Source organism: Sphingobium sp. SJ10-10, from assembly GCF_036038995.2.
Classification (GTDB): Bacteria; Pseudomonadota; Alphaproteobacteria; order Sphingomonadales; family Sphingomonadaceae; genus Sphingobium.
This window is the reverse complement of record NZ_CP158132.1, coordinates 791166-906508: the sequence shown is the minus strand read 5'-3', so window position 1 is coordinate 906508 and position 115343 is coordinate 791166. Positions and strand designations below refer to the sequence as shown.

Sequence of the window (115343 nt, the reverse complement as noted above, 5' to 3'; positions counted from 1 at the left end):
TTGGCCTGCTAGACGTGGAAACCCGGCTGACCCCGGTCAAGACGTTGGAGAGAACGAGCGGAACCGCGCTGGGGCAGGCATTTTCGGGCTATGAAATGCATGTCGGCATGACCGACGGCCCCGACTGCGCGCAGCCTTTCGCCATCGTGGAAGCAGGCCGGCCGGATGGCGGGTCGAGCAAGGACGGCACGGTCATGGGCACCTATATACACGGCCTGTTCGCCAGTACCGGGTTGCGCGCAGCCTTTCTGGCGCGGCTTGGCCACGAGTCCGCCCTGGGGGACTATCAAATGTCGGTGAACGACGCGCTGGATCAGATAGCGATGCAGTTGGAAGAGCATGTGGACATGGACGCGCTGGTCCGGATCGCCATCCGTTGAGAGGGTCGCTGCGCGCAAGGGAAGACTGCCTCATTGCGGGACGGTCGCCCATCTATGCTGTTGGTTATATTTACGAAAAATCGGCAAAATATTATGCTAAGACATTAGGCATATTGCTAATAATATAGCCGACAAGACAGGGGCAAGGGGGAGATTATGTTACGTAACCTTCATAAACCAGCCGCCCCGATGAAGGCCGCCTTGTCATCGTGCAGGCGCCATTTTCTTTCTTCTCTGATATTCAGCGCATTGATGAACGTCCTTTATATCGGACCTGTTCTCTATATGCTGCAGGTATATGATCGGGTCGTCGCCGGACAGGGCAGACTGACCCTTTTCTTTCTGACCATCATCATCATCTTCGTCATCGCTACGTTGGCGCTGCTCGAACAGGTGCGCTCCCGCCTGCTGGTGCGGGCGAGCATCCGGTTCGACCGGCAACTTGCCGGTCTGTTGCTCGACACGACCTTGAGCGGGCGTGGCTCGACCGGCGAGGCCATGAACAAGCAGGTTCTGCGCGAATTCGACACGCTGCGACAAGCGCTGACCGGGCCGACGATCCTGTCGATCTTCGATTTTCCCTGGAGCCCCGTTTACGTCATCGTCTGCTTCCTGATCCACCCGGCCATCGCCGCGATGGCGGTCGTGGGCGGCGGCGCGCTCCTCTTCATCGCCCTGTGTAATGAAAGACAGACCAACGCCCCGCTGAAACAGGCCAATGAGGCCGCGAACAAGGCCTATGTCAGCCAGGAGCAGACGCTTGCCGGGGCGGAGGTGATCCGCGCGCTGGGCATGCGAAGCGCGCTGGTGCGCCGCCATCTGATCGAACGTCGGGCCATGCTGAACCTTCAGGCCAATGCGAGCTTCGCGGGCGGCCATTATGTCGCCATCAGCAAGTTCATCCGCCTGGTCCTGCAATCGCTGGCGCTGGGCCTGGGCGCGTGGCTGGCGATCAACAACCAGATTTCGGCAGGCGCGATCTTCGCCTCCTCCTTCCTGATCGGGCGCGCACTGGCGCCGATCGACCAGTTGCTGGGCGCATGGCGCAATGTCGTCCATGCACGGGCGAGCTATACGACGCTCAACGATCTGCTGGCCGGCAGGGATGCGGACATCGCGCTCACCCGGCTGCCCGCACCGATCGGGCATGTCGCCGTCGAACATCTGACCTATTTCACCCCCGGCCTGGACAAGCCGATATTGGCCGACATCAACTTCACCATGGAACCGGGCGAAGTCGTCGCGATCGTCGGGCCGAGCGGCGCGGGCAAATCCACTTTGCTGCGCATGTTGTCCGGCGCGGCGCGTCCCCTGCGCGGATCGATCCGCTATGACGGCGCGAACATTCAGGATTGGGATTCGGAACGGCTGGCCAGCTTTGTCGGCTATCTGCCGCAGGACACATCGCTGTTCGCCGGAACGATCAAGGAGAATATCGCGCGCTTCGGCAATTTCCTGTCGGACGATGAAGAAGCCATCGACAACAACGTGATCGAAGCGGCCCGGCTGAGCGGCGCGCACGACATGATCCAGCATTTGCCGGGCGGATATAATCTGACGCTGGCCTGGGGCGGGCGCGGGCTTTCCGCCGGGCAGGCGCAGCGGGTGGGGCTCGCCCGGGCTCTCTATGGCGCGCCGCCGCTCATTTTCCTGGACGAGCCCAATGCGCATCTCGACGCCGAAGGAGAGGTGCGGCTGGTGGCAACGCTGGCCGACCTCAAGAAGAGGAACGCTTCCGTCGTCATCGTCGCCCATCGCATGGGGATATTGGGCGTGGTCGACAAGATCATGGTGATGCGCGACGGACGGGTCGAAGCCTTTGGCGGGCGCGATGAAGTGCTGGGGCGGCTGAAGGCGATCCGCTCCGAAGATCATCCTGCGCCACAGTCTGCGGAGGGGTAAGGCCGTCATGGGGGATATTCAGATCAGCGACGCCAGCGGGACCGTCCAGCTCTACCACCCTGCCGCCAAAGACGCCGAAATGATCGATGACCGGCCGGATCGCGACATGCGGACGGGCACCATCATCGCCGTGCTGTTCTTCGTCCTGTTTCTGGGCTGGGCAGCCTTTGCGCGGCTGGATGCGGCGGCCTATGCGCCCGGCCGACTCACCGTGTCCGGGCAACGGCAATCGGTGCAGCATCGCGACGGGGGCGTGGTGGGCGCGATCTTCGTGAAGGAAGGACAGCATGTCCGGCAGGGCCAGCCGCTGATGGAGCTGGCATCGGCCGAAGTACGGGCCCAGGCGCGCATGTATGGCGCGCAGTTCATCGCACTCAAGGCGCAACGGGCAAGGCTGATAGCCGAACAGCTAGGCGCCAGCCATATCGATTGGCCCGCCGAATTCGCCACCCTCAAGGGGCAGGAGCAGGAGGATGCGCAGGAAGCGATCCGCCTTCAATTGACGCAGTTCAATGCCCGCTCCTCAGTGCTGACGGCGCAGACCGGCGTGCTGCGCGAGCAGGCCAGTCAGGTGCAGCAGACGGCGCGCGGCTATCATTCGCAACTGGCAGCGTCGACCGAACAGGCAAGGTTGATCGGGGAAGAACTGGAGAGCCTGCGCGACGTAGCGGAAAAGGGCTTCGTCTCCAAATCGCGGATCAGAGCGCTGGAGCGGGCGCGGGCCGATCTTCAAGGGCAGGAAGGGCAATTTTCCGCCAGCATCGCTCGCTCCGGCGCGGAAGCGGGCGAAAACCGGTTGAAAGCGCTGGAGGCGGAAAAGGCTTATAAGGAACGGGCCGCATCGGAATTGCGTGACGTGGAATTCTCGCTCAACGAAGTGCTCCCCAAATATCGCGCGGCGAAGGATCAGTTAGCGCGGCTCCAGATCCGGGCACCCGCGACGGGCACGATCGTCGGCCTCAACGTCTTTACCGTCGGCGGGGTGATTTCCCCCGGACAGAAATTGATGGACATCGTCCCCGACCGGGCGGGCCTGGTCATAGAGGCGCGGATCTCGCCGGAAGACATTGACGACCTGAAGGCGGGCCAGAAGGCGCAGATCAAGTTCAACAGCCTGCATGAGCGCGACCTGCCGATCATGGACGGCCAGATCACCCGGCTGTCGGCTGACAGCTTTCAGGACGAAAAGGCGGGCGTATCCTTCTACACTGCCGAAGTGCTCGTGCCGTCGAAGGAACTGGAGGTCATCAGGACCGTGCGCGGCCAGGATTTCAGTCTGAAGGCGGGGATGCCGGTGCAGGTGCTGGTGCCGCTGCGGCGGCGGACGGCGTTGCAATATGCGTTCGAACCGCTCACCCAATCGCTGTGGCTGTCCTTCAGGGAGCATTGATCCTCAACAGGTCATTGCAGCTCCGGACTGATGCGCCCTTGAGACCTGTTTTCCGGCAAATTTGGGAAGTGGCGCACCCGGAACGATTCGAACGTCCGACCCTCAGATTCGTAGTCTGATGCTCTATCCAGCTGAGCTACGGGTGCGTTGTGGAGGGGCAGATAGAAGGGGCAGAGCAGTCTGGCAACCCCCAAACTGGACTATTTCAAATTAAAAAATGCCGCTCGCTATCCATCGCTGACAAGCGTGATCATCGCCCGTTGCAACGGGATTGAACAGAGAAATCCAAGGGGAAATGGCGCACCCGGAACGATTCGAACGTCCGACCCTCAGATTCGTAGTCTGATGCTCTATCCAGCTGAGCTACGGGTGCGTTGGAGTGGCGCAGATAGAAGCGACCGCGCCTTTGAGCAAGCCCTTTTTACACTTTTCCGACAGCCCGGCCGATCGGCGGCGCTGAACCGCAACCTTTGTCCGGGTCCGCTCGTTCGACGGTCAGGAAAGGATGCTGAGATGATCTTCACCCTCAACGATATCGCGCTGCTGCTGATCGTGCTGCTCGTGGGGCTGGTTCTGGGCCTCATCATGAGCGGGCGGGGCAAATATAAGCGCTATTGGCGCGATGAACAGCTTGCCCACGCCCAGGCGATCAAGGATCGTGATGCGCGGCTGACGGCGGCGCAGGAACAGATAGCGGAACTGGAACGCCAGTCGGGGCCGATCGGCCGAGGCGGCGCTGCGATAAGTGCGGGAGCCGTGCACGGCCGCGACGATTTCAGACGTATTCGCGGCATCACGCCGCAGGATGAAATCGCGCTCCATGAGGCAGGCTATCAGCGCTATGGTCAGATCTCCACCATCAGCAGCGAGCAGGAAGCCGCGCTGGAGACGCGATTAGGCCTTCGGCAAGGCGTGATTTCGCGGGAGGAATGGCGGGAGCAGGCCCGTCTGCTCGACGCCCGCAAGGATGATGAGCATGCGCGGCTTTATGAACAGCGCACCACCCATGTTGAAAAATAAGGGGCGGGATCATGTCCCGCCCCCTGGCTATTACTTCCGGTTCGCCAGCGCCGCCTGGGCAGCGGCAAGGCGAGCGATCGGCACACGATAAGGCGAAGCCGAGACGTAATCCAGGCCAGTCTGCTCGCAGAAGGCAATGGAGGCCGGGTCGCCGCCATGTTCGCCGCAGATACCCAGCTTGATGCCGCTGCGGGTTGCACGGCCACGTTCGGCAGCCAATTGGATGAGTTCACCCACGCCTTCGACATCGATGCTGACAAACGGGTCGCGGGCAAAGATGCCCTTGTCGACATATTGCGTCAGGAAACGGCCGGCGTCGTCGCGGCTGATGCCGATGGTCGTCTGCGTCAGGTCGTTGGTGCCGAAGGAGAAGAACTCGCCCACTTCAGCGATCTCGCCCGCCCTCAATGCAGCGCGCGGCAGTTCGATCATGGTGCCGACCAGATATTCGACGCTGGCGCCCTGCTCCTCGAATACTTCGCTGGCGACGCGATCGACGATCACCTTCATCAGTTCCAGCTCTTTCTTCGTCGCGACGAGCGGGATCATGATTTCGGGGATCGGCGCTTCACCGCTGCGCTGCTTGATGATCAGCGCGGCTTCGAAGATGGCGCGGGCCTGCATTTCGTAGATTTCAGGATAGGTGACGCCCAGACGGCAACCGCGATGGCCCAGCATCGGGTTGAACTCGTGCAGTTCCGCGGCCCGGCGCTTGAGCGTTTCCACGCCGACGCCCGCCGCCTTGGCCACTTCCTCGAACTCCGCTTCGCCATGCGGCAGGAATTCGTGCAGCGGCGGATCGAGCAGGCGGATGGTGACGGGCAGGCCCGCCATCACCATGAAAATCTGCGCGAAGTCATCGCGCTGCTCGGGCAGCAGCTTGTCGAGCGCCACGCGGCGGCCCTTTTCGCTGTCAGCGAGGATCATCTCGCGGACGGCGGTGATGCGGGCGGCGTCGAAGAACATATGCTCGGTGCGGCACAGGCCCACACCTTCCGCGCCGAAATCGCGGGCAGTCTGGCAGTCCAGCGGGGTTTCGGCATTGGCGCGGACCTTGAGGCGGCGAACCTTGTCGGCCCAGGCCATCAGCACACCGAAGTCGCCGGCCAGTTCAGGCTGCACGGTCGGCACTTCGCCCGCCATCACTTCACCGGTCGCGCCATCGATGGTGAGGATGTCACCTTCCTTGAGCGTGCGGTCGCCAATACGGAGCGTCTTGGCATTGTTGTCGATCGACAGGCTGCCTGCACCGGAGACGCAGGGGCGGCCCATGCCGCGCGCCACCACGGCGGCGTGGCTGGTCATGCCGCCACGCGCGGTCAGGATGCCCTTGGCCGCGTGCATGCCGTGAATGTCTTCCGGCGAGGTTTCGACGCGGACGAGGATGACCGAATCGCCCAACTCATTGCGACGCTCGGCGGTGTCGGCGTCGAACACGATCGCGCCCGAAGCTGCACCCGGCGACGCGGGCAAACCCTTGGTCAGCACATCGCGGGGCGCCTTGGGGTCGAGCGTCGGGTGAAGAAGCTGGTCGAGCGCGGCGGGATCGACGCGGGCGACGGCTTCTTCTTCCGTGATCAGGCCTTCATTCGCCATATCCACCGCGATCTTGAGCGCGGCCTTGGCGGTGCGCTTGCCCGAACGGGTCTGGAGCATCCAGAGCTTGCCCTGCTGCACCGTGAACTCGATGTCCTGCATGTCGCGATAATGTTTTTCGAGGATCTCGAACACCCGCGCCAGTTCGGCATAGGTTTCGGGCATCGCCTCTTCCATCGAGAGCGGCTTGGCCCCTGCCCGCTCGCGTGCTGCAAGCGTCAGATATTGCGGCGTGCGGATGCCCGCCACCACGTCTTCGCCCTGGGCGTTGATGAGATATTCGCCATAATAGGCGTTCTCGCCGGTCGCGGGGTCGCGGGTGAAGGCAACGCCGGTGGCCGAGGTGTCGCCCATATTGCCGAACACCATCGCCTGCACGTTGACGGCGGTGCCCCAATCATGCGGGATCGAGTTCAGGCGGCGATAGACCTTGGCACGGTCGGCCTGCCAGGATCCGAACACGGCGCTGATCGCGCCCCAGAGCTGGTCGTTCACATCCTGCGGAAAGGGCTTGTTCCAAAGCTTTGAAACAAGAGCCTTATATTCGGCCACCAGCGCCTTCCAGTCGGCGGCGGACATTTCAGTGTCGAGCGTGTAGCCCTGGTCTTCCTTGGCGATTTCAAGGGCTTCCTCGAAGGCGCCATGGTCGAGTTCCAAAACTACGTCCGAATACATCTGAATGAAACGGCGATAGCTGTCCCAGGCGAAACGCTCATCGCCCGACGCGGCGGCAAGGCCGAGCACGGTTTCGTCGTTGAGGCCGAGGTTGAGCACAGTGTCCATCATGCCGGGCATCGAAATGCGCGCGCCGGAACGGACCGACACCAGCAGCGGGTCGGCCTTGTCACCGAACTTCTTGCCGGTGATGCCCTCGATATGGGCGATGCCGTTCGCAACTTCCGCCTTCAGGCTTTCGGGATAGACGCCACCATCGGTGTAATAGCGGGTGCACATCTCGGTCGTGATGGTGAAGCCCGGAGGCACAGGCAAGCCGATGGCGGCCATGCCGTCCAGATTGGCGCCCTTGCCGCCGAGAAGATTCTTGTTCCCCTGGCCGCCGTCATCGACGCCGCCGCCGAAACGATAAACATAACGGGTCGCGGTCGTGCTCATGCTGGCCTCTTCCATTGTCAACATAATCGCGGCTCTCCTGCACTGATTGCCGTGTATTTGTGCGATGCAACAAAACTTAAACAACAGGCGGGCGATAAACGCACCCGCTTTTACGACGATTGCTCTCCGTTTCCACTGATTTTCCCGCTTATGCGGGTATGTTTTGGTATTAACCCGTAATTTTCGAGAAGTCGGCTACCGCATGGACAGCGTCCCGCACCCGCGCAAGCAGCGCGAGACGAGCAGTGCGTTTGGCCGGGTCTGCGTCGTTCACCGTCACGCTTTCGAAAAAGGCGTCGATCGGCGCGCGCAATGTTGCAAGTGCGGCCATGGCGCCTTCGAAATCCTCCGCCGTGACGGCAGCGGTGGCGCGAGGCTCTGCGGCGTCGAGGGCGGCGATCAGGTCGGCCTCTGCCTGTTCGGGGGCGTAGGTCAATTCGACCTTCTCGGCGGTTTCGACACCTTCCTTTTTGAGGATGTTGGCGGCGCGCTTGTAACCGGCGAGCAGGTTGGCGCCGTCATCGGCGACGATGAAGGACTGGAGCGCCTTCACGCGGGCGAGCAGGCGGACGAGATCGTCCTCTCCGCCGAGCGCGAACACCGCGTCGATCAGGTCGTGGCGGACGCCTGCTTCCTTCTGCTGGACCTTTAGGCGGTCGGCCAGAAACGGTAAGACGCCTGGACCAGAAGCCATCACAGCATCGTGCACATCAGCTGCATATTTGATGAGCGGCGCTAACTCGTTGCTATAAAGCATCCTGCCACCCTCGTTATTAACACGAGAGATTGATCCGTCCACATTCCGCGTAATTGGACGGCCAGCGAGCCAATCCTGATAAATGTCGTCAGCAAACGAACTATAGCCGGAAGGTTCAAGCCCTCTACACGCAATTTGTTTAGCGAGCAGCGCTAGGTACTGAGGCCCGACCTTAGAAAAGGGTAGCCGAATTTCAGATTGCCCAATCAACGCGATGATACTCAACCCAGCCCTGCGCAGAGCAAACGGATCCTTCGATCCGGTGGGTTTCTCATCGATGGCGAAGAAAGCAAAAATGTTATCCAGCTTATCTGCCAAAGAGACGGCAACGGTTACGGGAGCCGTGGGCACTTCGTCGCCTTGACCGATCGGCTTATAATGATCCCGAATTGCATCAGCTACGGCAGCGGGTAAATCTTCGGCGCGGGCATAATAGCCGCCCATGACGCCTTGAAGCTCAGGGAACTCGCCCACCATTTCGGTGACGAGGTCGGCCTTGGCGAGGCGCGCTGCCTGTTCGGCCTGATCGGCGTCCGCACCCTTGACGATGCCTTCTTCCACCAGCCAGCGGGCGAGCTTCGCGACGCGCTCCACCTTGTCGGCCACGGTGCCCAGCTTTTCGTGGAAGGTGATCCGCTCCAGCTTCTTCGCGTGGTCCTCCAGCTTCGTCTTGCGATCCTGCTCCCAGAAGAAGCGAGCATCCGACAGACGCGCAGCCAAGACCTTGCGGTTGCCCGCAATGATTGCCGCGCCGCCATCTTTCGCCTCGATATTGGCGGTGCAGATGAAGGCCGGGGCGAGCTTGCCCGCCGCATCACGCAGAACGAAATATTTCTGGTTGATACGGAGGGTTAGCTGAATAACTTCAGGCGGAACCTCAAGAAAGGCCGGGTCGAAATCGCCCAGCAGCGGCACCGGCCATTCGGTCAGGCCCGCATTTTCCGCGATAAGGCCTTTATCCTCGATCACCGTATAGCCATGGGCGGCGGCGGCTTCATTCGCCTTGGCCTCGATGATCGACTGGCGTTCCTGATGACTGACGATCACATGGCAGGCGCGCAGCTTTTCGACATAGTCGTGTGCGCTGCCGATGGTGATCTCGCCGGGATGATGGAAGCGGTGGCCAAGCGTGGCATAGCCCGATTTCACGCCTTCGATCTCAATGTCGACCAGATCGTCGCCCAGGATCGCGACGATGCCTTGTAGCGGGCGGACCCAACGCAGGCTTTCCGTCGTCTGCGAAGCGACGCCCCAGCGCATGGACTTGGGCCAGGGGAAGGCGCGGATGAGGGTCGGGACGGCTTCGGCCAGCACCCCAGCGGTGGCGCGGCCGGGCTTGTTGACCACGGCGAACCAGACGCCGTCGCGCTCTTCGAGTTGATCTTGCGTCAAACCCGTCTTGCGGAGGAAGCCTTCAAGCGCCTGCGCAGGCGCCGACGTGCGCGGGCCTTTATACTCCTCGCTGACAGCCGCAGTTTCCAGCGGCAGGTTGCGCGCGATCAGCGCGAGGCGGCGCGGCGTGACAAAGCTGTCGATGCTCTCCGGCTTCAGACCAGCCTTCACCAGTTCCTCGGTGAAGAGGCGGGCCAGGTCTTCCGATGCCTTCAATTGCATCCGTGCCGGAATTTCCTCGCAGCGCAGTTCGAGCAGGAAATCGGTCATCACGCGGCCCACCCGTTCACTTCCATCCACTTTTCGCAGGCGCCTTTGGCCAGATCGCGCACGCGGCCGATATAGCTGGCGCGTTCCTGCACCGAAATGACGCCGCGCGCCTGGAGCAGGTTGAAGACATGGCTTGCCTTGATCGCCTGGTCATAGGCGGCGAGCGGAACCCCGGCCTCCAGCGATGCCTTGCATTCCGCCTCGGCGTCCTTGAACCAGCGGAACAACTTTTCAGTGTCGGCGATCTCGAAATTCCATTTCGACATCTGCCGCTCATTCTCAAGAAACACGTCGCCATAGGTGACGCCCGCGTCATTGAATTTGAGGTCGTACACGCTGTCGACGCCCTGAATATACATGGCGAGCCGTTCGAGGCCGTAGGTCAGCTCGCCCGCGACGGGCTTGCAATCGAAGCCGCCCATCTGCTGGAAATAGGTGAATTGGGTGACTTCCATCCCGTCGCACCAGACTTCCCAGCCAAGACCCCAGGCGCCCAGCGTCGGGCTTTCCCAATCGTCCTCGACGAAGCGGATGTCGTGGACCAGCGGATCGATGCCGATCTCCACCAGTGAACCCAGATACAGTTCCTGAAGGTTCGCCGGAGACGGCTTCATGATGACCTGATATTGGTAATAATGCTGGAGCCGATTGGGATTTTCGCCATAGCGGCCATCGGTTGGGCGGCGGCTGGGCTGCACATAGGCGGCGTTCCAGGCGTTCGGGCCAAGGCTGCGCAGCGTCGTCGCCGGATGGAAGGTGCCCGCGCCCACTTCCATGTCATAGGGTTGCAGGATGACGCAACCTTGGCGACCCCAATAGGCATGGAGCGTCAGGATCAGATCCTGAAAGGAGAGCGCTTTGCTTGTCGCCACGGATGATCCCCAGAAATCACGGCTCGAAAAATGACGGTTCAATTGCGGCGCGCCTTGGCGCAGCGAGGGCGCAGGGTCAAGGGAAAGAGGGCGGGAAGAAGGGTAAATCCGCTTGCTCTGTCGCGTTGGGGGACGCATGGATGGGGGCAGATCGATCAGATGGACGTAAAAACCGCATGAAATGGCCCAATTTCCGCTGGCCCAATCTCCAATGGCTGGCGCCCGCCATGATGTTGCTTGGCGGATGCGCGCTGGAGCGGCCCGCTTCCGCTCGCGATACGGCGGCGCGCTCGACCTATGTGACGCCCGCGCTGTGGACGGTGAAGGATGCCGACACCACCATCTATCTGTTCGGCACCGTGCATGTGATGAAGCCGGGGGTCGACTGGTATAAGGGCGGGGTCAAATCGGCCTTCGAGCAGTCGGACGAGCTGGTTCTGGAAATCGTCGAGCCGGAAGATTCCAATGCCTTGGCGTCGACCATGGCGGGGGCGGCTCTGGCGCGGGACGGGGTGAAGCTGTCGGACCGGCTGGGTGCGGAAGAGCGAGGCAAATATCTGACGGCGATGACCGCCAATGGCCTGCCCTGGCAGGCTTTCGAGATGTTCAATCCCTGGATGGCGGGCATGGCGCTGTCGGTGCAGCCGCTGGAGAAGCTGGGGTATAAATCCGATCTTGGCGCAGAGAAGGTGCTGACTGCGGCGGCCAGGGCTTCGGGCAAGAAGGTCGACGCGCTGGAGACGGTCGAGCAACAGCTCGGCTATTTTGCGGGGCTGCCGATGGAGCAGCAGGTGAAGTTCCTGACCGCGACCGTCGAGGGTTTGCCCGAAATGGACAAGGAATTCGCCAGCCTGGTCGCGCATTGGCAGGGCGGCGAGCCGGAGAAGCTGGCCGTCGAAATGAACGAATCGCTGGAGGCGACGCCGGAACTGGCGAAAGTGCTGCTGATCCAACGCAACGCCAATTGGGCGAAGTGGATCAAGCAGCGGCTCGACCGGCCGGGTACGGTGTTCATTGCCGTGGGCGCCGGGCATCTGGCGGGCAAGGGCAGCGTGCAGGATCAGTTGAAGGCGCTGGGCGTCTCTTCGGAGCGGGTGAAGCAGTAAAATGGTGCGCTTGTGGGCGCGTTGGCTGACCCTGGGGCTTGGACTGGCGGCCTTATTTCTGATTGCGGCTTGCGGGGATGAGCCCCCTGCCCCGCCTCCGGGCGGCGGGCCTGCGCTCTGGCGGGTCGAGGGCAAGGGCGTGGATGGCTGGCTGTTCGGCACCATTCATGTGCTGCCCGACCATGTGAAATGGCAGACGGCGCCGATCAGGGACGCAATGGCGCGCGCCGATCGGCTGGTGCTGGAATCGGCTGAAATCCAGGATCAGGCGCGGACGTTGGCGCAGTTCGAGAAAATGGGGCGCAGTCGGGGGCTTCCGCCGCTGGAGGTGCGGGTGCCGGGCGAAGACAAGGCAGCGCTGGAGGAAATCGCCAGCGATGGCGGCACCTCCACACGGGCGCTCTCCAACTATGAGAGCTGGGCGGCGGCGATGTTGCTCTCCGCAGCGGCGCAGCAGGCGCTGCATGTCAGCCAGGATAATGGCGTGGAACCGGCTCTGATCGCGGCGTTCAAGGATGCCGGCAAGCCGATCGGCGGGCTGGAGACGGTGAAACGGCAATTCCGGGCCTTCGACACGCTTCCGGAAACCGCGCAGCAGCGGTTGTTGATCGATACCGTGCATGAGGCGAAGGATATGCGGACGCTTTACGACCGCATCCTCAAGGCCTGGATCAAGGGGGATATGGCCACGCTCGCACGGGAAGATCAGATCGGTCAGGAGCCCGATCCGGTGGTCGAGCAGGCGGTTCTGATCAACCGCAATCGTGACTGGGTGAAGGCGGTGGAGGCGCTCAAGGGGCGCCCCTTCATCGCCGTGGGCGCAGGGCATCTAACCGGCAGGGGCAATCTGGTCGAACTGCTGCAAGCCGAAGGGTATAAGGTGACGCGGGCGCAATAGAGCGCCCCTTGCTTTCCCGCGCTTTTCTGTTATTGGGCGCCGGTCCCGACATGGTCATCCCTGGAGGCGTGGCGGGCGCTTACATCAATTTGCTTTTGGAGACACGCAATGAGCGAGCAGCTTACGCTGTCGGCAGAGGCACGCGATCGGGCAGGCAAGGGAGCCTCCCGCGCTCTCCGCCGTGAGGGCCGCGTACCCGCCGTCATCTATGGTAACAATGAAGAACCCCAGTCGATCCACGTCGAGGAAAAGCTCCTCAACAAGCTGCTCGGCACCGGCCACTTCTTCAATTCGGTCGTCTTCGTCGAAGTCGGCGGCAAGAAGGTTCGCACCCTGCCCAAGGATGTGGCTTTCCACCCCGTGAGCGACCGTCCGCTGCACGCCGATTTCCTGCGCGTTTCGGAACATGCCACCGTCCACGTCAACGTGCCGGTGCGCTTCGAGAATGAAGACGCCTCGCCCGGCATCAAGAAGGGCGGCGTTCTGAACATCGTCGCGCATGAGGTCGAGCTGATCGTCGACGCCGCCGAGATCCCCGACGATGTCGTCGTCGACCTGGCCGGCCTGGACGTGGGCGAAACGATCCACATCAGCGCCGTCAAGCTGCCCAAGGGCGCCAAGGCCGCCCATGACGAAAGCGACTTCACCGTCGCGACCATCGTTGCTCCCTCGGCTCTGAAGAGCGCCGAAGGCGACAACGAAACCCCGGCCGAAGGCGAATAAGCCTTTTGCCCTCAGCCCCGCAGGGCTGGAAATTTCGATCCCGCTCGCCTACCCGGCGGGCGGGATTTTTCTTTGGAGTGGACAAGCGATGCAGATCTGGGTGGGCCTGGGCAATCCCGGAACCCAATATGCGATGAACCGGCATAATGTCGGCTTCATGGCTGTCGACGTCATCGCGGACATGCATCGCTTTTCGCCGCCGAAGAAGCAGTTCCAGGGATGGGTGCAGGAAGGCCGGATCGGGCCGGAAAAAATCATCCTGCTGAAACCCGCGACCTTCATGAACGAAAGCGGACGCTCGGTGGGCGAAGCTATGCGCTTCTACAAGCTGGCGCCGGAGGACGTGACCGCCTTCCATGACGAACTCGACCTTGCGCCGATGAAGGTGAAGGTAAAGCGCGGTGGCGGCAATGCCGGGCATAATGGCCTGCGTTCGACCGATGCGCATATCGGGGCGGAGTTTCGCCGGGTGCGGATCGGCATCGGCCATCCGGGGCATAAGGACCGGGTGCATGGCTATGTGCTGGGAAATTATCACAAGAGCGAGACGGACGCGCTGGCCGACATGCTGGGCGCGATCAGCGCGGAGGCCGAATGGTTGGCAAAAGGCGATGATGCCCGGTTCATGAATGAGGTGGCGCTGCGGCTGGCGGACTGATGCGCGCCCGTCCGCCCTGCGCTCACGGCGAGCCGCAGGCGGTGGATTGCGGTTTGTCGCATGTCCGGGCCATAGAGGAAATCTGACTTCTTTCTTTCCCAAGGGGATATGGGTGATACAGACCGTCGCGACGAAGCCTTTTGACGACCAGAAGCCCGGTACATCCGGCCTGCGCAAGAAGGTCCGCATTTTCCAGCAGCCCCATTATGCGGAAAATTTCGTCCAGTCGGTGTTCGACAGTCTGGAGGGCTATGAAGGCCAGACTTTGGTGGTGGGCGGCGATGGGCGCTATCTGAACCGAGAGGTCATCCAGATCGTACTGAAAATAGCGGCGGCCAATGGTTTTGGCCGGGTGCTAGTGGGTCAGGGCGGCATATTGTCCACGCCGGCGGCTTCGCATCTGATCCGGTCTTCCGGAGCCTTTGGTGGACTGGTGCTGTCGGCCAGCCATAATCCGGGCGGGCCGGATGAGGATTTCGGGATCAAGTACAACGTCTCCAATGGCGGCCCCGCGCCTGAGAAGGTGACGGACGCCATATATGCGCGGACGCTGGCGATCGACAGCTATCGCATCCTTGAGGCAGGCGATGTCGATATCGATACGCTTGGCGCCAGCCGGTTGGGCGATATGACCGTAGAGGTGGTCGATCCGGTGGCGGGCTATGCCGGGTTGATGGAGAGTCTGTTCGACTTTGCCGCCATCAGGGCGATGATCGCGGAAGGCTTCACCCTTTCCTTCGACAGCATGAGCGCGGTCACCGGGCCTTATGCGGTCGAAATTTTCGAGAAACGGCTGGGCGCGCCTGCGGGAACCGTGCGGAACGCCACACCCCTGCCCGATTTCGGTCATCATCATCCCGATCCCAATCTGGTCCACGCCAAGGCGTTGTACGACCGGATGATGGCGGCCCACGCGCCGGATTTCGGGGCGGCTTCGGATGGCGATGGCGACCGGAACCTGATCATCGGGCGGCACTGCTATGTGACGCCTTCGGATTCGCTGGCCGTATTGGCGGCCAATGCGCATCTGGCGCCCGGCTATTCGGGCGGCCTCAAGGGCATTGCCCGGTCGATGCCGACCAGCGGCGCGGCGGATCGGGTGGCGGAGAAGCTGGGCATTCCGCTCTATGAGACGCCGACGGGCTGGAAATTTTTCGGCAATCTGCTGGATGCCGGGATGGCGACCATCTGCGGCGAGGAAAGCGCGGGCACCGGGTCCGATCATGTGCGCGAGAAGGACGGCATCTGGGCGGTGCTGCTGTGGCTCAATATCCTTGCCGTCCGGCGGCAGAGCGCGGCGCAGATCATGACGGAACATTGGGCGACCTATGGCCGCAATTATTATGCGCGGCATGATTATGAGGGCGTTGCCAAGGACAAGGCCGATGCGCTGATGGCGGCGCTTCGCGGGAAGCTGGAGGCATTGCCGGGGACGGCGAACAGTGGCGGCACGGTGAAGAGCGCCGACGATTTTGCCTACACCGATCCGACCGACCAGTCCGTCAGCCACAACCAGGGCGTGCGCGTGCTGTTCGAGGATGGATCGCGGGTGGTGTTCCGGCTTTCCGGCACAGGTACGGAAGGCGCGACTTTGCGTGTCTATATAGAGCGCTATGTCGGGGCGGATGGCGATCTGGCGCTGGAAACCGGCGAAGCGCTGGCGCCGCTGGTCAAGGCGGCGCAGGAAGTCGCGGATATTTCGGGCTTCACCGGGATGGATCGGCCGAGCGTCATTACCTGATCCCGCTCGTCAATGCTTGGCTTTCGGGAATATCACTCTCGTCATCAGGCACTCTGAACTGGCCAAACACCGGCGAAAGCGCTATCGGCGCGGCCAATCATTTTGACGTGAAGGCAGTTCCATGGGTTTTCGTTGCGGTATCGTCGGGCTTCCCAATGTGGGCAAGTCCACCCTGTTCAATGCGCTGACCGAGACGCAGGCGGCGCAGGCGGCGAACTATCCCTTCTGCACCATAGAACCCAATGTCGGGCAGGTCGCCGTGCCGGACGAACGGCTTCAGACCATCGCCAAGATCGGCGGATCGGCCAAGATCATCGAGACGCAGTTGGCCTTCGTGGACATTGCAGGGCTGGTGCGCGGCGCGTCTAAGGGCGAAGGGCTGGGCAACCAGTTCCTGGCGAACATTCGCGAGGTGGACGCGATCGTCCATGTGCTGCGATGCTTCGAGGATGACGACATCACCCATGTCGAGGGCAAGGTCGATCCCATTGCCGACGCAGAGACGGTCGAGACCGAACTGATGCTCGCGGACCTTGAGTCCCTGGAAAAGCGCGTGCCGAACTTCGCCAAGAAGGCGGCGCAGGGCGACAAGGAGGCGAAGGCCGCGGCTTCCGTGCTGAGCAAGGCGCTGGACCTGCTGCGCGACGGCAAGCCTGCGCGGCTGACCCAGCCGGGCGACGATGAGGAAGAGCGCATCTTCCGTCAGGCGCAGCTCTTGACCGCTAAGCCGGTCCTCTATGTCTGCAATGTCGAGGAGGACAGCGCGGCGCAGGGCAATGCCCATTCGGCGCGCGTGTTCGAGAAGGCGGCAGCCGAGGGCGCCAAGGCGGTGATCGTGTCGGCGGCCATCGAGGCAGAGCTGATCACCATGCCGGTCGAGGAGCGCGCGGAATATCTGGAGGCGCTGGGGCTGGAGGAAGCGGGTCTGGCTCGCATCATCCGGGCGGGGTACGAGTTGCTGGGCCTCATCACCTTCTTCACCGTCGGACCGAAGGAAGCCCGCGCCTGGACCGTCTTCAAGGGGTCGAAAGCGCCTCAAGCGGCGGGCGCGATCCATACCGATTTCGAGAAGGGCTTCATCCGCGCCGAAACCATGGCCTATGCCGACTATGTCCAGTTCAACGGCGAGACCGGGGCCAAGGAAGCGGGCAAGTGGCGTTCCGAAGGCAAGGAATATGTGACGCAGGACGGCGATATCATGCTGTTCCGCTTCAACGTCTGATCCAGCCATGCTGCGGCCGGGACAGATGCCCGCCCGGCGCAAGGCGGCCTTTCCACCCAGTGTCGACGAAAGGACGCGGTTGCTGATCCTCGGCAGCCTGCCCGGCGACGCGTCGATCAAGCAGGGCGAATATTATGCGCATCGCGGCAACGCCTTCTGGTCGCTGATGGGCGATGTGCTGGGAGAGGATCTGCGCGGCCTGCCCTATGCCATGCGGTTGAAGCGGCTGAAGGCGCGGCGCGTCGGATTGTGGGACGTGATCGAGAGCGCGGATCGGGAAGGCAGTCTGGACAGCGCGATCCGGGGGGCGGAGTTGCGCGATCTGTCCGCTTTCGTGGACCGGCTTCCGGCGTTGGAGGCGGTGGCCTTCAACGGCAAGACAGCGGCGCTGCATGGGCGGCAGCAGATCGGGGAACGGCCGGGGCTGGCATTGATCGACCTGCCCTCCTCCTCCGGCGCCTTCGCCAGCATGACGCGGGAGGCCAAGCGCGGAGCCTGGATGGCTATCGCGCCTTTTAGCGGGGACGCGTAGGGCCAATCGACATTCAGCCCTGACGGCCTGCAAATGGCGCTTTTCCGTGCTTCCGGTGCTCACGTACTTTTAGTACGCTGCGTTGAAGCGAGGCACGTGACTCGCTTCAAGGGTCACGAAAAACCACCATTTTCGGCACGTCATCATCTGAATGTCGATTGGCCCTAGAGTATCCGTGATGGTCAAGCGAGTGATTTGCGCCAGATGCGATCTGCCTTGAGCAGGGCATTTGCGGTGACGATGAGCTTTCTCATGACGGCAGTGATGGCGAGTTTTGGTGGTTTTCCGCCGGCGATGAGTTGTCGATATTTTGCCTTGAGATCGGGGTTGAAGCGGGCAGCGACGAGGGCAGGCATATAGAGGGCTTTGCGGACGTTTGCGCGGCCGCCTCGAATGAAGCTCTTGCCTTTCCACTGGCCGGACTGTCTGGCGACAGGAGCGAGACCGGCGAGTGATGCGGCCTGTTTGTTATCAAGGCTGCCGAGTTCGGGCATGATGGCGATGAGTTGATTGGCGGTCAGCGTTCCGAGGCCATCGATGCTGGTGAGGATGTTATGGCGGCGGACCAGAGCCGGATCAGCAGCGATGATCTGGGCGATTTCAGCATCGAGTGCTTCGATATGGCGTGCGATCTGGTCGAGGCGCTGCCTGCACTGGCGCTTCAGGAAAGGAATGGTGAGTTTCTGATCTCGGTTCTTGAGTGCAGTACGATCCCGAACCAGTCCGTCGCGGGCATTGATGAGTTCGGCCAGCAGCACCTGATTTGCACATGGCGCTGGCCTGATGGGAGGTTGCACGGTGGCTGCCATGCGGGCCAGCAGGGCGGCATCGATGCGGTCGGTCTTGGCGAGGGTGCCGGTGGCCTGAGCAAAGCGTCTGGCTCGTTCGGGATTGAGCCTGACGCAGGGCATGTGAGCGAGCGCCTGTTCTATTGCACGATGGTAAGTTCCCGTTGCTTCATAGGCGATTTGCGCGACTGTCCATTGTTCGAGCCATGCGATCAGCGCCTTGTGGCCCTTGGTGGTATTGGGGAACTGCCGGGCAGCTGAGGCAGGGTGGGCATGGCAATCGAGTGTTGCTTTGGAGATGTCGATGCCAAGGGTTTGTGGTAGATCATTGCTCATCTTTTCCGTGTCCCATGCTTGTCATCCGGGCCACAAAGCCCCGGTATCCGTTCGGGCCTGAAGGAAAAGAAAGGGGCGATCCAACTCTAACCCGGTCCCTGATCGACCGGCATCGATGCGCGATCCGTCCCCTTCCACCCGTTCCGGGGTGGCCACCCCGGAACGGGCATCTCATCCTGACCCAAACGGACAACAATGTCATAAGACAAGCATCGTCACTTTACCGTCACAGTCCGGCTGTTAAGGCATGCATCATGCTTTTCCGCCGCTCAACCCTTGCCTGTCTTTTCATGCTCGCCGCGCTCAGCGATTGCGCGCCGGTCGAGCAGCGGCCGGTTTCCACCCTCGCGCCCGTCGAGCAGCGTCAGCCCGTCACAATCCTCGTGTCGATCGACGGCTTTCGGCCGGACTATCTGAAGCGAGGCGTGACGCCGCATCTCTCCGCTCTGGCGGCGGACGGGGTCGAGGCGCCGATGCGGCCATCCTTCCCGACCAAGACCTTTCCCAATCACTGGGCGATCGTGACCGGCGACCAGCCCGACCGCAGCGGCATCGTCGCCAACAGGATGGAGGATGCGGCGCGGCCAGGCGACACATTCACCATGGCGAGCGACGATCCCTTCTGGTGGAATGAGGCAGAGCCGATCTGGGTAACGGCGGAAAAGGCAGGGGTACGGACCGCGACTCTGTTCTGGCCCGGCTCCAACGTCGCCTGGGGGGCGACAAAGGCACCGTCCTGGCCCTACAAGCTGAGCGGCGGCACCCGGCCGAGCGACTGGGCGCAGTTCAATCAGGAGATTTCCGGCGTGCAGCGGGTGAACGGCGTGCTGGACCTGCTGCGCCGGCCCGCCGATATCCGGCCTCGCTTTCTAACGCTCTATTTCGATGCCGTCGACACGGCGGGGCATACATATGGGCCCGATGCGGCGGATACGAACCGGGCCGTGCAGGAGGTCGACGGACAGATCGGCATGCTCACCGACGGTTTGAAGGCGCTGGGGCAACCGGCCAATCTCATCATCCTGTCCGACCATGGCATGGCGCTGAAATCCAGCGAACGGGTGGTAGCGATGGAAAAGGTTGCCAACCCGTCCGATTATCGCATCTTCGAGAGCGGCCCTTATGCCAGCCTGGCGGCGCAGCCGGGGCATGAGGCGGCGCTGGAGGCCGCCATCCTCAAGCCGCAGCCGCATATGCAATGCTGGCGCAAAAACGATATTCCCGTCCGTTTTCATTATGGATCGCACCGGCGCATACCGCCCTATTTCTGCCTTGCCGAGACCGGCTGGGTGATCCAGCCGACCGCCCCCGCAAAATCTTTCGTCGGGGGCGATCATGGCTGGGATGACCGGGCGCCGGAAATGCAGGCGCTGTTCATCGCCCATGGCCCCGGCTTTGACAGCCATTTCCGACCCCCAGCAGGCTTCGCCAATGTCGATGTCTATCCTTTGCTGGTCCGTCTGCTGGGAATTCGGCCCCTGCCGGGCGACGGCGATCCGGCGGTTCTAGAGGGGCTGGTTAAGCATTGACGTTTTCGTTAACGTAAACTACTTCTTCACCCGTTGCAGAAGGAAACGGGTATGAGCGAGATCGTCTATTTCGAAGATGTGGCGGTGGGTGACAGGAGCGAGTTCGGCCCGATCACCATCAGCCGGGAGGAGATCATCGCCTTTGCCCAGCAGTTCGATCCGCAGCCCTTTCACCTTTCCGACGACGGAGCAGCCGAGACCCATTTCGGCAGTCTGGCGTCCAGCGGATGGCATACCACCGCGCTATCGATGAAGATGATAGTCGCGGAATGGCAGCGCAATCCGGGCGTTCAATCGGCGAGCCTGGGCGCGCTGGGCGTGGACGAATTGCGCTGGCTGCGACCTGTTCGACCGGGCGACACGCTCCGCGGAGTTTCGGAGGTGATAGAGGTCAGGGCTTCGCGCAGCCGGCCGGAAATGGGAAGCGTCAAGACCCACGTCACCTTGTTCAACCAGCGCGACGAGCCGGTGCTGTCGATGAAGCCCATCGCCATGTTCCGGACCCGACCGGCCTGATTCAACGCGGCTGTGGCTGGTTAGCGCGGGCGTCGGCGGCCATGATGCGGATCGACGGCTTGGGTGCGCCGGTAATCTGGATGGTGTGAAGGCCCGGCGGCAGGTCGAACCACACGATCTTGCGAATGCCGGAGCAGGCCGGACCATGGTCATGAGCGGTGGAGGTCAGTGCGGTCGTGCCGGTGGCGACATCCACCCAGGCGCCTTCGGACAGGGCTATGCCGATGCGCGCCGCATCCTTGACCGCCAAGGTGAAGAGGCCGGCATAGCTTTTGGGGATGACCTTACCAGGCCGAACGACGAACTGGACCTGCGCGCCGGGGCGGAGCATTGCCGTGACCGGCTTGCCAAGGATAAGGCGCGGCGCGGTGGAGCCTGTTGCGCCGGCGGTGGCTTTGCCGCTTTGGGTCCAGCTTGTCCAGGGTTCGGCCAGGGATGGCGGGCTGGCACAGGGATCAGGCGCGGCTTGCACGCTAAACGGGGTGAGGGCCAGGAGGAAGGCAAGCCGCTTCATTCGTAGATCCTTTCTGCTGGTCCCATATCGCGCATTTCCGCTCTGCGCTTCCGTTGGATTGGGGCGGTTACTTCCGCCCGAACAGCTTCTCGATATCGCCATGCCCCAGCTTCACCCAGGTTGGACGACCATGATTGCACTGGCCGCTGCGAGGCGTGATCTCCATTTCGCGGAGCAGCGCGTTCATTTCCGCAACGCTCAAGGTCCGGCCTGCACGCACCGAGCCGTGGCAGGCCATGGTGGCGGCGACCAGATCGAGACGCTCCTTCAGGGACAGCGCACTGTCATAGGCGGCAAGGTCGTCGGCCAGGTCGGATACCAATCCCTGCACATCGCCCTGCCCCAACATCGCGGGGGTTGCGCGCACCAGCATGGCGGCGGGACCGAAGCGTTCCAGTTCGAGCCCGAAATCCTTGAGTTCCGCGATCCGCGCCTCCAGCCGATCGCAGGCGGGTTCATCCAGTTCAACCACTTCGGGGAGGAGGAGCGCCTGCGCGGCAACACCCTGCCCTTCCATGGCGCGGCGCATACGTTCCAGCGTCAGGCGCTCATGGGCGGCGTGCTGATCGACGATGACGAGGCCATCCTCGGCTTCGGCCACGATATAGGTGCGGGCGACCTGACCGCGGGCAACGCCCAGCGGGAAACTGCTTCCTTCCGGTGCGGGCGCGGCGGCGGGTTCGGCGCGGGCTTGCGGCGGGGGCGTGAGGAAGCTGGGACGGCGTTCGGCCACGGCATAGCTGGGGATCGGCGCACCAGCGGCTTCGAAGATCGGCATGGCGCCGATCGGCGTGGGCGAGACGGGTTCGGGTTTCCATGCGGAGAGCCCGGCGGGATCGGCATGCTGGACAGCGCGGAAACCTTCGGCATCAAGGGCGCGGCGCAGGCCGGAGACGATCATGCCCCGGATCAGCGCAGGGTCGCGGAAGCGGACCTCGGTCTTGGCGGGATGAACGTTGACGTCGACCTCCAAGGGCGGGACGTCGAGGAAAAGGGCGACGACCGGGTGCCGATCCCTCGCCAGCATGTCGGCATAGGCGCCGCGCACCGCGCCGACGAGCAGCCGGTCGCGTACCGGACGACCATTCACGAACAGGAACTGATGGTCGCCCACGCCCCGATTATAGGTCGGGAGCGAGGCTACGCCGGAAAGGCGCACCCCTTCCCGCTCCAGCGCGACGATCACATGATTGTCCGCCAGCGCGCGGTCGGTGAGTGCGGCCACGCGGTCTTCGCGCGCCTCGTCGGCCTGTACGCCCAGCACGCGGCGGCCATCATGCTCCATGCTGAAGGCGATGGCGGGGTGCGCCATGGCAAGGCGGCGAATGACGTCGAGGCAAGCGGCATATTCCGCCTTGGCCGAGCGCAGGAATTTGCGGCGGGCGGGGACGCGAGCGAAGAGCTGCTCGACAGTGACCCGCGTGCCCGGCGGCAGGGCGGCGGGACCCTCGCTCACCACCACGCCATTGTCGACGGTGCGATTCCAGCCGTCCCGCCCCTGCGGCCGGCTGTCGATGGAGAGCCGCGCCACGCTGGCGATGGAGGGCAGCGCTTCACCCCGGAAACCCAGGGTGGCGACATTTTCGATCGCGTCATCGGGCAATTTGGAGGTTGCGTGGCGTTCCAGCGCCAGCGCGATCTCTCCTGAATCCATGCCGCAACCGTCGTCGCTCACCTCGATCCGGTCGAGACCGCCATTGGAAATGCGGATGGCGATCCGGCGCGATCCGGCATCCACTGCATTTTCAACGATTTCCTTGAGCGCGCTGGCGGGTCTTTCGACCACTTCGCCCGCGGCGATGCGATTGACCAGATGTTCGGGCAGACGGCGTATTGACATTGATTAGTGACTAGCCCAAGCGAGCGCTTTCCGCGAGACACAAGCCTCAAGAAAATTTGGTTACCCAGGGGGCGGGTGGAACGTGGGGCGAACTTTCCGACTGTCCCGGTTCGCTTCGCCGGGGCGGCGGGCTGAACAGGAACAGGCATGTCGATCTTCTCGCGTCTCTTCAAACTCTCTTCCCAGGACATGGCCATCGACCTCGGCACGGCGAACACCGTGGTCTATGTGCGCGGGCGCGGTATCGTGCTCAACGAACCGTCGGTGGTGGCGGTCGAAACTCTGAACGGCGTGAAGCGGGTGAAAGCGGTCGGTGACGACGCCAAGCTGATGATGGGCAAGACCCCCGATTCGATCGAGGCGATCCGGCCGCTGCGAGACGGCGTGATCGCGGACATCGACGTGGCCGAGCAGATGATCAAGCATTTCATCACCAAGGTGCATGGCGGCAAGTCACGGCCTTGGCGCTTCCCGGAAATCGTGATCTGCGTGCCGTCGGGCTCGACCAGCGTCGAGCGCCGCGCGATTCGCGATGCGGCGAGCAATGCCGGCGCATCCCAGGTTTTCCTGATCGAGGAACCCATGGCCGCCGCGATCGGCGCCGACATGCCCGTGACCGAACCGATCGGCTCCATGGTGGTCGATATCGGCGGCGGCACGACCGAAGTCGCGGTGCTGTCGCTGCGGGGTCTGGCCTACACCACCTCCGTTCGCGTGGGCGGCGACAAGATGGACGAGGCGATCGTGTCCTTCGTGCGCCGTCACCACAATCTGCTCATCGGTGAAGCGACCGCCGAACGGATCAAGAAGCAGTTCGGCGTGGCCCAGCCGCCCGAGGACGGCGTGGGCGAGACGATCCACATCAAGGGCCGCGATCTGGTGAACGGCGTGCCCAAGGAAATCTCGATCAATCAGGGCCAGATCGCGGATGCGCTGGCCGAGCCGATCAGCACCATCGTCGAGGGCGTCCGTATCGCGCTGGAAAACACCGCGCCGGAGCTGGCGGCGGACATCGTCGATCAGGGCATCGTGCTGACCGGCGGCGGCGCGCTGCTCAAGGGGCTGGACGACGAGCTGCGCGACGAGACCGGCCTGCCCGTCACCATCGCTGAAGATCCGTTGACCTGCGTCGCGATCGGCACGGGCCGCGCAATGGAAGATCCGATCTTCCGGGGCGTTCTCCAGACCGCTTAAGGGGAAAGCATGGCGCGGCCACCCAGCCGACGCCCCGGGCACAACCGGAAGGCGCAATATAGCCTCTTCGCCAGCTATGTCGTGGCGATGACCGGCGCCGCCGTCGGCCTGCTTCTGGTGGTTGTCGCCGTTTTCGATCCGACCGGCTTCGCCGCGATCCGCATCGCGACGGCGGAAGTGACGCGTCCGGCGTCCGTGACCTTGAAGAATATGGTGAGCGGGGTCGCCTCGATCGATGAAGTGCTGGCCAGCTATTGGCACGCGGGGTCGCAGAATGTGGGCCTGCGGCGGCAGGTGGAGGCGGACCGCAACCGGATCATCGAGGCGCAGGCGGTCGCGCAGGAAAATCTGCGGCTCAAGAAACTGCTCAAGCTTGTCGAGGATGATGGCAGCGAATTGCTCACGGCGCGGTTGATCGCCTCCTCCTCCTCCAGCACGAGGCGGTTTGCGCGGCTCAATGCCGGGCGTTGGCAGGGGGTACGGCCGGGCATGCCTGTGCGCGCACCGGAGGGGTTGATCGGGCGCATCCACATCACCACGCCCAATACGGCGGAGGTGCTGCTGTTGACCGACACCAGCAATATCGTGCCGGTGCGCCGGGCCAACGACAGCGTGCCTGCCATTTCCACCGGGCTTGGCGATGGGACATTGGAAATCCGGGCGCTCGCGGCGGGGCGCAACCCCTTCAAGCCCGGCGACCTGCTGGTGACGTCTGGGATCGGCGGGGTCTATCAGCCCAATATTCCGGTGGCGGTGATCGTGCGGATCGAGGGCGAGATCGCCTATGGCGTGCCCCTTGCCAATCCGTCCAAGGTCGATGCCGTGGTGGTCGAGCGCTCCTTCGAGGAAACGGTGACGCGGACCGACGTCAATGCATCGGCCACGCCGTTCGAGCCGGAAGCGGCGGAAAATGCGGCCGTCGGTACGCCACCGCCATGATCGACCCGCATCTGCAGCATGTGCCCCGCCTGGGCCGCCACCCTTCGCGCTTTCGGCTGGCGGGAACGCCGGTCATCACGGTGATGCTGGGATCGCTGGTGACGGCCCTGCCGGTCATCGCGCAATCGCCGGTCATGCCGCCTTTCGGCCTGTTGCTGCTGCTGTCCTGGCGGCTGCTGCGTCCAGACTTGTGGCGAACCTGGATCGGCGTGCCGCTCGGCCTGTTCGATGACATTGCCAGCGGCCAGCCGATCGGGTCGGCCATGTGCCTGTGGACCATCACCCTGATCGGCATCGATGCGGTCGAGCATCGTATGGTTTGGCGAAGCTATCGGCAGGACTGGTTAATCGCGTCCATGGCGATTATCTTCTGCATCGCCGGCGGCGTTTTCTTCGCGCGGATCACCGGCGGAGGAAGTATCAAGCTGTTGCTGGTTGCGCCGCAAATGCTTTGGACGGTCCTGCTCTTTCCCTTCGTCGTCCGGCAATGCGCCCGGATCGATAGCTGGCGCGTGATGGCATGAAGCTGCCCCTGCTCAAGAAGAAAACCGTTACCGAAGCCTCCCTGTCCTTCACCTTCACGCGCCGCGCGATGGTCGTGGGTGGATTGCAGGGGGCGGTCGGGGCGTTGCTGGTCGGGCGGATGGGCTGGATCAGCGTCGCGGAGAACGAGAAATATAATCTGCTGTCGGAGAGCAATCGCGTCAATCTGACGCTGATTCCGCCGCGACGGGGATGGATCATCGACCGCAACGGGCGGCCGCTGGCGAACAACCGGACGGACTTTCGCGTCGACCTGATCCCGGAGCGGGTGACGGATGCGGAGAACACGATCCGCAGCCTGGCCCATCTGCTGGCGCTGAGCGATGACGAGGTCGACCGGATCAGGGAAGAGCTGGACAAGTCGGCCGGCTTCCGGCCGGTGCAGGTGGCGGAAAAGCTGACCTATGATCAATATGCGGCGGTCAGCGTGCGGCTGCCCGACCTGCCGGGGGTCGCGCCCAACCAGGGCTTTTCGCGCAACTATCCCGGCGGGGCCACGGTTGGCCATCTGCTGGGCTATGTCGGCGCAGCGTCGGCCAAGGATTATGAGGAGCGCAAGGATCCGCTGCTGATCACGCCGGGCTTCAAGGTCGGCAAGGATGGGTTGGAGCGGTCGTTCGACAGGGAACTGACCGGCAAGCCGGGCGCGAAGCGGGTGGAGGTGACCGCTCGGGGCAAGATCGTGCGGGAACTCACCACCCGGCCCGACACGCCCGGCAATCCGATCAAGCTCACCATCGATGCGGGCTTGCAGGAATATGCCGGACGACGGCTGGCGACGCAGAGCGGATCGGTGGTGGTGATCGACTGCCATAATGGCGATGTGCTGGCCATGGCGTCGATGCCCAGCTTCGATCCCAACAGCTTTTCCGACGGCATCAGCCATCTGGAATGGGACATGCTGTCGAAGGACGACCATGTGCCCTTGCGCAACAAGACTCTGCAGGGGCTCTATCCGCCGGGATCGACGGTGAAGCCGATGGTGGCGCTGGCGTTGCTGGAGGCGGGGATTTCGCCCATGGATACCGTGAATTGCCCCGGCGCGATCCGGGTCGGCAACACGCTGTTCCACTGTCACAAGAAACGCGGCCATGGCTCGCTCAACATGCGGGGCGCGATCGCGCAGAGCTGCGACATCTATTTCTACACGATGGCGCAGCGGATCGGCATGGACCGGATCGCCAGCATGGCCCGGCGCGTGGGCATGGGACAAAAATTCGCCCTGCCCTTCCCCAGCCAAAGCTTCGGCACGGTGCCGGACCCGGCGTGGAAGCTGAAGAAATATAATCAGAAATGGCAGGTCTACGACACGGTCAACGCGACCATCGGTCAGGGCTATATGCTGATCAACCCGTTGCAGATGGCCGTGATGGCGTCGCGGCTGGCGACGGGCAGGCAATTGATGCCGAACTTCATCTTCGGCGCTCAGCGACCCTCTCCGGCGCCTGTGGGCGTGAATGAGGAGCATCTGCTGACCATCCGCGACGCGATGAGCGCGGTGGTGAACGGCGGCGGCACCGGCGGCGCGGCGCGCATTCCCCTGCCCGGCGTGATGATGGCGGGGAAGACCGGAACGGCGCAGGTCCGCCGCATCACCATGGCCGAACGCGGCGGCGGCGTGCGCAGCAACGCCTCCCTGCCCTTCAAGCTGCGCGACCATGCACTGTTCCAGGGCTTCGCGCCGTTCGACAATCCGCGCTATGCCATCGCCTGCATCATTGAGCATGGCGGCCATACCAACCGCATCGAAGACGCGCCGATGATTGCGGCGGACACCATGACCTACCTGTTCGATCAGGCGAAGGCGATGGAGAAGCTGGAGACGATCGAAAAGGATTGGGGCGGCCCTCCCGCCGAGCGGATGGCACGGCAGATGGCCGCCTACAGGCTGGCGAAAGCCATTGAGAAGGGCGAGGCACCACCTCCGGAGGCGGCCAATGCTGCCAACGGTGCCGAAGGCAGCAATGCCTCGACCGCCGCGCCACAGCTCCCGCCCCCGACGCCAGCGCCAACCGCTCCGGCCGATGCCGACGATGCGCCCCCTCCGGCGGACACAGCGCGATGAGCATCGTTCCAGAGCCCCTGACCGAATTTCCCTGGCGCGTGCTGGGCATATTGCTCGCCATTGCGGGGTTCGGGACGCTGGTTCTGTACAGCGCCGCCGGGGGCAGCATCACGCCCTGGGCGATCAATCAGGGCGTGCGCTTCGTCGTCTTTGCCGGCATGGCGCTGGTGCTGAGCCGCATTCCGCTGCGGACATTCGCCCGCTTCGCTTTCCCCGCCTATGGCCTCGTGCTGGCCGCCCTGTTTTTGGTCGAACTGATCGGCGGGGTCGCCGGGGGCAGCCAACGATGGATCAACCTCGGCTTCATGCAGTTGCAGCCTTCCGAATTCATGAAGCCGATCATCGTGCTTGCGGTCGCGCGTTTCTATGCTTTGCTGCCAGTGGGGGAAATAAGGCGCTGGAATGCCATCTGGCCGGCACTGGTGTTGATCGGCGTGCCCTTCATGCTGGTGCTGGTGCAGCCCGACCTTGGCACCGCGACGATGATCGCGGCGGGCGGGGTGACGGTGATGTTCCTCGCGGGATTGCCGCTGCGGCTGTTCGTCGGATCGGGACTGACCTTCGCCGCCATCGTCCCCATCGCCTTCAGCTTCCTGCACGATTATCAGAAGAACCGTGTCCTGATCTTCATGGACCCGGAGAGCGACCCGCTGGGCGCGGGCTATCATATCAGCCAGTCGAAGATCGCGATCGGATCAGGCGGCATATTCGGCAAGGGGTTCCTGCAGGGCACGCAGAGCCATCTCGACTATCTGCCCGAGGGGCATACCGATTTCGTCTTCGCCACCATGGCGGAGGAATGGGGGCTGATGGGCGGCGTGCTGCTGATCGGCGCCTTCATGCTGCTGTTCCGCTGGGGGATCGGCGTGTCGATGCGCGCGCAGGACAAATATGCGCGGCTGGTGGCGGCGGGGCTGACCACGACGATCTTCTTCTATGTCGCGATCAATCTGATGATGGTCATGGGCCTGGCGCCGGTGGTGGGCATCCCCCTGCCCTTCATGTCCTATGGCGGATCGTCGATGCTGACGGTCATGCTGTGCGTCGGCATCGTCATGGCCATCGAGCGGTCGGGACGGCGGCGCAGCCGGCCGGGAAGCTGGGGTTGAAATCGGGAGCGGAACGCCCCTGTTTGCAAAAATTTGCCGCGCTGGGCGATTTCCTGTTTGCAAAGTCCGATGCGACTGCTAACAGCCCGCCCACGCCAAGGCGACGGCCCATCCGGGACTAGCCGAAAGCAGGTGTGGACGCATAGCTCAGTTGGTAGAGCAGCTGACTCTTAATCAGCGGGTCCTAGGTTCGAGCCCTAGTGCGTCCACCAAATTCCTGCGGATCAAGGCGCAAGCCGAAACCGGCGTGGACGCATAGCTCAGTTGGTAGAGCAGCTGACTCTTAATCAGCGGGTCCTAGGTTCGAGCCCTAGTGCGTCCACCAAAAAAAGTGCGTGCACCAGATCCTGCCGCATATTTGTTTCTCCATAGCCAGCACTCAGCTCCTTTGATAGGCGCTCCTCTTAACCCAGGCCTCTGATCAGACCGGCAAGGCGGTGGTGAACTTCGTCATGGACAGGGCGAAGTGGGAGGCCGCGCCCGCGACTGAGGGATGGCCCAGCAGGGTCATCATCAGGAAACGGTTATAGTCAGCGACATCCGCAACGACCACGCGCAGCAGATAGTCCCATTCTCCGGACATGGAGAAGCATTCGACGATTTCCGGGCGGCCGTCGACAAATTGCTCGAAGGCGCGGCGCGCTTCCTGCGCGTGACTGCGCATGCGGATGTTGCAAAGGACGTTGACGCCGCGCCCGACCTTCTCCGGATCGACCAGCCGAACCGTACCGGCGAGGATACCCGCAGCCTCCAGCGCCTTGATCCGGCGCCAGCAGGAGGCGCTGGACGCCCCCACCCGCTCGGCCAGATCGGCATGGCTGAGCGTCGCATCTTCCTGCAGGGCCGCGATGATCTTCCGGTCGATGGCGTCTATCTGGCGATCCTGTTTCATGATCGGCAGGATAGCCATGGCGCGTATTTCATCCAAGCGCCGATTGGAATGATCCGCCGCGGATGCTTTTACCCTGACAGCGGTCCCCAAATCGCTTTCCTTTTCGGCCAGTAGGGCTATTCTGTCGGCAGGTCGCATCAGGTGACTGGGGCTGCGTAAAATGATCGACCTTTCTCCTCAGCCCCAAGACAAGAGCAGCGGCACGAAGGCGGCCCCCGCCGTACCTCAGCATGATCCGGTGCTTCGCGAAAATGGAGATGGCAAAGGCGCGCGGCAGTGGTGGCAATTTTCGCATGAGGGAGCGGAGGCTGCGATCCAGCGGCTATCGCGTTGGGCCGGACCGATCGCTCTGCTCCTGGCGCTCTGTTTGCTGGGCTGGTGGATAATCCGCTGATCCTGCTCGTGATTCGGGTTTGAGGGGGTCTGCCAGGCGCCCAACCCATCGATGAGGGGCAAACACTTAATTCAGGTCGTCGCAAATCTGGGGCAGAGCGTCTTTCAGAACAAACGGATCATCGGAAAAGCGGGTCCACGCATCCCGCCCCCGATTGTCAGCCCCTCCCATTTATGTCCTGCTGCTGCGCAACATAAATCAAAATGCTGCGGATGTCTGATGGTTAACACACTGCCGCGCGGCGGTGCCCAGCTTGACGTCAAGACATAAAAAGGGTTGCAGATGTCGAAAATTGATCTGGCGATCAAAGGTGTTCCCAGTCGCCAGCCCGCTACAGCCGCCGGTCAACGGAATGCGCGGCTTTGGTTGTGCGTGTTGCTGCTGGTCGCTGATATGGCCGCGCTCGCGACGGGCTTTGCCTTCGGGCTGCGCGCTGCCGGCTTACCATGGCTGTCGGACGGGCAATGGCCGCCGCTGGCGGGCGGCATGATCGTCTATGCCGTCCTGGCTTTCCATAATCAGGCCTATAATCCCCATTGCCTGACGCGCATGACGCAGTCCTGCCGCAGCGCGACCATGGCCTTCGCAGGAACATTGCTGATCTTCCTGTTCGTCCTGTTCTCCCTGAAGGCGACCGGGCAATTGTCGCGCCTGGGCATTTCGGCCGGAATCTTGTGCAGCGGGACTTTGCTCGTTCTGCAACGATTGATGATCGTGCACACGGTTCGCCGGAACTTTGCCGATGGACTGTTCGCGCAGTTGCTGATCATCGATGACGGCGTCATTCCCGACGATGTCAGCGGCATGGTGATCGTGGATGCGGGTGCGATCGGGCTGCGGGCCGATCTGGACGATCCCTATATGCTGCATCGGCTGGGGACGCTGCTGCGCGATTATGATCGCGCCGTGATCTCCTGCCCCGCCGAGCGCAAGGCCGACTGGGCGCAGATGCTCAAGGGCGGCAACATATTGGGCGAGATCATCGTGCCGGAACTGGACCCGATGGCGCCGCTCGCCGTGCAGGCCTATCGCGGGACGCCGACTTTGGTGGTGTCGCGCGGGCCGCTGAACCTCGCCAACCGGGCGAAGAAGCGGTTGCTCGACATCGCGTTGACGGTGCCGGTGCTGATCGCGCTCGCCCCGCTGATGGCGGTCATAGCGATCCTCATCAAGCTGGATTCGCCGGGGCCAGTCTTCTTCCGGCAGGAGCGGATCGGGCGCGGCAACATGCTGTTCCATATCCTGAAATTCCGCAGCATGAAGGTGGAGCAATGCGACGCCGCTGGCGCCACTTCGACGCAGCGGGACGACAATCGGATCACGCGGATCGGCGCCTTCATCCGCAAGACCAGCATCGATGAACTGCCGCAGCTCATCAATGTGCTGCTGGGCGAGATGAGCCTGGTGGGGCCGCGCCCCCATGCACTGGGGTCGACGGCGGAGGAACAGCTTTTCTGGCAGGTCGATCGGCAATATTGGCACCGCCATGCGCTGAAGCCGGGGATTACTGGCCTGGCGCAGATCCGTGGGTTCCGGGGCGCGACCGAAACGCGGCGCGACATATTGAACCGCGTCGAGGCGGATCTGGAATATCTGCACGGCTGGAGCCTGACGCGCGATATTGCGATCCTGTTCGGGACGCTCAACGTCCTGGTGCACAAGAACGCCTATTAGTGGCACTTCCCATCCTCCCTACATGGGGAGGATTTGATAGAAACGACTCGAAGAAGCGCCAAAGACGCAAAGAGCGCAAAAAGGTTCCGCAAGAAAAACGAAATTCACGACGAATTGTTGCCGCAAACGCCTTACCGCAAAATATCTTATCCCAGATTAATGATTCGGTGATCCCTGGCTGTCATATGCGACGAATTGATGTCGTCGCCCTTCCCTTCCCAACTATTTGTTAACCGCAAAATCGGATATGTCCGTCATCACCAATCGGGCGGCGGGAACAGCGACGTGGCGGAAGATTTTGCAGTGGCGGCAGTGGCACCTACGTTGATCGAAACGGCAGAGGTCCGTCGGGACATTCCGACGCATGTCGATGGCATCACTTTTGTCGATCGAGCCGAACAGGGCGTGCAGTTCGTCTCGCGCTGGGCGGGCATTCTTGCTTTCGTCGGAGCGGTGGCGGCGATCGTCTGGCTGGTCGTCTGAGCGGAATCGCTCAAGCCTCCAAGCTTTCTCCCAGATTAACAGCTTCAGGGTGCGGCGGGACGGTCCCGGCGCGCCCTCTTTTGCGATGACCTGAGCCGTTGTTTTGACACGATAAGCTGCTTTCCAGGCAGTGGCGTTACGGTGAAATCCCTATAGCATGACCGAATTGCTGCAATGCAATAAGGGTCGAAGATTGACAATATGCAATGAACCACATTTGCGGGGCAGGTTTTCTGCGCCCTGCAAAAACGAATTCCAATGGTCGCGCACCTTCATGGCCGCTGCGCTAAGTGGTGCGTCAATTGTTGCGGCCGTTCCTTCCGTTCTGCATGCGCAGAATGATGACGGAACGACTGTGCAGAAACGCGTCCAGAATCCGGAAGAGGAAAAGCGCCTCAAACAATATGGTCTTCATCTGACCGCCGGGCTCGACCTTCTCTATGATGACAATGTCTATCGCGTGGACGACCGGGTGGAAAATCCGACCGACGATCTGATCGTGACGCCTTCGGTGGAGGCCACTTTTGGCAGGCCGATCGGGCGGCACGACATATTACTGCGCGGCAAGATCGGTTACGACCGCTTCATTTCCGAGGGCCAGCGCAGCAAGTTGCGGCTGGATACGGAGGCGAAGGCGAATATCCGCTTCGGCGCCACCTGCCTGATCACGCCCCGGGCGGCCTATCGCCAGCAGCGGGCCGATTATGGCGACATCAACTCGGCCACGGAAAATCTCCAGAAATTTGCGACTATCGGCGCCGATTTCACCTGCGAGCGGCCGGGGCTGTTTCCGGTGGCGAGCTATGAACATGACACGACGCGCAACGCCGCTGCGTTCGACTATGCCGATCAGACCAGCGATACCTTCATGGGCGGCGTGGGCTATTCCATGCCCAGCCTCGGGACGCTGACCGCTTATTATGAGCGGGTGAACAGCAAGCGCGACACGCTGGGGATTGAGAACCGGATCAACAGCTATGGCGTCCGTTTCCAGCGCGCCGTAACGCCGATCACGCAGATCGACGCCGATCTGCGCTGGCTGGACGTGAACAGCGACAGCACGGCAGTGGGCGGCTATAATGGACTGGGCTGGAAGGTTAGCCTTTCCACCCAAGCCATTCCGCGCCTGAAACTGACCGCCACGACCGAGCGGGCGATCATCAACGACAGCCTGATCGCCAGCGGTTTCGCCATCGACACCAGCTATCGCATCCAAGGCGAATTCTCGATCTCCGAACTCACCTCAGCCGGGCTATATGCGGAGTGGGACCGGCGCAAATTCCGGCAGGATGCGGCGCTTCGTCCCTATTCGATCACGGCTGATCGCAATCGTCGCTTCGGCGCCATGTTGACGAGGAAACTTTCGGACCGCTTCGATCTTACGCTCGACGCCCAGCATTACGTCCGCAGAACGGACACCAGCGTATCCAATTATAGCGGTACGCAAGTGACGCTGGGCGCAGCTCTGCATTTTTAGATCCTCACCATATTGGGAGCTTGCGCTGTGAAAGCCGATACTCTCCTGAAATCCATGTCCGCCTTGCTCATGATTGCAGGACCCATCTCCGCGACTGCACAAACCGTAGCCGGAACCACGACGACGACTGCGGCCACGCCCCCCGCCCCACAGGCGGCGAGCGCCGGCTATCAGCTTGGGCCCAATGACGAGCTGAAGATTTCCGTTTTCGGTCAGCCCGACCTGTCGACCACCACCCGCATCAAGGAGGACGGCACTGTCCTGCTCGCGCTGGTCGGCCCGGTCACGGCCAAGGGCAAGACGACATCGCAGCTCGCGCAGGACATCGCCTCGGGCTATGCCAGCGGCGGATACCTCACCAAGCCGTCCGTCAGTGTCGAGGTCAGCAATTATGTGAGCCGCTTCGTCACGGTCCTCGGCAATGTGCCGGAGGCGGGCAATTATCCGCTCGACCGCGACTATACGGTGGCGTCGATGCTCGCCAAGGCGGGTGGGTCGACCAAGGATGGCGCCAATGCCGTCATCCTGACGCCCGCCGACGGCAGTGGGCCGGTGCGCATTTCGCTGGCCGATATGGCGGCGGGCGCGATGCGGCCGCTCAAGGCAGGCGACACGCTGTTCGTGCCGCCTGCCGAGAAAATCTATGTCTACGGCCAGGTCCAGCAGCCCGGCGCCTTTGCTTATGCGCCGGGCCAAAGCTTCCGGCAGGCATTGGCGCTGGCGGGCGGACCGACGCTGGCCGGTTCAACGAAACGCATAAAAGTCCGGCGGGAGGGGAAGGAAATACAGGCCAATCTGGATGATCCGGTGAAGCCTGAAGACGTCCTCATCATCCGGGAGAAGCTGTTTTGACGACACTCGATCAAAGCTTCACGCACCAACGATCCGGCCTGTTCGACCGGTTCCTGTCCCTGACGCGAAGCAGCGAAAAGCGCAACGAACGCGTCATAGCTGACGATGTGCCGCTGCATCTGGATGTGCCCGCGCTGCCGGGCTTCCGGCAGGAGGCATTGGAGGCGGCGACAGAAGGCTCCGCCCACCGTCCGCTTTCGATGAGCGCCATGGCCGCGCCGATCAAGCCGATCAGCCTGCGCCGCGACAGCATCTACGCCGCGTTCAACACCGCCATGCCGGTGACGGACCGCCATGGCCTGGCCGGGCGCAACAGCGAACTGGAAAAGCTGGTCGAGGCGATCGTCGTGCAGCGCAAGCACGCCGTCATCTTCGGTACGCGCGGGTCGGGCAAGACCTCCCTCGCCCGCGTGTTCGGTGATCTGGCGGACGAAGCGGGCTGCATCGCCCTCTATGCCTCGGCCAATGGAGAAGCGGATTTCGACTCCCTCTTCCGCCCCTTCCTGACCGAATTGCCGATGAGCAGCGCGGGACAGGAGCGGGCGCGCAAGATGATGGGCGAGCCGCTCGATGTCTCCCGCCTCTCCGCCCTGCTGGTGGAGGAAGTGCGCGAGCGCGCCATCCTCATCATTGACGAATATGACCGGGTGCAGTCCGAAACGGCCAAGCAGGACGTGGCAACGCTGCTCAAGCTGCTGACCGACATTCATTCGCCGGTTCAGGTCGTGCTGGTCGGCATCGCCAGCGACATTGACGGGCTGATCGCGGCCCATCCTTCGCTCCGCCGTCACCTGGTGCCGCAGCGGGTCGCGCCGATCCCCAAGCCGGAACTGGAGCGGCTGTTACTGGCCTGCGCCAATAATGCACGGCTTTCCATCGATGAAGATGCGCTGGACATGCTGGCGAGCGCGGCCATGGGTTCGCCCTATCATGCGCGGCTGTTCGGCATGTCGGCGGCTCTAGTGACGGAAGCGGCTGCACGCGACCGCATGGCGCTTGCCGATATCGAGCAGGGGCTGGTGTCCGCGCTGGAGGATTGGGAGGAAATGAGCGGCCAGACATATGCGCTGTTCCGCCGCATCCTTTGGGAAGCCGGATCAGCGCCGGGTGTTGGCCGCCGGATGATCGCGCTCGCCGCCGTGGTGGCGTCTCAGATGTCGGCTATCAGCTATGAGCGGCTGGTGAAGTTCGGCCATGAAGTGCTGGGCGGCGGGTCGATCAATGAAGGCCAGGCGCGCGACGCCATGACACGGTTGCAACCCGCTCTGGTCCCGACACCCAATGGCGAACTGTGGATGTTCGAAGATACGCTGGCGCCGCAATTCCTGCTGCTGATGGCGAAGCAGCCGGTGCAGAGCGCACCGCCTGTCCAGACGCCCGCCGAGGAAATGCGCGCCCTGCTCAAGGGAGTGGACGGGCTATGACCATGAACCCGATGGATTTGCTGGCGGCGCTTCAGGCGCGCTGGCGCACGGCGGCGATGATCGGGGGAATATTGTTCCTTCTGATCGCGATCACCGCCTTTTTGCAACCGCGCCAATATATGGGCACGGCCTCGCTGCTGCTCGACCTGTCGCAGACCGACCCGACCGACACCAATACGGCGCAAGGTCCAAAGCCGGATACCGATTCCATTCTGGGCACCCAGACGGACATCATCCGCAGCGGCAAGGTGTTGAACGCCGTCGCCAGGGAAGCGGGCTTCGTCGACGCCCAGCCGACCGACATGCCGGCCGATGCGCGGCTGCAATCGGCGGCGGCCCTGGTCGGCAAGAATATGACCATTACCACCGGGCGGCAGAGCAATGTGCTCCAGATCCAGTATCTGGACGCCGATCCGCAGGTCGCGGCCAAGGTCGCCAATCTGATCGCCAAGATCTACATGCGCGAGCAGGTGGAACTGCGCGCTTCCCCGGCGCGCGGTTCGGCCAAATGGTTCGACGAGCAGACGCAGGAAGTGCGTCACCGCTATGAAATCGCCCAGAAGAAACTGTCCGACTTCCAGCGGGCGCATGACATTATCGGCATCAACCGCATGGACCTTGAGGCCGAAAAGCTCAAGAACATGTCCTATCAGTTGACCCAGGCGCAGGCGGAAGCGGCGGCGGCCCGGTCGAAGGCTGGCGCAGGCAGCGTATCCGACATCGAAGGGTCGCTGATCGTCCAGAATTTGCAGGAACAGGTGGCGGAGCAGTCCGCCAAGGTGTCCGAACTGCAAAAGACGCTTGGCCCCAACCATCCGAGCATGGCGGCAGCCAATGCGCAGCTTTCCGAGCTTCAATCGAAGCTGGCGTCGGCGCGGTCCAGCCAGGCCGGTGCGGTCAGCGCGAACAGCGTGGCGGCCAGCCGGCGGGAGGGCGACCTCAAGTCCAACATGGCCGGGCAGGAGGATCGCATGATCCGCATGTCCGACGTGCAGGACCAGTTGATGGTGCTCCAGCGTGACGTCGATGCGGCGCGCCAGACCTATGACACGGTGCGCCAGCGCTTCAACGAGGCGACGCTCAAGAGCCAGATCTCTCAGCCCAATGCCAGCCCGCTCGATGCGGCAACCGTTCCTCTGCTGCCTGCCAAGCCCAACATCATGCTCTGGCTGATCGGCGGGATCGCCCTGGGTCTGGTCGGCGGAGTAACTGCCGTGATCCTCATGGAGATCATCCATCCGCGCGTTCGCTCGGCAGCCGGCGTGGCCCGCGCGACCCAAGTCGACGTCATTACCGAACTGATGCCGGTGCCCACAGGTGGCGGCTGGTTCTTCAAGCAGCAGGAGGCCGCATGAGACTGCGTTCTACGGCAGGCGCCCCGCCTCAACTCACGCCGGGCAGCGCGACGACGCTACGCCCCCGCGCCCGCGACAGCCATAATTTCGCTCGCCTTGCAGTAGAGCACGGCTTTCTGGCGGAAGCCGACGTGCATCAGGTCGAGGGTCACGCCCGGTCCCAGGGTCTGGCGCTGCATGATGCGGCAGTCGACCTGGGATTGCTGAACCCGGAGGATGCGGGAATCCTCGCCGCCTTGCAGGGTGGCTTCTCCCTGCTGCCGCAGGGCGACCAGCGGGTCGATCCGCTCGTGGTCGCGGCTTTCGATCCCGCCAACGCCTATGCCGCCAAGGTGCGGACGATCCGCGCCAAGATGCGCGCGGCGGCCAAGGATGGCGACCCCGCCTCCCTGCGGCTGGCGGTGCTGGCGATCGAAGCGGGCGACGAGGCCGCGATCATGGCGGCCAATCTGGCGGTCGTGCTGGCGCAGATGGATGGGCAGACGATGCTCATCGACGTCGACATGGGGCGGCCTTCGCTCGACCGGCTGTTCCGGGTTGCCAACAAGGCCGGGCTTGCCGAACAGTTGATGGGCAGCGCCGCACTGCTGCCGGCAGCCAAGACGGCGGTCGAGGGGCTGTGGCTGATGACCGCTGGCCGGGCTTCCGGTAGCGCGACGAGCCTTGTCACTCGCGGACCGCTGGCGGAAACGGCCAATGGCTGGGGGCTGCGCGACATATCGATGCTGTTCTATCTGGCGGAGCGCAAGGGCGATCAGACACCCTATGGCAGCATATTGGCGGGCTTCGACGCGGTGGTCATCGTCGCGCGGCGCGGGGATACGGCGATTGCTGACATGCGCCGGGTGATCGACGATCTGGATCGTCATGGCGTGCCCATTGCCGGGACGGTGATTGCATGAGCGCCGAACATGCGCTGGCGCGTCACCAGCCTCTTCCGTCTCCCGGCATCGGGCAGGACGCGCCTGTAGCCCATGTCGGCGGCTTGCCCGTATCGACCCTGTCGCTCGATGCGCTGATCGCGAAGATGCTGGTCGAGGCGCCCTTGCGACGGAGCCTGGACCAGCCACCCTTGCTGGTGTTCGACGCCAATGGGCAGGGTCTGTCGATGAATGCCAGCAACCCGGATTTCCGGGCCAATCTGGCGCAGGCAGACCTGATCCATGCCGACGGACAGATCATCGTCGCAGCGTCCCGCTGGTTGGGCGGGCCGCATATCGCTGATCGATCCAGCACGACGGACATGTTCATCGACAGCCTGGAACCAGCGGCGCAGGCTGGCGTCAGCTATTATCTGCTCGGCGGCGAGGAGAAGGTGAACGCCGCCTGCGCGGAGGAGATCGCCTCCCTCGCGCCCGGGCTGCAACTGGCCGGGCGGCGCAACGGCTTCTGGAAGCCGGAGGATGAGGACGCTGTGATCGATGCGATCAACGCGGCCTCGCCGGATGTCCTCTGGGTCGGTACCGGCAAGCCGCGTGAGCAGGCCTTCTGCGTGCGCAACCGGGAGCGGATCAGGGCGGGCTGGATCGTCACCTGCGGCGGGCTGTTCAATTACATTACCGGCGATTATCCCCGTGCGCCACTGTGGATGCAGAAGTCCGGCTTCGAATGGCTGCACCGCATGGCGACGCGGCCCAAGGAACTTGCCTGGCGCTATATCACCACCAATCCCCATGCGCTCTGGCTGATCTGGAAACACCGCCATGGCTGAAGTTCAGGCCGTGGAGGATAAAGCCCGCGTCCAGCGCCTTGGCAGCCTGTTCGGCCGCTTCGGGCTGGCCAGCCTGTCCTCGGCCATCGTCTCGGTCAGCCATTTGCTGGTCCAGCTTTTTTCCATCCACCATCTGGGAACGGCGGCCATCGGCACGCTGGCCTTCCTGCTGGTGATCATCCAGTTCGGCTACAGCCTGTCCAATGCGCTGGTATCGACGCCCTACACCATCGCCGTGAACCAGAGCGACGAGGCGGAAGCGAGGAACTTCGACTTCTTCTTCCCGGTCAATCTGATGCTGGCGGCCAGTCAGGGGCTGATCTGCGCGGCGATTGCCTGGGCGACGGCCACGCCGATGGCGGCTTTACTGTTCGGATTGGCGGGGACGTTGTCGCTGATCCGCTGGTTCGGGCGATCCAACGCCTATGCGCATCATGCCCCGGCGCGGGCCGCCCGATCGGACCTGGCCTATGCCGGGACGATCCTGGTCGGCCTGCTGATCGCGATGCGGACGGGCGCCGACATGCCAGCCATTGGCGGCATGTTGGTGGCGGCCAGTCTGGTGGGTCTGCTGCCCTTCGGCCTTGCCTATGTGCAGCGGCATTTCGTCATGGCTCCGGGCCGCGCCTTGAGCGCCTATCACCCGGTATGGAAGGAGCAATCCGCCTGGACGCTGGTGGGCGTGCTGTCGACCGAAGCTACATCCAACTCGCACAGCTATATCGTGACGCTGCTGGCCGGTCCGACCGCTTTCGCGCCGATTGCGGTAGGAATGCTGTTCTTCCGTCCGGTCAATGTCTGCATCACCGCCCTCACCCAGCTTGAGCGCCCCCGCATGACCCGCGCCGTCGCGCGCGGCGATCATGGCGCGGCAATCAAGTCGGAGCGCGTGTTCATGGCCGCGCTGGTGATGCTGTGGCTGGCGACCTGCGCGGTGGCGGCGCTCGCTCTCTATGCCTTTCCGGGCCTGATCCTGAAACCCACGCTGGACCACCGGCTGGTGATGATCGCGATGGGCCTCTGCGCCCTCCTCTCCCTGGTCCAGTGCGTGCAGACGCCGATGAGCGTCATGACCCAGGCCCGCAAAGCCTTCCGCCCTCTCGCCGCGCAGAGCATGCGGAGCTGTGGCGTCGGCCTCGTCGCCGTGACGCTGCTGGTGTGGGGCGCCGCGCCCGTCTTCTCCATTGGCGGCGTCGTGCTGTCGCAGCTCGTCATGATGCTCGGCATCTGGCAGCTCGACCGCAAATGGCGGCGCGACCAGCGGGGAGTCATCTGACCATGGCGACAAGCTGGCATCGCGGCGGCATCGCCGCTCCCCCCGCCGCCCAGAGCGGCGGCGGCGAGAGCATGCGCATGGTCTGGGTCACCCAGATCTTCTATTTCGTCTTCCTGATGATGGTCTTCATCGGCCAGCAGCCCTTCGCATCCCGCACGCAGGACGAGCTGGTGGCGATGGCACAGGAAAATGACGGGTCCGACCTGTTCAAGCAAATGCTGTTCATCGGTTTCGCCCTGTTGCTGACCGGCGTGCAGATCATCCGCAAGCATCCGCTGCAATATAAATTCACTTTCTGGCCGCTGGCAATCATGCTGGTCTGGTTCTTCATCTCCTGCACCTGGGGCGTCGATCCGTTCGTATCCTTCAAGCGGGCGATGCAGCAGTTGATCGTGATCTACATCACCTTCTGCGCGCTCTCGCTGATGGGACCACAAAGATTGTTCGACGCCTTGCGCGCGGCGCTGATCGTGTCGCTGATCATCTGTTGGGTGTCCTTGCCGCTGACACCCGCCGCCGTGCACCCGCCGACCGAAAGCGACAAGGCGCTGATCGGCGCATGGCGTGGTTTCTTCTTCCACAAGAATATCGCGGGCGCCGTCATGGCATTGACCTTCATCGTCTGCGGCAATGCATGGATCGACCGGCGCAAATGGTATTACGCCCTGTTCGCAGTCATGGCCTTCGTCTTCGTGATCGGGACCAAGAGCAAGACTTCCCTCGCGCTGTGCGTCGGCATGTTGGCGATCAGCAACATCTATCGGGCATTGAGCGACAACACGCAGAAACGGGCGATCCTGCTGCTGGGCCTTGGTTTCGGCATGGTCGGGTTCCTGGGGCTCTATATCGCCTATCAGCCGACCATCGAGCGGCTGTTCGCTGACCCGACCAGTTTCACCGGGCGCGTGTCGATCTGGCGGGTGGTGTTCGATTATCTGGCAGACCACCCCTATCTCGGCGCTGGCTTTGGCGGCTTCTGGCAAGTCGGCGTCAACAGTCCGGCGCATGATTATCTGAACCAGCAATTCCAGATGCTGACCGCCCATTCGCATGACGGCTATCTGGAAATCTGGGTGACGACCGGACCGCTAGGTCTGGTCATGCTACTGGTCAGCTTCCTCGCTTTGCCCGCTTATTGGTTCCTGACGGGATCGACGAAAGAGAACCAGGCACTGATGGTCCCCGCCTTCGCGATCTGGGTCTTCGTCATGTACCAGAATCTGCTGGAAACCAGCTTCTTCGACAAGGATCGCCAGGTCTGGGTGATCTTTCTGGCGGCGGTCGCGACCGCCCACGCAACCTTCAAGGCCAAACCGCGCCCGCAATGGTCACGGCGGCATCGTCTCCCGCAGGAGAGCGTCAATGGCTAACATCATCATCTGTATCGCCACCTGCAACCGGCCGCAGGGACTGCGCCGCACGTTGGACTCTCTCGCTGCGCAACAGACGCAGCACAATCTGGAAGTGCTGGTGGCCGACAATGACGCCGCCAGGCAGGAAGGGCTGGCCGTGGTCGAGCAGCTTGCTTCACAGGGCTATCGCTGGCCGATCGAGGCTCTGCTGGTGGCGGAGCGGGGCATTCCGCTGGTGCGCAACGCGCTCGTCGCCGCCGCGCTGGCACGGCCCGGTGCGACCCATATTGCCATGCTTGACGATGACGAGGCTGCCTCCCCCGGCTGGATCGATGCCATGACGGATACGGCGCAGCGTTGGGATGTCGATGTGGTCGGTGGCGCGGTGCTGCGCGAAATGGACAGCGCCATCGCGCCCTGGGCGGCGCGCCATCCATTGCTTGCCCCAAAGCAACGCGGGCAGTCCGGCCCTGTGGCGCTGGTGGACAGCACGGCCAATGTGCTGATGGCCGCCACCGCCCTGCGCGCCATGGGCGAGCGGCCGTTCGATGACCGCATGGCGTTGACCGGCGGGTCGGACAAGCAGCTTTTCACCCGCATGCAGCGCAAGGGCTTCCGCTTCGCCTGGTCGGAGGAGGCGGTCGTCACCGAACTCATCCCCGCCAGCCGCGTCACCGCCAAATGGCTGCTGATGCGCGGCTATCGCGTCGGCATGACCGACATGATGGTCGAGCGCTTCCACAAGGGCCGCCTGCGCACATTGCTGGGCGAAGCGCCGCGCATCGTCGCGGGTTTCCTGATCGGCTCGCTGGGCGCGGTCGCGACGCTCGACCAAGGCAAGCGGGTCGAGCGCCTCGGCAAGCTTTATCGCGCCGCGGGCAAGATCGCTGGCCTCGCCGGATTTCATTATGAAGAATATCGAAAGGTGCATGGCGCATGACCAATGCAGCCCCCCAACCCTTTTTCTCCGTCGTCATCCCTCTCTACAACCGGGCGGAGATCGTCGGTGACACGATCCGGTCCGTGCTGGCGCAGGACTGGCAGGATTTCGAGATCGTCGTGATCGACGACGGATCACATGACAATCCCGGCCGGGTGATCGACGCCATAGGCGATCCCCGCGTCCGCTATATCCGGCAGGATAATGCGGGCGGCGGCGCGGCGCGCAACCGGGGCATCATGGCGTCGGACGGGCGCTATATCGCCTTTCTCGATTCCGACGACCTGTTCCTGCCGGGCAAGCTTTCCATCATGGCGCAGGCGCTCGCGGGAGATGATGGGCGCGCCGTCCTCTATTCGCGGATGAAGGTAGACCGGGGCGTCGACCGCTACTGGATCAGGCCCGATCGCGGCATTCGGGAGGGGGAGGATGTGGGTGAATATCTGTTCTGCGCCAACCAGTTCATGCAGACCAGTACCATGGTCGTGCCGACGCGAATGGCGCAGGAAGTCCTGTTCGACCCGGCGCTCAAGAAAGGACAGGATCTCGACTTCTGCGTCCGGTTGCAGGGCGCGGGCGCGCGGTTCCGGATGATCGACCAGGCGCTGACCGTCTGGCTCGACGCGACCGAGGCGGGCCGTACATCCTATGTGAAGGGCTATGAGACCTCGCTCGACTGGCTCGACCGCTGCGGCCATATGCTGACCAACCGGGCGCGGCGGGGTTATCGGGCAACGGTGCTCGCCTATCATATGGCGCCGATCAAGCCGGTCGTGGCGATCAAGGACCTTGCCATCGGCATGGTCGCGGGCGGCGTTCCGCCCCGCGTGATCGCCCGGCAGGTGCTGCGTTCCTATCTGCCCAAGCCGCTTTATCGGTCACTGGTCAACGGCTTCGTGCTGCGGTTCGGCAAGGCCGGGGCAGCCACCAGTGGAGCCAGTTCGTGATGACCGCATGGCAACCTCCCTCCAGCTTGAAAGCGGCTGCCGCCACGCCGCTCTTTTCGGTCATCATCCCGACCTATCAGCGCCGCGATGCGGTGGTCGCCGCCGTCATGTCCGCGCTAGAACAGACCATCGCCATCATCGAAGTCATCGTCGTGGTCGACGGATCGACCGACGGGACGGAGGTGGCGTTGGGCGCGATCAACGATCCGCGTCTCAAGGTCATCGTGCAGGAAAATCGCGGGGCGGCGGCGGCCCGGAACAAGGGCATCGACCATGCCCGCGGGCGCTATATCGCTTTCCTGGATTGCGACGACCGTTTCCTGCCCCATCATCTGGCCGACCTGTTGCCGCTGGTGCAGGAGAGCGAGGATGTCGTCGCCTATGGCCAGGTGCTGGCGGATCGCGGCGAAGGACGCAATTTCCTGAAGCCCCCCCGCGCCATCGCCAGCGGCGAGACGATGGACCGTTACCTGATGTGCGATCGCGGCTTCATCCAGACCAGCAGCATGGCGCTCAGCCGGATGCTGGCGGGGAAAGTCCGCTACCGCGAGGATGTGAAGTTCGGTGACGATACCGATTTCGCGCTGCGCCTGTCCCTGGCCGGGGCGCGTTTCCTGATGACGGAACGGCCGGGCACCATTTGGGCCGACCGGCACGCCGACGACCGGCTGTCGGCCGTGCGCGGCAGCATCGGCAGCCTGGCCTGGCTCAAGGATCTGCGCCCGCATATCAGCCCCCGCGCCTTTTCCGCCTATATGGGCTGGCATGCCGCGAAAAGCATCTGGCCGACCAGCCGGCGGCAGGCGATGCGCTACTATCTGGGGGCGGTTTGCCGGGGGGCTTTCGGGCCTAGGCTGGCGGCGACGGTGCTGTTGCAGATCGTGATGCCCGACCCTGTCTATCGCCGCATTTCCGACCGGTGGATCGACTTTTCCCACATGCTTGCGGGCAGAGGACAGCGGCTATGAAGCGACGCGAATTTCTGGCCGGAGCGGCGGCGCTCACCGCCTGTTCGCCCATTCCGCCAAGCGCGGCGCAGGTCGGCGGGACGGCGGGCCTTGCCGCCCACGCCCGCAAGTCGGGCCGCTATTTCGGCGCCGCGATCAAATCCCGCCAATTGCGCGAAGACCCTGATTTCACGGCCGCCATCGCCCGCGAATGCGACATGGTGGTGCAGGAATACGAGCTGAAGCGCGGCACGACCGAACCCAAGCCCGCCAAATATGATTTCAGCGGCGCCGACCAGATCATCGCCTTCGCGCAGGAGCATCGCATGCGGGCGCGGGGCCATGCGCTGGTCTGGTACGCCGCGCAACCGCCCTGGCTGGAGCCTGCGCTAAAACGCGCAGACATTGCGGGACGCCGGAAGTTGATGACCAGCTATATCGACGTCGCCATGCGCCGTTATGCGGGCAAGATCCGCGAATGGGACGTGGTCAACGAAGCCATCGAACCCAATGACGGCCGCGCCGACGGCATGCGCGCGAAAAGCATGTGGCTGGACGCGCTGGGCGAGGAGTATATCGACATCGCCTTCCACCGCGCCCGCGAGGTCGATCCCCGGCCCATGCGTTTCCTGACCGATTTCGGGCTAGAGCATGACTCCCCCCGCTGCGAGCGGCGCCGCACCGCCATGCTGAAACTGCTCGACCGGCTGATGGCGCGGGACGTGCCGATCGATGCGATCGGCATACAGGGGCATCTGAAACCCTATAAGGAAGGCTTCAACCAGGCGGTGTTCGCGCGCTTTCTGGAGCAATTGAACGGCTATGGGCTGGCGCTGTCCATCACCGAATTCGACATTGCCGACCGGGGCGGCCCGCCCAGTCCGGACAAGCGTGACCGGGAAGTCGCCTCCGTGGCGAAGGCGTTTCTCGACGTCGCGCTCGACAATCCGGCGATGCGCTCGGTGCTCTGCTGGGGGCTGTCAGACCGCTATAGCTGGCTGTCCAATTTCAAGGATTATAAATGGCCCGACGGCCAGCTTTCGCGTGGCCTGCCGCTGGACGGGCAGATGCGCCGCAAACCACTGTGGGACGCCATTGCCGCCGCCTTCGACGCGGCCCCCGCCATAAGGAGCGCAGGCGCATGAGAATTTCCTCGCTGACCGGCCTGCGCGGCGTGGCGGCGGTATCGGTGCTGCTGTACCATATCCCGCATAATCCGACGTTCGAGGCCTTTCGCCTGCCCCTCTTCTCCCGCGCCTATCTGGCGGTCGACCTGTTCTTCATCCTAAGCGGCTTCGTGATTTCCTTCGGCTATCACGACCGGGTGGTGAACCATCTCGGCCGCGCCAGCTATGCCGATTTCCTGATCAACCGCATGGCACGGGTGTGGCCGCTGCATCTGATCGTCACGCTGGTGTTCATGGCCCGCATCCTGCTCAATATATCGGGCAATCAGGCGATCGATCTCAACGCCGCCAATGTGATCAGCAATATCTTCATGGTCCAGAGCTGGGGCTGGGGCACGGAACCGATCGCGGGCAATAGCTGGTCGGTCAGCACGGAAGTCGCCGCCTATCTCATCTATCCGCTGATCGCGATCATTGCCTTTTCGCGATGGGCGTGGGTGCAGGGGCTGCTGTGCGTCGGGATATTGGCGCTGGTGGCCCTGTCGGGTCGGGGTTCCAGCGGGCCGCTGGACGTCAATGACAGCGATACGGTGCTAACGCTGCTACGCTGCCTTGCCGGTTTCTCGCTGGGCGTGCTCAGCTATCGCTGTGCGGAAAAGGACTGGTGCAGACGCCTGATCGACCGGACGGGCGGCTTTGCCATGATCTGCGGGCTGATCGCGCTGGCGCTGCTGCTCCCCGGAAAGGCCGATGTGCTGGTGGTCTGCCTGATGCCGGCGCTGGTGCTGAGCTGCTATTATAATGGCGCGGCAGCTCGGGCGGTGATGGCCAATCCGGTCAGCTTCCATCTCGGCCTTATCAGCTATTCCATCTATCTCTGGCATCCGCTGGTGCGCGACGTGTTCGCGCGCGGCATGGGGGTTGCGCACAAGCATGGGATCACCGGCTTCGACGGGCTGATCCTCGCCGCCATGCTGGTCGCGACCTGGCTGCTCTGCTGGGCGAGCTATGCGCTGGTCGAGGTGCGCGGGCATCAGCTCATCAAATGGTTCCAGCGCGGCGGGCGCAGCCGCAAGCCCGCCGTGGAGGCTGCCGCCTGATGCCTGCGGTCTGGATCGCCATCCCCACCTTCCGCCGCCCTGAGCAGCTTCGGCATCTGCTAGAGACGTTGCCGGGGATTACCGACCGCCATGACGTGATGCTGCTGGTGGCCGACAATGATCCCGACCGCCAGGAGGGCGCCGCCGTCGTGCGCACCCTGTTGGCGGAGGGGTATCGCCCGCCCGTGACGCTGCTGACGGTAGCGCAGCCGGGGCTTTGCGCGGTGCGCAATGCAATCACCAACGCCGCCCTCGACGATCCGGCGATGCGTTTCCTGGCCATGATCGACGATGATGAATGGCCCCAGCCCGGCTGGCTCGACGCGCTGCTGATCTGTCAGGCGCAGGTGGGCGCGGATGTCGTGGCGGGGCCGGTGGATAGCTGTTTCGTGGGCCAGTCGCCCCGTTGGGCGCGGGAAACATTGGTCTTCCGCCCGGAGGAACGGCCATGGGGCGCCACCGGCATGCTGTGGGCGAGCAACAACCTGCTGGTCAGCCGCCGCGCCTTTGCGATGATCGCAGCGCCCTTTTTCGATCCGCGCTTCAACCGCAGCGGCGGGGAGGATCTGGATTTTCTAGCTCGCCTGCATGACGCCGGAGCGCGGTTCGGCTGGTCCCCCGATGCGCGGGTCAGCGAATGGGTGCCGGTAGAGCGGGCGCGCCTTTCCTGGGTGCTGAAACGCATGTGGCGCATCGGCTGCACCGAAACCATGGCGCGGCGCAAGGCTCTGCCCGGCCGGATCGGTACGGCAAAGCTTCTGGCCCGGTCGATCGCGATATTGGGATTGCGGACGGCCGGGTTGGCGGCTCTACTGCTGCCCGGCGCGCGTCGGGTCGACATCGCCGGGCAGTGGGTCAAAAGTTGGGGGCGCCTCTATGCCCTCGCGGGCGGCGCCCAAAGCTATTATGGCGCGCTGTAGATCTTGAAGCTCTTGACGGTCATGTCGCCCGATCCGTCGTCATAGGTGCTGTTGGTCTTCACCGCGACATCCATGATCGGATAGAAGCGGAAACCCTGGAAGGGATTGACCGACTGGTAGGTTTCCACGCCGTCCACGAACCAGGTGATATAGTCGCGCTGGATGTCCACGGCGAAGCGATGGAAACCCTGACTATAGCCGCTGAGGCCATAGGCCTGTTGCGTCTGGATCGTGACGCCCCGCGCATCGTAGCGGGTGCTGTTCGCGCCGACATGGATGGTGTGCGCGACATGGCGGTCGAAATCCCAAAAACTCTGATAGCCAAAGCCCTCATAAATATCGATTTCCGGCGGCCAGCCGCTGGTAGACACCAGCCAGAAGGCAGGCCATGAGCCGCGCCGGTTAGGCATTTTGGCTTCCCATTCATATTGGCCATAGCCGATCTGCGTCGCCAGGAAATTGCGGCCATCCAGCACCGACGATCCATAATACCAGGTCTGGCCGCCATAGCTGATCGGCGTCTTCAACTTCTGCGTGTGCAGGACCAGGCCGTCCGTTCCCCAATAGACCGGCCCTTCGATGCCGGGGAAGATGCTGGAATCAAGGTACAGGCCGGTCTCGCCATTGGAGCTTTGTGTCCGGCCATTGGCGAGCGAGGTCGCCCAGCGATCCCAACCGCCATCGGGCGAACGCTTGTGCGTATCCTTGCGCAGTTCGAACTGGAGCGTGCCCGTCGCCGCGAAGGTGCGTGGCTCTCGGAAAGTGCCGGTCGCCTTCAGCGTTGCCTCCACCGTGCTGCTGGCGGTGATCGTAGCCGTCGATTGCCCCTGAAGGCCGCCCCAGGGCGCCTCCCGCAGCTTGAGCTGGAACTGCTGCCCTTCCGTGGCAGCGATGATCGGCACCGCGACGGTCTGGATCAGCGGATCGCCCGGACGGAAGATCACCACCGTATCGACGGTCTGATAATTATAGCCCGACAGTGCGCGATAAGTACCCGATCCGTTGACGGTGATGATCCGCGCGATCACCGTGTTGGGCGTCGGCCGATCCAGCGTCACCGGGACATAGGCGACACTGCTGCCCGGTCGGAAACTGGCATTGCCCAGCGAAAGCGTCGCCTTTTCCGGCAACCTAGTCCCATTGGCGAAGTCGAAATCCGAAAAATCCGACGTCGTGCTGATTGTGGCGGAACCACTTGTCGTCGACGTCGTTAATGTCGAACTCGTCGTCGTGGACGACGAGGAAGTGTTGGTGGTTGTCGACATCCTATTCGATGTCGACCCTGAAGTCATGATCGTAGCGGCTCCCGCTGCGAAAATGCAAGATATGGCTATTCCGGCTCCAAAAATGGAGCCAGTCATTTTGACAGGCATGTTTGCGACCCCCGAAGTTATCCCCTGTAGGGTCTCCTATGAAGGTTAACAAAAACTTCCGGTCAATAACGACTCGTCGTATTGTCTCAGGATTTGCGACGAACTGTTGCGTGTCATAAAAGAAATGACGGCAAACTACGGATTCTTTCAGAACCGATATGGTCGATTCGGAAAGTCGGGCTGGGAGCTTTGCCCCCTCCTTTTTACGGGAGGGGGTTTTTGGTCGTGGCTTTACTCTGCCGCCTGCACCAGTTCTTCGATCTCCGGCGTGGCTCCGCGACCGACGCTGACATAGGTGAAACCGGCCGCCTCGGCATCAGCGGGGCGATAGATGTTGCGCAGGTCGACCAGCCCATCGCCGTCCATGATGCTTTTGAGCCGGTTCAAGTCGAGCGCCCGAAGCGCATCCCATTCGGTGACGATGACGACCGCCGCGGCCCCTTCAGCTGCTGCATAGGGATTGTCGCAGAAATCGACATTGCTCAGCATCGTGCGGGCCGCGTCCATCCCCTCCGGATCATAGGCGCGGACCTGCGCGCCGCCATCCTGCAAAGCCTGAATGATCGAGAGTGACGGCGCGTCGCGCATGTCGTCGGTATTGGGCTTGAAGGTCAGGCCCAGCACCGCGACCGTCTTGCCGCGCACCGAACCATTACATACCGCAACCACCTTGCGCGCCATGGCCCGCTTGCGGCTCTCGTTGATTGCCACGGTCGTTTCGATGAGACGGATGGGCGCACCCGAATCCTCGGCCGTCTTGACCAGCGCCAGCGTATCCTTGGGAAAGCAGGAGCCGCCATAGCCCGGCCCGGCATGCAGGAATTTTGAACCGATCCGGTTATCCAGACCGATGCCCCGCGCCACCTGCTGCACGTCCGCACCGACATTTTCACACAGATCGGCCATCTCGTTAATATAGGTGATCTTCATCGCCAGAAAGGCGTTGGCGGCATATTTGATGAGTTCGCTGGTCCGGCGCCAGGTGAACTGGATCGGCGCCTGGTTGAGATAGAGCGGCCGATAGACCTCCTCCATCACCGGGCGGGCGCGTTCATCCTCTATGCCGACGACGATGCGGTCGGGACGCTTGAAATCCTGGATCGCCGCGCCTTCGCGCAGGAATTCCGGATTAGAGGCGACGGCGAACTGCGCATCGGGATTGGTTTCGCGGATGATCCGGTCGACCTCGTCGCCGGTGCCGACCGGGACGGTCGACTTGGTGACGATGACGGTAAAGCCCTTGAGATTGGCCGCGATCTCCCGCGAGGCGTCATAGACATAGCTGAGGTCGGCGTGGCCGTCACCCCGCCGGGCGGGCGTGCCGACGGCAATGAAGACGACATCGGCCTGACTAACCGATCCGGCGAGATCTGTGGTGAAGGTCAGCCGCCCCGCCTTCACATTGCGGGCGATCAGATCGGCAAGGCCGGGCTCATAGATCGGCACGCCGCCGCTCTGCAACAGCTCGATCTTGCGCGCATCCTTGTCCACGCAGATGACATCATGGCCGAAATCCGCGAAACACGCGCCGGAGACCAGGCCGACATAGCCCGATCCGGTCATAACGATCCGCATCTCTATTCTCCTTCTTCAAACGGCTTCCGTCCGACGGCCAACCAATCATGAAATGACGCGCGAATCCGTTCCGGGAAACCCCAGGTGCACGGACCCTCACCCTTCATCATGGGCTGGACCTCAGGCGACCCAGCCTGATGCCCAATTGACCGGAACCAGCCGGCTATTGACGCAGCGCAACATACTGCGGGGTGCAGCATGGATGCAACGCAGCCTGCCGCTCTATGGACACATATGGGCGCGGATCAGGGGCTTAGCGAAAGGAAAAGGGCGGAAGCATCGCTGCTCCCGCCCCTTTTGCCTTCGCCCCGAAAGAGCCGATCAGAATTTGACGCGCACGCCCGCCGTGAAGGCGCGGCCAACAATGTCGTATACCGCGATATTGGTCGGCGGGTTGACGCCGGGCACGGTGCCCGGGATCAGCGGCGGATCCTTGTCGAACAGGTTGTTGACCGTCGTGAAGAACTCGAAATTGCCGCCATCGCCATGCGGAATGGTGTAGCGCAGCGTCAGGTCGGTGTACCAGACCGGCTTGACCTTCGGATCGACAAACTGGATCGGCGTCGTACCGCCCGGAATGTCGAGCCGCATCTTGCCGATATATTGTTCGCCAATCGTGATGCCGAACGGCCCGTTGGTATAGTCGACCGTCAGATTGCCGCGCCAGCGCGGGAAGCCCTGCGGGTTGCTGGTGACGACGCTGACGCCCGCATAATGGGCGATCGGCGCGGTCGCATATTGCTGGGCATCGAACTTGTCGAGATAGTTGAGGTAGAGACGGACGCCCAGCCCGCCATTGCCCACGGCGGTCCGATAGGTGAAGTCGAAGTCGACGCCCGCCGTCTTCAGGAAGGCGATATTCTGCGGCACCAGATGAACGAGCGACGGGAACGTCGTTGGCGACGCACGGTCGATCTGGGTGCACTCGACAACGCCCGACCCGCCCGCATTCAGGCAGTTGGTCAGCAATTGCTGCGCCGACAGGGAGTCGATCAGCTTGTCGACCTTGATATGATAATAGTCGATCGAGGCCGAGAAACCGCGCAGGAATTCAGGCGCGAACACCGCGCCAAAGGTGTAGGTGTTCGCGACTTCAGGCTTCAGATCGGGATTGCCGACTGTGAGCGTGTTAGCGTTGACGTTCTGGCCGCTGCCATAAGTCCCGGCCGCGTTCCTGACGTCGTTCACGATGCCGATGCCGCTCTGCGGACCTGCATAGAGTTCGTAGAGATTGGGTGCGCGGATGTCATGCGAATAGGTGCCGCGCAGCAACAGGCTGTCGACCGGCTTCCATGTCGCACCCGCCTTCCACGTCTTCACCGTGCCCGACGTCGAATAGTCGGTCACGCGGATCGCGCCGTTGGCGCTCAGTTCCTGGAAGAAGGGCGTATCCTTGAGGATCGGCACCGCGATTTCGGCATAGGCTTCCTTGACGTTCAGCTTGCCATGGCTGCCGCCCACATTAGTCAGCCAGTAGGCCAGCGTGTTGATCGGGCCGGTCGGATAGGGAAGCAGGGCAGATTCCACCCGTGGAATCCCGCGCAGCCCGGCGAAATAGGCTTCCTTCTGCGCGTCGGTCAGCAGCAGCGCCGGATCGGCATTGCTGGTCAGGTTCAGCGTCTGGCGACGATATTCGACGCCGAGGGCAATATCGACCGGGCCGGCAGGGAGTTCGAACAGGCTGCCGCTGATATTGGCCGCGAATGCATCCTGCTTGAAGCGCGCGCGATAACTCGACGTGCCGGTGGCATAGGCATAGCCCGCCGGAGTCGATTTGGACGGATCGCCATGCATCACGTCGAGCGGCTGGCAGCCCGCAAATTGCGACGCATAGGTCGGATTGAGCAGCACGCGACACGTAATCTGGCCATTAGCCGGGTTACGAACGGCATCCAACGCCGCATACAGCTTCTGATTGTTGTACAGCCCGACATTGTCCATCGAGTGCTTGGAGTCGCCATGATTATAGGTGACCTGCCAGTTGAAGTCCGCGAACTTGCCGGTCAGGCCCGCCGTCGCGGTCCAGTAATCGGTCTTTTCATAGGCGATCGGCTTGGGCTGGCCAGCATCCTGCTGCCCCACGACATAATAGTCGTTCGCGCCGGTGAGAGCCGAATCCAAAGCCGTCGAGAGATAGGGATTGCCCTTGTAGATGCGAGCCGACTCCGTCGCCGGGATCAGCGAATTGCCCTGGGTGAAATAATGATATTTGCTGCGGGCATAGACGCCCTGGACAAAAGCCGTGATATTGTCGGTCAGTTCATAGCTGACCCGGCCAAAGCCGTTATAATTGGTGAGCGGCGCGATCGCATTGGTGTCGTTCGGGATCTTGTAGCCGTCGCCGCCCTGCTGGAAGCCGGTGGTGCCGACCGCCGTGCCCAGATTGAAGGCGCGGGTGGAACCGTCATTGTTGATGACCCGGCCCACAAACGGATTACCCGTCACGCTTGAGCCCACGATACGCCCATTGGCCGCCAGTGCGGAAATGCGGATGTCGGAGGCGATGGTATAAGGATTGGCGGCGGTGCCCGGCGCGGCAGTGCAAGTACGCTGCTGGCCGTTTGCCGAGGGACCGCAACTCGTCGTCACGCTGCCGACGAAATTATAGCCCTGGGTCGCAAAGTTGCGATCCTGCCGCAACATGCCTTCGCTATTGGAATATTCCGCGCTCAGCAGCACATGGCCCCGGCCCCCGGCGAAATCCGAACCGAAGGCTGCGCCCAGACGCTGATTGCCGTTATTGCCGCGCTCGTCGATGCCGGCCTGGGCCAGACCCTTGAAGCCGGTGAACTTCTTGTCGAGGATGAAGTTGACCACGCCTGCGACCGCATCGGAGCCCCATTGCGCCGAAGCGCCGCCCGTCACCACGTCGACGCGCTGCATCAGCAATTGCGGCAGGACGTTGGTGTCGATCGTGCCGACATATTCGGTGGGCGACACGCGCATGCCATCGAACAGCACCAACGTGCGCAGCGGCCCCTTCGGGTTGTTGCTGGGCGTGCCAAGACCGCGCAGGTTCAGCACATTGCCGTGGATCGGCAGGTTGGAGAAGTTGTTGGCCGATTTGGACGGGCTGAGCGAGTTGTTGAACTGTGGCAGCTTGTTGAGCGCGTCGGCCACGCCCGACGGCGTCGTCTTGGCCAGTTCCTCGGTCGATGCGACCGTCACGGGAGTCGGCGCGGTATAGCCGTCGCGCACGATGCGCGAACCCGTAACGACGATGTCGGCATTGCTCGCAGGCCCGGCCGCCTGAGGCGTCGCTCCTTCCTGAGCGGGGGCCGCTGTGGTCGCTTCCTGCGCCAAGGCGGGCACGGCCATTGCGATGATGCTGGCGCTGACCGCCAGCGACGAGATGAACAGACTGTTCTTCGCCATCTTTCCTTTTCCTCTCCCTGCACGACCATGACCGGGCAAAGTCACCCGGCTTGATCATTATTATCCCCGTGTGCACTTTTATAGTTATCCCACTCGGCCACGTTGTCAATAAATTTTGCACCAATGGGAAAATTTTATTGGAAAGACCCGCCCTCCTCCTTTCTCCTTGAATCCCTCAGAAAAATTCCCGCGCACGGCCGCGGCGCCGCTACGCGCCGGAAAGATACATCGCGAACATATATTGACCTACTGTGCAAAAATGTGCGTTATAACGCTTGAAGTGACGACGCCCGGACGGGCGATCGCCGGACCAGATATGGCCGGAAAATATGGAGAGTGCCCTTGCCGCATGATCGTCAGCCAGCGCGCACCACTTCCCATGGGATTGCGCAGTCATGACACAGATTTCCGTGACGATGACACCATCGTCTGGGTCAGGCAGCGCGCATGGAGATGCTGAAGCCAACATCACCCCCCCTCTCCCTGAACAGGCCGCCTATCCGTCGCCTCCAATGGGCTGGTTGACCGTGTCGATCCTGTTCTTGCTATACATATTATCACTGACTGACCGAAACATCATGGCCCTAATGGTCGGGCCGATAAAAAAAGATCTGGGCCTTTCGGATCTGCAGATCAGCCTTTTGCAGGGGCCGGCCTTCGCCATTCTCTTCTGCCTGTGCGCCATTCCGCTGGGCATGGCGCTGGACCGCTTTAGCCGGCGAGTCGTACTGTATCTGTCGGTGACGGTGTGGAGCATCGCGGCGGCGAGTTGTGGCCTCGCCGGAAGCTTCGCGGCGCTCGCCATGGCGCGCGCGGGGGTCGGCGCGGGCGAGTCGGGCTTCGGCACCGGCAGCTATTCGGTGGTCGGGGACAGCTTCCCGCCGCATAAGGTATCGCTCGCCATGTCCGTCTTCATCATGGGCGGCGTGATGGGCGCGGGCATCGTGTTCCTGTTCGGCGGACCGATCGTCGCCGCCGCGATGAAGGCCGGACCCGCCATCTGGCCGGTCTTTGGCCTGTTGCAGCCCTGGCAGCAGGTGTTCATCATGACCGGCGCGCCCGGCATGCTGCTGGCCTTCCTCGTCTTCGTCTTTCGCGAGCCGCCCCGGCGCAAGGCGGTCAGCGCGGGTGCGGGCTATGGCGAGGCATGGGCGTTCATGCGGCAATATAAGGCGCTCTACCTGGCCACCTTCGTCGGTTTCGGCCTCGCCTATGCGGCGACCATCGGTTTCCAGCTCTGGACGCCGGTCTATCTGGCGCGCGTCCATGGCTGGGATCCGGGACGGATCGGCCCGGTGATCGGCCTGGCCCAGATCGGAGCGGCGGCGCTGATCCCGGTCCATGGCTGGACCGTTGACCGGCTCTATCGGCGCGGGAAGCGCGACGCGCATCTCTTCTGGTGCCTGCTGACCGTGCTGGCCGCCGCTCCGTTCGGCATCGCCGCCTTTCTGGTCAGCAGCCCCTGGGCGACGGTCGTCTGCTACTGGTGCTTCATGGCGCTGATCCTTTCGACCTCCAGCATGGGACCGGCGACGGTGCAGGTGGTGACGCCGCAATATCTGCGCGGGCGTGTGTCGGCGCTCTATGTGCTGGCATCGGGCCTGATCGCCATGGCGGGCGGCCCTGCTTTCATCGGCTTGGTCACCGACAAGCTGCTGGGTGACGAAATGAAGGTCGGCCTGTCGCTCGTCATCAGCGTTTTCTGCGTGCTGCTGCCCGCTGCGCTTCTTTTCGCTTTCGGTCGCGCCTCGATGCGGCGCGCCCATGAAGCCCTTGCCTGAGGATGATCCCATGATCGAGACCCGCCGCCCCGCCTTCATCGACGGCAAACCCAAAAAGCTGCTGATCGACGGCAAGCCTGTCGACGCCCTGTCGGGCGAGACGTTCCAGAGCTTCAGCCCATCTACCGGCGAACTGGTGGCCGAACTGGCGCTGGCGAGCGCGGAGGATGTGGATCGTGCCGTCCGCGCAGCCCGCGCCGCCTTCGAAGGACCATGGAGTCGCTTCAAGCCAGCAGAGCGGCAAGCGGTGCTGCTGAAGCTTGCCGATCTGGTGGACGCAGAGTTCGACGATCTTGCCCTGCTCGATTGCATCGAAATGGGCCGTCCGATCACCGCAGCGCGGGGTCTGCGTGGGATGTTGCAACGCTCGCTGCGTCATTTTGCCGGGGCGGCGACGGCGATCCATGGGGAAACTTTGTCCAACAGCTTCCCGGTCGACCTCCTCTCCTACACGCTGCGCGAGCCGGTCGGCGTGGTGGGCGCGATCATCCCCTGGAACGGCCCGCTGTTCAGCGCCGCATGGAAGGTCGGGCCGGTGCTGGCGACCGGCTGCACCATCGTCCTGAAGCCTGCCGAAGATGCCTCGCTCAGCCCACTGCGCTTCGGTGAGCTTTGCCTGGAGGCGGGCGTGCCGCCGGGCGTCGTCAATGTCGTGACCGGCGCGGGCGGGACCGGAGGCGCGCTTTCGGCCCATCCCGATGTCGACAAGATCGCCTTCACCGGCTCCTGCGAAACCGGCCAGCGGATCATTGCCGCCTCCGCCGGAACGGTGAAGAAAGTGACGATGGAACTGGGCGGCAAGTCGCCCAATATCATCTTTGCCGATGCCGATCTCGATATGGCGACGCCCGCGGCGGCGATGGGCGTGTTCAATAATTCGGGGCAGGTCTGCGCGGCGGGCACGCGGCTGTTCATCGAGCGGCCGATCTATGAGGAGATGGTTCAGCGCATCGCCACCTTCGCCAAGGAATTGAAGGTCGGCCCCAGCCTGGACCCGGACACGCAGATCGGCCCGCTGGTGTCGGCCAAGCAATATGCCCGCGTCTCCTCCTATCTCGAACTCGGCCCGCAGGAAGGTGCGCGGCTGGTGACGGGCGGCGAGCGGGTGACGGGCGGCGCCTTCGACCAAGGCCATTGGGTCGCGCCCACGGTCTTTGCCGATGTGAAGGACGACATGCGGATCGCCCGGGAAGAGATTTTCGGCCCCGTTTCCTGCATCATGCCGTTCGACAATTTAGATGAAGTCATCACCCGCGCCAATGCGACGCGCTTCGGCCTGGCGGGCGGGGTGTGGACGAAGGATATCGGCAAGGCCATGACGGCAGTGAAGCGCATCCGGGCCGGGTCGATCTGGGTCAATCACTATTTCGCGATGGACTCGTCCGTTCCCTTTGGCGGCTACAAAATGAGCGGCTTCGGGCGCGAAGGCGGCGCCGAACATATCGACGCCTATTTGCAGACCAAGGCGGTGTGGATCAGGACTTAATTCTTAACGTGCTCCTGCGAAGGCGGGAGTCCAGTTAAGACGGCGAAACTGGGCTCCTGCCTTCGCAGGAGCACAAAATCCGCCTTCACTTCTCTATTTCAAGCGCCCGCTCAGGGCAGGATTTCGCGCCCTTCCAGGCGAGCTTTTCATCCGCCTCCGCCACCTCGATGTCGCCGGGCTTGATATAGCCCTCATCATCCAGTTCGAAGATATGGGGCGCCATGGCCCAGCAACGCGCATGACCCTGGCACTTGTCGTTGTGCACAATGATTTTCATGGGAAGTCCCTCCTCAAGACCAGTCCAGAACCAGATTTTCGATGCCGAACACATGCCCCCCGAACGTGACCGGCGCTGTGCCTTCCTTGATGCGGAAAGTGGGGATGCGCTTCAGCCATTCCTCCAACCCGACCACGATCTCCCGCCGGGCGAGGTGCGATCCCAGGCAGCGATGAGGGCCATAGGCAAAGGCGGTGTGGCGATTATCCTCCCGCGCCAGATCGATCTTTTCCGGATGCGGGAACTCCAGCGGATCGCGATTGGCGATCATCGTGGCGCAGGACACATAATCGCCCTTGCGGATCGGCGCGCCTTCGAAATCCACATCCTTCGTCGCCACGCGGATCATCTGCACGGTCGGATAGGCGCGCAGCAATTCTTCGGCCGCCAGCACGATGCGCGAGGGATCGCTGCGCAGCAGTTCCTGATCGTCCTGATGCCGCGCCAGATAATTGAGGTCGAACCCGATGGCCGCCGCCACCGTGTCCAGCCCCGCCACGAACAGCAGTACGCCGGTGCCGCGAATTTCCTGATCGGTCAGCGGCCGGTCGTCGATCTTTGACTGAACCAGGAAGGACATGAAGTCATCGACCGGCCGCTTGCGCCGTTCGGCCGAGAGTTCGTCGATAAAGGCGATGATGGTGCGCGCAGCGGCAGGCCGCTGGACATTGTCGCCATGCAGCAGCTCATTCGCCCAGGTCACGAACTCGTCCAGCCGGTCGTCCGACAGCCCCAGAAAGCGCAGGAAGATATTCACCGCAAAGGGAAAGGCGAACTCCTCCATCACATGGCAACTGGTGCCCGCCGCCGCGATCCTGTCGATCAGGCTGATCGCCCTTTCCCGCACCGCGCTTTCCAGCGCCATCACCCGCTTGGGCGACAGCAGCGGATTGAGCAGCGAGCGGAACTTGCCATGTTCGGGCGGGTCGAGTTCCAGCGGGATCATCGGCCAGCTTTCACCCAGAGCAGAAGCGAAAATGCTGCGATGGCTGGAAAAGGTTTCCGGGTCTTGCAGCACCCTCCGCTGGTCCTGCGCCCGGGTGATGACCCAAGTGCCGCGCCCGTCGCGGGTGTTGACCGGGGAATAGAAGATGCGCGGTCCCTGATGCACGACGGCGGCGGCCGCCTGCGGATCGCCGTTGGGCGTCGGCTGCATGCCGGGCGAGGAAAACAGGCTGAAATCCCTCACCATGTCCGGCGGAACATGGGCCGGAATCGGTTGGGTCGCAAAGGTTTCCATATGCGCGCTCTCCATTATGCGAACCGCGCTCCCGCGAATCGCCCGCGGTGGCGGCAGCCTTTGTCAATTTTGCATTTGAGTATAGTTTATGATGCAGATCAGGCATGTCAACCATCGCAGCCATGACGAAGAGGATTGATGTCAATTTTATCCTATGGTGCAATTTATACCTAGCCAGCGGTGCAGAATTGGCATAAGGATTCGGTCATGGAAGCGAGATGCTCCCATCGAAGGGCGGCATGGCCCTTGCGCAGAAAAGGGACGGGATGCATGGCCGAGCTGGAGGGAATGGAAGCGCAATTGTTCCGGGAGGAAGCGCGCGCATGGCTGAAGGCGAATTTTCCGCCTTCGCTGACCAATGCCCCATCCATCCATTTCGTCAGCGACCGGCATGCAGCGGAATCCAATGCCGACTGGTGCCTTTGGCGCGAACGCATGGCGGAAAAGCGCTGGGGCGTGCCGACTTGGGAACCGCGCTATGGCGGCGCCGGCCTCACAGAAGCGCATGGCAAGATCATCGGCCAGGAACTGGCAGCGATCGGCGGTTTCAACCCAATACGCAGCTATGGCACGATGATGCTGGGCCCGACACTGTTGGAATATGGCAGCGAAGAACAGAAACTGGAGCATCTGCCCTTCATCGCCACCAATGAACGCCGCTGGTGTCAGGGCTTTTCGGAACCGGGCGCCGGGTCCGACCTTGCCTCGCTCCAGACCAAATGCATCGACATGGGTGATCATTGGCTGGTCAGCGGGCAGAAGATCTGGACGTCGGGCGCCGATCAGGCCGACTGGTGCTTCGCCCTCGTCCGCACCGACACCAGACGGAAACAGGGCGGCATCAGCTTCCTGCTGATCGACATGAAATCCGAAGGGGTGGAGGCGCGGCCGATCGTCCTCATCAGCGGATCGACCCATTTCTGCGAGGTCTTCTTCAACGATGTGAAGGTGCCCAAGGGCAATCTGGTTGGAGAGGTCAATCAGGGCTGGGCCATCGCCAAGCGCCTGCTCCAGTTCGAACGCAACAGCCTGTCGGACGTGAAGGCGGAGATCACGCCGCTGGCTGCCATGGCCCATGAATATTGCGGCACCGACGCGCTGGGCCGGATCGACAATCCCGATCTGCGCACGCGCATGGTGCGCAATGCGATGCGGCACGAAGCCTATCTGGCGACGGTATTGCGCCTGACCAGGGAAGCCCGGAGCGGCGAGCCGAGCAATGGCGTGTCCGCGCTCAAAAATCTCTGGTCGGGGATCATCCAGGACCGGGCCGAACTGCTGATCGAACTAATGGGCGCCAATGGCCTTGGCTGGGCGGGCGAGCATTATGCTGACGCCGAACAGGAAGCGACGCGGGCCTGGCTGCACAGCAAGGCCTTCTCGATCTACGGCGGCAGCTACGAAGTCCAGAACAACATCACGGCGAAGCGTACGCTGGAACTGCCGGCCTGACAAAGAGACGAATAAGGATGGGATCGGGAGGATGCTGAACGAAGAACAGCAGATGCTGAAGGACATGGCGTCGGAATGGGTGCGCGATCGCCTGCCCGTGACGGCGCTGCGGTCGCTCTATGGCCATGACGGCGGCGGACGGCCCGATGCGGAGGGCTATGATCCGGAAGCCTGGGCCGAAATGGCGCAGATGGGCTGGACCGGCATTTTAGTGCCGGAAGCGCATGGCGGCTCCGACTTCGGCTATCGCAGCATGGGATTGGTGCTGGAGGAACTGGGCCGGACGCTGGGCGCCTCGCCGCTGCTGAGTTCGGCGCTGGTGGCGGCGTCCGCGCTGCGGCTGGGCGGAACCGAGGCGCAACAGGCCCGCTGGCTGCCGGGCATTGCCGACGGATCGGTCATCGGCACGCTGGCGGCGGAGGAAGGCGCGCAGCATGGGCGCGAGAAGATCGCGCTGGCGGCGACTGCGGCGGGTGACGGATGGGCGCTGAACGGCATCAAACGACCGGTGCAGGACGGCATGGCCGCAACCTTCGCTATCGTCGCTGCCCGTACCGGCGGCGCGCCGGGCGAGCGCGATGGGATCACGCTGTTCCTGGTCGAAAGCAATGCATCGGGCCTCTCGCGGAATGCGTTGAACCAGATCGATGCGCGCCGGCCCGCGCTCTTCAGCTTCGACAATGTGGTCGTGAGCGCCGACGCCGTGCTGGGCGAAGTCGGCAAAGGCGCCGATCTGCTCGATACGCTGTTCGACCGGGCGGCCATCGGCCTTGCGGCGGAAATGCTGGGCACTGCCTCTCAGGCCTTCGACACCACGCTCGATTATCTCAAGACGCGGGTGCAGTTCGGCGCCATCATCGGCTCCTTCCAGGCCTTGCAGCATCGCGCTGCGGAGATGTTCGGGGAATTGCAACTCGCCCGCTCGGCGGTTGAAGCAGCGCTCGACGCCATAGATGCGAATGACCCTGCCCTCCCCGCCTTCGCCTCGCTGGCCAAGGCGACCATGGGGGAGACGCTGCACGGCATTTCGTCGCAGATGGTGCAGCTCCACGGCGGCATCGGCATGACCCATGAGCATGATGCGGGCCTTTATCTGAAGCGCGCGCGGGTGGCGGCGCAATGCTATGGCTCGACAGCCTGGAATCGCGAGCGCTGGGCGCGGCTTAATGGCTATTGAGGTGGGGGCTATTGAGGCTAGCAGCATGTTATCGCGTGAAATCCAACTGAAGCGCCGCCCGATCGGCACTCCGCAAGCGGAAGACTTCGCCACGGTCACCGTCGACACGCCGCCGCCCGGTCCCGGAGAGGTACAGGTCCGCAACCTCTGGATGGCAGTCGATCCCGCCATGCGCGGACGGATGAGCGACGCCAAAAGCTATGTCCCGCCCTTCGCCCTCGATGCGCCGATGGAAGGACCAGCGATCGGAGAAGTCATCATCTCCAACGATCCGGCTTACTCGCCGGGCGACCTTGTCTTTTCGCGGCGGGGCTGGAGGGAGGTCTTCAACGCCCCCGCCAGCGCGCTCCAAAAGCGGGACAAAAACGCCCTGCCCGCCCAGGCCTGGCTCTGTTTTGCAGGGATGCCCGGCCTCACCGCTTATGCCGGGCTGATGCGGATCGCGCAGTTGAAGCCGGATGACGTGGTGTTCGTCTCGGCCGCGTCCGGCGCGGTAGGATCGATCGCCTGCCAGATTGCGCGCAATATCGGCTGCAAGGTGATCGGATCGGCAGGCGGGCCGGAAAAGACCGCTTTCCTGAGCGACGTGCTGAAGGTCGACGCCGCCATCGACTATAAGGCCGAACCCAATCTGACCAAAGCGCTTGCCCGCGAGGTCAAGGCGATCGGCGCCAGCGGCATCGACGTCTATTTCGAGAATGTCGGCGGCGACCATTTGCAGGCGGCATTGTCGCTGGCGAATAATTTCGCGCGCTTTGCGGTGTGCGGGATGATCTCGCAATATAATGTGACCGACGCGCCGGTCGTGCCGCGCAACCTCACCATGATCATGACCAAGCGCATCCGCATGGAGGGCTTCATCGCACTCGACCATATGGACCTTGAGGGCGAGATGGTGGAGCGGATGACAGCCTGGAACGCCGCCGAGCAAATGGCCTCGGCGGAGACGGTCTATGAAGGGATCGACAAGGCGCTGGACGCTTTTGGGGGTCTGTTCACGGGCGCGAATATCGGCCGGACCATGGTGAAATTATATGTATGAATTGCTGAAAGGCCTGCGGGTCGTCGAGGGCGCCGCCTTCATCGCCGGGCCGTCCTGCGGCCTGCATCTGGCGCAGATGGGTGCGGAAGTGATCCGCTTCGACGCCATAGGTGGCGGCCCAGATTACCGGCGCTGGCCAGTCGCGCCCAATGGCGACAGCCTTTATTGGGAGGGGCTGAACAAGGGCAAGAAATCCATCGCCATCGATCTCGGCCGCCCTGAAGGGCGTGAACTGGCGGTGGCGCTGGCAACCGCGCCGGGGGAGAATGCAGGGCTGTTCCTCACCAACTATCCGGTGAAGGGGTTCCTCAGCCACGAAGCGCTGGCGGCGAAGCGCGCCGACATCATCACCGTGCGAGTGATGGGCTGGGCGGATGGATCGCCAGCGGTCGACTATACGATCAACGCCGCCGTCGGCGTGCCGCAGATGACGGGGCCAGTCGATGATGACCGCCCGGTCAACCATGTGCTGCCGGCCTGGGATCTGCTGGGCGGAGCCTATGCAGCCTTCGCCATGACTTCGGCGCTGCTCCGCCGCAGGATCAGCGGTGAGGGCGCGGAAATCCGGGTGCCGCTGTCCGATCTCGCCGCGTCCAGCCTGTCGCATCTGGGATCGGTGGCGGAAGTGCTGTCCGCTGGCGACCGGCCCCGCATGGGCAACGACCTGTTCGGCGCCTTCGGGCGCGACTTCGTGACGGCGGACGGCAAGCGGCTGATCGTCGTCGCCATCACGCCGCGCCAGTGGTCCGGCCTGCTCAAGACGCTCGACCTCAGCGATGCGGTTGGCGCGATCGAGGCGGAACTGGGCGTCAGCTTCGCCAAGGATGAAGGCGCCCGCTTCACCCATCGGGCGCGCCTCTTCCCGCTGTTCGAGGCAGCCTTCGCGACCCGCGCGGCCGAAACGCTGGAACCCGCATTCGACGCGGGCGGCGTGACCTGGGGCGAATATCAGACGCTGCGTCAGGCGGTGACGACCGACCCGCGCCTGTTCACCGCCAATCCGCTGTTCGAGACGCTCACCCATCCGAGCGGCCTCACCTACCCCACATCCGGTCCGGCGGGAACGCTGGCCAATGAAGCGCGGGGCGCCGTCGCGATCGCGCCAAAGCTTGGCCAGCATACGGACGAAGTGCTCGCCACCGTGCTCGGCCTCGACAGCGGCGCGATCGGACGGCTGCATGATGAAGGACTGGTGGCATGACCATCACCGAAACCGACATCGCCCATTGGCGGACCTGGATCGGCAAGACCGAAAGCCGCACCGAAACGCTCGATGCCCAAGCCCTCATCCGCTTCGCCGCCACCATTGGCGAGCCGCTCAATGTCGGGGAGGTTCAGCCATCCCTCGCCCATTGGGCCTTCTTCCTGCCCATCGCCGCCGCCGACCAGATCGGCCCGGACGGCCACCCCAGGCGCGGCGGCTTCCTGCCTCCGGTCAGCCTGCCCCGGCGCATGTTCGCAGCATCCGACATGGTGTTCAGCGAACCCCTGCTGCTCGACCGGCAAGCCACGCGCATCTCCACCGTGCAGGATGTTGCGCACAAATCCGGCCGCAGCGGCGAGCTGATCCTGCTGACCATCGACCATCGCATTATTCAGGCCGACAGCGAAAAGGTGCGCGAGACGCAGACCATCGTCTATCGCGATGCAGGCGCACCCACACCCGCAATCGCGCCCGCCGCCTTCCCCGCCGAGGCGCAGGACGTGGCGTGGACGCCTTCCACGGTCGACCTGTTCCGCTTTTCCGCCGTGACCTTCAACAGCCACCGCATCCATTACGACCTGCCCTACGCGACCAGTGAAGAAGGCTATCCGGGTCTGGTGATCCATGGTCCCTTCACCGCCACCAAGCTGTTCGGCCACGCCCGCAGCGGCGGACGCAAACCCAGCCGCTTCTCCTTCCGCGCCGTCGCGCCGGTTTTCCAGGGCCAAAGCGTGCTGCTGCGCGAGGATGAAGGCAGCCGCTTCCGCGCCATCCGCTGCGACGGGATGGACGCCATGGTGGCGGACGTCACTTACTGAAAGTTTCAGAGAGGAGATTTCGAGATGGACGCTGAGACGTTCGAACTGTTCCGCACCACCGTCCAGCGCTTTGTCGCGGAAAAGCTGATCCCTGCGGAGGATGCGGTCGAGGAAGCGGATGCCGTACCCGAAAGCATCATCCAGCAGATGCGCGAACTGGGCCTGTTCGGCATCTCCGTGCCGGAGGAATATGGCGGGCTGGGCTGCACCATGTCCGAAGAAGCGGCGATCATCCGCGAGATCACCCGCGCCTCGGTTGTGTTCCGCTCGGTCATCGGCACCACGGTCGGCATCGGCAGTCAGGGCATCGTCATGGACGGCACCGAGGAACAAAAGCGCGAATGGCTGCCCAAATTCGCGACCGGGGAAGCCATCGCCAGCTTCGGCCTCACCGAACCCGAAGCCGGGTCCGATGCAGGGTCGTTGCGCACGCTGGCGATCAAGGATGGCGACAATTACCGCATCACCGGCACCAAGCGCTTCATCACCAACGCCCCGCGCGCCAGCGTCTTCACGCTGATGGCGCGCACCGAACCCGATGTGAAGGGCGCGGCGGGCATTTCGGCCTTCATCCTGCCCGCTAACACCCCCGGCATCAGCTTCGGCAAGCCCGACAAGAAAATGGGGCAGAAGGGATCGATCACCACGGACGTCATCCTTGACGATGTGGTGGTGCCTGCGAAGGCCATCATCGGCGGCGTGCCCGGACGCGGCTTCAAGACGGCGATGAAGGTGCTGGATCGCGGGCGCATCCATATCGCGGCGGTGTCACTCGGCATGTGTCAGCGCTTGATCGACATGGCGCTGCAATATGCGATGGAACGCAAGCAATTCGGCCAGCGCATTGCCGACTTCCAGCTTGTGCAGGGCATGCTGGCCGACATGAAGGTCGACATGCTGACCACCGAAGCGCTGATGCAGTCCGTCGCGGCGAAATTCGACGCGGGCGAACCCGTCAGCCTCGAATGCGCGGCGCTCAAATATTATGCATCCGAAGCCGTGGGCCGGATCGCGGATCGCGCCGTGCAAATCTATGGCGGCGCCGGTTACATGGCCGAATATAAGGTCGAGCGCTTCTATCGCGATGTCCGGCTGCTCCGCATCTATGAAGGCACCAGCCAGATCCAGCAGACCATCATCGCCAAGCAGATGATCCGCCAGGCCGAAGCCTCCCGCTGATCTCCATTTGAAGGACATTCCCATGCGCAGAGCCGCCATCGTCGCCCCCATCCGCACCGCCGTCGGCAAATATGGCGGGTCGCTCAAAAGCTTTTCGGCGGGCGATCTGGGCGCCGTCATCATCAAGGCGCTGGTCGAGCGCACGAAGATCGATCCGGAGCGGATCGACGACGTGGTGTTCAGCCAGGGCTATGGCAATGGCGAGGCGCCCTGCATCGGCCGCTGGTCGGCGCTGGCGGCGGGCCTGCCGGAGTCCATCCCCGGCGTGCAGCTCGACCGGCGTTGCGGCTCCGGGCTTCAGGCGGTGATCGACGCCGCCATGCGCATCCAGACCGGCGCGGCGGACATCGTCATCGCGGGCGGTGTCGAGAGCATGTCGAATGTCGAATATTATTCGATGGACCATCGCTGGGGCGCGCGTTCGGGATCGACCCAGTTCCACGACCGTCTGACTCGCGGCAGGGTCATGTCCCAGCCGATCGCCCGCTACGGCATCATCAGCGGCATGATCGAGACGGCGAACAACCTTGCCAAGGATTACGGCATCTCTCGCGAAGCCTGCGACGAATATGCCGCGATGAGCCACCAGCGCGCCGCCGCCGCCTGGGAGGCGGGCAAGTTCGACGACGAACTGGTTCCCGTCGCCGTGCCCCAGCGCAAGGGCGAACCTGTGATGTTCGCCAGGGACGAAGGCATCCGCGCCGACGCGACCCCGGAATCGCTCGCGCTGCTCAAGCCCATCGAGAAGGACGGCGTCGTCACTGCAGGCAACGCGAGCCAACAGAATGACGCCGCGGCGGCCTGCCTGGTGGTGGCGGAGGACAAGCTCAGCGAACTCGGCCTCGAACCGATGGGCTATCTGCATAGCTGGGCGGCGGCAGGCTGCGATCCCTCGCGCATGGGGATCGGGCCGGTCCCGGCGGTCGAGCGGCTGTTTGCCCGGACGGGACTTGGCTGGGGCGACATCGATCTGGTCGAACTCAACGAAGCCTTCGCGCCGCAGGTGCTGGCTTGCCTCAAGGGTTGGAACTGGGACGATCGGGACAGACTGAACGTCAACGGTTCGGGCATTTCGCTCGGCCATCCGATCGGCGCGACGGGTGGCCGCATCCTCGCCAATCTGCTGCGGGAACTGCAGCGGCGCGACGGGCGCTATGGCCTGGAGACGATGTGCATCGGCGGCGGCCAGGGTCTCGCTGCGATGTTCGAGCGGGCCTGATGCCGGTCTGTTTCGGCCAGTAGGGGACATTGAGCGCATCCGTGTTCCTGCGAAGGCAGGAACCCAGTTCCGCCGCTTGTGGATCATCGCACCGTAGGAACTGGGCTCCTGCCTTCGCAGGAGCACGATGCGCTTCAAGAAAAGCAGCGCGAAGCAGACCGTCCGCTCTCCACCCAAAGCAGCTATAACTTCCGCTATTTCGCCCCCTTCCGATCCGGCGACAGTGCAATGATCGCCACCCCAATCAACGCCAGCGTCCCGCCGCCGATCATCACGGCCGTAATCGGCGTCCCGAAATAAAGCGACGCAAACACCGTCGACATCACCGGCGCCGCCAGCATCAACGGCATGATCGTCGAGATCGGATAGCGCTGAAGCAACCAGGCCAGCGTCCCCTGCCCAATGATCGTAGACCCCAGGCAGGTGAAGGCAAACCAAGCCACCGGCACCCATCCCACATGCACCAATCCGGCGATAGCGGGACGCTCGAACATCAATGCGAAGGGCGCCAGCGTCGCAACGCCCATCAGCCCGTTCCAGGCTTGACCATTCATCACGCTCACCCCGACCAGCTTGCGCTGCACCAGCGTGGCGCCGCCCCAGATCATCGCCGCGCTCGCCATCACCAATATGGCTGGCACTTCGGTCAGGATATGCGGGTCGAACACCAAAGCCGCCACGCCCGCAAAGGCCAGGATGACCCCGGCAATCTTCCGCCCATTGAGCTTCTCCGCCAGCAACAGCGCGCCCAGCAGCAGCGAGAAAGGCACGCTGAGCTGCCCCGCGATCGCCAGCGCGCCGACATTGGTCGCCATGAACAGCGCCAGATTGAGCAGCAACAGGAACAACCCGCCGTTCAAAAAACCATAAAGTGCCAGCCAGCCGGTCCTCCCCGGCAGCGGCCGGATCGCGGGCGCGCACAGCAGAAACACCGTGCCCATGCGCAACGCCACCGACAGCAGCGGCGCCGTCGCGTCCACCACCACCTTCATGGCGATCACGTTGAGCGCGAACATGACATTCACTAAAAGGGCCAGAATCATTCCCGCCGGCCCAAAACGCCGGACCACCTCCGCTGCACCACCCTCCATTGCGCGTCCTTCTTCAATCGCCATTCAGACTCAGGCTGCTATTGGCTTATTTATGCACACTGGTATAGAATCCAGTCGGTAATGAAGGGAAGAGGTTAACTGATGATTTCGAAACTCGCCGCGTTCGCCACTGCCATGCTGATTGCGAGCCCCGCACTCGCCCAGGCGGGCGACGCCACCAAGGGCAAGACGGTCTTCGCCCGTTGCATGGCCTGCCATTCGGTCGATCCGGGCGTGAACCGGCTCGGACCGTCGCTGGCCGGAGTGTTGGGCCGCCCATCGGGCACGGTGGCTGGTTTCGCTTATTCCCCCGCCATGAAGAACGCCAAGATTCGCTGGGACGCCAAGTCGCTCGACGCGTTCCTGACCAAGCCAGCCACGAAGGTTCCGGGCACGAAGATGATCTTCGCTGGCCTGCCCAATCCGGCGGATCGCGCCAATCTGATCGCCTACCTGGCCAGCGCGAGCAAGAAATAGCATGAAAACTATCCCATAGTGCAAAAATCATTGCACTAACCGCCCTGTCCCGCTATCTGTTGAGTCAACCGATGCAGCAGAACTTCAGGGACAGGAGCGGATGCGATTTTCCGACGACATGACGATGGCAGGAGCGCAGGCATGAACGCCCGCGCTCTTGAAGGGGTGAAGGTGCTGGACCTTTCGAGGGTTCTCGCTGGTCCCTGGTCGACGCAGATCCTGGCCGATTTCGGCGCGGACGTGATCAAGATCGAATTGCCGGGCCATGGCGACGACACCCGCGCCTGGGGTCCGCCCTATCTGACCGGCGCGGATGGCGAGCCGGAGATCGGCACCAGCGCTTATTATCTCTCCTGCAACCGCAACAAGCGATCGCTGGCGATCGACCTCGCTACGCCGCAGGGCGCGGACCTCATCCGTAAGCTGGCCGCCGAAGCCGACATATTGGTCGAGAATTTCAAGGTCGGCGGCCTCAAGAAATACGGCCTCGATTATGAGAGCCTGCACGCAATCAACCCGCGCCTCGTCTATTGCTCGATCACCGGCTTCGGCCAGAACGGCCCCTATGCCGACCGTGGCGGCTATGATTTCGTGGCGCAGGGCATGGGCGGCTTCATGAGCATCACGGGCGAGGAGGATGGCGGTCCGCTGCGCGCTGGCGTCGCCATGGCGGACCTGTCCACGGGCATGTTCGCCACCGTCTCGATCATGATGGCGCTGCGCCATGCCGACCGTACCGGAGAGGGGCAGCAGATCGACGTATCGCTGCTCGACACCCAGATCGCGATGCTCGCCAATCAGGGCATGAACTTCCTGGTCGGCGGCGTCGTGCCGGGGCGCCTGGGCAATCGCCATCCGACCGTCGTTCCCTACAAGACCTTCGAGGTCGCGGACGGCATGATGATCATCGCCATCGGCAATGACCGTCAGTTCCGCGCCTTCTGCACGGAGATGGGCCATCCCGAACTCGGCACCGATCCACGCTTCGCCACCAGTGCCCAGCGGCTCATCAACCGCGACGCAATCGAGGCGAAGGTGCAGGAGATCGTCCGCCCCTTCCCCCGCGACGAACTGATGGAGCGCTTCGTCGCGAAGGGCGTGCCTGCCGGCCCCGTCAACACCATCAAGGACGTGTTCGAAGATCCTTTTGTCGAGGCGCGCCAGACCGTCCACCGTTTCCGCCGCGAGGAGGATGGCGTGGAAATCCCCACCGTCGCCTATCCGGGCAAGCTGTCCGCGACTCCCGCCGATTACCGCCATTGTCCGCCACGGGTGGGTGAACATAGCCGTGAGATATTGGGCCAATGGCTCGGCCTCGACGATGCCGCGCTGGATGCGCTGGCCGCCGAGGGCGCGATCGCCCAGCGCCCCGCCCAGGAGAGGACAGAAGCATGAAGCTCGACAATAGCATAGCCGCCATCGTGACCGGCGGCGCCTCCGGCCTGGGCGAAGCGACTGCCCGCGCCCTCGCCGCCAAAGGGGTGAAGGTCGCCCTGTTCGACTTCAATGAAGAGACGGGGAACAGGGTCGCGGCGGAGATCGGCGGCACCTTCTGCAAGGTCGACGTGACCGACGAAGCCTCCGTCGACGCCGGGTTCGCACAGGCCCGCGCCGCCCATGGGCAGGAGCGGATCATCGTCAACTGCGCAGGCACCGGCAATGTCGTCAAGACCGCCAGCCGAGACCGCGAAACCGGCGCGATCAAGGCTTTCCCGACCGACCAGTTCGAACGGATCATCCAGATCAACCTGATCGGCACCTTCCGCTGCTGCGCCAAGTCGGCGGCGGGCATGCTGACGCTCGATCCGCTGGAGGACAATGCACGCGGCGTCATCATCAACACCTCCAGCGCGGCGGCCATAGACGGCCAGATCGGCCAGGCAGCCTATAGCGCGTCGAAGGGCGGCATCGTCAGCCTGACCCTCCCCATGGCCCGCGACCTGATGGGCGAAGGCATCCGCGTCAACGCGATCCTGCCCGGCATTTTCGACACGCCGCTGATGGCGCGGGCGAGCGACAAGGTGCGCGATGCCCTGTCCGCCACGGTCCCCTTCCCCAAGCGCTTCGGCAAGCCGGAAGAGTTCGCGGCCATGGCGCTGTCGATGATCGAGAATGACTATTGGAACGGCGAATATGTGCGGCTGGATGGCGGCCTGCGCATGCCGCCGCGCTGAGGAGAAGCGACATGTCCGAAGAAGCGCAACCCGAATATGTGACCTACAAGGTCGAAGAGGGCGTCGCCTGGGTGATGCTCAACCGCCCGCAATATAGCAATGCGCAGAATTACCGGCTGCTGGGGCAGCTCGACGACGCCTTCAAGCGCGCCGTCGAGGATGATGAGGTCAAGGTCATCGTGCTCGGTGGCGAGGGCAAGCATTTCTCCGCCGGTCACGACATTGGCACGCCGGAGAAAGACAGCCACATGCCGCGCTTCCGCACGACCATGTGGTGGGATCATCTCAACAAGGGCGGCGCCGAGCGGCAATATGTGCTGGAGCAGGACGGCTATCTTGGTCTGTGCCGTCGCTGGCAGGAAATCCCCAAGCCGATGATCGCCATGGTGCAGGGCGCCTGCATCGCGGGCGGGCTGATGCTGGCCTGGGTGTGCGATCTGATCGTCGCGTCGGAGGATGCCTTCTTCCAGGACCCGGTGCAGCGCATGGCGCAGCCGGGGGTCGAATATTTCGCCCACGCCTTCGAACTGCCGCCGCGCGTCGCCCGCGAACTGCTGCTGCTCGGGCGGCGCATGCCTGCCCAGCGCGCCTATCAGTTCGGCATGGTGAACGAGATTTTCCCTCGCGAAACATTGCGCGAGGAGGTGGCGAAGATCGCCGCCGAGATCGCCCAGCATGACCGCTTCGGGTTGGCGCTCACCAAGCAGGCGTTCAACTTCGTGGAAGATCTGCGCGGCAAGCGGCAGGCGATGGACGGCGTGTTCCATATGCACCACCTCGCCCATGCGCATAACCAGCTCATGACCGGAAATCTGGTCGGCAATATCGATGCCAAGGCGATGGCGGCGGCCAACAAGAAACAGGCTGGCGAGGGATGAGCGCGACAGTGCAATTGGAAAAGAGCGTGCTGGTGCTGCCCGGACTCCCCGCGCTGCTCTCCGGCGCGGCCGACGCGGCCCAGGCTTTCGTCGCCGCCGCCCAGCCGCAGGTAAAGGCGCGCATCACCAATGAGTCCGGCAAGGTCGACCGCGTGCTGGCGGATGTCGAGCAGCATGCCGTGCATGGCTTCGGCTGGTTCGCCTCCTATGCCGAAATGATGCGGGAGGTCGCCAACTGGGCCGCCAATCTGACCGCGGACGGCGCATTTGGAGAAATCGAGGCGCTGCTCGCCCAATTGCTCTTTGCCGAATATGGCGCGCAGATGCTGGGCGGCATCCCCATGAACCAGGGCGAGGTGATCCGCGCCATGGACCTGACGGACGATCTCTCCGCTCTCGATGCGCCCCCCTTCCGCACCCTGGTCCGCCAGGGCGGCGGGCAAGCGGTCAAGACCGCCATCGCCCGCCACCTCGTCGCCCAGCGCGGCCATGCGACGCTGGAAAATTGCGGTCTGGACGACATGTTCGACATGGTGCGCGAGCAGTTCTTCGCGCTCTCGAACGAGAAGGTCGCGCCTTTCGCGCATGAATGGCATCTCAAGGACGAGCTGATCCCCCTGCCGCTGGTCGAGGAACTGGGCGAGATGGGCGTGTTCGGCATGACCATCCCCGAAGAATATGGCGGCCTGGGCATGGGCAAGACCGCCATGTGCGTCGTATCGGAAGAACTCTCACGCGGCTGGATCGGCGTCGGCTCGCTCGCCACCCGGTCCGAGATTGCAGCGGAACTGATCCTGACCGGCGGCACGGACGAACAGAAGGCCCATTGGCTCCCCCAGATCGCCAATGCCTCGATCCTGCCCACCGCCGTCTTCACCGAACCGGATACCGGCTCCGACCTCGGCTCGCTCCGTACCCGCGCAACTCTGGGTGACGGCGAATATCGGATCAACGGCAACAAGACGTGGATCACCCACGCCGCCCGCGCCGATGTGATGACCCTGCTGGTCCGCACCAATGCCGAGACGAAAAATTACAGCGGCCTCTCCATGCTGATCGCGCCCAAGCAGCGCGGCACGGTGGCCGATCCCTTCCCCACTCCCGGCATGAGCGGCGGCGAGATCGAAGTGATCGGCTATCGCGGCATGAAGGAATATGAGATCGGCTTCGACGATTTCCGCGTCCCCGCGCAAAATCTGCTCGGCGGCGTCGAGGGCCAGGGCTTCAAACAACTCATGGCCACCTTCGAATCCGCCCGCATCCAGACTGCCGCCCGCGCCATCGGCGTGGCGCAGGCCTCGCTCGACATCGGCCTGTCCTACGCGCTCGACCGCAAGCAGTTCGGTCGCCCGATTTTCGACTTCCCCCGCGTCGCCAACAAGCTCGCCATGATGGCGGCGGAGATCATGGGTGCGCGCCAGCTCACCTATTTCGCCGCCCGGCGCAAGGATGAAGGCAAGCGCTGCGACCTGGAGGCCGGCATGGCGAAACTGATCGGTGCGCGGGTGGCATGGGCGGCAGCGGACAATGCGTTGCAGATCCACGGCGGCAACGGCTTCGCCACCGAATATCAGGTGAGCCGCCTGCTGGCCGATGCGCGGATTCTCAATATCTTCGAGGGCGCGGGCGAAATCCAGGCGCAGGTGATCGCCCGGCGGCTGCTCGACGGAGGAAATTGAAGGAAGGCCGCGAACAACCATAAGGCAGATGTTCATACCGACGGCGGCCCGGCCTTGAGCCGGGGTCTCGCTTCTTCATCTACTGTGCGCGGAAAAGAAAGCGGGATGCCGGGTCAAGCCCGGCATGACGAAGGAGTCTTGGCTGCAACCGACCATTTCACGCCGAAGTTCACAGTGTACGCGCGCGCGTGCCTGCGCGCGCGTATGCGTGATGATGCGATATGTCGGACGTTTCAAAGAGGGATGCGGGATAGACCCGTTGGCGCGAAATAGGACAGGCACAATCCTGCGCTGTCGGCGGAATAGGATGTTTTTTTGGATTCTGTAGCCATTGGGCAACGCATGATCCTTAGCCAGTCCTCCACGTTCAGGATCGGATGATTGAAAAGAGGGTCTGAAAACGACCAGTTGATGCCGTTCATCTTGAAGCCTACGAGTCCCGCTAGCAGACATTTGACTGACTGTTTTGATAGCTGCCGAAGTGCGCCAAGGATGCTCGATCGCGAAGCAGAAACACATGAGGGATCAGGCATGAAGCCGCGTATTCCATTGTTCGTTCTGGGCGTTTTTAGCCTTGGGGCGGCGCTGACGCTTTACATGGGCTGGCTTGGCAGCGCGGAAATTGCTCATCGGCAATTTGATTTGGGTGGTTTTCTTATTGCGGGAAGCGTTCTGGTTTGGCGCGCATTCAGCGGCCAGCGAAAGGCAACCCAGAAGCCGAGTGATCGGCAAACTAGGTGATGCGCTGTCGAGAGCGACCATTTTTTTGCCATGAGAATGAACACGTCATGCGCCTGTAAGCAGCCATTGCTTCACAAAGCCCATCGCGCCACATTCCGGCGAATGAAACCGAGATCATCCCTGTTAGCTATTGCGGCTTTGACGTCAGCTTGCGCGACGGTTCAGTCCGCAACGATTGAGGACAGAACTTTGTCCCACGGATGCAGCGATACCATTGTGGTCGGCCGCATAAAGAATGGCGAATACAAATCAGTCAAAAATGACGAAGATATTCTCGGCCATGGCTGGATCGACGCTCATGCTGAGGTGAAGCGATTGGTGAGAGGAGGCGAGGTGCCTTCGTCGTTGCCTATCAAATATTATGCACATACCTACATGCGCGAAGATCGAGATTTCATGCTTGTGTTGTCAGGAAGCCATTCCGCTGGGTTCGAGTTAAGGCACGCGCAACTTATGTCAGTTCGGCCGAGGATAGCTGCCAAGTGCGACGGCTGAACTAACCCAACGTCAGCTTTGCACAATTTCAGCGCCAAAGCTGCCTGACCGAAAGCCACCCGCATGAGCCACTCAGGCGCTCAAATCCCCCCGGCCACCACCGGCCAGCCACCGCGCTCCAGCGCCGCGCTCAAATCCGCTACGCACCGATCCAGCACCGCCGCATCAACCGAGCGGATCACGAAATTCGCCCCGGTCTTGCCCTCGCGGAAAAAGGGATAGCTGCCAATCTGACACCCCTCATGCGCCCGCTCGGTCGCACCAAGCAGGTCCGCGATCTCGCTCTCCGCCACCCAGCAGCCGATGGTTGCCGACAGCACCGGCAGGCCGCCTTCCAGCTTGCCGGTCAGGCTGTCCAGCATCCCCGCCGTAATGTGCGGCACACCCGCCATGATGAAGATATTGCCATGCCGAAGGCCGGGAGCGCCGGACATGCGATTTTCTATCAGGCTCGACCCGGCGGGCGCCCGCGCCATGCGCAGCCGCGCTTCGGTCAGCCCGCCGCGCGTCTCATAATAGCCCGACAGCATCGCCCGCGCCTCAGCATGGATTTCGACCTCCACGCCCAGCGCCGCGGCGATGGCGTCGACGGTGATGTCATCATGCGTTGGTCCGATGCCGCCGGTCGTGAACAGATAATCGTTGCGCGCCCGGAGCGTGTTAACCGCTTCCACGATCGCATCGGGTTCGTCCGCAACCACCCGGACTTCACGCAGGCGGATGCCCTGCACATTCAGCCAGGTCGCGATCTGCGACACATTCTTGTCCTGTGTCCGGCCCGAGAGAATCTCGTCACCGATTACGATCAGCGCTGCGGTCCATATGCGGGTGGGGTCGGCCATGGGCTGGCCATAGCCTCTGCCGCGCGCCCTGCCTAGCCGCCCCCTCGCATTATGCCGCATCCCTGCTTATAATCACGCCCATGACCGAATATATGACGATGACGGCGGACGCGCCGATTTCCCGCTCGACCGCGATCAAGCTTTATGACGCGGCCGGTTTCGAAGGCATGCGCAGGGCCGGGCGGCTGGCCGCGGAAATACTGGACGCGCTGGTGCCGCATGTCGTGCCGGGCGTCACCACCGGGGAGTTGGACGATATCGTCCGCCGCATGACGCTGGACGGCGGCGGCGTGCCGGCGACTCTGGGCTATCGCGGCTATACGCATAGCTGCTGCATCTCGCTCAACAATGTCATCTGTCACGGCATTCCGGGCGATCAGAAGCTGAAAGAAGGCGATATCCTCAATATCGACGTGACGCCGCTGGTCGATGGCTGGCACGGCGACACCAGCCGCATGTACATCTGCGGCGAAGCGCCGATCAAGGCGCGGCGGCTGGTCGAGGTTACCTATGAATGCCTGATGCTGGGCATCGAGCAGGCCAGGCCAGGCAACACCCTGGGCGACATCGGTCACGCCATTCAGCGGCATGCCGAAAAGCACCGCTATGGCGTGGTCCGCGATTTCTGCGGCCATGGCCTCGGCCGCGTGTTCCATGACAGTCCGGAAGTCGTCCATGTCGGACGCCCCGGCACCGGCCCGGAACTGAAACCCGGCATGTTCTTCACCATCGAGCCGATGATCAACATCGGCAAACCCGGCGTGAAGATGCTGGAGGACGGCTGGACGGCGGTCACGCGCGACCGCACCCTGTCCGCGCAGTTCGAGCACAGCATCGGCATCACCGAAACCGGCTGCGAGATCTTTACCAAAAGCCCGGCGGGTCTCGACGCGCCGCCTTATAAGCTCTGATCATCGATCCCTGCCCAAAAAATGGGCAGCATGTCATGATATTGCCCGGAATCCGGGCAATATGGACAAAAGTTGCTGCATCGCAGAAAGCAGAATTCAGCGATTCGCTATTTGGCACGGTAATTGATTGGGAAGAGAGGCGGCGCTTGCCTTCGGGGGGCATGATGATCGTCACTCGAGTGGAACGAAAGGCGGGGTCATACCCGCCATTTGGCGCGCGTTTGAGTTGGGATACCTAAAGATGAAGAAGATCGAAGCGATCATCAAACCGTTCAAGCTCGATGAAGTGAAGGAAGCCCTTCACGAAGTCGGCGTTTCGGGCATCACCGTCACCGAAGCCAAGGGGTTCGGCCGCCAGAAGGGGCATACCGAACTCTATCGCGGCGCTGAATATGTGGTCGACTTCCTGCCCAAGGTGAAGCTGGAGGTCGTCGTCGACGACTCGCTCGCTGAACGGGTGGTGGAGGCGATCTCGGCCGCCGCGCAGACCGGCCGGATCGGTGACGGCAAGATCTTCATTTCCAACATCGAAGGTGCGGTCCGCATCCGCACCGGCGAGCGCGACAGCGACGCCATCTGATTTTTACAGGTTCTCGCCGGCTTACAGGGGATGATTTCCAGGGGCTTTTGGCGGACGCATATCAACGCACCCCTTTGGGGGGGTATTTTTGAAAGAAGGGCAAGTTCACATGGCTAACACGCCTAAAGACATCCTGAAGATGATCGAAGAAAAGGAGATCGAGTGGGTCGATGTCCGTTTCACCGATCCCAAGGGCAAGTGGCAGCACCTGACCATGGTGTCTTCGGTGCTGGGCGAAGATGAACTGACCCAGGGTCTGATGTTCGACGGTTCGTCGATCGAAGGCTGGAAGGCGATCAACGAATCGGACATGATCCTGAAGCCCGACCTGGACGCCGTCTATGTCGATCCGTTCAGCGCCACCCCGATGCTGATCATCTTCTGCGACATCGTCGAGCCCGACACCGGCGAACTGTACAGCCGCGACCCGCGTTCGACCGCGAAGCGCGCGGAAGCCTTCGTCAAGTCGGCCGGTTTCGGTGACACCGTCTATGTCGGCCCGGAAGCCGAATTCTTCATGTTCGACGACGTGCGCTTCGAGAATGACTACTCGCAGAGCTACTTCAAGATCGACGACATCGAACTGCCGACCAACACCGGCAAGGAATATGAAGGCGGCAATCTGGGCCACCGTCCGCGCGCCAAGGGCGGCTATTTCCCCGTCGCGCCGGTCGATCCCTGCACCGACATCCGCGCCGAAATGGTTTCGACCATGCTCGAAATGGGCCTGCCCTGCGACAAGCACCACCATGAAGTGGCCGCTGCCCAGCACGAACTCGGCCTGACCTTCGGCACGCTGGTCCAGACCGCCGACCGCATGCAGATCTATAAATATGTGGTTCAGATGGTCGCCCAGGCCTATGGCAAGACCGCGACCTTCATGCCCAAGCCGATCGCGCAGGACAACGGTTCGGGCATGCACACCCACATGTCGATCTGGGACGCGGGCAAGCCGCTGTTCGCGGGCGAAGGCTATGCCGGCCTGTCCGACATGTGCCTCTACTTCATCGGCGGCGTCATCAAGCACGCCAAGGCTCTGAACGCCTTCACCAACCCGACCACCAACAGCTACAAGCGTCTGGTGCCGGGCTTCGAAGCGCCGGTTCTGCTGGCCTATTCGGCGCGCAACCGTTCGGCCTCCTGCCGTATTCCTTACGGCGCGGGCGCCAAGGCGAAGCGCGTCGAGTTCCGCTTCCCCGATGCGATGGCCAACCCGTACCTCTGCTACGCCGCGCTGCTGATGGCCGGCCTCGACGGCATCGAGAACAAGATCCATCCGGGCGCCGCGATGGACAAGAATCTCTATGACCTGCCGCCGGAAGAGTTGAGCCGGGTGCCGACCGTTTGCGCCTCGCTCCGTGAAGCGCTGAACAGCCTGGAAGCCGATTACGAGTTCCTGCTGAAGGGCGACGTGTTCACCAAGGACCAGATCGATGCCTATATCGAACTGAAGTGGCCCGAAGTGTACCGCTGGGAAATGGCTCCCTCGCCGGTCGAATTCGACATGTATTACAGCGCCTGATCCTTTCGGGACTGTTTCGGGAAAAAGGCCCGGTCGCGCAGGCGGCCGGGCCTTTTTCTTTGCCCGCTCGATCGCATCGGACGAAGAAAATCGCCTATCAGTACAAGAGTTTACCGCAGATTTACTGATCCCTGCGAGGAACCGCCTATGCCGCCCGGTTCCCACCGCATCCGATCCATCCATTATCTGCGCATGATCGCGGCGGTGATGGTCGTCACCTATCATGTCTTCTCCTACCATCTGATGTCGGCAGACGATCCCGCAATGACCCGATGGCTGAGAGAAGGCGTGGGGCTGTTTTTCGGAATTTCCGGCTATGTGATGGTCATATCCACATCGGCATCGCCACCCGATCCGGCATCCTTTTTCTGGCGGCGGGTCAGACGGATCGCACCGCTTTACTGGATCGCGACCGCCTGCGTCGTGATCGGCACAGGCGAGGAAAATGGGTGGAAAATCCTGTCCTCCATGCTCTTCCTGCCATCCATGGGCATTGCCGACGGTCCTGTCCTGCCGGTCGGCTGGACGCTCAATTTCGAAATGGCCTTCTACGCCCTGTTCGCGCTCTTCCTGCCTGTGCCCCGCAGAATCGCCATTCCCGCATTGGCATCGATCCTCATCCTGGCGTCGTGCATCAGCCAGTTCCCGGATCCGCCGCCCTTGGCCGCCTATTATGGCCAGCCCATCCTTCTCGATTTCGTTGCCGGCATGCTGATCGCCCATTTCGATTTCCGGCTGCCCGGATGGCTGACGCCGCTCGGCTTCCTTCTTCTTGCCCTGGCACCGCAGTGGACAGATATCCGCCCGCTTACCGTCACCGTACCCGTCGCCCTGATTCTGGCCTCGGCCCGCTCACTCGACCACAAGTTGAAGGATTGGCCGCTACCCACGCTCCTTGGCGAAGCCTCCTACGCCATCTATCTGTCGCATCTGTTCATCCTGCTCCCGGCCCTGCTGTTCTTCGGCCAGGATCATGCAGGCGGCGGCGCCATCGCGATCCTCGCCTCCATCGTCGCGGGCGTTATCGCACATAAATATATCGAAATTCCCTTGACGGAGCTGCTCAGGCAAGTGGAACGGCGAGGGTTTGGCCTGGCACAGCAAGCCGATGGGCAAGCCACCTGAGGGCCAAGCGCTTCAACCCACGGTTGCATGATGCGCCACCATGCCCAAAAATCGGAAGATGTCGCTCATCGAGTCGCTGGGCCTGACCCATCCTATCATCCAGGCGCCGATGGCCGGCGTCTCGACACCCGCCATGGCCGCCGCCGTTTCCAATGCCGGCGCGCTCGGCTCGATCGCGGTTGGCGCGACCGACGCGGCAGGCGCCCGCGCCATGATAGAGGCCGTCCGCGCACAAACCGGCCGTCCGTTCAATGTCAACCTCTTCACCCATGCGCCAGCCCGCAGCGATCCGGCCAAGGAAGCGGCATGGCTCGCCGCCCTGGCGCCGATCTTCCGCAGCTATGATGCCCAGCCGCCAACCCACCTCCACGAAATCTACCGCAGCTTCGTGGAGGACGACGCGATGCTCGCCGCCCTCGTGGACCTCGCCCCGCCCGTCGTCAGCTTCCACTTCGGCCTGCCCGACCCGACGCGCATCGCGGCACTCAAGCAAACCGGATGCCTCCTGCTCGCCACCGCAACCAATTTAGACGAAGCACATGCCGCAAAAGAGGCGGGCATCGACGCCATAGTCGCGCAGGGCTATGAGGCAGGCGGCCATCGCGGCGCCTTCGACCCCGAAGCGCCCGACGATCAACTCGGCACTTTCGCCCTTACCCGCCTGCTCGCCGCCCGGTCCGGCCTGCCGGTGATCGCCGCCGGCGGCATCATGGACGGACAGGGCATAGGCGCCGCGCTAAACCTTGGCGCTGTCGCCGCACAGCTCGGCACGGCCTTCATCGCCTGCCCGGAAAGCAGCGCCGATGAAGCCTATCGCACCGCCCTCGCCAGCCCGGCAGCCCATCACACCATCATGACCCGCGCCATATCGGGCCGCCCTGCCCGCTGCCTCGCCAATCGCTTCACCGCCTGGGGTGCCGAAGCAAGGCTGGAGCCCCCAGCCTATCCGATCGCCTATGATGCTGGAAAAGCCCTCAACGCCGCAGCAAAAGCCAAGGGCGAAGGCGGCTTCGGCGCGCAATGGGCTGGCCAAGGAGCGGCCCTGGCTCGCGCCCTGCCCGCCGCCGATCTCATCGCCCTGTTGGTGAAGGAAGCGACCGCTTAACGCGCGTCGGGAATAGAGGCGCCGAACAACAGAACCGGCTCGCCAGCGGGCGAAAGGGCGATCTCACCCCCGGCATTTGTAACCAGCGCCCGCACCATCCAGGCCGCCGATGTCCGCGAAGCCAGCCCTTCCGGCGGCAAGGTTCCCGCCAGCGCCGCCCGCAGATCGGGATCGAGCACCAGCCTTGGCCCTTCCGCCCGCACGACGATTTCCGTGACGCCCGGCCGCTTTTCCGCACCGATGTCGAGCTGCCCGCCCCGCACCAGCGCATCCCCGGCAATCAATGCCAGGTTCAGCAGCACCTTCACCGGCAGCTTGTCGAGCATGTCGTCCTCGACCAGCCAGCCGATCTTCACCCGCCCCGTAGCGGCGAACATGCCCTCGATCGCCACCCGCGCCTCATGCGTCGGCACGGCGTCACCGAAACCGCCCGCCGACCCGAAGGCCAACCGGAAGAATTTGAGCTTGTTGGCCGATGTCTTGGCGCTGTCCGCCAACAGATCCAGGCAGCGTTGCCGCATTTCCGGGTCCGTCTCATCCGCCATCAGCTCCAGCCCGTTGTTGAGCGCGCCGACAGGGCTCAAAAGGTCATGGCACAGCCGCGAACAGAGCAGGCTGGCAAATTCGATGCTGCCGGTTTCGATGCTGTCTGTCGGATTGATCATGAAATTTCGCTGCCGCCGGAAAGAAAATCGGGAAGGGAATGAAAGGCTAATGCGCTGCCCTGTTGCATGATGCAAGCCCGGCCTGCCGCCTTTCGCTCACAAGATATCGAGCGAAGCCTCAACAAATCGTGCATTTTCTTGCCTGCCCGTCGAAACCCAGAGCCGCGTCACGCCTCCCCCGACGATCAACCACAAACTGCCGTCCGCCACGGCGCAGGCCGCGTCGGTGGCCGAAGGAACCGGCACGCCGCCCGGATGCGAATGATAATGCCCCAATATCTGAGGCCCGCCCGCCCGCGCCGCCCGATGCGCCGCGATCAGCACCGCCGGGTCCAGCTCGAAATGCCGCGCCGGATCGGGCGCGACATTGGCGGCGGGCCGGATCTCCGCGATCCGTCCCGCCTCGCCCAGAAGCAGCCCGCAGACCTCATGGGGGTCAGCCGCCGCTTCGGACATGATTTGTTCCAATATGCCTCTTGAAATTCTGACCTTCATTCCTACTTTCCTACGCAATGAATTTGGGGGTTTCCATCTTAGAAGCAGTGATTGGTGAAGCGCAGGATGGCATGCGGCTGGACAAGGCGCTGGCTGACCTGCTGCCTATATTGTCGCGCGAACGGCTGAAAAGCCTGATTGTCGACGGGCAGGTGACGACCTCCGGCCGTTCCCCCAACCCTTCCATGAAAGTCGCGGCGGGCCAGGCCTTCGCCATCACCCTCCCCCCTCCGGTCGAGGCGGAAGCGATCGCGCAGGACATTCCGCTCGTCATCGTCCATGAGGATGTCGACCTGATCGTCATCGACAAGCCCGCAGGCCTTGTCGTCCATCCCGCGGCAGGCAATCTGGACGGCACCTTGGTCAATGCGCTGCTCCACCATTGCCAGGGGCAGCTTTCCGGCATCGGCGGCGTGGCCCGCCCCGGCATCGTTCATCGCATCGACAAGGATACTTCCGGCCTTTTGGTCGTTGCCAAGTCAGACCGTGCCCATGAAGGACTGGCTCAGCAGTTTCAGGCGCATAGCATCGACCGGCTTTACGCCGCCATCGTCTATGGCGTGCCTCATCCGGCATCCGGGACGGTGGATACATGGATCGGCCGTTCCGACGCTGATCGAAAGAAAATGGCCGTTCATCGGGAAGGACGCGGCAAACATGCCGTTACCCATTACCGAACGTTGCAGAAGCTGCGTGGCGCGGCTTTCGTCGAATGCAGGCTGGAAACCGGGCGCACGCACCAGGTTCGCGTCCATATGGCGCACCTGGGATACCCCTTGATCGGGGACCCGGTTTACGGTAGAGAAAGAAAAGGTTTCAAATCGATACTGGAAACGCTGGGTTTCAAAAGGCAGGCATTGCACGCAAAAAGGCTTGGGTTCATACATCCGGTAACGGGTGAGGCACTCAGCTTCGACAGCCAACTCCCTGCCGATATGCAGGAACTGTTAAGCGAGCTTCACGTATAGATTTGGATAAGTTTGCGACGGCGCTTCGAACGCCTCTTCTGGGTTCCGCCGCGCATGAAAGGGAAAGGTGACGACATGGCCGGAAAGACCAATGTCCCCGCGGTTCCTGCGCTGGGCGGTGAAGCCAGCCTCAACCGCTATCTGTCGGAAATCCGCAAATTTCCGATTCTGACGCCCGAGCAGGAATATATGCTCGCGAAGCGCTATGCCGAACATGCGGACTCAGAGGCCGCTGCGCAGCTCGTGACGTCGCATCTGCGCCTGGTGGCGAAGATCGCCATGGGCTATCGCGGCTATGGGCTGCCGGTCAGCGAGCTGATTTCCGAGGGTAATATCGGCCTGATGCAGGGCGTGAAGAAGTTCGAGCCGGATCGCGGTTTCCGCCTGGCGACTTACGCCATGTGGTGGATTCGCGCGTCGATCCAGGAATTCATCCTGCGGTCCTGGTCCCTCGTGAAGATGGGCACCACCGCAGCGCAGAAGAAGCTGTTCTTCAACCTGCGCCGGATGAAGAACAATATCGAAGCCTTTGAGGATGGCGACTTGCATCCCGATGACGTGGCCAAGATCGCAACCGATCTGGGCGTCACGAAAGAGGACGTCATCTCCATGAACCGCCGGATGGCGATGGGTGGCGACACGTCGCTCAACGTGCCGATGCGCGAGGATGGCGAGGGCCAGTGGCAGGATTGGCTGGCCGACACCGATCCGTTGCAGGACGAACGCGTCGCTGACCGGCAGGAAAGCGAACTGCGCCACGATATGCTGGTCGAGGCGATGGACGACCTGAATGACCGCGAGAAGCATATCCTGGCCGAACGCCGCTTGGCCGAAGAGCCCAAGACGCTGGAGGAACTCTCCCAGGTCTATGGCGTGTCGCGGGAACGCGTCCGCCAGATCGAGGTCCGCGCCTTCGAGAAGCTGCAAAAGGCGATGATGCGGATCGCGGGCGACAAGCTGGGCAAGATCGCGCGCCTCGCTACGGCCTGATCCTGTCCACATTGAGAAAAATGGCCCCGGAGCGATCCGGGGCTTTTTTTTGTGATGGGCAAAGCATGAGAATTGAAACGGTCAGGGATAGAGCGCGGACTTCAGAGCTGATACACGATTGAAATGCTGAACCTTTCCTGCCTCTGCGGCCAGATCCGCGTCATACTCGCCAAGCGACCGGATTATATCAATGAATGCAACTGCACATTATGCAGAAAGACTGGTGCCCGCTGGAGCTATTTCCACCCGTCGGAGGTCAGCGTCGATGGCCCGGCAAAGGGCTATTGCAGACAGGATAAGGCCGATCCGGCAGCGGAAATCCGCTTCTGCGAGAATTGCGGTTCCACGACCCATTTCAACCTGACCGCCAACGCCGTGTCGAAGTTCGGGAACACGCTGATGGGCGTCAACATGCTGTTGGCGGACGAGCGCGACCTCGCCGGGCTGGAACTGCGTTTTCCCGATGGACGCGCCTGGACGGGCGAAGGAGAATTTGCATATGTCCGCGAGCCCCACATCATCGGGCAAACATAACCGTTGATCCCCTTCCGGCAACAGGAGGGGTAAGCGAGGAGAGCTTCCGCGCCACTCCAAGGAATATTCCATCCCCGGAAACCAACGCTTTAACACATTGCTATTCCGCCATCATCTCACCCGCGCCTGCCCGAAAGCGAGGGCTTGAACCGCCCGGCGATCACGTTACCACGACGCTATGACCGCCAAAAAGTCCGCCTCCCCTCACCGCCGTTCGCGCTGGCTGCGTATCGCCCTCAAGCTTCTCGGCGGTTTCGTCGCCCTGTCGTTGCTGATGGTGGTGATCTATCGTTTCGTCCCTCCGCCCGTGACATGGACGATGATCTTCGACCCCCATGGCATCACCAAGGACTGGATGAGCCTGGACAAAATGGACCCGAACATGGCTCGCGCCGCCATTGCCGCCGAAGACAGCCGCTTTTGCAGCCATCACGGCTTCGACGCCGTCGCCATCGCGCAGGCCATGCGCCACAACGCCAGCGGCGGCCGCATCCGCGGCGGATCGACCATCAGCCAGCAGACGGCGAAGAATGTCTTCCTGTTCCAGGGCGGCGGCTTCATCCGCAAGGGTCTGGAAGCCTGGTTCACCCTCCTCATCGAAGCGATCTGGGGCAAGCGCCGGATCATGGAGGTCTATCTCAACGTCGCGGAAACCGGCATCGGCACCTATGGCGCGCAGGCCGGCGCGATCCGCTATTTTCACCATGGCGCCCAACGCCTGACTCGCGCCGAAGCGGCCCGCCTCGCCGCCGTCCTGCCTCTCCCCAAGAAGCGCGAGGCCATCGATCCGCACGGCTTCACCCGCCGCTATGGCAACAGCATCACCTCCCGGATCGGCATCGTCCAGCGCGACGGCCTGGACAAATGCCTGCAATAAGAAAAGGGCGCGGATCGCTCCGCGCCCTCTCTTTTTCCTCACCAGAAAGGCAGGTTAGAAGCCGAACACCACCGAGCCGATGAAGGTTCGCGGAGAACCGATCTGCACGAAGGGCAGGTTGCTGGCCGCGGCGAAGCCAGCATCAAGACGCCCGTCGAAGCCGCCATAATAAAGCTTGTCGAAGACATTGCTGACGTTGAGCTGCAAATAGGTCTTGTCGCCCATCCCCAGCGGCGCAAGGCTGAGGCGCGCGTCCAGATCCACCAGCGTGTAAGCCGGAGCCTTGGCATCCATGACCTGCGTGCCGCCGCTGACGGCCACGCCACCGATGATGGTGCCGCCCAGGGTGAACGGACGGTTGAGGTCGTTGACATAGCGCGGGCCGGTCCGCTTCACCTGCACGCCCAGTTCGACCGGACCCAGTGTCGCCTGCGCGCGACCGCCGATGGTGTAGACCGGCGCGCCCGATTCCCGCTTGCCGCTGGTCTGGGCATAGATCGGATCGCCCGCCGCCGCACAGCCCGCGACACCCGCCAAGACGTTGGCCGCAGTGCATTCGCCGTACAACACGTCATCCTTGATCTTCGACTTCAGATAGGAACCGAAGGCATAGAAGACCAGTTCCGGGATCGGACGATAGGATACGCTGCCGTCGATGCCATATTTGTCTACGCGGCCCAGATTCCGGTACAGCGTGCGATCCGTTTCCGGATCATAGGCCGACGCCAGGCGGTTCTGGTAGATGGTGTACCAGAGCGATAGCTGCGCCTGAACCTTGCTGCTGCGGTAGCGCACGCCCAGGTCGAAATTGTCCGTGGTTTCGGGCGATGGCTTGGCCGATGCCGTGTTGGGCGCGAAGAAGAAGCTGTTGTACAGATTGTCCGTGCCCGGAACCTGCAAGCCCTTCGAATAATTGCCGAACACGCCCAACGCATTGGTCACGTCATAGGTCAGGCCGATGTTCGGCAGAACCTTGTTATATTTGAATACACGGCGCTGCGGTCCCTGGATGGTCGGGTTGAGCGCTGCATATTGCGCCGCGCCCGCGCTGTTCGTGCCGAAGCATTCGACAAAGCCGGTGGCGCTCGACGTCGCGCAATAATTGTTGAGGTCGCGCTTGAAAAAGGGTGCGCGTACGCCCGCCGTGACCGTCAGCGCGTCGAACTTGCCGCGATATTCACCGGCGAGCTGATTGAGGATCGCCTTGGAGAAGCGGTCGCGCTTCTGCAGGATCGAACCCGTCGCGTCCTTGAGTGGATTTCCTTCTTCCGGGAAAGCATGCAGCGGCTGGCCGTCATTACGCAGGAACTCGGTTTCGCCGGTCTGGCGATGCCGCGCATAATCAAGGCTGTACGCGATGCGGACCGACTGATCCTCGGAGAAATTATAGCGCAGCGAAGCGATCAGGCCATAGCGGCGGGTGTTGGTTTCGCTGGGCGCGAGCACGCGGATCGAGTCCAGCAGATCGCCGTCGCCATTGACGTCATAGCCGAAATAGGGGCTGCCGCCGAGATAACCGACCGCATTGGTCACGCCGCTGCCCGGATTGATATCGCGGAACCCTTCACGCGCCGTCGCCGTACCGCCGCCATTGGCACGCACATATTGGAAGCTCGGATCGACCGTCAGGATCAGATTGTCCGCTAGCGTGAAGCGGGAATTGATGCGGATATTGCCGGTCTTCGACGGGTTGACGCGCTCATCGAAGGTCGAGCCGCAACTCGTCGCGGCATCCGCAACGCCTGCGATCGCCGGCATCTGCGTGGTGCAATAGGGGATCACATAGTCGCGCTCGTCGCGATTTTCCGGGAAGCGGCTGGGCACCGCGCCGACGCCGTCGTTGCGGAACGTCACCGAACCGAAACGGTTGTTATAGGCTTCGTTATAATGCGCCGCGATGGAGATGAAATCGCCATTGTCACCGATCGGCTGATAGATCTTGGCATTATATTGCTGCTTGTTGATCTCGCCGCGATTATTGAAGATGGTGTCGTTGGTCGCCTTGCTGGCTGCGAAGAAAGCCTTGGTGCCCCAGGGCGTGAACACGCCGGTATCGACCGATCCGAACATGCGGAAGAAGGAGAAATCGCCAGCCGAGCCAACGACCTTCACGCTGAAATCGTCGGTGGGGTTGCGCGTGCGGTAGTTGACCGTCGAACCCGTCGCCGCGGCGGTGGGGCTGTCCACATCGGTCGTGCCGAGATTGACGTTGACCTGCTCGATCAGTTCGGAATCGAGCTGCTGGCTGGAATAGATCGAATAGCCGCCGGAGTCGTTCAGCGGAACGCCGTCAAACGTCTGCGAAATGCGGGTATTGTCGAAGCCGCGGATATACATGGTGCCGCCGGCCGAACCGAAGGGATCGTTGTTCTGAAAGCTGACGCCGGGCAACAGGTTGATGATGTCGTTGACCGATTGCCCCGGAATCTGGCGCTCAATGACTTCCTGATTCAGAACGCCACGGGCCTTGCTCGTTTCGGGCAGTTCAACGCCGGCGAGCCCCTTCGGGGTAGTCGCGCCCGTCACGATGATCTCATTCTCAAAGTCAATCGAACCCGTCGACTGCGCGAACGCGGCGATAGGTGCAGCCACGGCGACGAGCGCGGCGCTGCACATAAGAAGCTGTTTCATTTGAACATTGTCCCTTTTAAAGTTTGGCGCGTCGCGCCGGCTTTATTTTGCTCTGTGGAGCTGGCGCCGCCTGTGGCGGCCGATGGCGACGGCCCTGTGATGCTCTGATTACAGTTTTACGACAATATAACAGTAATCAGTCATGGGCCGCCTCAGCCAGACCAAGCGGGACATGAGGGACTTGAAGTAATTCAGATAAATTATTGATATTAAACAATTTAATTATATTGTAATGCCACTGTTTAACAGTGGTGCAATTTTGCAACGCAACAGGATTTTTTGTGCGGTTGCGATACAGGCATAAAAAAGGGGCCGGCGAAGCACCGCCGACCCCAAACTTCAAACTGTCAAAGGATGGATTCAGGCCGCGTCTTCGGCCCGCTTGTCCTTCTCGCTGAACACGCGAATCGGTTCCTTGCTGCCCGCGACCACATCCTTGTCGACGACCACTTCGCCTACGCCTTCCATCGAAGGCAGGTCGAACATAGTGTCGAGCAGGATCGCCTCCAGGATCGAGCGAAGCCCGCGCGCGCCGGTCTTGCGCTCGATCGCCTTCTTGGCGATCGCGGTCAGCGCGTCGTCGGTGAAGCTGAGTTCCACATTCTCCATGTCGAACAGCTTCTGATATTGCTTCACCAGCGCGTTCTTCGGTTCGATCAGGATCTTGACCAGAGCGGTCACATCCAGATCCTCCAGCGTCGCGATAACCGGCAGACGGCCGACAAATTCGGGGATCAGGCCGAATTTCAGCAGATCCTCCGGCTCGCTCTGACGCAGCAGTTCGCCGGTCTTGCGCTCTTCCGGCGCTGCCACATGGGCCCCGAAACCGATCGACTTGGCTTCCAGACGGTCACCGATGATCCGTTCCAGACCCGCAAACGCGCCGCCACAGATGAACAGGATGTTGGTCGTGTCGACCTGAAGGAATTCCTGCTGCGGATGCTTGCGGCCACCCTGGGGCGGAACCGAAGCCGTCGTGCCTTCCATCAGCTTGAGCAGCGCCTGCTGAACGCCCTCCCCCGACACGTCGCGGGTGATGGAAGGGTTCTCCGCCTTGCGGCTGATCTTGTCGATTTCGTCGATATAGACGATGCCGCGCTGCGCCTTCTCGACATTATAGTCGGAGGCCTGGAGCAGCTTGAGGATGATATTTTCGACATCCTCACCGACATAGCCAGCCTCGGTCAGCGTGGTGGCGTCGGCCATGGTGAAGGGCACGTCGAACGTCTTGGCCAGCGTCTGCGCGAGCAGCGTCTTGCCGCAACCGGTAGGCCCGACCAGCAGGATGTTCGACTTGGCCAGTTCCACCTCGCCCGGCTTGGTGCCATGGTTGAGGCGCTTGTAATGGTTGTGGACGGCGACCGACAGGACGCGCTTTGCCCGGTTCTGGCCGATCACATAATCGTCCAGCACATCGCAGATTTCCTGCGGGGTCGGCACGCCGCCATCCTTCTTGCCGACGAGACCGCCCTTGGTCTCCTCGCGGATGATGTCGTTGCACAGTTCCACGCATTCGTCGCAGATGAACACGGTCGGCCCCGCGATCAGCTTACGCACCTCATGCTGCGACTTGCCGCAGAAGGAGCAGTAAAGCGTGCTTTTAGAATCGGAGCCCGTAAGCTTAGTCATTCGCCAATCTCTCTTCCCTCTTTAAGGCGAACAGCCGCCTTACGATGAGGGATATTCTGGTCCTAGGATCATCCTAGACCGCGACGCGCCCGTTTCACAAGGGGAGAAAAGGGCGCGGGCGGTAAACATGGGTTTAGCCTTCGCTCGTGTCCGCCGCGGCCGGACGGCGGTCAAACACTTCGTCGACCAGACCGAACGCCTTGGCTTCCTCTGCTTCCAGGAAGGTGTCACGGTCCATCGCCCGTTCCACTTCCTCCAGCGAACGGCCGGTATATTCCACGTAGAGATTATTCAGGCGGCTGCGGATTCGCAGGATTTCCTTGGCCTGGATCTCGATATCCGACGCCATGCCCTGCGCGCCGCCCGAGGGCTGGTGGACCATGATGCGGGCGTTGGAAAGCGCGATGCGCTTGCCCGGCTCACCGGCGGCGAGCAGGAAGCTGCCCATCGAGGCGGCCTGGCCGATGCAGACGGTGCCCACCTGCGGGCGGATATATTTCATCGTGTCGTGGATCGCCATGCCGGACGTCACAACGCCGCCGGGCGAGTTGATGTACATCCAGATGTCCTTCTTCGGATTTTCCGACTCAAGGAACAGCAACTGGGCCACGATCAGCGAGGCCATATGATCCTCGACCTGGCCGGTGACGAAGATGATCCGTTCGCGCAGAAGGCGCGAAAAAATGTCGAAGCTGCGCTCGCCCCGGTTGGACTGTTCGATAACGATGGGGACCAGAGCGGCCATGGGATCGGACATGATTTCGGTCATTTTGCTCTTTCAGGGTGATTGCTTTTGCCCGTTCACTACATCGGGACAAAATGCAGACTGTTCAAGGGGTCGCGTGAAACGCAGGTGAGATCGGGCAAATGCCCCGCGCGAAATCAGTCGCGCCGGGCGAAATCGGATGGCGCCTTGAAGGCGAGATAGGCGAGTCGCCGCACCTCCCGCCGGCCGCGCACGACGGTATCGAGGATGAGGCCGCACATGCCCGACAAGGTGGCAAGGATCATCAGGCCCGTCACCAATATGGCGGTGGGAAAACGCGGCACAAGGCCCGTCTTCATATAAGTGAGGATCAGCGGAGCCGCCAGGATCAGCCCGGTCGCGGCCAGCAGTGCGGCGATGATCCCGAAGAAGAGGACCGGCCGTTCGATGCGATAAAGCGTGATGATCGTGCGCAGGATGCGCCACCCGTCGCGATAGGTGGAAAGCTTGCTCACCGATCCTTCCGGCCGCGCCCCATAGGCGGTGACCACCTCCGCCACAGGCATAGCGAGTTCCAGCGCATGGACGCTGATTTCCGTCTCGATCTCGAAACCGGCGGAAAGAACCGGGAAGCTTTTCACGAACCGCCGCGAGAAGACGCGATAGCCCGAAAGAATGTCGGTGAAGCTGCGTCCGAAAAGCTGCTTCAACAGGCTGGTCAGCGCCCAGTTGCCAAAGCGATGGCCCCGGCGATAGGCTTCCTCGATCTCGCTCCTGCGGGAACCGACGACCATGTCGAGATTGTCTTCCAGCATCGCCGCGACCATCCGCGGCGCGGCGGCGGCTTCATAAGTCGCGTCGCCGTCGGCCATGATATAGATGTCCGCATCGACATCCGCGAACATGCGGCGGACGACATGGCCCTTGCCCTGCTGCGCCACGCGGCGGACGATAGCCCCTGCCCCGGCGGCAAGCTCGCGGCTCCCATCGCTGCTGTTATTGTCGAAGACATAGATTTCGGCGGTCGGCAACGCGCGGCGAAAATCCTCCACCGTCTGAACGATCGCGCCAGCCTCATTATAGCAGGGAAGGATGACCGCGATCCGTGGGCTTGCGACCGCCTCCCCGCTTTCCACTGCCGGAAATTCCTTCATCGACACGCAAACCTTATTACCGCCCCGTCCCTGTCGACATGAACGGGCTTGATTAAAATTTCATCTGCCATGTCGCGGCAGAAATGAAAAGCGCCCGCACTTCCTTGCGAAGCCGGGCGCTTATCCATTCAGACCGAAGCGGCCTTATTCAGCCTTGGCGGCAGCCTTCTTGGCCGGAGCCTTCTTGGCCTTGGGCTTGTCATCGGCAGGAGCTTCCTCAGCCACGGCATCGTCCTGCTTGGCGGGAGCCTTCTTCGCCGCAGCCTTCTTGGCCGGAGCCTCTTCGGCCACCTCAGCAGCCGGAGCCCCTTCAGCTTCAGCGGCCTTCTTCTTCGGAGCAGCCTTCTTCGCCTTGGGCTTTTCGTCATGATCATGGTCATGACCACAGTCCGGACCATGAACGTGCGGCTTCAGATCGCCGTCTTCGGCTTCGATCGCGGCTTCCAGCTCTTCACGGCTGACGGCGCGTTCGCTGATTTCGGCCTTTTCGAACAGGAAGTCGACGACCTTGTCCTCATAAAGCGGGGCGCGGAGCTGAGCCGCAGCCATCGGATCCTGACGGACATATTGCACGAAACGCTCGCGGTCCTGCGGGCTGTACTGCTGCGCAGCCTGCATGATCAGGCGGTTCATTTCCTGATCGTTGACGACGACGCCGTTCGCCTGGCCGATTTCCGAGAGCAGCAGGCCCAGGCGGACGCGGCGCACCGCGATGCCGCGATAATCTTCCTTCTCCGCTTCCATCTCGGCCAGCGCCGCTTCCGGATCTTCCTCATGGCCGGCTTCATGCTGAAGCTGCGCCCAGATCTGGTTGAATTCGGCTTCCACCATGCTCGGCGGCACGTCGAAATCGTGCGAAGCGGCGAGCTGGTCGAGCAGCTTGCGCTTCATATGCGTGCGGGTCAGGCCGTTATGTTCCTGCTCGATCTGGCCCTTCAGCAGCTCCTTGAGCTTGTCCAGACCTTCCAGGCCCAGCGACTTGGCGAAATCATCGTCCAGCTTGGGCTTGTCGGCGTTCAGGATCGACTTGACGGTGATGTCGAAGGTTGCGGCCTTGCCGGCGAGGTGGGCGGCGCCATAATCTTCCGGGAAGGTGACGGTGATGGTCTTCTCATCGCCCTTCTTGACGCCGGCAAGCTGCTCTTCGAAGCCCGGTATGAACTGGCCCGAACCGATCTTCAGCTTCACGTCTTCGGCCGAACCGCCTTCAAAGGCTTCGCCGTCGATCTTGCCGACGAAATCGATGGTCAGCGTGTCGCCGTCCTTCGCCTTGTGCGAAGCGGCATGCTCTTCCAGCGCGCCCTGCTGGGTCGCGATGCGGCCCGCGGCTTCGTCAACCTGCTCGTCAGCGACTTCGACGGTCAGGCGTTCCAGCTTCAACCCTTCGACGCTCGGCGCGGCGATTTCGGGCAGCACTTCCAGCGCCACCTTGATCTCCGCATCCTTGCCGAATTCGAAAGTTTCATCCAGCTCGACGGAGGGCTGCATCGCGGGACGCAGCTTGTTGTCCGCGATCAGCTTTTGAATGCTGTCCTGGATCGAGCTGTTCAGCGCGTCGCGTTGCAGCGATTCGCCATGCATCTTCTTGACGAGATTGGCGGGCACCTTGCCAGGACGGAAGCCCGGCATCCGTACCTGCGGCGCGATCGCGGCGACTTCCTTTTCCACACGGGCGTCGATGTCCTTCGACGTGATGGTCACGGTGTAGGCGCGCTTCAGGCCCTCGTTCAACGTCTCGACAGTCTGCATCTCTTCTCTCAAACGCTTTCTTAAAGCTGAATTTCGTTGGCGCTTGGCGCTGCTCCACGTCCTGGCGCACTGGTGCGGGCGAAGGGACTCGAACCCCCACATCTTGCGATACCAGAACCTAAATCTGGCGCGTCTACCAATTTCGCCACGCCCGCATCGGTCGCCGGTCGGCGCGGCATAGAGAAAAGAGTCTCTCGAAGCAAGGCCCAGAGGCCAAGCCTGTGGATAACTGGTGGATAACTCCCAAGGGAACCCCGCGCCAGCCTGCGCGTAGCCCATATCAAGGAGAAACAGCCATGGCTACCCAACCCGATCCCGCCCCCGACGGTATCCCCCCACCGGACATCATCGAGCCGCAATCGCCGCCGGAAACGCCCGCGCCCGCCACGCCCGAAGAGACGCCCGCCGGCGAGCCGCCGGAAATCATACCCGAAGGACCGGATTTCGATCAGCCCGATCGCGCCCCGCCGGAAATCCCGCCGGGCTGATCGACGCATTTTGGCAACAGAGAGTCAGTTTTCCACAGAAACGGGAAATAATGCGCCGGCAATCGCTGGACAGGCTCCTGCATCCATGATTGAACTATGACAAACAGATGAAATCGGGAGAGGCGCGGCTGACATCAAGGGGGTCAACGTGCACAGGGTTCGCGCTAAGCTGGAATGGTTCAAGACAGTGATCCTGCCACAGGAAGCTGCTCTCCGGGGGCGGCTCAGGCGGATACTTCCTGCCAATCAGGAACTGGAAGACATGGTCGCGGAGGTTCTCGCCCGCGCCTATGCCACTGAAAATTGGGAAAATGTGACCACGGGCCGGGCGTATCTCTTCACGATCGCCCGCAATCTGGTGATCGACACGGCCCGCCGCAACAAGGTGGTCAGTTTCGAAACCATTGCCGACCTGGAATTGCTGCAAGGCGAAAATAATGTGGAAGCGCAGCTCCACGCCCGCGAAGCCTTGCGCCAGGTCGAAGCAATCGTCGATTCGCTGCCGACACAATGCCGCCGGGTCTTCATTCTTCGCCGTATCCACGAAAAATCGATGCTGGAAATAGCGGAGGAGATGTCTCTATCCGTTTCTACTGTTGAAAAACATCTGGCCAAAGCGATCGCAATAGTTATGCGGGCCTGGGCGGAACGTGAGGAAACGGATTTCGAACGTGCGGGCGTCGGGACCAGATTCGGGCTACGAAAGCAGGGACAAGATCGAGGCGGAAGCCGCGCGCCTGCTGGCAAGGCTTAATTGCGACCCCAGCGCGCAGGACGAAGCCGAATTCTGCCGCTGGATCGAATCTGACCCCCGCCATGCCGTGGCGTTCGCCCGGGCCGAAGCTGCTTGGGAAGCCGCCGAGCGCCTGAAGAGCGCCGCCGCCGAGGTCAACCTGCCCCCGCTGGAAGCCATAGTAAGCGAGGAGCAGCAGCGCCGCCTGTCGCGCAACATCATGATCGCCGCCGCCGTCGCGGTGATGCTGTTCATCGTCGCCGCGATCGTCACCGTCCGCACCTTCAGCGGCGTGGATCATTACGAAACCCGGATCGGCCAGATCAGCGACATCGCGCTCAATGACGGCTCCACCCTGCACCTCAATAGCGACAGCGCCGCAGAGGTCCGCTTCACCGATCATGGCCGCAAAGTCCGCATTCTCAAGGGCGAAGCCTCGTTCGATGTCGCGCACGACCGCTCGCGCCCCTTCGACGTGGAGGCCCGTTCAGCCGTCATCCGCGCTGTCGGCACCGCGTTCAACGTGCGCCTGCGCCCCTCGATGGTCGAACTGACGGTCACGCAGGGAATTGTCACGGTCCATTCGGGCAACAAGCTGGCCCAGCGGGTCAGCGCGGGCAGCGGCGCCGTTATCCAGCCGCGCAGCGTTTCGCTCACCCATCTCGACTCGCGCCTGATCGGACAGCGCACCGCCTGGCGCGAGCAGATGGTCGAACTGGACGGCGAAACGATCGAACAGGCGGCCAGCGAGTTCAACCGCTACCGCGCGGCGCCCATCCTGATCGGGGATACCCGGGTCTCCTCGCTCCGCATCGGCGGCCGCTTCCGCATCACCGACAGCAAGGAATTCCTATCCGCCTTGCAACTCAGCCTGCCGATCCGGGTGGTGGGCGGGCAGGACGGCTCGGTCATGCTGCTCTATCAGGATGAACTGGAACCGGCGGATAACGCAGCCGGCGAATAAGATTGCGGAGGATCTTTCCTATGCAGACGCGTGGGGAGGATTTTGCTGCAAGTTCCTGACCGGACTAACCCAACAACTCCCGCACCAATTCCGGCACCAGATCACTGGCCGGCCCCATGCGACTTTCTTCGAAATAGAAGCTCCCTGCCGACGGGTCCAGATTCAGCTCCAAGGTCCGCGCGCCTACATGGCGCGCTGTCTGCACAAACCCCGCCGCCGGATAGACCGCCCCGGAGGTTCCAACCGAAACAAACAGATCGGCCCGCCGCAACGCCTCATCGATCATGTCCATCTCATAAGGCATTTCACCAAAAAACACGATGTCGGGCCGCAACCGGGGTTCGCCGCACCCATCGCAAACCGAGGCCGGCGGCAAGGCTTCCATCCAGCGCTTCGCTTTCCCACAGGCCGCGCAAAGCGCCGACTGCAACTCCCCATGCATGTGGATCAGCCGCTTCGCCCCGGCCCGCTCATGCAGATCATCGACATTCTGGGTGACGATCAGCAATTCCCCCGGCCATTGCGCATCCAGCGCCGCCAGCGCCTCATGCGCCGCATTGGGCCTGACCTTGGCCAGCTTCGCCCGCCGCTCGTCATAGAAGCGATGCACCAGCGCGGCGTTGCGCGCCAAAGCTTCGGGGGTACACACATCCTCGACCCGATGCCCCTCCCACAGACCGTCCGGCCCGCGAAAGGTTGCAAGGCCGCTCTCGGCCGAAATCCCTGCGCCGGTCAGGATTACGATATTGCGAATGTCGTCCATCCCCTGATCTTAGCGACCGAGCGAGCCGCTCGCGACGATTTTCCTTCCCGCCCATTTTCTATTGCGACGGCCAATAGCAAAGGGATGACGTAGCGAAGGGATGACGTAGCAAAGGGATGACAGGGCCCGCCCATTCTGGCATCCGCCACGCGACATTTTAAGGAATGACAGTGATGACGAGCATCGGGATTTTCGGAGCAGCAGGCCGCATGGGACACGCCATCGCGCAGATCGCCCAGGAAGCCGGGCTGAAAATCGCCGGAGGCACCGACCGCAGCGGCGAAGGGGAACTCGCCCCCGGCATCCCTATCACCACCGATCCCCTTGCGCTGGCGCAACGAAGTGACGTTCTGATCGACTTTTCCGTGCCCGCTGCCCTGTCCGCCCATCTCGACGCCTGCATCGCAGCGAAGAAGCCGGTCCTGATCGGCACCACAGGGCTTGAACCCTTGCATCACGCGCTGATCGACGAAGCCGCCAGGCAAATTCCGCTGCTCCAGACCGGCAACACCTCGCTCGGCGTCAATCTGCTGGCGGCGCTGGTGGCGCAGGCCGCCGCGCGCCTGGGCGACGATTGGGACATAGAGATCGTGGAGATGCACCACCGCCACAAGGTTGATGCCCCGTCCGGCACCGCCCTGCTGCTGGGCGAAGCGGCGGCGCGAGGACGCGGCATCACCCTGGCCGACCATAGCGAACGCGGCCGCGACGGCATCACTGGCGCCCGGGCCAAAGGCGCGATCGGTTTCGCGGCCCTGCGCGGCGGCTCCGTGGCGGGCGACCATCAGGTCATCCTCGCCACCGAAGGCGAACGGATCGAAATCGGCCACCGCGCCGAAAACCGCCTCATCTTCGCGCGCGGCGCCGTCAAGGGCGCGCAATGGCTGATCGATCAGCCGATAGGCCGCTATGACATGAAAGGCGTTCTGGGCCTTTAACCATGAAGAAGGACCAGATCTTCGACTTTTTCAGCCGCCTCGCTGAAGCCAATCCAGCGCCCCGCACGGAGCTGGAATATGGCAATGACTATCAGCTTCTGGTTGCGGTGGTCCTCTCCGCACAGGCTACGGACGTCGGCGTCAACAAGGCGACACGCGCCCTGTTTCGCGATGTCCAAACGCCGCAGCAGATGGTGGACCTCGGCGAAGAGGGGCTTAAAGCACATATCAAGACCATCGGCCTGTTCAACGCCAAGGCGAAGAATGTCATCGCCCTTTCCGAGATATTGGTCCGCGATTTCGGCGGAGAGGTGCCGCAGGACCGCGACGTTCTGACCACCCTGCCCGGTGTGGGACGCAAGACGGCCAATGTCGTCGTCAACACCGCCTTCGGACAGGAAACTTTCGCGGTCGACACCCATATCTTCCGCGTTGGCAACCGGACCGGCCTGGCGCCGGGCAAAACCCCGCTGGCGGTGGAATTGAAGCTGGAAAAGCGCGTTCCCGGCCCTTTCCGCCGCGACGCCCACCACTGGCTGATCCTGCACGGCCGCTATGTGTGCAAGGCACGCAAGCCGGAATGCTGGCGCTGCATCCTGGCCGACCTCTGCCGCTTCAAACCCAAGACGCCCGCGCCCGGAACGGCAAGCTGATTATCGTGCGGTTCAGCCGAACGATGCTAAAAGGAGTGGAATAACGGATGAAGCGTTAGCGCGCCGTCATTCCTGCAGTCACAAGGAGAGACATCATGTCCGCTCATCTCACCCATCGGCTGGCGCTGGCAGCAGTTTTGGCCTGCGCCGCCGCCCCAACCCTCGCCAAGACCGCTCCCGACAATCTCGTTCCCGCCGGCAAGCCGGTCGATTGCGTCCAGATCACGTCGATCCGCTCCACCAATGTCCGTGATGACCGCACGATTGACTTCATCATGAACGGCAACAAGGTCTATCGGAACACGCTGCCTTATAGCTGCCCCAGTCTGGGCTTCGAAAAGCGCTTCCTCTACAAGACCAGCCTGTCTCAGCTTTGCTCGGTGGACATCATCACCGTGCTTTACCAGACGAGTGGATTGCAACCGGGCGCCAGTTGCGGCCTCGGCAAATTCCAGCCGATGCGAAAACTCGCGAAATAACTTTGGTCTGAGGCGATTTTGGTGCTGGCGCGAGCGATTGGGCTTTGCTAAGCGGCCCTTCGCAGCAGTGACACGCACCCATAGCTCAGCTGGATAGAGCGTTGCCCTCCGAAGGCTCACGTCCAACGCGAGAGTGACGGAATCATACAATGTTTTCGGCTAGTTAGAAAGGCCGTAGAAAGGACGAATAAAAAACTCACCAGAAACTCACCGCGATCGGACAGCCGATTTTGAACGCGGATTGACCTTCATCGGCACAACACATACGGCTTCATGCCATCCGCACCCGTAGCTCAGCTGGATAGAGCGCCGCCCTCCGAAGGCGGAGGCCACAGGTTCGAATCCTGTCGGGTGCGCCAAAAATATCAATAAAATCAGTTAGTTATAAGGATTGTGGCGATCCCGTTTGCGACGTCGCCAATCCCAAAACTCACCAACCTCGGCAGTGACGCCCCGCAAGTCCTTCGGATTTTGGCTGAAAATGCCCGGCACAAACTCACCAGCGGCCGCGAAATGGATTCGGGGCAATCGGACACTGCGTATCGCCCCGCGGGCCGATCGTGATGCGGGCAAGCCCGCCACATTCTGGTTTCTGGTCGAAGATTTGGCCCTTGCACCAAGCTGAACGTAGTGAAGGTGGGTTTCAGAAGAAGGCCAGGGTGGGTGAAGCCTCCCCCTGAGCGAGAGCCCTCGGGGCTCCCGCTACCCCCTCTGCGGGGACACCCCGCAACACCCCGAGAGTGAGAGTCCGCCCGGTCGGCCGTGACGGGCTTACGAGGCAGAGGGAGCGGCCCCTGCCGGTCCGTCGCGGAGACACGCGATGGCGCTTTCCACCGCCGCGGCCCGCACCGGCTATGATCCGGCGGACCTCATGACCCTTGGCCAGACCCCAGACCGCGATCGGGTCCGATTGCGCGTGCTCAGCCTGGGCGCCGGCGTCCAATCCACCACACTGGCGCTGATGGCCGCCCACGGCGAGATCGGGCCGATGCCCGATTGCGCCATCTTCGCCGACACCGGCTGGGAGCCGCGCGCCGTGCGCGAGTATCTCGCCTGGCTCATATCCCCGAACGTGCTGCCCTTCCCGGTGCATATCGTCTCGGCCGGCGACATTCGCGCCGATCTGCTGCGAGCGGGCAGCGGCGCGCGCTGGGCTTCGATCCCCGCTTTCACGCGCACCGTGAACCGCGGCCGCATCGAGGTCGGCATGATCCGGCGCCAATGCACCAAGGACTACAAGATCGTCCCCATTCGCCGGAAGGTGCGTGAGCTGGTCGGGCTGACCCGCCGCCGCTCGCCCGACCATCCGATCGTCGAGCAATGGATCGGCATCTCGCTTGACGAGCTGATGCGGATGAAGCCCTCCTTCGAGGCGTGGCAGGTCAATCGCTGGCCGCTCATCGAACAGCGCATGTCGCGGCACGACTGCCTGCGCTGGCTCGAACGGCACGACTATCCGATCCCGCCCAAGAGCGCCTGCGTCGGCTGCCCCTTCCATTCCGACATGCGCTGGCGCGAGATCCGCGACCGCGATCCCGAAGCCTGGGCCGAGGCGGTCGAGGTCGATCATGCGATCCGCACCGGCCTTCGCGGTATCCGGGGCGACGTCTTTCTGCACCGTTCGGCCGTGCCGCTCGACCAGGCCGACCTCAGCACCGCGGCCGATCACGGCCAGCTCGATCTGTGGGGTAACGAGTGCGAGGGCATGTGCGGGGTCTAGCGGCGTGCGCGGCGGCGGCCATGAGAGTGAGAGGAGGGCCTTGGGTTCGTGGCGGGCTGGATAGCCGAGAGAGCGTCTCGCGGCGGCCCGTCATGGAGTAACCGACATGGCAAAAGCCACCCCCAAGATCGTCCTCAGCGCGTCGCGGGACATTCCCTTCGACAAGCTGTTTCTGTCCGATTCCAATGTTCGCCGCGTGAAGAACGGCGTGACGATCGAAGACCTCGCCGACGACATCGAGCGGCGCGGCCTGTTGCACGGCCTCAATGTCCGCCCCGAGGTTGACGACGACGGCAACGAGACCGGCCGGTTCGGCATCCCCGCCGGCGGCCGCCGCTACTCTGCGCTGGCGATCCTCGTGAAGCGCAAGCGCATGGACAAGACTTGTCCGGTCCCGTGCATCGTCAAGTCGGCCAGCGATCCGATCCTTGCCGAGGAAGATTCGCTCGCCGAGAACAGCCTGCGCGAACCGCTTCATCCGCTCGACGAGTTCCGCGGCATGAAGCTCCTTCACGACAAGGGTGAGCGCGAGCAGGCCATCGCCGCGCACTTCCGCGTAACTCCTGCCGTGGTCACGCAGCGCCTGCGGCTGGCGTCGGTCTCGCCCAAGCTGCATGAAGTCTATGCCGCCGGTGACATGACGCTCGATCAGCTCATGGCGTTCACGGTCAGCGAGGATCATGCGCGCCAGGAGCAGCTCTGGAAGCAGCTCGACCACAGCAGCAACAGGTCGCCGACGTTCATTCGCGAAAAGCTGACCGAGGACATGGTGCCCGTTTCGGACAGGCGCGTGCTGTTCGTCGGTCTCCCGTCCTATCTCGCGGCCGGCGGCACCGTGCCGACGCGCGATCTGTTCGAGCCCGATGACGGCGGCTGGCTGTCCGATCCCGCTTTGCTCGACGGCCTGGTGGCCGAAAAGCTCGACGTCGAAGCCGCAGCGATCAAGGCCGAAGGCTGGAAGTGGGTCGCGGCGCTGATCGACCTGCCCTATGGCTACGACGAAGATTACCGGGAAATCGACGCAACCCGAGAGCCGCCGACCGAGGCGGACAAAACCCGGATCGCCGAGCTTCGCGCCGAAGCCGACGCGCTGGAGGAGCAGTGGGCGGGCACCGGCGATGTCCCGCCCGAGGTCGAGGCCCGCGTCACCGCCATCGACGTCGAGCTGGCCACGCTGTCGCGCGGGCGGTTCACCTACGATCCGCAGGAGCAGGCGCGCGCTGGCGTGTTCATTGGTCTCGAAACCGATGGCACGCTCTATATCGACCGCGGCTGGGTGCGACCGGAGGACGAACCCGAGGAGGAACCCGACGAGACGGGCGACGACGAAGCCTTGGCCGAAACGTCCAGCGACGAACCGGCTGGCGACGACGCGCATTCCGTGCCGGCGAACTCGGAACCCGCAACCGTTCCCGGTCTCGCTGTCGAATGCGGTGACGACGACGAAGACGTCATCAAGCCGCTGCCCGAACGGCTGGTGGCCGAGCTGACCGCCTCCCGGACGGTCGCCCTGCAGGATGCCTTCGCGCAGAATCCCTCGGTGGCGTTCGCCGCTGTGCTGCACGCGATGGTGCTCACCACCTTCTATCAGGTGCGCACGGAGACCTGCCTGGAGCTGTCGGTCAACCGCGTCTATTTCCCGTTCCAGGCGCCGGGCCTGCGGGAAAGCGCGGCGGTCAAGGCGATGGAGGAGCGCCACGCCGGCTGGAAGGCGCGTTTACCCAAGTCCGACAAGGACGCCTGGGACGCGATTCAGCAGCTCGACGGCGCCGATCAGGCGGCCCTGTTCGCACATTGCGCGGCCTATGCGGTGAACGCGCAATGGGAGCCGGTGCCCAAGCATGGCGGCGGCCGCATCTCGGCGCACGGGGTCGCGCGCCGGGTCGAGCACGCCAATGTGCTGGCCCGCGCGGTCGGGTTCGACATGGTGGCGGCCGGCTGGCGGCCCACGGTCGAGAATTATCTCGGCCGCGTCACCAAGCCGCGCATCCTCGAAGCGGTCGCCGAAGGCACGGAGCCGCAGAAGGCCGGCCTGATCGACCATCTGAAGAAGGGCGACATGGCACGCGAGGCCGAGCGGCTGCTGGCCGATTCCGGCTGGCTCCCAGAGCCGCTGCGGATGCCGGCCCCCGAACCCGTCCTGCCGATCACGCAAGCACCGGCTGACGGCGGAGACGCCGAGGCGCTCCCGGCTTTCCTCGGGGAGGATGACGACGACGCCTACGAGGACGAGCAGGGCTCGACCTACGCCATCGCGGCGGAATAGCCGCACCCGGGCGGGGCGGCTCCGGCCGCTCCGCCGCTTTCTTCCCACCGCCTTCCGCGTCCTGGTCGAGCGCCGGGCCTTTTTGCGTGGCCGCCGGGCCGCCTTCGGCCGGACGGCTTCCACCTTCAACATAGGAGGCTGACCATGAAGGTCGACGACATCGCAGCCGACACACTCACTGGCTGAGCCGATTCCTCTTCCCACTGCCGAATAAGAACGGCAGCGGGTTTTTTTGAGCTTCGACGGCTCTGCATTTGCTTTAGGCCCGCCGAATAGCGATAGCCGAAAGGTCGGTCGCGGGCTCAATCTGCGTGCCCACCGCCTTGCGCTCGGAATAGCGATCGACGAGCTGGACGGCGTGCGGCCGGAGCAGCACCGTGAACCGCACCAGCTCCTCCATCACATCGACAATGCGGTCATAGTAGCTGGAGGGCTTCATGCGCCCGGCGTCGTCGAACTCCTTGTAGGCCATCGCCACGCTCGACTGGTTGGGGATGGTGAACATCCGCATCCAGCGGCCGAGTAAGCGCAGCGTGTTGACCGCGTTGAACGACTGCGAGCCGCCCGACACCTGCATGACGGCGAGCGTGCGGCCCTGGGTCGGGCGCATCCCCTTCATCTCCAGCGGCAGATGGTCGATCTGCGCCTTCATGACGCCGGTGATCTGGCCGTGCCGCTCAGGGCTGCACCACACCATGCCATCGGACCACATGGCATGGTCGCGCAGTTCATGGACGGCGGGATGATCGTCGCCCTTCACTTGGTCGGGCAACGGCAGATTGGATGGATCGAAGATGCGCGTCTCGGCCCCGAAGAATTGGAGCAGCCGTGCCGATTCCTCAATGGCGAAGCGCGAGAAGGAGCGTTCGCGGAGCGAGCCATAGAGCAGCAGGATGCGCGGCGGCGGATCGCCGGCGCCAAGACCCAACGCCGGCCGTTCATGGGCAAAGCGGAGATCGAGCGCGGGCAGATGCTTCGGGTCGGGAAGATGGCGGATATAGGTCAAACAGCCGCTTCCTTCTCATACCAGCCGCGCGTGCGCTTCACGATCGCCACCACCGACAGCATCACCGGCACCTCGACCAGCACGCCGACCACGGTGGCGAGCGCGGCACCAGACTTGAGGCCGAACAGGCTGATCGCGGCTGCAACTGCCAACTCGAAGAAATTGGAGGCGCCGATCAACGCGGCAGGGGCGGCCACGCACCACGCGACGCCGAACTGGCGACTCAGCCAATAGGCCAGCCCGGCGTTGAAATAGACCTGTACCAAGATCGGCACCGCGATCAGCGCGATCACCAGCGGCTGCGCGAAGATCGCCTCACCCTGGAAGCCGAACAGCAACACCAGCGTCGCCAACAGGGCGGTGAGCGACACCGGCCCGAGCCGGGCTAGCAACCGGTCAAGTGTGGCCTGTCCACCCGAGGCCAGCACGGCGCGGCGGACGAGCTGCGCGACGATCACCGGCACCACGATGTAAAGGCCGACCGATAGTAGCAGCGTGTCCCACGGCACCGTCACCGAGGCGACGCCGAGCAGCAACCCGACCAGCGGCGCGAAGGCGAACACCATGATGAGGTCGTTCAGCGCCACTTGGCTCAACGTGTAATTGGGTTCGCCGTCACAGAGGTTCGACCAGACGAACACCATTGCCGTGCAGGGCGCGGCGGCGAGCAGGATCAGCCCGGCGATATAGGATGAAGCCTCGCCCGTCGGCAGTAGAGGCGCGAACAGCCAGCCCAGGAACAGCGTGCCGAGCAGCGCCATCGAGAAGGGTTTGACCGCCCAATTGATGAACAGGGTGACGCCGACACCTCTCCAGTGTTGGCGCACCGATCCCAGCGCGCCAAAGTCGATCTTGAGCAGCATTGGCACGATCATCAGCCAGATCAGCACCGCGACGACGAGGTTGACGCGCGCCACCTCGGCCGACGCAATCGCACCGAACAGGCCCGGCAGCGCATGGCCGAACGCGATGCCCACAACGATGCAGAGCGCCACCCACAGGCTCAGATACCGCTCGAAGAAGGAGATGCCGGGACGAGCTGGCGCGGTGCCAGCGGCGGAAGCGGTCGCCATACCTCAGATCACCCGCGCGCCGGTCGCATCGACGACTTGCTGGCCGTCCTCCTTGGCGAAGGCGCCCTGTTGCGGCGTGGGCAGCAGGTCCAGCACCACTTCCGATGGGCGGCACAGCTTCACCCCCAGCGGCGAGACGACCAGCGGCCGGTTGATGAGAATCGGATGCGCCATCATCGCGTCGATCAGGACGTCGTCAGACAATGACGGATCGCCGAGGCCGAGTTCGGCATAGGGTGTGCCCTTCTCGCGCAGCAGCTCGCGAGGCGTGATGCCGGCACGTTCGATAAGCTGGACCAGCAAGGCCCGAACCGGCGGCGTCTTGAGATATTCGATGACATGCGGCTCGGTCTCGGCGTTGCGGATCAGGCCCAGCACGTTGCGCGACGTGCCGCACTCGGGATTGTGATAGACGATGATGTCGGTCACGCTGCGTCTCCCCGGCGAGCGGTCGAACCTTCGGCATGGCCGATCTCGCGCAGCTTCGCGGTCAACGTCCTCGTTTCCAGCTTGTCGATCGGAAGCGAGATGAACACGCGTATGCGGTTTTCCAGATAGTTCAGCGCCGTCACGAAGGCGCGCTCGCGCTCGATGTCGCTTCCCTGGACATGACTTGGATCTTCGATTCCCCAATGAGCGGTCATTGGGTGGCCGGGCCAGACCGGGCAGGTTTCACCAGCCGCGTCGTCGCAGACGGTGAACACGAAATCCATGACTGGCGCGTCGGGTTGGGAAAATTCTTCCCAGCTTTTCGAGCGCAGCCCTCCGGTCGGATAGTCGATCCGCTCCAGCAGTCGGAGCGCGATCGGATTGATCGTGCCTTTGGGATAGCTCCCGGCCGAGAAGGCGCGGAAGCGGCCCTGGCCCAACTTGTTCATGGCGCTTTCGGCGAGGATCGAGCGCGCGGAATTGCCGGTGCAGAGGAACACGACGTTGAACACGCGGTCGATGGACATGACAGTCTCCGTCAGCAGCAGGGGACGAGTTCGGCGACGAGCGGCGCGCACAGCTCCGGCTTCCCGGCACAGCAGTCCTTGACCAGAAAGAGGGTCAGCGCGCGCAGCGCATCGAGGTCGGCACGGTAGATGATCGACCGGCTTTGCCGCTCGGACTTCACCAGTCCCGCGCGCGACAGGATGCCAAGATGCGTGGACATTGTGTTCTGCGGCACGTCGAGCTGGCGGGCGATTTCGCCGGCTGGCAAGCCGTTCGGCTCATGCCGCACCAGCAGGCGAAAGGTGTCGAGGCGCGTCGGTTGCGCGAGGGCGCTCAAGGCCAGGATGGTCGATTCAGAATCCATATATCGAGAATAACAGATATTAGATCCCAGCGCCAGTCCTCGGGCGCATCGCCGGAGAGTGAGAGGCGGGTCGCAAGCGGGTGAGCCTGCCGGATTGAGAGAGAGCGCCGGACGGCTCGAACCTTTCCCGCTCTCCCCGGAGAACACCCATGTCCACAATTCCAAATCTGCCCGTTGCCGCCGCTTCGACGGTGCTTGACGGCCATGCTGTCGTCGCTTCCGTCCCGCTCGGCACATTGCTGCGCTTCTTCGATGGCACGCCGCGACCGCCCGAACGCTTCCGGCGCAAGCTGTCCGCCTGGAAGAACCGCAACGGCACAGGCCGTCTGGTCGAGAAGTCGGCCGCTTGCACGCTCGGCGACAGGCCATTTCCCGCCACGTTCACGCTCCACCTCGCCAATTACGGCTCGAACGGCACGATCGTCATGGTCGTGAACCGGGGTTTCCAGGCCACGACCGATCTTCGCTTCGATGTTCTCGAACGTCCGGCACCCGGCATGGTTCGCGTGTTCTCGCGGCGCGGCGGCCGGGTCGAGCTGCACCGCCTCGCGTCCGATATGACCGAGGCCGAGGCATGGATGGCGAAGAACCGCTACTGCGATCCCATCGCCGAGATCGTCGGTGAAGATGAATCCGGCGCCGCCCCGGTCGGGAGGGCGGCATGAACGCCGCCACTCCCACGCAGGCCATCTATGGCCGCACCGCCGATGGCGACCTGGCGGCGCTGGTCGGCGACAATGCCTATCTCGCCCTTCCGGTCGCGGATGGTCTTCGCCTCTGGAGCGGTTGGCGGATCGACCGTCCAATCGCCGAATGGCGGCGAGCCGACTTCTCCGGCTTCGGCGATGCCATCGCCGACGAAGCGGCGTTTCGGGTTCTCGTCGCGGAGCAGGTCGAGCATCGGCGCGAGATGATCGCGCTCGATCGGCAACACCGAGCGTCCGACCGCTGGAGTCCCTGGGGCGCGTCGCAAGGCGGCTCGGTCTATGCCGAGGGAGTCGTCTTCCATGTCACCGCGAGCCACGGCGGCTTCAATCTCGATGACCCCCGCAATGCGGCCATGCCCGCCGCGCTGCGCATCGAAAGCGGCTGGTATGAGGAGGACTGCGATTGGGCGATGGTCGCGTTCGGCTTTCCCGAGCTGTTCACCGCCTACGAACGCCGTATCGCCGAGAAAACCCTGCGCGATACCTATCCCGAACGCTGGGAAGCCGTCCACGGTCGGCCCCTCGCGCCCGGCGAATCCTTCACCAAGGATCGCCGCCTGTTCGAGGAAGCCCATGCCCAGGACTGGATCGTCATTTCCGCAAGCATGTCGGGGACCACGCCGGGATTGGTGCAATGCGTCGCGGCGCTCGGCGGAAAGCGTGACCGGCGACCCTATCGCGGGTTTCTCGTCCCCAAGGCTGAATATCGCGCCGGACCGCATGGCTTCGTGATCGACGAGGCCCGGCACGAAACCTGGGAGCTGCCGACCGCTCCCGACGCCTGAATCCTGTCTAGCCCGTCCCTGCGCCTCGGCCGGGGGCGGGCTTCTTTTTTGTTCGACTGCTGGAGATCGCATCTCCCCGGCGCGCGGCAACCGGCACGCCGCAAGCGTCGGGCCGAACTGCGGACCAGGAGAGTGAGAGATGGGCCGGAAACGGGCGGGTCGGCCGGATCGAGAGAGAGCGTCCGACGGCCCATTCCCTCCCGGCTCTCCAGGACATCCACCATGACCCTTGCTGCACCCGCTGCCCGTCCGGCCACGCCATATCCTGTCGCTCCCGGCTTCGCTGCGACCGCCCGGTCCATCCTCGCCGCCGCCGCGCTCCTTCTGCCCGATCTCGAACGCGGCCGCGCGATCGACGCGCGCGCCCTGCGCTGTGCGATGGAAACCGCGTTCGGCGGCTCCGACGCCGATGGCGCGTGGGGCTGGAAAACCGCCTACGACGCTTGCGAGGCGGCGCAGGTTCTGTTCCTGCGCAAATACGGGAACACGATCCTCCGCAAATCCGCGTCCACGGTCGCCGCGCTGGCGATGATCGAGAAGGTGGCGGCGCTGCTTCCCACCCATACACGCCGTTCCGAGACGTCGCAGGCGTTCCAGCAATTCTCGACTCCGGCCGGGCTGGGCTTCGTCGCCACCGTCGCGGCCGCGATCCGGCCGGGCGACCTGGTGCTCGAACCCTCCGCCGGGACCGGGTTGCTCGCGGTCCAGGCCGAGACGCGCGGCGCAGGGCTGGTTCTCAATGAATTGGCCGAGATCCGCGCTGAGATGCTCGCCGGCCTGTTCGGCGGTTGCCCCGTCACACGCCACGACGCCGCGCACATCCATGACTATCTGCGCGCGGACATCGTGCCGAGCGTGGCGGTGATGAATCCGCCATTCTCGGCCGTCGCCCATGTCGATCGCACGATGAAGGATGCGGCGCTTCGTCATATCGGCTCGGCGCTGGCCCGGCTCGCCGAAGGTGGCCGCCTGGTCGCGATCACCGGGTCGAGCTGCGCGCCCGACAATCCTGCCTGGGCCGACGCCTTCGCGCAGCTTCAGGAGCGTGGCCGCGTCCTGTTCTCGGCGGCGGTCGACGGCCGGGTCTATGCCAAGCACGGCACGACCATCGACACGCGCCTCACTGTTATCGAGCGCGTTCCCGCCGACGATCAGCGCCACTTTCCGGCCTCGCCCGGCGTCGCGCCCGACACCGTGACCCTGCTCGGCTGGGTTCAGGACCATGTGCCGCCACGCGGCTCCGGCCCCGACACACCGCCGCCCGCCATGCCGGTGGCCGTGCCCGTCGCCATGCGGGCGATGTCGGCAAAGCCCACCGCCCGCCGTCAGGCCAGGCCCGCAGCGCGCGCGCCCATCGTGCTGCCCGAGGCGGCGGAGCTTGCATACGACGCAATCGACTGGACGCCGGCCGAAGCGGGCCGCCTGACCGACGCGATCTACGAGCCCTATGCGCTCCAGTCGCTGCGCATCGGCGGCGCAAAGCCGCACCCGACGCCGCTGGTCCAGTCGGCGGCGATGGCCTCGGTGCCGCCGCCCAAGCCGAGCTATCGGCCCATGCTGCCCGCCAACCTTGTCGCCGACAGCATCCTGTCGGACGCCCAACTCGAATCCGTGATCCTCGCGGGCGAGGCGCATAGCGGCCATCTCGCCGGGGCGTGGACGGTCGATGATAGCTGGGATGTCGTCACCGCCGCGCCCGACGACGCGGAGAAGGCCGTGCGCTTCCGTCGGGGCTGGTTCCTCGGCGACGGCACCGGCGCGGGCAAGGGCCGCCAGGTCGCGGGCATCATCCTCGACAACTGGCTGAAGGGCCGCCGCCGCGCGGTCTGGGTCAGCCGTTCCGAGACCCTGCACCAGGACGCGATGCGCGATTGGGAGGCGCTCGGCCAGGAGCGCCTGTTGGTGACGCCGCTCTCGCGCTTCCGGCAGGGCACGGAGATCGCACTGGACGAGGGCGTCCTGTTCGCCACCTACGCCACCCTGCGCTCGCAGGAACGGGCTGAGAAGGCGAGCCGCGTGCAGCAGATCGTCGACTGGCTCGGCGCCGACTTCGACGGCGTGATCGTGTTCGACGAGGCGCACGCGATGGCGAATGCGGCCGGCAGCACCAGCGAGCGCGGCGAGCAGGCGCCCTCGCAACAGGGCCGCGCGGGGCTTCGGCTCCAGCACGCGCTTCCGCAAGCCCGCGTCGTCTATGTGTCCGCCACCGGTGCGACCACCGTGCAGAACCTCGCCTATGCCCAGCGGCTCGGCCTGTGGGGCGGCGAGGATTTCCCGTTCGCAACGCGCGCTGAGTTCATCGCGGCGATCGAGGACGGCGGGGTCGCGGCAATGGAGGTGCTGGCGCGCGACCTGAAGGCGCTTGGCCTCTACTCGGCGCGCTCACTGTCCTTCGATGGCGTGGAATATGAGATGCTCGAACATGCGCTGACGCCCGCGCAGATCGACATCTACGACGCCTATGCCGGCGCCTTCCAGATCATTCACAACAATCTGGACGCGGCGATGCAGGCCGCGAACATCACCAGCACGACCGGCACGCTCAACGACCAGGCGAAGGCGGCCGCGCGCAGCGCCTTCGAGTCGGCCAAGCAGCGCTTCTTCAATCACCTCATCACCGCGATGCAGACGCCATCGCTGATCGCCAGCATCGAGCACGATCTGGAGGCCGGGCACAGCGCCGTCGTCCAGATCGTCTCCACCGGCGAGGCGTTGCAGGAACGGCGGCTGGCCGACATCCCGACCGAGGAATGGGATGACGTTCGCGTGGACGTGACGCCCCGCGAATACGTCCTGTCCTACCTCGAACACAGCTTCCCGGTGCAGCTCTACGAGCCGTTCACGGACAGCGAGGGCAACCTGTCCTCGCGACCCGTCACCGACGCCGACGGCAATCCCGTCGAGTCCCGCGAAGCCGCCGAGCGCCGCGACCGGCTGATCGAGCGTCTGGCGTCGCTGACCCCGGTGCCGGCCGCGCTCGACCAGATCATCCATCACTTCGGCACCGATATTGTCGCCGAGGTGACGGGGCGCTCGCGCCGGATCGTCAAGCGGCGCGGCTCGGACGGCATCGACCGCTACGTGGTCGAGAGCCGGCCGGGCTCGGCCAATGTCGGCGAAACCGATGCCTTCCAGAGCGACGCCAAGCGCATCCTGATCTTCTCCGATGCGGGCGGAACGGGCCGCAGCTATCACGCCGACCTCGGCGCGCGGAACCAGCGCCTGCGCGTGCATTATCTTCTGGAGGCGGGCTGGAAAGCCGACAACGCCATCCAGGGCTTCGGCCGCACCAACCGCACCAATCAGAAGCAGCCGCCGCTGTTCAGGCCGGTGACGACCGACGTGAAGGCGCAAAAGCGGTTCATCTCGACCATCGCGCGCCGGCTCGACACGCTGGGCGCGATCACGCGCGGCCAGCGGCAGACCGGCGGCCAGGGGCTGTTCCGCCCCGAGGACAATCTGGAATCGCAATATGCGCGCGACGCGCTGCGCCAGCTCTACCGGCTGCTCTATGCGGGCAAAGTCGAGGGCTGCTCGCTGCTCGCCTTCGAGCAGGCGACGGGGCTTCGCCTCAGCGACGACACCGGCCTCAAGGATGAGCTGCCGCCGATCACCACCTTCCTCAATCGTATGCTGGCGCTCACCATCGCCCTCCAGAACACGCTGTTCACCGCGTTCGAGGACTTGCTGACCGCCCGCATCGAGGGGGCCATCGCCTCGGGAACCTACGAGCTGGGGCTGGAAACGCTTCAGGCCGAAAGCTTCACGATCACCGATCGAAGCATCATCTATACTCATCCGGGCACCACGGCGGAGACGAGGTTGCTGACGATCGAACGCAAGGACCGTAATCGGCCGATCACGCTGGACGATGCGCTCGACCGGCTTTCGGACCCGCGCGCGGTCCTGCTGGTCAACGCGCAGTCCGGCCGCGCGGCGGTGCAGATACCGACGCGCGGGTTGTTGCTCGACGATGGCGATGTCGAGCGGCGCGTGCGGCTGGTCCGGCCGATGGAATCGACGCCGATGCCGTTGGAGGCGATGGCGCAGACGCAATGGCGCGAAGCGAGTCGCGCCGACTTCGCCCGCGCCTGGGAAGCCGAACTGGCCGAGGTGCCGGAGTTCGCCACCAGCACCATGCACATCGTCACCGGCTTGTTGCTGCCGATCTGGAAGCGCCTGCCGAACGAGTCCACCCGCGTCTATCGCCTCCAGACCGATGGGGGTGAGCGGATCATCGGCCGCCGGGTCTCGCCGGCCTGGGTGGCGACGGCGACCGCCAACGACGACGGCCCGCGTCTCGACCCGCAGGCGGCCTTCGCCGCGCTGATGGACGGCCGCACGATCCTCGACCTGGCCGAAGGTCTCCAGCTTCGCCGCGTGCGCGTGATGAACGCCTACCGCATCGAGCTGACCGGCTTCACCGACGCCATGCGCGAGCGGCTGACCGCATACGGCCTGTTCCACGAGATCATCTCGTGGTCGCTGCGCATGTTCGTTCCCGTCGATGCAAACGGCGTCGCGGTGCTGGAACGGCTGATGAAGCGTTGGCCGCTCCAACGCATAGCCGACCGGGCGGCCGCGTGATGGGCCGGTTGTCGGATCAGGTAGGCGAATTGGCGCACCGTCTCGGCGATCGGGCCGAGGCGGTGTGCCGCCGCTATCTGTCGAAGGGGCATCGCGAAGGCCGCTATTGGCTGGTCGGCGATGCCCACAATACGCCCGGCCGCAGTCTCTACGTGCGGCTCACAGGGTCCGAGGACGGCCGGGGCGCGGCTGGCAAGTGGACCGACGCGGCGACTGGCGATCATGGCGACCTGCTCGACATCATCGCGCGGGTCTGCGGCCATGTGCAGCTCCGCGACGCGCTGGACGAGGCCCGGCGCTTCCTCAGCCTGCCGGACCCTGAGCCTGGCCCCGAGGGTCCGCGTCGCCGAGGAGAACCGAAGGCGCCCACTGGCTCGCCGGAATCGGCGCGGCGTTTGTTCGCCGCGTCCCGGCCTGTCCGGGGATCGCTTGTTCAAGCGTATTTGCGCGCGCGGGGGATCACCAACTTGCGGGCCGACGATCCGCTGCGCTACCATCCGCGCTGCTATTACACCCCGTCGCGGAAAGACTTGGCCGGCACCCGTCGCGCATGGTCTGCGATGATCGCCGCCGTCACCGACCTCGACGATACGATCACCGGCGTTCACCGCACCTGGATCGACCCTGCCGCATTGACGAAAGCTCCGGTGGCAACGCCTCGGCGCGGGATGGGTTTCCTTCTCGGGCACGGTGTCCGCTTCGGCGACGCGGATGCGGTGATGGCCGCCGGCGAAGGCATCGAGACCATCCTGTCGCTGCGACAGGTCATGCCCGTCATGCCCATGATCGCCGCTCTATCCTCGGCCCACCTCGGCGCCATCCTGTTCCCGCCCGCGCTCAGGCGTCTCTATGTCGCCCGCGACGACGATCCGGCCGGCGACGTGGCGTTGGCGAAGCTCACAGAGCGAGGGTCTGCGGCCGGGATCGAGGTCGTGTCGCTTTCGCCCATACTCGGCGATTTTAACGATGATCTGCGCCTTATCGGGCCTGAGCGGATGTGCGCGGCGATCGCCACGCAGCTTGTTCCTGAGGATGCCAACCGTTTCCTGACCATCTCCGGCTGAAGGCCGGAAAGATGGCGAAAGCCATCGGTTCGGGGTTCGGGAAAGGCCCAGCCTGCCGGCCCGTGATGACGGTTCGATCATCGCAAGAGAACCGCGCCATAGCGGCCTTCTTGAGAGGCGTTCGGGACGACAGCCGCCCCGGCCCGGCAACGGCGGTCTGCGACTAATTTCCGCCGCGGCCGCGAGCGGCCGCTTTGCATCGCGAGACAAATTAGTCGCCGCCCTGCCGTCCGGCGCTTCGCTTGGCCCCCACCCGCGCCAGAGGCGCGGGATGGCGGTGCAAGCCCGGTTCGCCCGCCGTCTTTCGACGCCTGCGAAGGCCGCGATGGTCGCGGTCAGCCGATGAAAGGCGTCATCATGTCAACCGACAGTCCGCTCCCCGAACATGAACCCGAACACGAGGCATCCGCCACCGCCCACTTGCTTCAGGAGATGGCCCTATACGGATACCGGCCCTTCGACGACGAACCCGACGATCGACCGCTTCCCGATGACCGCCAGGCGACAGGCGCAATCACCGACATCTTCGATGCAATGATCTCATGCCTGATCGACACGCGGCTCGAACCGGATCTTGAAGATCTGCTCTGGAACATCACCAACGTCTTCCACCGCGCCGGCGAACGGATCGAGCGTGAGTTGGACAGCAACGAGGTCGCCCAGAAGCGCAGCCAGCAAGAACAGGACGGCTCGGAGGTGAAGTCGGTCGAGCTGGAGCGGCTCCTGCGCGAAGGCGCGACCATGATCGAGCGCCGCAACGCGATGGAGTTCTTCCGCGACACCTGTGCCGACCAGTTCCGCACCCATTTCCTCAAAGCCTGGACGCCACGCTCGGGTTCGAAGGTGAACCGCAAGGCGCTGACCTCGGCGGTGATCGCCAGCCGCGACTTCATCAATGCGCGGAAATGGGCCGACAAGCAGGTGCTCGTGCCGCCCGGCACCCGCATCGCGGTCTCCTCGGGACCGGCGTTCAACGACGTCGATTTCATCTTTGCGACGCTGGACCGCATCAAGGCGAAGTTCCCCGACATGGTGCTACTGCATGGCGCGACTCCCACCGGCGGCGAGAAGATTTCCGTGAAGTGGGCCGACATTCGCGGCGTCCCCACCGTGCCGTTCAAGCCCGATTGGACCAAGCACAAGCGGGCAGCGCCGTTCAAGCGCAACGACGAGATGCTGTCGGTGATGCCGAAGGGCATCGTCATATTCCCCGGCACCGGCATTCAGGACAATCTGCGCGACAAGGCCAAGGTGATGGGCCTCAAGGTCTGGGACTTCCGCGATCGGGGCGGCGCGTGAGCGCCGCCCGCCCGTGCTGCGGCCGTCAGCGCAGTGAACCGCCATACCGGGAAACCATCGGCCTGGGGCATAGCTGGGCGATTTTCCAAAAGGGGATTCCGGCTCCCGTCCCGCGCGCACCACCCCGCTCTTTGAGGCGCAATCCTTGGTCTGACCGATGGCCTGGCGCCATCAACCCATAGAGGGTCCGCTACGCGAGCGCGCGGCCTTCAGGCTTTGCCTGTGCGGTGATTGCGGCCATCCGCCCGACGCGTCGGGCGCCTGTCGAGCGGGGATGGTCCCCGCTCCGAAAGACAGGAGCCGGATCAATGTCCCTAGAAATCGCTCAAACGCACGCCTGGAACCTCGCCCGGACGCTGATGACCTGTATCGTCGTCATCAGGATCGCCGACCAGATGTTCGGCGTCGTCGAATCCCGCGAGTTCGATGGCGACGCGGCTAGCATCGTCCGCGAATACGATCCCTTCGCGCCGTGATCGACAGGCAGATCGAACCGCGGGCGCGGACGGCGACCTCGTCGCCGTCCGTCGTTCGAAAGTGGCTGTGCTGCGGGTTCCGACGTCAAGCGCATTGACCAGACACGTATAACGTAATAATTAAAGTTACATGAAACGGGATAGTCGATTGTCGGGTGTGCTGCATGTGCTGCTCCACATGGCTCAGCAGGATAATCCAGCAACGTCGGAAATGCTGGCGAAGGCCATGCAGACCAACCCGGTGGTGATCCGCCGTATCATGGCTGGCCTACGTGAGCGTGGTTATGTGCGTTCCGAAAAAGGGCACGGCGGCGGCTGGACGCTCGCGTGCGACCTTTCGCAGCTCACCCTGCGCGACGTTTACGAGGCGCTCGGCGAACCTTCGCTGCTCGCCATCGGCAACCGGACAGAATCTCCCGGCTGCCTCGTCGAGCAGGCGGTGAACGCCGCGCTCGGCCGAGCCTTCGACGAGGCCGAAACGCTGCTCCTGTCGCGCTTCGGCGCGGTGACGCTCGCTCAGCTCAGTGCCGATTTCAACGGCCGGCTGGCCCGCCGCCAACAATCCTGTGATCTGGAGGCTGTTCGTGGCGAATGATGCAATGGAGCAGACGCTGCTCGCGGCGTTCAACGATCCCGAACATGCGAGCCGCTATGGTGATGGTCCGCACAGGTTCATTCCCGGCTTTGCCGATCTGAATCGCATGACGGCGGTCCTGCTGGCCGAGTGCGTATCGGATGATGCACGGATATTGGTGCTCGGCGCTGGCGGTGGCCTTGAACTGCGGGCGTTGGCCGACGCGCGTCCCGGCTGGACGTTGGTAGGCGTCGATCCGGCGGTCGCTATGCTGGAAGAGGCGCGGCGCGTGCTCGGCCCCGACGCCGCGCGCGTCACCTTCTGCGAAGGCTATATCGACGATGCGCCCGAAGGTCCGTTTGACGCCGCGACCTGCCTTTTGACGCTGCATTTCCTCGATGCGACCGAACGCACGCGCACCGTCCGCGAACTCCGG

At 63.3% G+C, this 115343-nt stretch carries 103 protein-coding genes and 6 tRNA genes (2 of these 109 cut by a window edge); 79 read left to right on the top strand and 30 right to left on the bottom strand.

The window, feature by feature from the left end; genetic code table 11:
- From VVT58_RS04365 to VVT58_RS04355, 3 genes are all read left to right on the top strand, one after another.
- Positions 1-380: the 3' portion of a cobyric acid synthase gene (locus VVT58_RS04365; protein WP_327754716.1), read on the top strand. 1072 nt of this gene lie to the left of the window's left edge; only the last 380 of its 1452 coding nucleotides appear in the window; the start codon falls outside the window, past its left edge; the stop codon is at positions 378-380.
- A gap of 189 nt (positions 381-569) precedes the next feature.
- Positions 570-2282, top strand: a complete 1713-nt coding sequence (locus VVT58_RS04360) for a type I secretion system permease/ATPase (protein WP_327754808.1) — start codon at positions 570-572, stop codon at positions 2280-2282.
- A gap of 7 nt (positions 2283-2289) precedes the next feature.
- Entirely contained in the window at positions 2290-3672 is a 1383-nt protein-coding gene (locus tag VVT58_RS04355; protein ID WP_327754715.1) for an HlyD family type I secretion periplasmic adaptor subunit, read from the top strand.
- Positions 3673-3741: 69 nt separating this feature from the next.
- Here the strand turns inward: VVT58_RS04355 and VVT58_RS04350 are convergent.
- A tRNA-Arg gene (locus VVT58_RS04350) sits at positions 3742-3818 on the bottom strand.
- Between the two features lie 150 nt (positions 3819-3968).
- A tRNA-Arg gene (locus VVT58_RS04345) sits at positions 3969-4045 on the bottom strand.
- 140 nt (positions 4046-4185) lie between these two features.
- Here VVT58_RS04345 and VVT58_RS04340 point away from each other — a divergent pair.
- Positions 4186-4692: a hypothetical protein gene (locus VVT58_RS04340; protein ID WP_327754713.1), complete on the top strand. Its 507-nt coding sequence runs from the start codon at positions 4186-4188 to the stop codon at positions 4690-4692.
- Between the two features lie 30 nt (positions 4693-4722).
- On the opposite strand, the gene ppdK is transcribed toward VVT58_RS04340, so the two are convergent.
- The 3 genes from ppdK to VVT58_RS04325 form a co-directional block, all read right to left on the bottom strand.
- The gene (gene ppdK, locus VVT58_RS04335; RefSeq protein WP_327754712.1) at positions 4723-7425 is read right to left on the bottom strand and encodes a pyruvate, phosphate dikinase; all 2703 of its coding nucleotides are present in this window, start codon (positions 7423-7425) and stop codon (positions 4723-4725) included.
- A 145-nt stretch (positions 7426-7570) separates the two neighbouring features.
- On the bottom strand, positions 7571-9820 hold the full coding sequence (glyS, locus tag VVT58_RS04330; protein WP_327754807.1) for a glycine--tRNA ligase subunit beta: 2250 nt from the start codon (positions 9818-9820) through the stop codon (positions 7571-7573).
- Positions 9820-10692: a glycine--tRNA ligase subunit alpha gene (locus VVT58_RS04325; protein ID WP_046763280.1), complete on the bottom strand. Its 873-nt coding sequence runs from the start codon at positions 10690-10692 to the stop codon at positions 9820-9822. Before VVT58_RS04325 ends, glyS begins: the two co-directional genes overlap by 1 nt.
- A gap of 176 nt (positions 10693-10868) precedes the next feature.
- Here VVT58_RS04325 and VVT58_RS04320 point away from each other — a divergent pair, with 176 nt between their 5' ends.
- The 7 genes from VVT58_RS04320 to VVT58_RS04290 all read left to right on the top strand — a co-directional run bounded on the left by VVT58_RS04320 (position 10869) and on the right by VVT58_RS04290 (position 17572).
- Positions 10869-11798: a TraB/GumN family protein gene (locus tag VVT58_RS04320; protein ID WP_327754711.1), complete on the top strand. Its 930-nt coding sequence runs from the start codon at positions 10869-10871 to the stop codon at positions 11796-11798.
- Between the two features lies 1 nt (position 11799).
- Positions 11800-12696 carry a TraB/GumN family protein gene (locus tag VVT58_RS04315; RefSeq protein WP_327754709.1) on the top strand — a complete coding sequence of 299 codons (897 nt, stop codon included), beginning with the start codon at positions 11800-11802 and terminating at the stop codon, positions 12694-12696.
- A 108-nt stretch (positions 12697-12804) separates the two neighbouring features.
- Positions 12805-13419 (top strand): 50S ribosomal protein L25/general stress protein Ctc, encoded by a 615-nt coding sequence (locus VVT58_RS04310; protein WP_066557977.1) that lies wholly within the window; start codon positions 12805-12807, stop codon positions 13417-13419.
- 88 nt (positions 13420-13507) lie between these two features.
- Positions 13508-14077, top strand: coding sequence for an aminoacyl-tRNA hydrolase (gene pth, locus VVT58_RS04305; protein ID WP_327754708.1), 570 nt, complete (start codon positions 13508-13510; stop codon positions 14075-14077).
- Positions 14078-14189: 112 nt separating this feature from the next.
- On the top strand, positions 14190-15818 hold the full coding sequence (locus tag VVT58_RS04300) for an alpha-D-glucose phosphate-specific phosphoglucomutase (RefSeq protein ID WP_327754707.1): 1629 nt from the start codon (positions 14190-14192) through the stop codon (positions 15816-15818).
- A gap of 121 nt (positions 15819-15939) precedes the next feature.
- Entirely contained in the window at positions 15940-17040 is a 1101-nt protein-coding gene (ychF, locus tag VVT58_RS04295) for a redox-regulated ATPase YchF (RefSeq protein ID WP_087574800.1), read from the top strand.
- A gap of 7 nt (positions 17041-17047) precedes the next feature.
- A complete protein-coding gene (locus VVT58_RS04290) occupies positions 17048-17572 on the top strand; it encodes a DNA-deoxyinosine glycosylase (protein ID WP_327754706.1) in 525 nt (174 codons plus the stop codon).
- Positions 17573-17754: 182 nt separating this feature from the next.
- Here the strand turns inward: VVT58_RS04290 and VVT58_RS04285 are convergent, their stop codons facing one another.
- Positions 17755-18696, bottom strand: a complete 942-nt coding sequence (locus VVT58_RS04285; RefSeq protein WP_327754298.1) for an IS110 family transposase — start codon at positions 18694-18696, stop codon at positions 17755-17757.
- Positions 18697-18950: 254 nt separating this feature from the next.
- On the opposite strand from VVT58_RS04285, the gene VVT58_RS04280 reads away from it, so the two are divergent.
- Entirely contained in the window at positions 18951-20225 is a 1275-nt protein-coding gene (locus tag VVT58_RS04280) for an ectonucleotide pyrophosphatase/phosphodiesterase (protein ID WP_327754037.1), read from the top strand.
- 51 nt (positions 20226-20276) lie between these two features.
- Positions 20277-20741, top strand: a complete 465-nt coding sequence (locus VVT58_RS04275; RefSeq protein ID WP_327754038.1) for a MaoC family dehydratase — start codon at positions 20277-20279, stop codon at positions 20739-20741.
- Between the two features lies 1 nt (position 20742).
- Here VVT58_RS04275 and VVT58_RS04270 read toward each other — a convergent pair whose 3' ends face one another.
- A complete protein-coding gene (locus tag VVT58_RS04270; RefSeq protein ID WP_327754039.1) occupies positions 20743-21255 on the bottom strand; it encodes a hypothetical protein in 513 nt (170 codons plus the stop codon).
- A 67-nt stretch (positions 21256-21322) separates the two neighbouring features.
- Positions 21323-23095 carry a DNA mismatch repair endonuclease MutL gene (gene mutL / locus VVT58_RS04265; RefSeq protein WP_327754040.1) on the bottom strand — a complete coding sequence of 591 codons (1773 nt, stop codon included), beginning with the start codon at positions 23093-23095 and terminating at the stop codon, positions 21323-21325.
- A 147-nt stretch (positions 23096-23242) separates the two neighbouring features.
- Between mutL and VVT58_RS04260 the strand changes: the two genes are divergently transcribed.
- The 7 genes from VVT58_RS04260 to VVT58_RS04230 all read left to right on the top strand — a co-directional run bounded on the left by VVT58_RS04260 (position 23243) and on the right by VVT58_RS04230 (position 29270).
- Complete coding sequence (locus tag VVT58_RS04260) at positions 23243-24289, top strand: rod shape-determining protein (protein WP_007685698.1); 1047 nt, start codon at positions 23243-23245, stop codon at positions 24287-24289.
- A 9-nt stretch (positions 24290-24298) separates the two neighbouring features.
- Positions 24299-25228, top strand: a complete 930-nt coding sequence (mreC, locus tag VVT58_RS04255) for a rod shape-determining protein MreC (RefSeq protein WP_327754041.1) — start codon at positions 24299-24301, stop codon at positions 25226-25228.
- A complete protein-coding gene (locus VVT58_RS04250) occupies positions 25225-25752 on the top strand; it encodes a rod shape-determining protein MreD (protein WP_066557999.1) in 528 nt (175 codons plus the stop codon). Before mreC ends, VVT58_RS04250 begins: the two co-directional genes overlap by 4 nt.
- Complete coding sequence (gene mrdA / locus VVT58_RS04245) at positions 25749-27836, top strand: penicillin-binding protein 2 (protein WP_327754042.1); 2088 nt, start codon at positions 25749-25751, stop codon at positions 27834-27836. Before VVT58_RS04250 ends, mrdA begins: the two co-directional genes overlap by 4 nt.
- Positions 27833-28945: a rod shape-determining protein RodA gene (gene rodA / locus VVT58_RS04240; protein ID WP_327754043.1), complete on the top strand. Its 1113-nt coding sequence runs from the start codon at positions 27833-27835 to the stop codon at positions 28943-28945. The genes mrdA and rodA overlap by 4 nt, the downstream gene beginning before the upstream one ends.
- Positions 28946-29081: 136 nt before the next feature.
- A tRNA-Lys gene (locus VVT58_RS04235) sits at positions 29082-29157 on the top strand.
- Positions 29158-29194: 37 nt separating this feature from the next.
- A tRNA-Lys gene (locus VVT58_RS04230) sits at positions 29195-29270 on the top strand.
- A gap of 96 nt (positions 29271-29366) precedes the next feature.
- On the opposite strand, the gene VVT58_RS04225 is transcribed toward VVT58_RS04230, so the two are convergent.
- On the bottom strand, positions 29367-29837 hold the full coding sequence (locus tag VVT58_RS04225; RefSeq protein ID WP_327754272.1) for an Lrp/AsnC family transcriptional regulator: 471 nt from the start codon (positions 29835-29837) through the stop codon (positions 29367-29369).
- 160 nt (positions 29838-29997) lie between these two features.
- On the opposite strand from VVT58_RS04225, the gene VVT58_RS04220 reads away from it, so the two are divergent.
- The 17 genes from VVT58_RS04220 (at position 29998) to VVT58_RS04140 (ending at position 47816) form a co-directional block, all read left to right on the top strand.
- Positions 29998-30231, top strand: a complete 234-nt coding sequence (locus VVT58_RS04220; protein ID WP_066558005.1) for a hypothetical protein — start codon at positions 29998-30000, stop codon at positions 30229-30231.
- Between the two features lie 282 nt (positions 30232-30513).
- A complete protein-coding gene (locus VVT58_RS04215) occupies positions 30514-31905 on the top strand; it encodes a sugar transferase (protein ID WP_327754044.1) in 1392 nt (463 codons plus the stop codon).
- A gap of 285 nt (positions 31906-32190) precedes the next feature.
- On the top strand, positions 32191-32388 hold the full coding sequence (locus VVT58_RS04210) for a hypothetical protein (RefSeq protein WP_140404572.1): 198 nt from the start codon (positions 32191-32193) through the stop codon (positions 32386-32388).
- A 274-nt stretch (positions 32389-32662) separates the two neighbouring features.
- A complete protein-coding gene (locus VVT58_RS04205; RefSeq protein ID WP_405053721.1) occupies positions 32663-33865 on the top strand; it encodes a hypothetical protein in 1203 nt (400 codons plus the stop codon).
- A 27-nt stretch (positions 33866-33892) separates the two neighbouring features.
- On the top strand, positions 33893-34717 hold the full coding sequence (locus tag VVT58_RS04200) for a polysaccharide biosynthesis/export family protein (protein WP_327754046.1): 825 nt from the start codon (positions 33893-33895) through the stop codon (positions 34715-34717).
- On the top strand, positions 34714-36141 hold the full coding sequence (locus VVT58_RS04195; RefSeq protein ID WP_327754047.1) for an ATP-binding protein: 1428 nt from the start codon (positions 34714-34716) through the stop codon (positions 36139-36141). Before VVT58_RS04200 ends, VVT58_RS04195 begins: the two co-directional genes overlap by 4 nt.
- Complete coding sequence (locus tag VVT58_RS04190) at positions 36138-37496, top strand: GNVR domain-containing protein (RefSeq protein WP_327754048.1); 1359 nt, start codon at positions 36138-36140, stop codon at positions 37494-37496. Before VVT58_RS04195 ends, VVT58_RS04190 begins: the two co-directional genes overlap by 4 nt.
- Complete coding sequence (locus VVT58_RS04185) at positions 37493-38398, top strand: capsular biosynthesis protein (protein WP_087574588.1); 906 nt, start codon at positions 37493-37495, stop codon at positions 38396-38398. Before VVT58_RS04190 ends, VVT58_RS04185 begins: the two co-directional genes overlap by 4 nt.
- Complete coding sequence (locus VVT58_RS04180; protein ID WP_087574589.1) at positions 38395-39207, top strand: WecB/TagA/CpsF family glycosyltransferase; 813 nt, start codon at positions 38395-38397, stop codon at positions 39205-39207. The genes VVT58_RS04185 and VVT58_RS04180 overlap by 4 nt, the downstream gene beginning before the upstream one ends.
- The gene (locus tag VVT58_RS04175) at positions 39200-40483 is read left to right on the top strand and encodes a polysaccharide biosynthesis protein (RefSeq protein ID WP_327754049.1); all 1284 of its coding nucleotides are present in this window, start codon (positions 39200-39202) and stop codon (positions 40481-40483) included. The genes VVT58_RS04180 and VVT58_RS04175 overlap by 8 nt, the downstream gene beginning before the upstream one ends.
- Complete coding sequence (locus VVT58_RS04170) at positions 40453-41853, top strand: O-antigen ligase (protein WP_327754050.1); 1401 nt, start codon at positions 40453-40455, stop codon at positions 41851-41853. Before VVT58_RS04175 ends, VVT58_RS04170 begins: the two co-directional genes overlap by 31 nt.
- A complete protein-coding gene (locus VVT58_RS04165; protein ID WP_327754051.1) occupies positions 41846-42775 on the top strand; it encodes a glycosyltransferase family A protein in 930 nt (309 codons plus the stop codon). Before VVT58_RS04170 ends, VVT58_RS04165 begins: the two co-directional genes overlap by 8 nt.
- Complete coding sequence (locus VVT58_RS04160) at positions 42772-43722, top strand: glycosyltransferase family 2 protein (protein ID WP_327754052.1); 951 nt, start codon at positions 42772-42774, stop codon at positions 43720-43722. Before VVT58_RS04165 ends, VVT58_RS04160 begins: the two co-directional genes overlap by 4 nt.
- Positions 43722-44690: a glycosyltransferase family 2 protein gene (locus tag VVT58_RS04155; RefSeq protein ID WP_327754053.1), complete on the top strand. Its 969-nt coding sequence runs from the start codon at positions 43722-43724 to the stop codon at positions 44688-44690. The genes VVT58_RS04160 and VVT58_RS04155 overlap by 1 nt, the downstream gene beginning before the upstream one ends.
- Positions 44687-45814 (top strand): endo-1,4-beta-xylanase, encoded by a 1128-nt coding sequence (locus VVT58_RS04150; RefSeq protein ID WP_327754054.1) that lies wholly within the window; start codon positions 44687-44689, stop codon positions 45812-45814. The genes VVT58_RS04155 and VVT58_RS04150 overlap by 4 nt, the downstream gene beginning before the upstream one ends.
- The gene (locus VVT58_RS04145; RefSeq protein WP_327754055.1) at positions 45811-46896 is read left to right on the top strand and encodes an acyltransferase; all 1086 of its coding nucleotides are present in this window, start codon (positions 45811-45813) and stop codon (positions 46894-46896) included. The genes VVT58_RS04150 and VVT58_RS04145 overlap by 4 nt, the downstream gene beginning before the upstream one ends.
- On the top strand, positions 46896-47816 hold the full coding sequence (locus VVT58_RS04140; protein WP_327754056.1) for a glycosyltransferase: 921 nt from the start codon (positions 46896-46898) through the stop codon (positions 47814-47816). The genes VVT58_RS04145 and VVT58_RS04140 overlap by 1 nt, the downstream gene beginning before the upstream one ends.
- On the opposite strand, the gene VVT58_RS04135 is transcribed toward VVT58_RS04140, so the two are convergent.
- A complete protein-coding gene (locus VVT58_RS04135) occupies positions 47801-48946 on the bottom strand; it encodes a family 16 glycosylhydrolase (protein ID WP_327754057.1) in 1146 nt (381 codons plus the stop codon). The two genes, VVT58_RS04140 and VVT58_RS04135, sit on opposite strands and share 16 nt — an antisense overlap.
- On the opposite strand from VVT58_RS04135, the gene VVT58_RS04130 reads away from it, so the two are divergent.
- Positions 48915-49238, top strand: a complete 324-nt coding sequence (locus VVT58_RS04130) for a hypothetical protein (RefSeq protein ID WP_327754058.1) — start codon at positions 48915-48917, stop codon at positions 49236-49238. The genes VVT58_RS04135 and VVT58_RS04130 overlap by 32 nt on opposite strands.
- 182 nt (positions 49239-49420) lie before the next feature.
- Here VVT58_RS04130 and VVT58_RS04125 read toward each other — a convergent pair whose 3' ends face one another.
- Together VVT58_RS04125 and VVT58_RS04120 are read right to left on the bottom strand one after the other, a co-directional pair.
- Positions 49421-50764 carry a UDP-glucose/GDP-mannose dehydrogenase family protein gene (locus tag VVT58_RS04125; protein ID WP_327754059.1) on the bottom strand — a complete coding sequence of 448 codons (1344 nt, stop codon included), beginning with the start codon at positions 50762-50764 and terminating at the stop codon, positions 49421-49423.
- Between the two features lie 321 nt (positions 50765-51085).
- Positions 51086-54139 carry a TonB-dependent receptor domain-containing protein gene (locus tag VVT58_RS04120; protein WP_327754060.1) on the bottom strand — a complete coding sequence of 1018 codons (3054 nt, stop codon included), beginning with the start codon at positions 54137-54139 and terminating at the stop codon, positions 51086-51088.
- A 395-nt stretch (positions 54140-54534) separates the two neighbouring features.
- Between VVT58_RS04120 and VVT58_RS04115 the strand changes: the two genes are divergently transcribed.
- Together VVT58_RS04115 and VVT58_RS04110 are read left to right on the top strand one after the other, a co-directional pair.
- Positions 54535-55920, top strand: a complete 1386-nt coding sequence (locus VVT58_RS04115; RefSeq protein WP_352000021.1) for an MFS transporter — start codon at positions 54535-54537, stop codon at positions 55918-55920.
- A gap of 10 nt (positions 55921-55930) precedes the next feature.
- Positions 55931-57406 (top strand): aldehyde dehydrogenase family protein, encoded by a 1476-nt coding sequence (locus VVT58_RS04110; protein WP_327754061.1) that lies wholly within the window; start codon positions 55931-55933, stop codon positions 57404-57406.
- An 85-nt stretch (positions 57407-57491) separates the two neighbouring features.
- Here VVT58_RS04110 and VVT58_RS04105 read toward each other — a convergent pair whose 3' ends face one another.
- Together VVT58_RS04105 and VVT58_RS04100 are read right to left on the bottom strand one after the other, a co-directional pair.
- Positions 57492-57683 carry a ferredoxin gene (locus VVT58_RS04105; RefSeq protein ID WP_327754062.1) on the bottom strand — a complete coding sequence of 64 codons (192 nt, stop codon included), beginning with the start codon at positions 57681-57683 and terminating at the stop codon, positions 57492-57494.
- Positions 57684-57696: 13 nt separating this feature from the next.
- Positions 57697-58923 carry a cytochrome P450 gene (locus VVT58_RS04100; protein ID WP_327754063.1) on the bottom strand — a complete coding sequence of 409 codons (1227 nt, stop codon included), beginning with the start codon at positions 58921-58923 and terminating at the stop codon, positions 57697-57699.
- A 270-nt stretch (positions 58924-59193) separates the two neighbouring features.
- Between VVT58_RS04100 and VVT58_RS04095 the strand changes: the two genes are divergently transcribed.
- The 7 genes from VVT58_RS04095 to VVT58_RS04065 are packed head-to-tail and all read left to right on the top strand — an operon-like array spanning position 59194 to position 67014.
- The gene (locus tag VVT58_RS04095) at positions 59194-60375 is read left to right on the top strand and encodes an acyl-CoA dehydrogenase family protein (protein ID WP_327754064.1); all 1182 of its coding nucleotides are present in this window, start codon (positions 59194-59196) and stop codon (positions 60373-60375) included.
- A 31-nt stretch (positions 60376-60406) separates the two neighbouring features.
- Positions 60407-61552: an acyl-CoA dehydrogenase family protein gene (locus VVT58_RS04090; protein WP_327754065.1), complete on the top strand. Its 1146-nt coding sequence runs from the start codon at positions 60407-60409 to the stop codon at positions 61550-61552.
- A 25-nt stretch (positions 61553-61577) separates the two neighbouring features.
- Complete coding sequence (locus VVT58_RS04085; RefSeq protein WP_327754066.1) at positions 61578-62594, top strand: NADP-dependent oxidoreductase; 1017 nt, start codon at positions 61578-61580, stop codon at positions 62592-62594.
- Positions 62587-63795: a CoA transferase gene (locus tag VVT58_RS04080; protein WP_327754068.1), complete on the top strand. Its 1209-nt coding sequence runs from the start codon at positions 62587-62589 to the stop codon at positions 63793-63795. The genes VVT58_RS04085 and VVT58_RS04080 overlap by 8 nt, the downstream gene beginning before the upstream one ends.
- Complete coding sequence (locus VVT58_RS04075; RefSeq protein WP_327754069.1) at positions 63792-64616, top strand: MaoC family dehydratase N-terminal domain-containing protein; 825 nt, start codon at positions 63792-63794, stop codon at positions 64614-64616. Before VVT58_RS04080 ends, VVT58_RS04075 begins: the two co-directional genes overlap by 4 nt.
- A gap of 24 nt (positions 64617-64640) precedes the next feature.
- Entirely contained in the window at positions 64641-65795 is a 1155-nt protein-coding gene (locus VVT58_RS04070) for an acyl-CoA dehydrogenase family protein (RefSeq protein ID WP_327754070.1), read from the top strand.
- Between the two features lie 22 nt (positions 65796-65817).
- On the top strand, positions 65818-67014 hold the full coding sequence (locus tag VVT58_RS04065; RefSeq protein WP_327754071.1) for an acetyl-CoA C-acetyltransferase: 1197 nt from the start codon (positions 65818-65820) through the stop codon (positions 67012-67014).
- A 194-nt stretch (positions 67015-67208) separates the two neighbouring features.
- On the opposite strand, the gene VVT58_RS04060 is transcribed toward VVT58_RS04065, so the two are convergent.
- On the bottom strand, positions 67209-68129 hold the full coding sequence (locus tag VVT58_RS04060) for a DMT family transporter (RefSeq protein ID WP_327754072.1): 921 nt from the start codon (positions 68127-68129) through the stop codon (positions 67209-67211).
- Positions 68130-68207: 78 nt separating this feature from the next.
- On the opposite strand from VVT58_RS04060, the gene VVT58_RS04055 reads away from it, so the two are divergent.
- From VVT58_RS04055 to VVT58_RS04030, 6 genes are all read left to right on the top strand, one after another.
- The gene (locus VVT58_RS04055; RefSeq protein ID WP_327754073.1) at positions 68208-68582 is read left to right on the top strand and encodes a cytochrome c family protein; all 375 of its coding nucleotides are present in this window, start codon (positions 68208-68210) and stop codon (positions 68580-68582) included.
- 141 nt (positions 68583-68723) lie between these two features.
- Positions 68724-69977 carry a CaiB/BaiF CoA-transferase family protein gene (locus VVT58_RS04050; RefSeq protein WP_327754074.1) on the top strand — a complete coding sequence of 418 codons (1254 nt, stop codon included), beginning with the start codon at positions 68724-68726 and terminating at the stop codon, positions 69975-69977.
- Positions 69974-70756, top strand: coding sequence for an SDR family NAD(P)-dependent oxidoreductase (locus VVT58_RS04045; protein WP_327754075.1), 783 nt, complete (start codon positions 69974-69976; stop codon positions 70754-70756). Before VVT58_RS04050 ends, VVT58_RS04045 begins: the two co-directional genes overlap by 4 nt.
- A gap of 11 nt (positions 70757-70767) precedes the next feature.
- The gene (locus VVT58_RS04040) at positions 70768-71634 is read left to right on the top strand and encodes an enoyl-CoA hydratase (protein ID WP_327754076.1); all 867 of its coding nucleotides are present in this window, start codon (positions 70768-70770) and stop codon (positions 71632-71634) included.
- Positions 71631-73313: an acyl-CoA dehydrogenase family protein gene (locus VVT58_RS04035; protein ID WP_327754077.1), complete on the top strand. Its 1683-nt coding sequence runs from the start codon at positions 71631-71633 to the stop codon at positions 73311-73313. Before VVT58_RS04040 ends, VVT58_RS04035 begins: the two co-directional genes overlap by 4 nt.
- Positions 73314-73805: 492 nt before the next feature.
- Complete coding sequence (locus VVT58_RS04030; RefSeq protein ID WP_327754079.1) at positions 73806-74054, top strand: hypothetical protein; 249 nt, start codon at positions 73806-73808, stop codon at positions 74052-74054.
- 575 nt (positions 74055-74629) lie between these two features.
- Here the strand turns inward: VVT58_RS04030 and VVT58_RS04025 are convergent.
- Entirely contained in the window at positions 74630-75391 is a 762-nt protein-coding gene (locus tag VVT58_RS04025; protein WP_087574725.1) for a molybdopterin-binding protein, read from the bottom strand.
- A gap of 80 nt (positions 75392-75471) precedes the next feature.
- Between VVT58_RS04025 and map the strand changes: the two genes are divergently transcribed.
- The 5 genes from map (at position 75472) to VVT58_RS04000 (ending at position 80634) form a co-directional block, all read left to right on the top strand.
- Entirely contained in the window at positions 75472-76302 is an 831-nt protein-coding gene (map, locus tag VVT58_RS04020; RefSeq protein ID WP_327754080.1) for a type I methionyl aminopeptidase, read from the top strand.
- A gap of 241 nt (positions 76303-76543) precedes the next feature.
- Positions 76544-76882 carry a P-II family nitrogen regulator gene (locus tag VVT58_RS04015; RefSeq protein WP_007685085.1) on the top strand — a complete coding sequence of 113 codons (339 nt, stop codon included), beginning with the start codon at positions 76544-76546 and terminating at the stop codon, positions 76880-76882.
- Positions 76883-76991: 109 nt separating this feature from the next.
- A complete protein-coding gene (glnA, locus tag VVT58_RS04010) occupies positions 76992-78404 on the top strand; it encodes a type I glutamate--ammonia ligase (protein ID WP_327754081.1) in 1413 nt (470 codons plus the stop codon).
- Positions 78405-78551: 147 nt separating this feature from the next.
- Entirely contained in the window at positions 78552-79529 is a 978-nt protein-coding gene (locus tag VVT58_RS04005) for an acyltransferase (protein ID WP_327754082.1), read from the top strand.
- A 58-nt stretch (positions 79530-79587) separates the two neighbouring features.
- Positions 79588-80634, top strand: a complete 1047-nt coding sequence (locus tag VVT58_RS04000) for a nitronate monooxygenase (RefSeq protein WP_327754276.1) — start codon at positions 79588-79590, stop codon at positions 80632-80634.
- On the opposite strand, the gene VVT58_RS03995 is transcribed toward VVT58_RS04000, so the two are convergent.
- The gene (locus VVT58_RS03995) at positions 80631-81299 is read right to left on the bottom strand and encodes a histidine phosphotransferase family protein (RefSeq protein WP_066558100.1); all 669 of its coding nucleotides are present in this window, start codon (positions 81297-81299) and stop codon (positions 80631-80633) included. The two genes, VVT58_RS04000 and VVT58_RS03995, sit on opposite strands and share 4 nt — an antisense overlap.
- Before the next feature lie 96 nt (positions 81300-81395).
- The gene (locus VVT58_RS03990) at positions 81396-81794 is read right to left on the bottom strand and encodes a M67 family metallopeptidase (protein ID WP_327754083.1); all 399 of its coding nucleotides are present in this window, start codon (positions 81792-81794) and stop codon (positions 81396-81398) included.
- Between the two features lie 17 nt (positions 81795-81811).
- Here VVT58_RS03990 and VVT58_RS03985 point away from each other — a divergent pair, with 17 nt between their 5' ends.
- The 4 genes from VVT58_RS03985 to mtgA all read left to right on the top strand — a co-directional run bounded on the left by VVT58_RS03985 (position 81812) and on the right by mtgA (position 85163).
- Entirely contained in the window at positions 81812-82762 is a 951-nt protein-coding gene (locus VVT58_RS03985) for an RluA family pseudouridine synthase (protein ID WP_327754084.1), read from the top strand.
- Between the two features lie 75 nt (positions 82763-82837).
- Complete coding sequence (rpoH, locus tag VVT58_RS03980) at positions 82838-83752, top strand: RNA polymerase sigma factor RpoH (protein WP_066561794.1); 915 nt, start codon at positions 82838-82840, stop codon at positions 83750-83752.
- A 123-nt stretch (positions 83753-83875) separates the two neighbouring features.
- Complete coding sequence (locus VVT58_RS03975; protein WP_327754085.1) at positions 83876-84286, top strand: aldehyde-activating protein; 411 nt, start codon at positions 83876-83878, stop codon at positions 84284-84286.
- A 178-nt stretch (positions 84287-84464) separates the two neighbouring features.
- On the top strand, positions 84465-85163 hold the full coding sequence (gene mtgA, locus VVT58_RS03970) for a monofunctional biosynthetic peptidoglycan transglycosylase (protein WP_327754086.1): 699 nt from the start codon (positions 84465-84467) through the stop codon (positions 85161-85163).
- Positions 85164-85217: 54 nt separating this feature from the next.
- Here the strand turns inward: mtgA and VVT58_RS03965 are convergent, their stop codons facing one another.
- From VVT58_RS03965 to VVT58_RS03940, 6 genes are all read right to left on the bottom strand, one after another.
- Positions 85218-87794 (bottom strand): TonB-dependent receptor domain-containing protein, encoded by a 2577-nt coding sequence (locus VVT58_RS03965; protein ID WP_327754087.1) that lies wholly within the window; start codon positions 87792-87794, stop codon positions 85218-85220.
- Between the two features lie 360 nt (positions 87795-88154).
- The gene (clpX, locus tag VVT58_RS03960) at positions 88155-89423 is read right to left on the bottom strand and encodes an ATP-dependent Clp protease ATP-binding subunit ClpX (RefSeq protein ID WP_066558115.1); all 1269 of its coding nucleotides are present in this window, start codon (positions 89421-89423) and stop codon (positions 88155-88157) included.
- A 133-nt stretch (positions 89424-89556) separates the two neighbouring features.
- Positions 89557-90192 carry an ATP-dependent Clp endopeptidase proteolytic subunit ClpP gene (clpP, locus tag VVT58_RS03955; RefSeq protein ID WP_066558118.1) on the bottom strand — a complete coding sequence of 212 codons (636 nt, stop codon included), beginning with the start codon at positions 90190-90192 and terminating at the stop codon, positions 89557-89559.
- A gap of 113 nt (positions 90193-90305) precedes the next feature.
- Complete coding sequence (locus tag VVT58_RS03950; RefSeq protein ID WP_327754088.1) at positions 90306-91283, bottom strand: glycosyltransferase family 2 protein; 978 nt, start codon at positions 91281-91283, stop codon at positions 90306-90308.
- 144 nt (positions 91284-91427) lie between these two features.
- Positions 91428-93032, bottom strand: a complete 1605-nt coding sequence (tig, locus tag VVT58_RS03945) for a trigger factor (protein ID WP_327754089.1) — start codon at positions 93030-93032, stop codon at positions 91428-91430.
- Positions 93033-93102: 70 nt separating this feature from the next.
- Positions 93103-93187 (bottom strand) — tRNA-Leu (locus tag VVT58_RS03940).
- Positions 93188-93328: 141 nt separating this feature from the next.
- Between VVT58_RS03940 and VVT58_RS03935 the strand changes: the two genes are divergently transcribed.
- The 3 genes from VVT58_RS03935 to VVT58_RS03925 all read left to right on the top strand — a co-directional run bounded on the left by VVT58_RS03935 (position 93329) and on the right by VVT58_RS03925 (position 95217).
- A complete protein-coding gene (locus tag VVT58_RS03935; protein WP_087574715.1) occupies positions 93329-93520 on the top strand; it encodes a hypothetical protein in 192 nt (63 codons plus the stop codon).
- Between the two features lie 148 nt (positions 93521-93668).
- Positions 93669-94274 (top strand): RNA polymerase sigma factor, encoded by a 606-nt coding sequence (locus tag VVT58_RS03930; protein WP_066558136.1) that lies wholly within the window; start codon positions 93669-93671, stop codon positions 94272-94274.
- On the top strand, positions 94192-95217 hold the full coding sequence (locus VVT58_RS03925; protein WP_327754090.1) for a FecR domain-containing protein: 1026 nt from the start codon (positions 94192-94194) through the stop codon (positions 95215-95217). The genes VVT58_RS03930 and VVT58_RS03925 overlap by 83 nt, the downstream gene beginning before the upstream one ends.
- Positions 95218-95281: 64 nt before the next feature.
- On the opposite strand, the gene VVT58_RS03920 is transcribed toward VVT58_RS03925, so the two are convergent.
- A complete protein-coding gene (locus tag VVT58_RS03920) occupies positions 95282-95980 on the bottom strand; it encodes an NAD-dependent deacylase (protein ID WP_327754091.1) in 699 nt (232 codons plus the stop codon).
- Between the two features lie 173 nt (positions 95981-96153).
- Between VVT58_RS03920 and dapB the strand changes: the two genes are divergently transcribed.
- From dapB to VVT58_RS03890, 6 genes are all read left to right on the top strand, one after another.
- Positions 96154-96918 (top strand): 4-hydroxy-tetrahydrodipicolinate reductase, encoded by a 765-nt coding sequence (gene dapB / locus VVT58_RS03915; protein ID WP_327754092.1) that lies wholly within the window; start codon positions 96154-96156, stop codon positions 96916-96918.
- 2 nt (positions 96919-96920) lie between these two features.
- Positions 96921-97571 (top strand): endonuclease III, encoded by a 651-nt coding sequence (nth, locus tag VVT58_RS03910; protein ID WP_327754093.1) that lies wholly within the window; start codon positions 96921-96923, stop codon positions 97569-97571.
- A 95-nt stretch (positions 97572-97666) separates the two neighbouring features.
- Complete coding sequence (locus VVT58_RS03905) at positions 97667-98050, top strand: hypothetical protein (protein ID WP_327754094.1); 384 nt, start codon at positions 97667-97669, stop codon at positions 98048-98050.
- A 282-nt stretch (positions 98051-98332) separates the two neighbouring features.
- A tRNA-Arg gene (locus VVT58_RS03900) sits at positions 98333-98409 on the top strand.
- 461 nt (positions 98410-98870) lie between these two features.
- Complete coding sequence (locus VVT58_RS03895) at positions 98871-99770, top strand: hypothetical protein (protein WP_327754095.1); 900 nt, start codon at positions 98871-98873, stop codon at positions 99768-99770.
- A 106-nt stretch (positions 99771-99876) separates the two neighbouring features.
- Positions 99877-102036: a ParB N-terminal domain-containing protein gene (locus VVT58_RS03890; RefSeq protein WP_327754096.1), complete on the top strand. Its 2160-nt coding sequence runs from the start codon at positions 99877-99879 to the stop codon at positions 102034-102036.
- A 259-nt stretch (positions 102037-102295) separates the two neighbouring features.
- On the opposite strand, the gene arsH is transcribed toward VVT58_RS03890, so the two are convergent.
- Genes arsH through VVT58_RS03865 form a run of 5 tightly spaced genes read right to left on the bottom strand, consistent with a single transcriptional unit; the run spans position 102296 to position 105415 of the window.
- The gene (arsH, locus tag VVT58_RS03885) at positions 102296-103042 is read right to left on the bottom strand and encodes an arsenical resistance protein ArsH (RefSeq protein WP_327754098.1); all 747 of its coding nucleotides are present in this window, start codon (positions 103040-103042) and stop codon (positions 102296-102298) included.
- Positions 103039-104115, bottom strand: a complete 1077-nt coding sequence (gene arsB / locus VVT58_RS03880; protein ID WP_327754099.1) for an ACR3 family arsenite efflux transporter — start codon at positions 104113-104115, stop codon at positions 103039-103041. The genes arsH and arsB overlap by 4 nt, the downstream gene beginning before the upstream one ends.
- A 3-nt stretch (positions 104116-104118) precedes the next feature.
- Positions 104119-104544 (bottom strand): arsenate reductase (glutaredoxin), encoded by a 426-nt coding sequence (gene arsC, locus VVT58_RS03875; protein WP_327754100.1) that lies wholly within the window; start codon positions 104542-104544, stop codon positions 104119-104121.
- The gene (locus VVT58_RS03870; RefSeq protein WP_327754101.1) at positions 104541-105071 is read right to left on the bottom strand and encodes an arsenate reductase ArsC; all 531 of its coding nucleotides are present in this window, start codon (positions 105069-105071) and stop codon (positions 104541-104543) included. Before VVT58_RS03870 ends, arsC begins: the two co-directional genes overlap by 4 nt.
- Before the next feature lie 11 nt (positions 105072-105082).
- Complete coding sequence (locus tag VVT58_RS03865; RefSeq protein WP_327754102.1) at positions 105083-105415, bottom strand: metalloregulator ArsR/SmtB family transcription factor; 333 nt, start codon at positions 105413-105415, stop codon at positions 105083-105085.
- Between the two features lie 149 nt (positions 105416-105564).
- Here VVT58_RS03865 and VVT58_RS03860 point away from each other — a divergent pair, with 149 nt between their 5' ends.
- The 8 genes from VVT58_RS03860 to VVT58_RS03825 all read left to right on the top strand — a co-directional run.
- Entirely contained in the window at positions 105565-106080 is a 516-nt protein-coding gene (locus VVT58_RS03860) for a hypothetical protein (RefSeq protein WP_327754103.1), read from the top strand.
- The gene (locus VVT58_RS03855; RefSeq protein WP_327754104.1) at positions 106077-106907 is read left to right on the top strand and encodes a DUF7007 domain-containing protein; all 831 of its coding nucleotides are present in this window, start codon (positions 106077-106079) and stop codon (positions 106905-106907) included. Before VVT58_RS03860 ends, VVT58_RS03855 begins: the two co-directional genes overlap by 4 nt.
- A gap of 222 nt (positions 106908-107129) precedes the next feature.
- The gene (locus VVT58_RS03850; protein WP_327754277.1) at positions 107130-111494 is read left to right on the top strand and encodes a strawberry notch-like NTP hydrolase domain-containing protein; all 4365 of its coding nucleotides are present in this window, start codon (positions 107130-107132) and stop codon (positions 111492-111494) included.
- A complete protein-coding gene (locus tag VVT58_RS03845; RefSeq protein WP_327754105.1) occupies positions 111494-112558 on the top strand; it encodes a toprim domain-containing protein in 1065 nt (354 codons plus the stop codon). Before VVT58_RS03850 ends, VVT58_RS03845 begins: the two co-directional genes overlap by 1 nt.
- 357 nt (positions 112559-112915) lie before the next feature.
- Entirely contained in the window at positions 112916-113857 is a 942-nt protein-coding gene (locus VVT58_RS03840; RefSeq protein WP_327754106.1) for a DUF2493 domain-containing protein, read from the top strand.
- 308 nt (positions 113858-114165) lie between these two features.
- A complete protein-coding gene (locus VVT58_RS03835; protein ID WP_327754107.1) occupies positions 114166-114333 on the top strand; it encodes a hypothetical protein in 168 nt (55 codons plus the stop codon).
- Between the two features lie 130 nt (positions 114334-114463).
- Positions 114464-114928 carry an Rrf2 family transcriptional regulator gene (locus VVT58_RS03830; RefSeq protein WP_327754108.1) on the top strand — a complete coding sequence of 155 codons (465 nt, stop codon included), beginning with the start codon at positions 114464-114466 and terminating at the stop codon, positions 114926-114928.
- Positions 114918-115343, top strand: partial view of a class I SAM-dependent methyltransferase gene (locus tag VVT58_RS03825; protein WP_327754109.1) — the 5' portion only. The gene runs 276 nt beyond the window's last position; 426 of the gene's 702 nt are visible here — the first part of the coding sequence; the start codon lies at positions 114918-114920; its stop codon lies off the right edge, out of view. The genes VVT58_RS03830 and VVT58_RS03825 overlap by 11 nt, the downstream gene beginning before the upstream one ends.

What these genes read in the sequence shown, in the direction of transcription:
- VVT58_RS04360 (WP_327754808.1), top strand. Translation starts at nt 570, where the DNA reads ATGAAGGCCGCCTTGTCATCGTGCAGGCGCCATTTTCTTTCTTCTCTG.
- VVT58_RS04355 (WP_327754715.1), top strand. Translation starts at nt 2,290, where the DNA reads ATGGGGGATATTCAGATCAGCGACGCCAGCGGGACCGTCCAGCTCTAC.
- VVT58_RS04340 (WP_327754713.1), top strand. Translation starts at nt 4,186, where the DNA reads ATGATCTTCACCCTCAACGATATCGCGCTGCTGCTGATCGTGCTGCTC.
- ppdK (WP_327754712.1), bottom strand. Translation starts at nt 7,425, where the DNA reads ATGTTGACAATGGAAGAGGCCAGCATGAGCACGACCGCGACCCGTTAT.
- glyS (WP_327754807.1), bottom strand. Translation starts at nt 9,820, where the DNA reads ATGACCGATTTCCTGCTCGAACTGCGCTGCGAGGAAATTCCGGCACGG.
- VVT58_RS04320 (WP_327754711.1), top strand. Translation starts at nt 10,869, where the DNA reads ATGAAATGGCCCAATTTCCGCTGGCCCAATCTCCAATGGCTGGCGCCC.
- VVT58_RS04315 (WP_327754709.1), top strand. Translation starts at nt 11,800, where the DNA reads ATGGTGCGCTTGTGGGCGCGTTGGCTGACCCTGGGGCTTGGACTGGCG.
- VVT58_RS04310 (WP_066557977.1), top strand. Translation starts at nt 12,805, where the DNA reads ATGAGCGAGCAGCTTACGCTGTCGGCAGAGGCACGCGATCGGGCAGGC.
- pth (WP_327754708.1), top strand. Translation starts at nt 13,508, where the DNA reads ATGCAGATCTGGGTGGGCCTGGGCAATCCCGGAACCCAATATGCGATG.
- ychF (WP_087574800.1), top strand. Translation starts at nt 15,940, where the DNA reads ATGGGTTTTCGTTGCGGTATCGTCGGGCTTCCCAATGTGGGCAAGTCC.
- VVT58_RS04290 (WP_327754706.1), top strand. Translation starts at nt 17,048, where the DNA reads ATGCTGCGGCCGGGACAGATGCCCGCCCGGCGCAAGGCGGCCTTTCCA.
- VVT58_RS04285 (WP_327754298.1), bottom strand. Translation starts at nt 18,696, where the DNA reads ATGAGCAATGATCTACCACAAACCCTTGGCATCGACATCTCCAAAGCA.
- VVT58_RS04280 (WP_327754037.1), top strand. Translation starts at nt 18,951, where the DNA reads ATGCTTTTCCGCCGCTCAACCCTTGCCTGTCTTTTCATGCTCGCCGCG.
- VVT58_RS04275 (WP_327754038.1), top strand. Translation starts at nt 20,277, where the DNA reads ATGAGCGAGATCGTCTATTTCGAAGATGTGGCGGTGGGTGACAGGAGC.
- VVT58_RS04270 (WP_327754039.1), bottom strand. Translation starts at nt 21,255, where the DNA reads ATGAAGCGGCTTGCCTTCCTCCTGGCCCTCACCCCGTTTAGCGTGCAA.
- mutL (WP_327754040.1), bottom strand. Translation starts at nt 23,095, where the DNA reads ATGTCAATACGCCGTCTGCCCGAACATCTGGTCAATCGCATCGCCGCG.
- VVT58_RS04260 (WP_007685698.1), top strand. Translation starts at nt 23,243, where the DNA reads ATGTCGATCTTCTCGCGTCTCTTCAAACTCTCTTCCCAGGACATGGCC.
- mreC (WP_327754041.1), top strand. Translation starts at nt 24,299, where the DNA reads ATGGCGCGGCCACCCAGCCGACGCCCCGGGCACAACCGGAAGGCGCAA.
- VVT58_RS04250 (WP_066557999.1), top strand. Translation starts at nt 25,225, where the DNA reads ATGATCGACCCGCATCTGCAGCATGTGCCCCGCCTGGGCCGCCACCCT.
- mrdA (WP_327754042.1), top strand. Translation starts at nt 25,749, where the DNA reads ATGAAGCTGCCCCTGCTCAAGAAGAAAACCGTTACCGAAGCCTCCCTG.
- rodA (WP_327754043.1), top strand. Translation starts at nt 27,833, where the DNA reads ATGAGCATCGTTCCAGAGCCCCTGACCGAATTTCCCTGGCGCGTGCTG.
- VVT58_RS04225 (WP_327754272.1), bottom strand. Translation starts at nt 29,837, where the DNA reads ATGAAACAGGATCGCCAGATAGACGCCATCGACCGGAAGATCATCGCG.
- VVT58_RS04220 (WP_066558005.1), top strand. Translation starts at nt 29,998, where the DNA reads ATGATCGACCTTTCTCCTCAGCCCCAAGACAAGAGCAGCGGCACGAAG.
- VVT58_RS04215 (WP_327754044.1), top strand. Translation starts at nt 30,514, where the DNA reads ATGTCGAAAATTGATCTGGCGATCAAAGGTGTTCCCAGTCGCCAGCCC.
- VVT58_RS04205 (WP_405053721.1), top strand. Translation starts at nt 32,663, where the DNA reads ATGGCCGCTGCGCTAAGTGGTGCGTCAATTGTTGCGGCCGTTCCTTCC.
- VVT58_RS04190 (WP_327754048.1), top strand. Translation starts at nt 36,138, where the DNA reads ATGACCATGAACCCGATGGATTTGCTGGCGGCGCTTCAGGCGCGCTGG.
- VVT58_RS04185 (WP_087574588.1), top strand. Translation starts at nt 37,493, where the DNA reads ATGAGACTGCGTTCTACGGCAGGCGCCCCGCCTCAACTCACGCCGGGC.
- VVT58_RS04180 (WP_087574589.1), top strand. Translation starts at nt 38,395, where the DNA reads ATGAGCGCCGAACATGCGCTGGCGCGTCACCAGCCTCTTCCGTCTCCC.
- VVT58_RS04175 (WP_327754049.1), top strand. Translation starts at nt 39,200, where the DNA reads ATGGCTGAAGTTCAGGCCGTGGAGGATAAAGCCCGCGTCCAGCGCCTT.
- VVT58_RS04170 (WP_327754050.1), top strand. Translation starts at nt 40,453, where the DNA reads ATGGCGGCGCGACCAGCGGGGAGTCATCTGACCATGGCGACAAGCTGG.
- VVT58_RS04165 (WP_327754051.1), top strand. Translation starts at nt 41,846, where the DNA reads ATGGCTAACATCATCATCTGTATCGCCACCTGCAACCGGCCGCAGGGA.
- VVT58_RS04160 (WP_327754052.1), top strand. Translation starts at nt 42,772, where the DNA reads ATGACCAATGCAGCCCCCCAACCCTTTTTCTCCGTCGTCATCCCTCTC.
- VVT58_RS04155 (WP_327754053.1), top strand. Translation starts at nt 43,722, where the DNA reads ATGACCGCATGGCAACCTCCCTCCAGCTTGAAAGCGGCTGCCGCCACG.
- VVT58_RS04150 (WP_327754054.1), top strand. Translation starts at nt 44,687, where the DNA reads ATGAAGCGACGCGAATTTCTGGCCGGAGCGGCGGCGCTCACCGCCTGT.
- VVT58_RS04145 (WP_327754055.1), top strand. Translation starts at nt 45,811, where the DNA reads ATGAGAATTTCCTCGCTGACCGGCCTGCGCGGCGTGGCGGCGGTATCG.
- VVT58_RS04140 (WP_327754056.1), top strand. Translation starts at nt 46,896, where the DNA reads ATGCCTGCGGTCTGGATCGCCATCCCCACCTTCCGCCGCCCTGAGCAG.
- VVT58_RS04125 (WP_327754059.1), bottom strand. Translation starts at nt 50,764, where the DNA reads ATGCGGATCGTTATGACCGGATCGGGCTATGTCGGCCTGGTCTCCGGC.
- VVT58_RS04120 (WP_327754060.1), bottom strand. Translation starts at nt 54,139, where the DNA reads ATGGCGAAGAACAGTCTGTTCATCTCGTCGCTGGCGGTCAGCGCCAGC.
- VVT58_RS04115 (WP_352000021.1), top strand. Translation starts at nt 54,535, where the DNA reads ATGACACAGATTTCCGTGACGATGACACCATCGTCTGGGTCAGGCAGC.
- VVT58_RS04110 (WP_327754061.1), top strand. Translation starts at nt 55,931, where the DNA reads ATGATCGAGACCCGCCGCCCCGCCTTCATCGACGGCAAACCCAAAAAG.
- VVT58_RS04105 (WP_327754062.1), bottom strand. Translation starts at nt 57,683, where the DNA reads ATGAAAATCATTGTGCACAACGACAAGTGCCAGGGTCATGCGCGTTGC.
- VVT58_RS04100 (WP_327754063.1), bottom strand. Translation starts at nt 58,923, where the DNA reads ATGGAAACCTTTGCGACCCAACCGATTCCGGCCCATGTTCCGCCGGAC.
- VVT58_RS04095 (WP_327754064.1), top strand. Translation starts at nt 59,194, where the DNA reads ATGGCCGAGCTGGAGGGAATGGAAGCGCAATTGTTCCGGGAGGAAGCG.
- VVT58_RS04090 (WP_327754065.1), top strand. Translation starts at nt 60,407, where the DNA reads ATGCTGAACGAAGAACAGCAGATGCTGAAGGACATGGCGTCGGAATGG.
- VVT58_RS04085 (WP_327754066.1), top strand. Translation starts at nt 61,578, where the DNA reads ATGTTATCGCGTGAAATCCAACTGAAGCGCCGCCCGATCGGCACTCCG.
- VVT58_RS04080 (WP_327754068.1), top strand. Translation starts at nt 62,587, where the DNA reads ATGTATGAATTGCTGAAAGGCCTGCGGGTCGTCGAGGGCGCCGCCTTC.
- VVT58_RS04075 (WP_327754069.1), top strand. Translation starts at nt 63,792, where the DNA reads ATGACCATCACCGAAACCGACATCGCCCATTGGCGGACCTGGATCGGC.
- VVT58_RS04070 (WP_327754070.1), top strand. Translation starts at nt 64,641, where the DNA reads ATGGACGCTGAGACGTTCGAACTGTTCCGCACCACCGTCCAGCGCTTT.
- VVT58_RS04065 (WP_327754071.1), top strand. Translation starts at nt 65,818, where the DNA reads ATGCGCAGAGCCGCCATCGTCGCCCCCATCCGCACCGCCGTCGGCAAA.
- VVT58_RS04060 (WP_327754072.1), bottom strand. Translation starts at nt 68,129, where the DNA reads ATGGCGATTGAAGAAGGACGCGCAATGGAGGGTGGTGCAGCGGAGGTG.
- VVT58_RS04055 (WP_327754073.1), top strand. Translation starts at nt 68,208, where the DNA reads ATGATTTCGAAACTCGCCGCGTTCGCCACTGCCATGCTGATTGCGAGC.
- VVT58_RS04050 (WP_327754074.1), top strand. Translation starts at nt 68,724, where the DNA reads ATGAACGCCCGCGCTCTTGAAGGGGTGAAGGTGCTGGACCTTTCGAGG.
- VVT58_RS04045 (WP_327754075.1), top strand. Translation starts at nt 69,974, where the DNA reads ATGAAGCTCGACAATAGCATAGCCGCCATCGTGACCGGCGGCGCCTCC.
- VVT58_RS04040 (WP_327754076.1), top strand. Translation starts at nt 70,768, where the DNA reads ATGTCCGAAGAAGCGCAACCCGAATATGTGACCTACAAGGTCGAAGAG.
- VVT58_RS04035 (WP_327754077.1), top strand. Translation starts at nt 71,631, where the DNA reads ATGAGCGCGACAGTGCAATTGGAAAAGAGCGTGCTGGTGCTGCCCGGA.
- VVT58_RS04030 (WP_327754079.1), top strand. Translation starts at nt 73,806, where the DNA reads ATGCTCGATCGCGAAGCAGAAACACATGAGGGATCAGGCATGAAGCCG.
- VVT58_RS04025 (WP_087574725.1), bottom strand. Translation starts at nt 75,391, where the DNA reads ATGGCCGACCCCACCCGCATATGGACCGCAGCGCTGATCGTAATCGGT.
- map (WP_327754080.1), top strand. Translation starts at nt 75,472, where the DNA reads ATGACCGAATATATGACGATGACGGCGGACGCGCCGATTTCCCGCTCG.
- VVT58_RS04015 (WP_007685085.1), top strand. Translation starts at nt 76,544, where the DNA reads ATGAAGAAGATCGAAGCGATCATCAAACCGTTCAAGCTCGATGAAGTG.
- glnA (WP_327754081.1), top strand. Translation starts at nt 76,992, where the DNA reads ATGGCTAACACGCCTAAAGACATCCTGAAGATGATCGAAGAAAAGGAG.
- VVT58_RS04005 (WP_327754082.1), top strand. Translation starts at nt 78,552, where the DNA reads ATGCCGCCCGGTTCCCACCGCATCCGATCCATCCATTATCTGCGCATG.
- VVT58_RS04000 (WP_327754276.1), top strand. Translation starts at nt 79,588, where the DNA reads ATGTCGCTCATCGAGTCGCTGGGCCTGACCCATCCTATCATCCAGGCG.
- VVT58_RS03995 (WP_066558100.1), bottom strand. Translation starts at nt 81,299, where the DNA reads ATGATCAATCCGACAGACAGCATCGAAACCGGCAGCATCGAATTTGCC.
- VVT58_RS03990 (WP_327754083.1), bottom strand. Translation starts at nt 81,794, where the DNA reads ATGAAGGTCAGAATTTCAAGAGGCATATTGGAACAAATCATGTCCGAA.
- VVT58_RS03985 (WP_327754084.1), top strand. Translation starts at nt 81,812, where the DNA reads ATGAATTTGGGGGTTTCCATCTTAGAAGCAGTGATTGGTGAAGCGCAG.
- rpoH (WP_066561794.1), top strand. Translation starts at nt 82,838, where the DNA reads ATGGCCGGAAAGACCAATGTCCCCGCGGTTCCTGCGCTGGGCGGTGAA.
- VVT58_RS03975 (WP_327754085.1), top strand. Translation starts at nt 83,876, where the DNA reads ATGCTGAACCTTTCCTGCCTCTGCGGCCAGATCCGCGTCATACTCGCC.
- mtgA (WP_327754086.1), top strand. Translation starts at nt 84,465, where the DNA reads ATGACCGCCAAAAAGTCCGCCTCCCCTCACCGCCGTTCGCGCTGGCTG.
- VVT58_RS03965 (WP_327754087.1), bottom strand. Translation starts at nt 87,794, where the DNA reads ATGAAACAGCTTCTTATGTGCAGCGCCGCGCTCGTCGCCGTGGCTGCA.
- clpX (WP_066558115.1), bottom strand. Translation starts at nt 89,423, where the DNA reads ATGACTAAGCTTACGGGCTCCGATTCTAAAAGCACGCTTTACTGCTCC.
- clpP (WP_066558118.1), bottom strand. Translation starts at nt 90,192, where the DNA reads ATGACCGAAATCATGTCCGATCCCATGGCCGCTCTGGTCCCCATCGTT.
- VVT58_RS03950 (WP_327754088.1), bottom strand. Translation starts at nt 91,283, where the DNA reads ATGAAGGAATTTCCGGCAGTGGAAAGCGGGGAGGCGGTCGCAAGCCCA.
- tig (WP_327754089.1), bottom strand. Translation starts at nt 93,032, where the DNA reads ATGCAGACTGTCGAGACGTTGAACGAGGGCCTGAAGCGCGCCTACACC.
- VVT58_RS03935 (WP_087574715.1), top strand. Translation starts at nt 93,329, where the DNA reads ATGGCTACCCAACCCGATCCCGCCCCCGACGGTATCCCCCCACCGGAC.
- VVT58_RS03920 (WP_327754091.1), bottom strand. Translation starts at nt 95,980, where the DNA reads ATGGACGACATTCGCAATATCGTAATCCTGACCGGCGCAGGGATTTCG.
- dapB (WP_327754092.1), top strand. Translation starts at nt 96,154, where the DNA reads ATGACGAGCATCGGGATTTTCGGAGCAGCAGGCCGCATGGGACACGCC.
- nth (WP_327754093.1), top strand. Translation starts at nt 96,921, where the DNA reads ATGAAGAAGGACCAGATCTTCGACTTTTTCAGCCGCCTCGCTGAAGCC.
- VVT58_RS03905 (WP_327754094.1), top strand. Translation starts at nt 97,667, where the DNA reads ATGTCCGCTCATCTCACCCATCGGCTGGCGCTGGCAGCAGTTTTGGCC.
- VVT58_RS03895 (WP_327754095.1), top strand. Translation starts at nt 98,871, where the DNA reads ATGGCGCTTTCCACCGCCGCGGCCCGCACCGGCTATGATCCGGCGGAC.
- VVT58_RS03890 (WP_327754096.1), top strand. Translation starts at nt 99,877, where the DNA reads ATGGCAAAAGCCACCCCCAAGATCGTCCTCAGCGCGTCGCGGGACATT.
- arsB (WP_327754099.1), bottom strand. Translation starts at nt 104,115, where the DNA reads ATGGCGACCGCTTCCGCCGCTGGCACCGCGCCAGCTCGTCCCGGCATC.
- VVT58_RS03870 (WP_327754101.1), bottom strand. Translation starts at nt 105,071, where the DNA reads ATGTCCATCGACCGCGTGTTCAACGTCGTGTTCCTCTGCACCGGCAAT.
- VVT58_RS03865 (WP_327754102.1), bottom strand. Translation starts at nt 105,415, where the DNA reads ATGGATTCTGAATCGACCATCCTGGCCTTGAGCGCCCTCGCGCAACCG.
- VVT58_RS03860 (WP_327754103.1), top strand. Translation starts at nt 105,565, where the DNA reads ATGTCCACAATTCCAAATCTGCCCGTTGCCGCCGCTTCGACGGTGCTT.
- VVT58_RS03855 (WP_327754104.1), top strand. Translation starts at nt 106,077, where the DNA reads ATGAACGCCGCCACTCCCACGCAGGCCATCTATGGCCGCACCGCCGAT.
- VVT58_RS03850 (WP_327754277.1), top strand. Translation starts at nt 107,130, where the DNA reads ATGACCCTTGCTGCACCCGCTGCCCGTCCGGCCACGCCATATCCTGTC.
- VVT58_RS03845 (WP_327754105.1), top strand. Translation starts at nt 111,494, where the DNA reads ATGGGCCGGTTGTCGGATCAGGTAGGCGAATTGGCGCACCGTCTCGGC.
- VVT58_RS03840 (WP_327754106.1), top strand. Translation starts at nt 112,916, where the DNA reads ATGTCAACCGACAGTCCGCTCCCCGAACATGAACCCGAACACGAGGCA.
- VVT58_RS03835 (WP_327754107.1), top strand. Translation starts at nt 114,166, where the DNA reads ATGTCCCTAGAAATCGCTCAAACGCACGCCTGGAACCTCGCCCGGACG.
- VVT58_RS03830 (WP_327754108.1), top strand. Translation starts at nt 114,464, where the DNA reads ATGAAACGGGATAGTCGATTGTCGGGTGTGCTGCATGTGCTGCTCCAC.